The organism is Rhizobium oryziradicis (assembly GCF_001939045.1).
Taxonomy (GTDB): domain Bacteria; phylum Pseudomonadota; class Alphaproteobacteria; order Rhizobiales; family Rhizobiaceae; genus Allorhizobium; species Allorhizobium oryziradicis.
Window position 1 is genome coordinate 285,424 of record NZ_MKIM01000031.1, and the last position, 115,343, is coordinate 400,766.

Consider the following 115,343-nt stretch of genomic DNA (forward strand, 5'->3'; position numbering starts at 1 on the left):
ATGCCTCCGATGATCGCATTGGTGTGCAGCTCGGGGGTGCGTTGAAAAATGTGCTGGCGATTGCCTGCGGCATTGTTGAAGGCCGTGGCCTTGGCGAATCGGCCCGCGCTGCCTTGATTTCCCGTGGGCTGGCCGAAATGTCGCGTCTGGTCAGTGCCATGGGCGGCAAGGCCGATACGGTGCGCGGCCTCTCTGGCCTTGGCGATCTGGTGTTGACCGCCACCAGCCACCAATCGCGCAATCTGCGCTATGGTATTGCGCTGGCCCATGGTGAGGCGGCAAGCGGCTATCTGGTGGAAGGCGCCTTTGCCGCCGCTGTTTCGGCCCGTCTGGCCGAAGGACACGAACTGTCCATGCCGATTACCGAGGCCGTGGCCTCGATTATTGAAGGTTCGCTTGATATTGACCGTGCCGTGGATGCACTTATGACCCGCCCGATCACCACTGAATAATCTCTGCCGAATAATCCCTGAAGGAGACTTGCCATGCTGTTTGCTGTGATTTGCACTGATAAACCCAACCATCTTGATCTTCGCATGGAAACCCGCCCGCCGCATGTGGAATGGCTCAACGGTCTGAACGCCGCAGGTGTTTTGAAAATCGGCGGCCCGTTTCTCGATGTTGCTGGTAAGCCCTGCGGCTCGATGCTGCTGATCAAGGCCGATGATCTGGATTCGGCAAAAACCATTGCAGCACAAGACCCCTATGCCAAGGCCGGTCTGTTCGAAAGTGTAGAGATCAAGCCCTACAATTGGGTTTTTAATAACCCTGAGGCATAAGGTGCATCATGGCTTTCTGGCTGTTTAAATCCGAACCCTTCAAATTCTCGTGGGAGATGCTCAAGGCCAAAGGGGCCGAGGGCGAGCAATGGGATGGGGTGCGCAATTATCTGGCCCGCAACAATATGCGGGCAATGAAAATTGGCGATAAGGGCTTTTTCTACCATTCCAACGAGGGCTTGGAAGTGGTGGGCATTGCCGAGGTTTGCGCGCTGGCTCACCCCGACACCACAACCGATGATCCGCGCTGGGAATGCGTCGATATTCGTGCCGTGTGCGATGTGCCAAAGCCGGTGACGCTGAAAGATGTAAAAGCGCATCCCGGCTTGCAGCAGATGGCGCTGGTCACCTCCATGCGGCTCTCGGTGCAGCCGGTGACGGAAGAGGAATATCTTGAAGTTTGCCGCATGGGCGGGCTTGATAATCCGCCGCGCTGAGCTTTGCCGTGAAGATCGATCCCGAGCGCTTCATTCTCGACAACACCGAGATCATGGCACCGCCGCATGTGCCCGAGCTTCGCCTGCATCTGGCCAGCGAAGTGCATGATTTGTGGCAAAAGACCGAGGAAGATCTGGCGGAGATCGGTCTGCCGCCGCCGTTCTGGGCCTTTGCCTGGGCCGGTGGTCAAGGACTTGCGCGGCATATTCTCGATTATCCCGATCTGGTCGCGGGCAAACGGGTGGTGGATTTTGCCACCGGCTCCGGCTTAGTGGCAATTGCAGCCGTAAAAGCCGGAGCTTCCCATGTGCTGGCGGTCGATATCGATCCCTTTGTCGAGGCGGCGTTGCGCTTGAACGCGCGTGAAAACGGCGTTGAAATTGGCTTTTCGCGCGAAAACATCGTAGGCCAAGCGCTGGAGGCTGATGTCTTGCTGGCGGGCGATGTGTTTTACGACAAAAGCTTTGCCGATTTCCTTGTGCCGTGGTTTTCTGGTCTGACTGCGGGTGGCATCAGCGTTATCGTTGGCGATCCAGGGCGCAGCTATTGCCCTCAAAGCCGGATGACGTCTTTGGGCGTTTATCAGGTGCCGGTGACGCGCGTGCTGGAAGATAGCGAAGTGAAGAAAACCACCGTCTGGCGGTTTCTATAGCGAATCGTCCGTAGGAAGGCGCAGGACGCACACGTTATTTTGATAGGTGCAGGCCGGTTTTTTCAGTGCAGCCTTCACATCAATGATTTTTGCTTTTGGCGCCAGCTCATTTGTTTTTACCTGTCTTGGTCCGCTGTGCCAGGCTGAAGCGCCAAACACATAGCTTCCTGCTGCCGTCTTGATGGTGATCAGCGAACTGCTCACAGTCTGCTGAATGGGGTAGATGCGGTCGTTCAGGCCTTCTGCCTGGGCTGAGCTTGACAGAATCAGCCCCAAACATCCCGCTATTGCGCAAGCTGGGCGTTTTATGCGGATCAAAGAGCGCAGATATGGCAAAAAAGGAACTCCGACCCAAAACGATAATATGATTAACAAAAGGTTACTTTGTTTTTTCGCAGAATCAAGGGGACGGGGTCACGCGAAGCCGTTTCTTAAGGAATTCCCTTTACTTTGCAGCGCATCAGTGGTTCGTCAGGGTCTGGCTCTGTCAATCGATTAAATTGAAAGACGTGTTCAAAAGCGCCTTGTCCTTGATCAATCGGAGGATTAAAGGTCCAATTTGACGCACTGCACTCCATGAAGGAGCGCCCTATATCCCTTCATTCCAAGGATGGAATGCAATTGAACGCCGTGAGGACGAGATGGCGAACGTGACAAAACAACGGCCTTTGTCGCCGCATCTGCAAATTTACAAGCCGATTCCAACCATGATGATGTCGATTGTGCATCGCATCACGGGTGGCGCGCTGTATTTTGGCACCGCGCTGGTTGCCTGGTGGCTGATTGCCGCTTCAGTCGGTGCCGATTATTATGATTGGGTCTCCTGGTTCATGGGAACCTTCATTGGCAGGATCGTGCTGTTTGGCTTTAGCTGGGCGCTGATTCACCACATGCTGGGCGGCCTTCGCCACTTCATGTGGGATCTTGGTTTTGGCTATGAAAAGCACTTCAACACCAAATTGGCCAAGGCCACGCTGGTGGCTTCTGTTGTCCTGACCATTCTGGTCTGGATCATCGCTTTGATCATTCGCTGAGGGGTTTTATCATGGATATGCGTACGCCACTCGGCAAGGTTCGCGGCCTCGGTTCGGCCAAGGATGGCACTGAACATTTCTGGCGCCAAAGGATCACCGCCGTTGCCAATGTGCCGCTTCTTCTGTTTTTCATCGGCTTCATGCTCACACACGCTGGCGCGCCTTATGCCGATGTCGTGTCTGCGCTCTCCAATCCCGTGGTCGCGGTCATCATGGGTCTGGTTGTGTTGTCGGGTCTCATTCACATGAAGCTCGGCATGCAGGTCATCATCGAGGATTACATTCACCAAGAATTTGTGAAGATCGTACTCCTGATGCTCAATACATTTTTCGTGATCACCACGGGTGCGCTCTGTCTTTTCGCCATCCTCAAGATCGCGTATGTAGGATAATTCATCATGGCATCGACAAACTCTTCAAAAGACACTGGCCCTACCATCAACGGCCGCACCTATACCTATGTTGACCACGCCTATGACGTGGTTGTGGTTGGCGCCGGTGGTGCCGGCCTGCGTGCAACCCTTGGTATGGCAGAGCAGGGTTTCAAAACCGCCTGCATCACCAAGGTGTTCCCAACCCGCTCGCACACCGTTGCGGCCCAGGGCGGCATTGCTGCATCCTTGACCAACATGACGCCAGATTGCTGGCAGTGGCACCTTTACGACACCGTCAAGGGCTCTGACTGGCTCGGCGACGTAGACGCCATGCAATATCTGGCCATGGAAGCGCCCAAGGCGGTTTATGAGCTGGAACATTACGGCGTTCCCTTCTCGCGTAACGAAGAAGGCAAGATCTATCAGCGCCCGTTTGGCGGCCACATGCAGAATTATGGCGAAGGCCCGCCAGTGCAGCGCACTTGTGCCGCTGCCGACCGCACCGGCCACGCCATTTTGCACACGCTCTATGGCCAGTCGCTGAAGCATAACGCTGAATTCTTCATCGAATATTTCGCCCTCGACCTGATCATGGCTGAAGACGGCCGTTGCACCGGCGTTGTGGCCTGGAACCTCGATGACGGCACAATCCATCGCTTCTCTGCCAAAATGGTGGTGCTGGCGACCGGCGGTTATGGCCGCGCTTACTTCTCTGCAACGTCCGCCCACACCTGCACCGGCGACGGCGGCGGCATGATTGCCCGCGCTGGCCTGCCGCTTCAGGATATGGAATTTGTGCAGTTTCACCCAACCGGTATCTACGGCGCTGGCTGTTTGATCACGGAAGGTGCACGCGGCGAAGGCGGCTATCTGGTCAACTCGGAAGGCGAGCGCTTCATGGAGCGTTATGCGCCGTCCGCCAAGGATCTTGCCTCGCGTGACGTCGTGTCGCGCTGCATGACGTTGGAAATCCGCGAAGGCCGTGGCGTTGGCAAGAACAAGGACCATATCTTCCTGCATCTTGACCACCTCGATCCCGCAATTTTGCATGAGCGTCTGCCTGGCATCTCCGAGAGCGCCAAGATTTTCGCAGGCGTTGATGTGACCCGCGAACCGATCCCGGTTCTGCCAACGGTTCACTACAATATGGGCGGTATTCCGACCAATTATTGGGGTGAAGTGCTGAACGCCGATGCCAACAACCCTGAGCGTATCGCGCCCGGCCTGATGGCTGTGGGCGAAGCCGGTTGCGCATCGGTGCACGGTGCGAACCGCCTTGGTTCCAACTCGTTGATCGACTTGGTCGTGTTTGGCCGCGCCGCCGCCATTCGCGCCGCCGAAGTCATTGATCGTGCATCGCCCATTCCGGCGCTCAACATTGATGCCTGCAACAAGATCATGGAACGCTTCGACAATATCCGTCATTCCAGCGGCTCGACGCCAACGGCTGTGCTGCGTGACAAGATGCAGCGCGCCATGCAGGAAGATGCTGCCGTGTTCCGCACCCAGGAAGCTCTGGAAAGCGGCTGCCGCCGCATCTCCGAAATCTGGAAGGAAATGCCGGATATCAAGGTGACCGACCGCTCGCTGGTCTGGAACTCCGACCTGGTCGAAACGCTGGAACTGCACAATCTGATGGCCAATGCCATCACCACGGTTTACGGCGCGGAAGCCCGCAAGGAAAGCCGCGGTTCTCACGCCCGTGAGGATTATGTCGATGGTCCGTTCGGCGGCCGTGATGATGTCAACTGGCGCAAGCACACGCTGGCATGGGTGAACGAGGCGGGTGATGTGAAGTTGGATTATCGTCCGGTTCACACCGAGCTGCTGGCAGATGGGATCGATCCGAAGAAGATCGAGCCCAAGGCCCGCGTATATTGATGTGAGGATATCGACATGGTTGAACTGACTCTCCCTAAGAATTCTCAGGTCAAGCCCGGCAAGACCTGGCCAAAGCCCGCCGGTGCCCAGAATGTGCGCGAATACCGCATCTATCGCTGGAGCCCGGACGATGCTGAAAATCCGCATATCGACACCTATTATGTCGATATGGACGATTGCGGCCCGATGGTGCTCGACGGTCTGCTCTACATCAAGAACAAGATCGATCCGACCCTGACCTTCCGCCGCTCCTGTCGCGAGGGCATTTGTGGCTCCTGTGCCATGAATATCGATGGCACCAACACGCTGGCCTGCACCAAGGGTGTGGATGAGGTCAATGGTACCGTGAAGGTCTATCCGCTGCCGCATATGCCGGTGGTGAAGGATCTGGTGCCTGATCTCAGCCATTTCTATGCGCAGCATCGTTCGATTGAGCCTTGGCTCAAGACGGTGTCTCCGGCTCCTGCCAAGGAATGGAAGCAGAGCCACGAAGACCGCACAAAGCTGGATGGTCTGTACGAGTGCATTTTGTGCGCTTGCTGCTCGACATCCTGCCCAAGCTATTGGTGGAATGGCGACCGTTACCTCGGACCAGCCGTGCTGTTGCAGGCCTATCGCTGGCTGATCGACAGCCGCGATGAAGCCAAGGGCGAGCGTCTGGACAATCTGGAAGATCCCTTCCGTCTGTATCGCTGCCACACCATCATGAATTGCGCCCAAGCCTGTCCGAAGGGGTTGAACCCTGCCAAGGCGATCGGCGAAATCAAGAAAATGATGGTTGAGCGTCGCCTGTAATGATTATCAATGCCGCCGGATCAACCCGGCGGCACATTTTTTTGCTTGGCCGAGCGCGTTGTTTTGCCCGGCAGAGCACGTTTTTTTGATCGTGAAACGGGCAATGATCCGGCGCGGTCAACGATCTGGTCTTCTCATGCCGGGATAGTGCCTTGATTTATGATTGGTATTGACGTTATTTTGCTCATATCTAAAGGCAAATGCTCAATACAGAAAACCACCGGGAGTATGAGGATGAATCTGAAATTTGCGGCGACAGGTCTTGCGGTCGTGCTTGCATTGGCCGGATGTCAGCGCACGTCGAGCGATTATGGTTCTTCTTCCTTGCCGCCCTTGCAGGCGCAGCCGGTTTCTCCGGTGACCTCGGGTCAATTGCCGCCTCCAGGTGCTGCAGGATCGCAATTTCCGGCTCCTCCAGCCAACCAGACCGCCGCGTTGACACCCAATGCGCCTCCGCCAGGCGGTGCCATGGATTTCACCAAGGAGCAATTGGTGGGCAATTGGCGTGTTGCCAACGGCGGCTCCAGCTGTGACATGTTCCTGACCTTGACCAATCTTGGTGGAGGTTCGCGTGGCGGCACCCGCCGTTGCGTTGGTCCTTTGACCACAATGGGCGCATGGGATGTGACCAATAAGCAGTTGTTGCTCAAGGATCGCGACGGTAACGTGATCGGCACGCTCTACAAGACGGCTGAAAACCAGTTCAGCGGTTCGACCAGCAGTGGCCAGCCCGTCAGCCTGAGCCGCTAAGCGGAAGCGTTACTCCATCCGATTTTTCTATTTTGCCTGCCCATTCATGGGGCAGGCATGCGCTTATGCGGAGTTCTCCATGCAGCCGATGCCCGATTACACCCTCAGCGTCAGCGAGGCGCTGAAAGCGCGGACAAAATCGGGAGAGCTTCAGGCCGATCCCGCACAGATGGATGTGGCAGCACGCCTTGATCGCATCCTCAGTGCGCTGAAAGAGCGCAAGCCGGCCAGCAAATCCTCAGCCCTGGGGTGGATTTTTGCCCGGCGCAACAAGGCGAAAGATCCGATCAAGGGGCTATATGTCTATGGCAGTGTCGGGCGTGGCAAAACCATGCTGATGGACCTGTTCTTCTCCATGGCACCGATTGAGAAAAAACGTCGGGCGCATTTTCATGAGTTTATGGCCGATGTGCACAATCGCATTTATCTTCATCGGCAGAAATTGAAAAACGGCGAAACCAAACAGGCTGATCCGGTGCCGCCGGTGGCTGAGCAATTGGCGGCGCAAGCCGAGCTTTTGTGCTTTGATGAATTCACCGTCACCGATATTGCCGATGCGATGATTTTGTCGCGCCTGTTTACCGAGCTGTTCGCGCGCGGCTGTATTCTGGTGGCCACGTCCAATGTCGAGCCGAACAATCTCTATCCGGATGGTTTGAACAGAAGCCTGTTCCTGCCTTTTGTTGGGCTGTTGCAGCAATATGTCGAAGTTAGTTCGCTCGATTCACCCACCGATTACCGGATGGAAAAGATCGATCATCTGCCGGTGTATCTCACCCCGGCGGATAGCGCTGCCGATCGTGAGATGGACCGCGCATGGCGTGCAGTCACAAAAGCCCAGCCAGAAAAGCCTGAAGAGATTCAAATGAAGGGTCGGGTTGTGCCTGTGCCACGCGCTGTTGACCGGGCGGCACGGTTTACCTTTGCACAATTGTGTGAGCAGCCGCTGGGTGCCAGCGATTATCTGGCCATTGCCGATCGGTTTGATACGGTGTTCATTGATCACATTCCCTATCTCGGCCCGCAAAAGCGAAATGAAACCAAACGTTTCATCATCCTGATCGACGCACTCTACGACCATAAAGTGCGCGTGCATGCTTCGGCTGCTGCTGCGCCAGAGGCGCTTTTGACCGAGAAAAAAGGCACAGAAGGCTTCGAGTTTGACCGCACGGCATCGCGTCTGTTTGAGATGCAAAGCAGCGACTATCTTAACGAAGGTAAATCAGACCTTTCTGAAATGTGAAGATTTGGTGACGAAAATTCTTACCTTTACGTAAGAATTTTATAGTCTAACCGATTGAAAAATAACATCACACAAATATCGTTTGCGTTTTTTGCTGTGTCGGGCTATGCGATGATCCGCAATGGCTGGCCCTGACCCTTTGGTGCTCGCCTTGGTTTTGGATCTAAAAGGAAGCATTTCAATGGCGCGCAACAAAATCGCACTTATTGGTTCTGGAATGATCGGCGGTACGCTGGCTCATCTGGCTGGCCTCAAGGAATTGGGCGATATCGTCCTGTTCGATATTGCTGACGGTGTACCGCAGGGCAAAGGTCTGGACATCGCGCAGTCCTCTCCTGTCGAAGGCTTTAATGCCAAGCTGACTGGCGCAAGTGATTATTCCGCGATTGAAGGTGCTGACGTTTGCATCGTCACCGCTGGTGTGCCGCGCAAGCCCGGCATGAGCCGTGATGACCTTTTGGGCATCAATCTCAAGGTTATGGAGCAGGTTGGTGCTGGCATTAAGAAATATGCCCCTAACGCTTTCGTCATCTGCATCACCAACCCGCTTGATGCGATGGTTTGGGCGTTGCAAAAATTCTCCGGCCTGCCAGCCAACAAGGTTGTCGGCATGGCTGGCGTTCTGGATTCCTCGCGTTTTCGCCTGTTCTTGGCTGAGGAATTCAACGTTTCTGTTCAGGACGTAACGGCCTTCGTTCTCGGTGGTCATGGCGATACCATGGTGCCTTTGGCGCGTTACTCTACCGTTGCCGGTATTCCTCTGACCGATCTGGTCAAGATGGGCTGGTGCACGGCTGAGCGTCTGGAGCAGATCATTCAGCGCACCCGCGATGGTGGTGCTGAAATTGTTGGTCTTCTCAAGACCGGCTCTGCTTTCTACGCACCTGCGGCTTCGGCAATCGAAATGGCTGAATCCTACCTCAAGGACAAGAAGCGCGTTCTGCCTTGTGCTGCGCACCTCACCGGTCAGTATGGCGTCAAGGATATGTATGTTGGCGTTCCAACGGTTATCGGCGCAGGCGGCGTTGAGCGCATCATCGAAATTCAGCTCGACAAAGATGAAGAAGCGGCTTTCCAGAAGTCTGTCGGTTCGGTTGCAGGGCTTTGCGAAGCCTGCATCGCAATCGCTCCGGCGCTCAAGTAAAGGCGAGTGTAAAATGGCCCGTGCCATTGGCATTTTAGGGTATGTCCTGCTTGTGTCAGGGTTTATTTTTATTGTGTTTGGTTACGGGTCAGTTTTGTATTTCGAGGGTTTCGCGAAACTTCAAGAGGTTATGAGTCCGTTTAATGTCTGGAACTTTATTTCTGTGTGCGTAACGCTGGCACCAGGATACTTGTTGATCAGATTAAGCGAGAAGCTTCGAAGCTCAGATTGAAGTCATCGGATTAGTGGTTCAAAAGGAAAGCTTTATGAACATTCATGAATATCAGGCCAAAGCTCTGTTGAAGAGCTTTGGTGCACCGGTTGCCGAAGGTGTGGCAATCTTTTCTGCGAATGAGGCCGAAGCTGCTGCAAAGCAGCTTCCTGGCCCACTTTACGTGGTCAAGAGCCAGATCCACGCTGGTGGCCGCGGCAAGGGCAAGTTCAAGGAACTCGGCCCAGATGCCAAGGGTGGCGTGCGTCTTGCTTTCTCGATCGACGAAGTAAAGGCCCATGTTGCTGAAATGCTCGGCAACACGCTGGTGACAAACCAGACCGGCCCGGCTGGCAAGCAGGTCAACCGCCTGTACATCGAAGACGGTGCCGACATCGAGCGCGAACTTTATCTCTCGCTGCTCGTCGACCGCGCTGTGGGTCAGGTTGCTTTCGTGGTTTCCACCGAAGGCGGCATGGACATTGAAACCGTTGCCCATGACACACCTGAAAAGATCGTCAGCGTTGCGATCGACCCAGAAACAGGTGTTACGGCTGCCAATCTGGCTGCCCTGACGGCTGCTCTGAAGCTCGAAGGCGAAGCCAAGGCGGATGCTGAAAAGCTGTTCCCGATCCTCTACAAAGCCTTTGTCGAAAAGGACATGGCTCTGTTGGAAGTGAACCCGCTGATCGTCATGAAGAACGGCCGTATGCGCGTTCTCGATGCCAAGATGTCTTTCGACGGCAACGCTCTGTTCCGTCACGAAGATGTGGTTGCGCTGCGCGACAAGACCGAAGAAGACGCCAAGGAAATCGAAGCCTCCAAGTATGATCTGGCCTACGTTGCTCTCGACGGCAACATCGGCTGCATGGTCAACGGCGCAGGTCTTGCCATGGCAACCATGGACATCATCAAGCTCTACGGCGCTGAGCCTGCAAACTTCCTCGACGTTGGTGGCGGTGCGACCAAGGAAAAGGTAACGGCAGCGTTCAAGATCATCACGGCTGATCCAGCTGTGAAGGGCATTCTGGTCAACATCTTCGGCGGCATCATGAAGTGTGATGTGATTGCAGAAGGCGTGCTGGCCGCTGTCAAGGAAGTCGGTCTTACTGTTCCTCTCGTTGTGCGCCTTGAAGGCACCAATGTGGATCTGGGTAAGAAAATCATCAACGAATCCGGTCTCAACGTCATTTCGGCGGATGATCTGGACGATGCTGCACAGAAGATTGTTGCAGCAGTGAAGGCGGCTTGAGCCTATGGCCAACACATCAAAGACCGTAACACGTCAGGCTTTCGGGCCAAACGAGACGGACATCAATCTCTGCTATTTCGTATCCTGGGATAGCGAGATTCCGGGTGAAGGCGAAGTTGCCGAGCGCTGGGCACATTTTAACGACAAAGATGATGCCGACGCCTATTTCGCTGAAAAATCCAAGGATGCCGACCTGTTCGTCTGGAAGGGTGAGCTTGGTGTTTCCAAGTCACAGGGCCATTTCGACTGGTTCTACACCCAGTGGTCCAAGAGCCTTGATAAGCATCTGACGCAGAAGCCGGCCCAGGGCATGGGCTACCGCTTTTCCAACGACGCCTTTGAGGCATTTGAACCCCTCGAGTTCGAGGAAGAGGAAGCCGAATAATGTCCATTTTGATCAATAAAGACACCAAGGTTCTCGTACAGGGCCTGACCGGCAAGACCGGCACCTTCCACACCGAGCAGGCTCTGGCCTATTACGGCACCAAGATGGTGGGCGGTATTCACCCTGCCAAGGGCGGCACCAACTGGACCGGCTCCAAGGGCGAAAGCCTGCCGATCTTCGCATCCGTTGCCGAAGGCAAGGATGTCACCGGCGCAAACGCATCGGTGATCTACGTTCCGCCAGCAGGCGCGGCCGCTGCTATTTTGGAAGCCATTGAAGCTGAAATTCCGCTGATCGTCTGCATCACCGAAGGCATTCCAGTGGCCGACATGGTCAAGGTCAAGGCTCGTCTGGACAAGTCCAAGTCGCGCCTGATTGGCCCCAACTGCCCAGGCGTTATGACGCCGGAAGAATGCAAGATCGGTATCATGCCGGGCTCGATCTTCCGCAAGGGTTCTGTTGGCGTGTTGTCGCGTTCCGGCACGTTGACATACGAAGCCGTGTTCCAGACATCGAATGAAGGCCTCGGCCAGACATCGGCTGTCGGTATCGGCGGCGACCCGGTCAAGGGCACTGAATTCATTGATATTCTGGAAATGTATCTCGCTGATGAGAACACCAAGTCGATCATCATGATCGGTGAAATCGGTGGTTCTGCTGAAGAAGAGGCTGCACAGTTCATCAAGGACGAAGCCAAGAAGGGTCGCAAGAAGCCAATGGTTGGCTTCATTGCCGGTCGTACGGCTCCTCCCGGTCGCACCATGGGTCACGCAGGCGCTGTGATCTCTGGCGGCAAGGGCGGCGCAGAAGACAAGATCGAAGCGATGGAATCGGCCGGTATTCGCGTATCGCCGTCTCCAGCACGCCTCGGCAAAACGCTGGTTGAAGTTCTCAAGGGCTGAACCACATAAGAGTGTGGGCAGGCGCTGACCATGATGCGCCTGCCCATGCTTCAGTTTCAAGTCCAGTTGAGCGCAAGTTCTGGCTGGCACATATTTGACAAGCCAAATATTCGGCCGAATATTCGGCTATGACCTCAAGTCGGGAGGCGGGCACGGGGCCCGCAGAAAACCATGGCAAGGCAAGAAGCCAACGAGCAGTTTCAGATTACGTCCTTTCTGGATGGATCGAATGCGATCTACATCGAGCAGCTTTATGCGCGTTACGAAGAGGATCCGAATTCGGTATCGTCGGAGTGGCAATCCTTTTTCAAGGCGCTGGGCGATAATCCAAGCGACGTGAAAAAGGCAGCGAAGGGTGCCTCCTGGCAGCGGAGCAATTGGCCGCTGACGCCTCGCACCGATCTGGTATCGGCGCTCGATGGCAATTGGGGTCTGATTGAAAAGGCCATAGAAACCAAGGTCAAGGGCAAGGCCGAGAAGGCAGCTGTCGCTGGTACGCCGGTTTCTGAAACCGAAGTGCTGCAGGCGACCCGTGATAGCGTTCGCGCCATCATGATGATTCGCGCCTATCGCATGCGCGGCCATTTGCATGCCAAGCTCGATCCGCTCGGCATTGCAACGCCTGTTGATGACTATAATGAATTGTCGCCGTCTTCCTATGGCTTCACGGATGCCGATTACGACCGCAAGATCTTTATCGACAACGTGTTGGGGCTGGAATACGCCACCATTCGCGAGATGATCGAGATTCTGGAGCGCACCTATTGCTCGACACTGGGTGTCGAATTCATGCATATCTCCAATCCAGAAGAAAAGTCCTGGATTCAGGAGCGCATCGAAGGCCCTGATAAAGGCGTTGAATTCACGCTTGAGGGCAAGAAGGCGATTTTGCAAAAACTGATCGAAGCTGAAGGCTTTGAGCAGTTTATCGATGTGAAATACAAGGGCACCAAGCGTTTTGGTCTCGACGGCGGTGAATCGCTCATTCCTGCGCTGGAACAGATTATCAAGCGCGGCGGTCAGGAAGGTCTGGAACAGGTTGTTCTGGGCATGCCGCATCGCGGCCGTTTGAATGTGTTGACCAACGTGATGGGCAAGCCGCATCGCGCCGTGTTCCACGAGTTCAAGGGCGGCTCCTTCAAGCCGGATGAAGTCGAAGGCTCTGGCGACGTAAAATACCATCTCGGTGCATCGTCTGACCGCGAATTCGACGGCAACAAGGTTCACTTGTCGCTCACCGCCAATCCGTCGCACCTGGAAATCGTCAACCCGGTGGTCATGGGTAAAGCGCGTGCCAAGCAGGATCAGCTTGCCAAGGTCTGGGACGGCGACGTGATTCCTTTGAAGGAACGCGCCAAGGTTTTGCCATTGCTTTTGCATGGTGATGCGGCTTTTGCCGGTCAGGGCGTTGTTGCTGAAATTTTGGGCCTGTCGGGTCTGCGTGGTCACCGCGTTGCGGGCACCATGCATGTGATTGTCAACAACCAGATCGGTTTTACCACCAATCCGGGCTATTCGCGCTCGTCGCCTTATCCATCGGATGTGGCCAAGATGATCGAAGCGCCGATCTTCCACGTCAATGGTGATGATCCGGAAGCGGTTGTTTATGCGGCTAAGGTTGCTACCGAATACCGCATGAAGTTCCATAAGCCTGTCGTGATCGACATGTTCTGCTATCGTCGCTTTGGCCATAACGAAGGTGATGAGCCATCGTTCACCCAGCCAAAGATGTACAAGGAAATTCGCGCCCATAAGACGGTTGTGCAGCTTTACGGCGAGCGCCTGATCAGCGAAGGCTTGATCACTGAAGGCGAATTGGAAAAGATGAAGGCCGATTGGCGCGCCAATCTGGAGCAGGAATTCGAAGCAGGCCAAGCCTATAAGCCCAACAAGGCTGACTGGCTGGACGGCGTTTGGTCTGGTATGCGCGCGGCTGACAATGCCGACGAGCAGCGCCGTGGCAAAACGGCTGTGCCGATGAAGACCCTCAAGGAAATCGGCCGCAAGCTGTCGTCGATCCCGGAAGGTTTTAACGCGCACCGCACCATTCAGCGCTTCATGGATAACCGCGCTCAGATGATTGAGACCGGTGAAGGCATTGACTGGGCGATGGCGGAAGCGCTGGCGTTCGGCTCGACCGTGCTGGACGGCCACAAGATCCGTCTGTCCGGTCAGGATTGCGAACGCGGCACTTTCTCGCAGCGCCACTCGGTTCTCTACGATCAGGAAACAGAAGACCGCTACATTCCGCTGGCCAATCTGGCTCCAAATCAGGCGCGTTACGAAGTCATCAACTCCATGCTGTCTGAAGAGGCAGTCCTTGGGTTTGAATATGGCTATTCGCTGGCACGTCCAAACGCTCTGACCCTGTGGGAAGCCCAGTTTGGTGACTTCGCCAACGGTGCGCAGGTGGTGTTTGACCAGTTCATCTCCTCGGGTGAGCGCAAGTGGCTGCGTATGTCCGGTCTGGTTTGCCTTCTGCCGCATGGCTATGAAGGTCAGGGGCCAGAGCATTCGTCGGCTCGTCTTGAGCGTTGGCTCCAGATGTGTGCAGAAGACAACATGCAGGTTGCCAACGTCACCACGCCAAGCAACTACTTCCACATTCTGCGCCGTCAGGTTAAGCGCGACTTCCGCAAGCCGCTGATTCTGATGACACCAAAATCCTTGCTGCGCCATAAGCGTGCAACATCGACCTTGGCGGAAATGGCGGGCGAAACCTCGTTCCACCGTCTGCTGTGGGATGATGCCGAGATGATCAAGGACGGCCCGATCAAGCTCCAGAAGGATGCCAAGATCCGCCGCGTGGTGATGTGCACGGGTAAGGTTTACTATGACCTGCTGGAAGAGCGCGAAAAGCGTGGCATTGATGATGTCTACCTGTTGCGTATCGAGCAGCTCTATCCGTTCCCGGCCAAGGCGCTGATCAATGAACTGAGCCGTTTCCGCAATGCGGAGATGGTCTGGTGCCAGGAAGAGCCCAAGAATATGGGTGCATGGTCGTTCATTGATCCTTACCTGGAATGGGTGCTGGCGCATATTGATGCCAAGTACCAGCGGGTACGCTACACCGGCCGTCCGGCGGCAGCATCGCCTGCAACGGGCCTGATGTCCAAGCACCTTGCCCAGCTTGAAGCCTTCCTTGAGGACGCTCTGGGCGGCTGATGCCGCGCTTAGTGCGGTTCACTGAAACAGTGAACCGCACTAACTCTTTGTTTATACGCATTTCCGGACGGAAAACCGCACCACACTTTTCCTGGAAATGCTCTAGGCACCCTTGTTTGAAACGCACACAGATCAACGGAATTGTTTTATCATGGCCACTGAAATCCGCGTCCCCACTCTGGGTGAATCCGTCAGCGAAGCCACCATCGGCACCTGGTTCAAAAAGGTTGGCGATGTCGTCAAGGTTGACGAACCGCTTGTCGAGCTTGAAACCGATAAGGTGACAGTTGAAGTTCCTTCGCCTGTTTCCGGCGTCCTGACCGAAATCGTCGCCCAGAACGGCGACACCGTTGGTCTCGGCGCTCTGCTGGGCAATATCACTGAGGGCGCATCGGCTGGTGCCTCAGCACCTGCTGCCGCTCCGGCTCCAGCGGCTGCTCCAGCAGCCCCCGCTCAGGCCGCACCTGCTGCTTCCTCTTCCATGCCAGCGGCTCCGGCTGCTGCAAAGCTTGCCGCTGACAACAACGTCAACACGGCTGATGTTGATGGCTCCGGCAAGCGTGGTCAGGTGCTCAAGGGCGACGTGATTGCAGCGATTGCCAAGGGTCCGGTTGCAGCAGCACCTGCGGCTCCTGCTGCACCACGTCCAGTGTCCAGCGCTGACGATGCATCCCGCGAAGAGCGCGTCAAGATGACGCGCCTGCGCCAGACCATTGCCAAGCGCCTCAAAGATGCCCAGAACACCGCTGCGATGCTGACCACTTACAACGAAGTGGACATGTCGGCCGTGATGAGCCTTCGCAACAAGTACAAGGACATTTTTGAAAAGAAGCACGGTGTCAAGCTTGGCTTCATGGGCTTCTTCACCAAGGCCGTGACCCACGCCCTGAAGGAACTGCCTGCTGTGAACGCCGAAATCGACGGCACAGACATCATCTACAAGAACTATTGTCACGTTGGCATGGCCGTTGGCACCGACAAGGGTCTGGTCGTTCCGGTGATCCGCGATGCTGATCAGATGTCGATTTCCGGCGTTGAGAAGGAACTGGGTCGTCTTGCCAAGGCAGCCCGCGATGGCTCGCTTTCCATGGCCGACATGCAGGGCGGCACCTTCACCATCACCAATGGTGGCGTGTATGGCTCGCTGATGTCTTCGCCAATCCTCAATGCGCCTCAGTCCGGTATCTTGGGCATGCACAAGATTCAGGATCGTCCGGTTGTGGTTGGCGGTCAGATCGTGATCCGTCCGATGATGTACCTGGCACTGTCCTATGACCACCGGATTGTTGACGGCAAGGAAGCCGTGACCTTCCTCGTGCGCGTCAAGGAAAGCCTGGAAGATCCAGAGCGTCTGGTTCTGGACCTCTAAGCATTGGTTGTTTCCTGTCCTCTTTCTCGACCTCCGGGTCGTGGAAGAGGACATGGTTTAACGTGCGTAGCGGCATTCCCGTGGAATGATGTCGATCAAAAAAGTGGAGTCTGATCATGCAGCCAACTTTTCTTGCCGCCTCGCCCTTTTTGCCTATCCTTGGTTTCAGTGTTGTTTTGCTGATTGCGCATATCCTGCTGCAAGGCATGACCGCGACCAAGGAACTGGGAACGGATTGGAATGCCGGTCCTCGCGATGACAACAAGAAGCCAAAGGGCAATCTTGCCGGTCGTGCCGAGCGCGCATCCGCGAATTTTCGCGAGACCTATCCAGCTTTTATTGCGCTCGCCTTTGGGCTGATCCTTGCGGGTGATCCCCATGGCTTTGGTCTCATTGGTGCCTGGGTGTGGGTGCTGTGCCGGATTGTGTATATCCCGCTTTATCTGGCCGGAATTCCTTATATTCGCTCCATGATCTGGCTGGGTTCGCTGGCAGGTCTGGTTGCAATGCTGTTGGTGTTGCTGTTTTAATCGGTGGCGATTGTGCTGAGTGAGAAATGTTGATGCACCCCTATTTATTTGAACTTGCATCGCTGATGGCAATTTTTGCATTTGCAATCGTCTCTCCGGGTGCGGATCTGGCCATGGTTATGCGCCAATCGCTGATCCACGGTCGCCGAGAGGCGATCATCACCAGCTTTGGCATTGGCGCATCGCTGATGTTTCATGTGACATATACCATTCTTGGTCTGGGGCTGATCATTTCCCAATCGATCACCCTGTTTAATATCGTCAAATGGTGCGGCGTTGCCTACCTTCTCTACATTGGCGTTAAATCGCTCCGCGCTGGAAAATCTGATTTGACTGCGCAGCCTGCTGTGGTTGAAGCCGACAAAAAGCGTCAGTCTGCTGCCAAGTCCTTCCTTCTGGGGTTTGCGGCCAATGTCTTGAATCCGAAGGCGGTGTTTTTCTTCCTGTCGATCTTCTCCACAATGGTCAGCGTTCAAACGCCAAGCACGGTCAAGTTTGGCTATGGTCTTGTGATGGCAACATGCCTGATCATGTGGTTTGTCGGTGTGAGCATTTTCATGACAACACCAAAAATGCGGGCAACCTTCTCGCGTGCCAGTCAATGGATTGATCGCGTCAGCGGCGCGGTCTTCATCGTGCTCGGCCTGAAGCTTGCGACCGAGAAGGCTGGTTAATTCGGGGCGCTTTGCGTCCATCATGGGACGGATTGACCGTCTCGATTGTGCTTTGCCTTTGCCCAAGAGATGGGCGGCATTACGTTTGATATAAAGGAATGAGAAAATGGCGTATGATCTTGTGGTGATCGGTAGCGGCCCTGGCGGTTATGTCTGTGCGATCAAGGCAGCCCAGCTCGGCATGAAGGTGGCTGTGGTTGAAAAGCGTGCAACTTACGGCGGCACCTGCCTCAACGTCGGCTGCATCCCCTCCAAGGCTTTGTTGCATGCCTCTGAAATGTTCCATCACGCCGCCCACGGCATGGCCGATCTGGGCGTCGAGGTTGGTGCACCAACGCTGAACCTGCCCAAGATGATGGCCCATAAGGATGCCACCGTGAAGGCCAATGTCGAAGGCGTGTCCTTCCTGTTCAAGAAGAACAAGATTGATGGCGTGATTGGCACCGGCAAGATCGTGGCGGTTGGTAAGGTCTCGGTCACCAATGACAAGGGCGAAGAGCAGGTTCTGGAAACCAAGAACATCGTGATTGCAACCGGCTCGGATGTGGCTGGCATTCCCGGTGTGGCGGTCGATATTGACGAGAAGATCATTGTGTCGTCCACCGGCGGCATTGCGTTGGACAAGGTGCCGGGCAAGATGATCGTGGTTGGCGGCGGCGTGATCGGCCTTGAGCTTGGCTCGGTTTGGGCGCGTCTGGGTGCCAAGGTCACAGTCGTTGAATATCTCGACACGATTTTGGGCGGTATGGACGGCGAAGTGTCCAAGCAGTTCCAGCGCATGCTGGTCAAGCAGGGCATGGAGTTCAACCTCGGTGCCAAAGTCACCGCCGTTGAAAAGTCCGGCGCAGGTGCCAAGGTGACGTTCGAGCCTGCCAAGGGCGGCGAAGCCACAACTCTGGAAGCCGATGTTGTGCTGGTGGCCACGGGCCGCAAGCCTTACACCACGGGCCTTGGCCTTGAAACTGTTGGCGTTGCCCTCGACAACCGTGGCCGCGTCGAAATCGACAACCACTTCCAGACCAATGTGGCTAGTATTTACGCCATCGGCGACGTGGTCAAGGGCCCAATGCTGGCCCATAAGGCTGAAGATGAAGGCGTGGCTCTGGCCGAAATTCTCTCCGGTCAGCATGGTCATGTGAATTACGATGTCATTCCGGGCGTGGTCTACACCCAGCCGGAAGTGGCCTCTGTTGGCAAGACCGAGGAAGAACTGAAGGCCGCAGGCATCGCCTATAAGGCTGGCAAGTTCCCGTTCACCGCCAATGGTCGTGCGCGTGCGATGAATGCCACGGATGGCTTCGTCAAGGTTTTGGCCGATAAGGACACCGACCGCGTTCTCGGCGTTCACATCATTGGTCTTGGCGCGGGCGAAATGATCCATGAAGCCGCTGTTTTGATGGAATTTGGTGGCTCGTCTGAAGATCTGGGTCGCACCTGCCATGCGCATCCGACCATGTCGGAAGCCGTGAAGGAAGCTGCATTGGCAACCTTTGCCAAGCCAATCCATATGTAATCCTCTTCTGAAAAGAAGAGAAAAATCGACCAGTATTATATTTTCGTCATATTGAAAGCCGTGGCTTGTTATCCAAGCCACGGCTTTTATCATAGGGCCGTATGTTCCTTTAACCTTTTGATAAAAGGCAAGAATTATGGTCGAAAACACAGTCACCGGCTATTCCGTGCTGCAAAGGGCCTTGCATTGGCTAATGGCAGCGTTGATTTTCTTCAATCTGATCTTTTCTGACGGGATGGAGCACTGGAACCGGCTGATGCGCCGGGGTGAGGCAATCACGCCCGATGATATTAGCTCCGCCAATATCCACGCTTATGTCGGCATTGCTATTTTGCTGCTCTGTCTGATCAGACTGGCGGTGCGGCTAATGCAGGGCGCACCCGATGCACCGCCGCAAGAGCCGCCTCTTTTAAAACTGGCCGCAAAACTCGCCCATTGGACGCTCTACGCGCTGTTTGTGCTGATGCCCGTCACGGGCATGGCCAAATATTACTTTGGCAATGACACCCTTGGCGAGTTGCACGGCGGGCCTTTGAAAATACTGCTGTGGGCGCTGATCGTCTTGCACGTCCTGGGCGCGTTGGTGCATCAGTTTTATTGGAAAACCAATGTGCTGGCCCGTATGACGCGCGGTGTGTAACGTTAATCCCACCTTACGTTCAACGAGGGCTGTCGCCGCGATTTATGGCATTGCGGTTACGGTAAAGCCTTGCTGGCGCAACAGCGCGACAACGCCGCCTTCTCCCGGCAGATGCAGCGCGCCGACCGCCATAAAGACATTGCCTTGGTTCAGTGTGGGGGCTGCGCGCTCCGCCATGATCTTGTTGCGGTCCAGAACGATCCGCTGTTCAAACGCGGCATAGTCCGCATCTTTGGCGGATGCGGGGTCTGGAGAGATGGCTTGCAGCAAAGGCATGATGGCACCAATATCGCCTTTCAGGTAAAGGTCGATCATGGTTTCGTTGACGTCATTCATCGTGTCGCCGAGCTGCAATGTGTCGATCAACGACTTCAGGTGAAAGGCCATGGGCAGGTCATTCAGGGCTTCAAGCTGCTCTGCATAGGTTTCCAGCCCTACCACCCGCTTTCCGGCATTGGCAGCGTCTTGCGCAATGCGTTTATCAAGAAACGATGTGCCTTCGGCCTTGCGTGCCAGCTCGCAGGCCGGAAGGGCAACAAAGCTGGCAATGATCCATGGTTTCATACGGTTGACGGCGGAGAGGGCTAGCCCTCTTTTTTTTAACCCGGCTTCCAATTCCTTCACCTGCTCAGGCGTCAGATGACTGGTGATGGTTGAGCCATCGGTGAACATCGAAAGCTCAGGCTTTGCCATCAGTGCAATTGCCGCCTTTTTATCGTCCAGCACCTCGTCCGATTCGACAATGATTGTGTCGGCCCCCTTTGCGGCATCCTGTGCGCCCTTTGGCATGGTCAGCACGCGCGGATCGGTCACATGCATGGTGCCGAGCAGATACGAAGGCTTGAGGCCGGGCTTTTCAATCTTCCAGAAAATCGCCTGACCATTGGGCGTTTCAGCTGCCTCGGCCGCCACACGCCCATAGGCCTTTGGGTCGCGCTGTTGCAGCTCCGGCAGCAGGTTTTTGCCCACACAGGCGCGATCCGGCGGTGTTTGGGCTTGGGCCGGGGTGAAAAGCAGTGCCATCACCAAGGCGAGGATCACGCCCAAGGCACCGCGAATGGGTGCGGTCCATTGACCTTTGCGTGGCACTTTGCATGCGCGGTTGGTGGGCTTCATCATGATGCTTTCCAGAGTGTCGAAGAAGCGGGTTTATGCCCTTGGGTGGGCGCGATCATAGACATCCATCAGGCGGACCGAATCAATGCCGGTATAAACCTGCGTGGTGGAAAGGCTGGCATGGCCGAGCAATTCCTGAATGGTGCGCAAATCGCCGCCGCCGCTGAGAAGGTGGGTGGCAAATGAATGGCGGAGCGCGTGCGGCGTGGCGGTTTCCGGCAAGCCGAGGGCGGAGCGCAAGCGTTGCATCTCCCGCTGAATGATGCCCTGCTGCAATTTGCCACCGCGCGCACCGCGAAACAACGGCTCGCTGGGGTCAAGATGGTAGGGGCAAAGCTTTCGATAGGCCTCCACCGCTTCTCGCACCGCAGGCAACAGCGGCACCAACCGCGTTTTATTGCCTTTACCCGTGATGCGCAGCGTGGTGGTGTCACTGTCAAAATCGACTGGCAGCAAATTCAATGCTTCGGAAATACGAAGACCGCAGCCGTAGAGCAGCGAAAGCACGGCGGCATCGCGGGCGGCAATCCACGGCTCTTCATTCATCTGCGTATCAGCGTCCACCACTTGCAACGCCTGTTTGGCGCTCAGGGGCTTGGGCAGCGATTTTGGTTGTTTGGGCGAGCGAATGGCACCCGCACCTGCGGCATTGACAAGGCCTTTTCGCTCCAGAAAGCGCAGCAGCGAGCGAATGCCCGCTAGGTGGCGACCAAGCGACCGTGCACCGGAACCTTCCTTGCGGCGCGAGGCCAGAAAAGCGCGCAAATCCGAAGGCTTCAATGCCTCAATATCCTTGATAGAGGGCGGTCCACCGAAATAGCCAGTCAGAAAGGTCAAAAACTGGCGCGTGTCGCGTTCATAGGCGGTCAGGGTGTTTTCTGAAAACCGCTTTTCCTGGGTGAGGTTGGCAAGCCAGCTTTGTCGCTCACTCATCAGGTCGGGCGCGGCAATCAACAATAGCTCGTTCACGGAAGCAGCCCTTTGCTCTGTCAGTCATCGCTTCAAATTGCCCGATAGCTGTTAGGGAATGCTTAACAAATGGTGCTCGTTCTTCATTGCACCACTCTGATTGTGGGAAATTGACATCACCCACACGCTTAAAAACCTCATCTTTGAGGTGCTTTATTGATTTCATCAACCAAGAAATGCGCGAGAGAATTTTCCCGAGTATATTTCAGGTTTATGAAAACGCACCTATAAATAACAATCATCAATAAGCACATTAGACTATAGTTATTTTCCATGAAATTTCAGGGTATATTTCTGTATTTTTAACATTCTAAATAAACAATTCATGATGAAACGGCGTTATTCCCGTGATGGGTCCGTTCTTTTCTCAATGGAAGAGGTTGTCATGCAGTTTAAATCCATCCAGCTCAAAATCGCAGTTCTTTCAGGCGTTTGTGTCCTTGCAGCCACTGCCGGTCTGGTGGGATACGGAATCATGGCGGCCGACACGACCCGCACGTATGTTGGCGGGGAGGTCAACCAGTTGACCGAGGCCAAGACCCGCGAAGCTTTGTCGACATTGGCCTCGACGCAAGCCGAGGTTATTCGCGCCTCACTCAATCAGGCTTTTGATACGGCACGCAATCTTGCGCGTAACTTTGAAGTGGTTGTTGGCGACAAGAACAACAGCACCGTGGCAGAGCAGCGGCGCGGCCAGCTCAATGCCATGCTTCTCAATCAGCTCAAGGATAATCCGCCCTTCAATGGCACCTATAGCGCTTGGGAGCCGAATGCTCTGGATGGCAAAGATGTAGACTTCAAGGAACGTCGTGACCTTGGCTCGGACGCAACAGGGCGCTTTCTTCCTTATTGGACCCGTGATGCGGCCGGGAAAATCGCTATACAGCCTTTGGTCGAATATGACAGCAAAGAGCTACATCCAAATGGCGTCATGAAAGGCGGTTGGTACATCGGTCCCAAGGAAGGGCGGGGAGAGAGCATTCTCGACCCTTTGCCCTATATCGTTCAGGGTAAAAACGTTTTCCTGGCGACAATGTCTGTGCCGATCATGATTGATGGCAAGTTTCAGGGCGTGGCTGGTGCAGATTTTGATCTCTCCTTTGTGCAGACCCTGGCAGATCAGGTTCGCCGCTCGATTTATGATGGCAAGGCAGCGGTTAAAATCATCAGCTTTAAAGGCTTGGTGGTCGCAGACAGCGCTCGTCCGGAAACGATTGGCGAAGCCTTTGATAAAAGCGCAGCCGAATCGTCATCGATTTTGCCTCTGATCCAGGCGGGAAAGGCAGATGTCTTATCGGATAAAAACAGCTTTCAGGCGCTGGCACCGATTGTGATCGGGCGCACAAAAACACCGTGGTCGGTGATTGTCTCGGTCCCACGGGATGTGGCGATGGCGCAGGTGAAAGCTTTGGATGCGGCCATGGTTGCCCGTGGCCAACGCGATATTATGCTCCAGGTGGCTGTTGCGCTGCTGGTTGCATTCGGGGGCATTGCGGCCATGTGGTTTGTTGCGCGCAGCATTGCCGGGCCCATTCGCGCCATGACCACAAGCATGGGCGTGCTTGCGAGCGGCAAGACAGACCTGACAATTCCCGGGGAAGGCCGGGTAGATGAAATCGGTGCCATGGCCGGAGCGGTTGTTGTGTTTCGTGATAATGCCGTGGCAAATCTGCGACTGCAACAAGAGGCTGAGGCCAGCCGCCTGACAACCGAAGGCGAGCGCCGCCGCAATGCCGAAGTGGAAAAGACCCGTGCAGAGGCCATGGCACAGGCAACCTCAGGCCTTGCCGATGGTTTGCGCCAACTGTCGCGCGGCGATCTGACCTTTCAGCTGGTTGAACCTTTTGCGGCTGAATTTGAGAGCCTGCGTGCCGACTTTAATGGTGCCATTGTGCAATTGCGCGATGCGATGATGTCTGTCACCGAGGCATCGCAGTCTATCGATGGCGGCTCTTTGGAAATCAGCCGCAGTTCTGATGAGCTGTCAAAGCGCACCGAACAGCAGGCAGCCTCCCTTGAGCAAACGGCAGCGGCGCTGGATCAGATTACCGCCAATGTCTCCAATTCGTCCAAACGCGCCCAGGAAGCGAGAACCGTGGCCATTGAGGCCAATAAAAGTGCAAGCGCGTCCGGTCGCGTGGTGGCGGATGCGGTTGATGCCATGCAACGGATTGAGCAATCCTCGAACCAGATTGCCAATATTATCGGGGTGATTGATGAAATCGCCTTCCAGACAAATCTTCTGGCTTTGAATGCGGGTGTGGAAGCCGCTCGTGCTGGCGATGCCGGCAAGGGCTTTGCTGTGGTGGCACAAGAAGTGCGCGAACTGGCGCAGCGTTCGGCCCAGGCTGCGCGCGAAATCAAGGAGTTAATCCGCAATTCGAGTGGCGAGGTCGAAACGGGTGTAACTCTGGTGCGCAATACGGGTGATGCCTTGAAGACAATTGAGACCTATATTGTCGCGATCAACCAGCATATGGATGCCATTGCCACATCGGCGCGCGAGCAATCGGTGGGCCTGTCGGAAGTCAATACGGCGGTGAACCAGATGGATCAGGTCACTCAGAAAAATGCAGCCATGGTGGAAGAAACCAATGCCGCCAGTGCCGCTTTGGCAGGTGAAGCAACAACGCTGCTTGATCTCGTGCGTCGTTTCAATCTTGTGTCGTCCCCTTATGGGGGCGATGCGGCCGATAAGTCCGGCTATCGAAAGGTGGCTTGATCCGCCAAAGGACTGCACCGTGCCGCGCCTGCATCGCTTTTTTCTCGCCTTGATTTCTTTGCAAGGAAGCATGCTGCCACAGCACGGTGCCATCCTCCCGTTCGGGGGATGGAGCCATACTTTCCTGTTTCATTTTTTGGTCTTTGCGGGCATTGTCCGCCGCAATGAGCTTTGAACCGTCTGACCTGTTTGGACCGCTTGCAAAAGCGGAGCCCGCCACCCGCACAGTACCTGTGCTGGTGCCCATGCCCGCGCCCGGGCCCTATAGCTATGGCGTGCCGGCTGGCATGGCTGTGGTGCCCGGCTCTATCGTGCAGGTGCCGCTGGGGCCGCGCAAAGTGATTGGCGTGGTTTGGGATGGTGAGGAGGCTGGCAAGGTTGAAGCTGCTAAATTGCGGCCCATTGAAAAGCTGTTTGATTGCCCGCCGCTGGATGAAGCCATGCGACGCTTTATCGATTGGGTGGCGGCCTATACCTTATCGCCGCCGGGGCTGGTGGCCCGCATGGCGATGCGTACGCCAGCCGCCTTTGATCCGGAACCGATGATTGAAGGTCTGCGCTTTACGGGTCATGAGCCGGATAAATTAACGCCTGCCCGCCGCAAAGTGCTGGAGCTTTCCAGTGATGGCCTGTCATGGACCAAAAGCGGGCTTGCCCATGCGGCTGGCGTTTCCACCTCGGTGATTGATGGCTTGGCAAAGCAAGGCTTGTTTGAGACGGTGTTCTTGCCGCCGCCGCCTCTGGTGGCCAAGCCGGACCCGGATTATGCACCGCACCGGCTGGCGGGACCGCAGGAAGATGCGGCCGAGGTCATTGTGGACGATGTCAAAGCCGGTGGCTTTTCTGTCTCCCTGATTGATGGCGTGACGGGTTCGGGCAAAACCGAAGTCTATTTCGAAGCCATTGCCGAAACCCTCAAACAGGGCCGTCAGGTGCTCATCCTGCTGCCGGAAATTGCTCTGACCACCGCTTTTCTGGAGCGGTTTCACGACCGGTTCGGGGCAAAGCCCGGCGAATGGCACTCGGATCTTGCCACCAGAACCCGCGAAAAAGTCTGGCGGCAGACTGCCACCGGCGATATTCGCGTCGTGGCCGGGGCGCGGTCTGCACTGTTTTTGCCCTTTGAAGATCTGGGCCTGATTATTGTCGATGAAGAGCACGACCCGGCCTTCAAACAGGAAGACCGGGTGTTTTACAATGCCCGGGATATGGCCGTGGTGCGGGCCCATATTGCCAAAATTCCAGTGGTGCTGGTGTCGGCCACGCCGTCGGTGGAAAGTCAGGTCAACAGCTATTCGGGTCGCTACAAGCGCATCCATCTGCCCACCCGCTTTGCCGATGCGGCCATGCCCGATCTGCACCTGATTGATATGCGCAGGCATCCGCCGGAAAAGGGCGGCTTTCTCTCGCCATTGATGCTGCGCGCCATGGCAAAGACCTTGGAAAAGAAAGAGCAATCTCTGCTGTTTCTCAATCGGCGTGGTTATGCGCCGCTGACCCTTTGCAGGGTTTGTGGCCATCGGTTTCAATGTCCGCAGTGTTCCAGTTGGCTGGTGGAACACCGCTTTCGCGGCCAGATCCAATGCCATCAATGTGGCTATGCCGAGCCGACGCCGCAGGCGTGCCCGGAATGCGGCACGCTGGACCATCTGGTGGCGTGCGGGCCGGGCGTGGAGCGCATTGCCGAAGAGGTGGAAAAGCACTTTCCCGAGGCCCGCACATTGGTGCTCTCCTCCGATATGGGTGGCGTGAAGCGGCTGCGGCTGGAGCTGGAAGCCATTGCCAAGGGCGAGGCCGATATCATCATCGGCACGCAATTGGTGGCCAAGGGCCATAATTTTCCGCTGATGACCCTTGTGGGCATTGTCGATGCCGATATTGGCCTCGCCAATGGTGACCCGCGTGCTGCCGAGCGCACCTTTCAATTGCTGAGCCAGGTGACTGGCCGGGCGGGTCGCACCGGCTTGAAAAGCCACGGCCTGTTGCAGACCTATCAGCCGCAACATCCGGTGATGATGGCGATTGTGTCTGGCGATGCCGGTGCCTTTTACGAGCGCGAAATTACCGAACGGGAGAGAGCGGTTCTGCCACCGTACGGACGGCTGGTGTCGATGATTGTGTCAGCAGACAACCGCATTGATGCCGAAACCCATGCCCGGCAATTGCGCATGGCGGCTCCGGCTGTCACGGGCATTGCGATTTTAGGCCCAGCCGAAGCGCCCTTGGCATTGATCCGCGGTCGTCACCGTTTTCGCCTGCTGATTCATGGTCGAAAGACCAGCGATATGCAGGCTTTTGTGCGGACCATGCTGGAGCGTGGGCCAAAGCCCGTGCGGTCGATTCAGGTTCAGGTGGATGTTGATCCGCAGAGTTTTCTGTAAAACCATTCAGCGCGGCGGCAATCCGCCAAAGTAAAGCATGGTTTTCGATGACATTTTATCCAGCACAGCTTGTTGCTCCGGTGCCGGAAATCGGTGCTGATAGGGTATCAACCAGCCGACCGTGCCGCCTGCAAGGGTGATGTGTTCCTGAGCGATGCCAGCCGCCTTCACAAACGGACTTGGGTCGCTGATGCCACTCAGCGAAAATCGTGCAAGGCGCTTCAGAGCGCCACCATTGTCCTGATAAAGATCAATGCCATTGGCGTCGGCCAGCTCGGCGGTGATCACCAGAGGGGCAACCGCAAAAAGATGATAGTGCAGGGCCTTGGCCCGTCGGCCCATTTCCAGCGGCAGGCTGCCATCCGTGGTAACTTGACGAAGGCCAATGCATGCACTGTCCACACCCCAATCAAACAGATCGCGGCGATTGGCCGCAATGCCTGCGGCAGACACGGCAAGGCCCGCCCAATAGCGATGATTGTTGCGCGCATCCTCGGCCTTGGGACGTTGATCATAATAGCGTCGGTTCTGCATTGCCATTGTGGCGAGCCAGTGAGTGATCAAGCTACGGTTTGCCGGTTCAATCTGCGAATCATTTCTGATTTTCAGCCATGCGATGGAAAAGGCACCTAGCACCCAGCCCTGAACGTAACTGGCCTGATTGCCCTGCATGGTGCCGGTCAAGCTGTTGGCTTTGGCCAAAGTGGCAAGGTCTGCGGCAGCGCAAGCCGCATCGCCAGGATCTCCCTTTTGCTGATAGCGATCTGCCAGCCGGGTAATGATCTTGGCTGTCTCATAGACTGAATTTGTCGCGCTTTTATAGAGCCTTAAACGCTCCTGATCGATGATCGAATGGTTTTTATCGGTATAATAGCCTGACACCGTGAAGGCTTTCGAAAGGGCAGGCAAGGCGGCACATGGGCGGTTGGAAGACATGGTCTGCGCTATGGGTCCATCCCACGGACTTGCCAGCGGTTTGGTCTCATTAGCAGCGCTTGCCTGGCTCGACACGAGCAGGCTGATGCCCCATAAAGCGGAGAATACGGACTTCATGGCTCTCTCCCTTTCGCCCAAGATCTGCGGTGTCGCTTGTTTTATCCGCCACGACTTCATGCCATAACACGGCGAATCATTTCCGGTGATCCGAGGTCGATATGCAGTTCTATTTTCCCACCGAGCTTGGCGAGCAATTGGCTTTTACAGGGGCCAGTCTGGCTGCCCTTCTGGGTTTTGTCATCATGTTTGCGCCGGGGCTGACCATGCGCTTTTTCGGCCTTGTCCAGCGCGAGGATCGCTTTGAAGGAATGGGCCTGCTGCGCTTTCTAGGCGGCATGATGCTGGGCCTTGGGCTTAGCGCCATTCTACTGGCACAGGTCTGGGTCTATATTGCGATTGGGGCAACATTTGGCATCGGCTTTTTTGGCTTGGCCCTGTCCATGCTTCAAGATCATGGTGCAACTTTTCGCAATATACTCTTCATGGTTGTTGTTCTTGCCCTTATCGCCCTGCCTCTTGCGTATGTCTTTGGTCTGTTTTGATGCAATTTATGCCAGTGTCTGCGGGCGCATGCTGATATTTTCGCATTTCAGATCACAAAAACGTCAAAAGCGGGTTGCCCTTGGCGCGTATTCCGTTAATACCCGTGTTGCGAGTCTAGGGATCCTATGCTAGACGAACCGCGAATTTTGGATAACGCAGGTGTTCTGATCTGTGTTTCCGGGGGAAAACTTAAACGATTTCAACCTGGTCTTGCTCGCAATTGTGCGTTTGACCGGGTGGGATCCTAATCAGGGAAATTTGTGCCCGTGGCAGACACATCCCAGCGGATTTCTGGAGTTGCCGAGCGCTACGCCTCGTCTCTTTTTGACCTGGCGCTTGAGGCTGGTTCGGTTGATGCAGTCGCTGCTGATCTCGACCGGTTCAAGGCGATGATCGCAGTGAGTGATGATCTGAAGCGTCTCGTTTCGAGCCCGATCTTCACGTCAGATGAGCAGGCGTCGGCTGTTGAAGCCCTCTGCGCTCAGGCTAAAATCGGCACGCTGGCGGCTAATTTTCTCAAGGTTGTTGCTTCAAATCGCCGGCTGTTTGCCGTGCCGGGCATGATCGCCGCTTTTGGCGAAATTGCTGCACGCCACCGTGGCGAATTGACTGCCGAGGTTATCACTGCTCATGCGCTGTCCTCAGCGCAGGAAACCGAACTGAAGGAGGCGCTGAAGGGCGTCACCGGAAAGACTGTCACGCTCAATGTGACTGTTGATTCTTCTCTCTTGGGTGGTTTGATCGTGAAGGTCGGCTCCCGCCAGATTGATACGTCCCTTCGCACCAAACTTTCCACCCTTAAGCTTGCACTGAAAGAGGTTGGCTGATGGACATCCGCGCCGCGGAAATTTCCGCAATTCTGAAAAATCAAATCAAAAACTTTGGTCAAGACGCTGAAGTTTCCGAAGTCGGTCAGGTGCTTTCCGTCGGTGACGGTATTGCTCGCGTTTACGGTCTGGACAATGTTCAGGCTGGTGAAATGGTCGAGTTTCCCGGTGGTATCCGGGGCATGGCGCTGAACCTCGAATCCGACAATGTCGGTGTGGTTATCTTCGGCTCCGACCGCGACATCAAAGAAGGCGACACCGTCAAGCGGACCGGCGCTATCGTTGAAGTTCCTGTTGGTCCTGAATTGCTGGGTCGCGTTGTTGACGCGCTTGGTAATCCAATCGACGGCAAGGGCCCGATCAATGCAGCGCAGCGTTCGCGCGTTGACGTTAAGGCTCCTGGCATTATTCCACGCAAGGGCGTTCACGAGCCTATGTCGACCGGCCTCAAGGCCATTGACGCACTGATCCCTGTTGGCCGTGGCCAGCGCGAATTGGTGATTGGTGACCGTCAGACCGGTAAAACCGCCATCATTCTCGACACCTTCCTCAATCAGAAGCCTGCTCATGATGCTGGCGCTGATAACGACAAGCTGTTCTGCGTTTACGTGGCTATCGGCCAGAAGCGCTCGACTGTTGCTCAGTTCGTGAAGGTTCTGGAAGAGCGCGGCGCTCTGAAATACTCCATCATCATCGCAGCTACCGCTTCCGATCCAGCTCCTATGCAGTATCTGGCTCCGTTCGCTGGCTGCACGATGGGCGAATACTTCCGCGACAAGGGCCAGCATGCTCTGATCGCGTATGACGACTTGTCCAAGCAGGCTGTTGCTTACCGTCAGATGTCGCTGTTGCTGCGTCGTCCTCCGGGCCGCGAAGCTTATCCTGGTGACGTTTTCTATCTGCATTCGCGTCTTCTCGAGCGCGCTGCCAAGCTCTCTGATGAGCGTGGTGCCGGTTCTTTGACCGCTCTGCCTGTTATCGAAACCCAGGGCAATGACGTTTCGGCCTTCATTCCAACCAACGTGATCTCGATCACCGACGGTCAGATATTCCTCGAAACCGACCTGTTCTATCAGGGCATTCGTCCTGCTGTGAACGTTGGTCTGTCGGTATCGCGCGTTGGTTCTGCCGCTCAGATCAAGGCCATGAAGCAGGTTGCTGGTTCGATCAAGGGTGAGCTTGCCCAGTATCGCGAAATGGCCGCCTTTGCTCAGTTCGGTTCCGACCTTGATGCCGCCACCCAGCGCTTGCTGAACCGTGGTGCACGCTTGACGGAACTTCTGAAGCAGCCACAGTTCTCGCCTTTGAAGACCGAAGAGCAGGTTGCTGTGATCTTCGCAGGTGTGAATGGTTATCTCGACAAGCTGGCTGTCAGCGATGTGGGTAAATTCGAGCAGGGTCTGTTGTCCAATCTGCGGGCAGAAGGCACCATTCTCGAAGCGATCCGCAATGAAAAGGCGATCAGCGACGACATCAAGGGCAAGTTGAAAGCTGCACTGGATAGCTTCGTCAAGTCTTTTGCCTAATCGGACTCGAGCCAAGGACGGATTAACGGATGCCTTCACTTAAGGATCTGAAAAACCGGATCGCCTCCGTTAAGGCGACGCAGAAAATCACCAAAGCGATGAAAATGGTCGCCGCGGCGAAGCTGCGTCGTGCCCAGGAGGCGGCAGAGGCCGCACGGCCTTATTCGGAGCGGATGGGGGTTGTTCTCGCCAATATCGCGCAAGCGGTTGGCAGCGATGGCGACGCACCGAAGCTGATGACGGGCACTGGCAAGGACGACGTGCATCTGCTCGTCGTCTGCACGGCTGAGCGCGGTCTTTGCGGTGGTTTCAATTCGCAGATCGCTCGTTTTGCCCGTGACCACGCACGCAGCCTGCTTGCCAAGGGCAAGACGGTTAAAATTTACTGCGTTGGCAAAAAGGGTTTCGACAGCCTGCGTCGTGAATTCGGATCGCTGATTGTCGAGCGGACAGAACTGCGTGATGTCAAGCGCGTTGGCTTTGAAAATGCTGACGTGATTGGTCGCAAGGTTATCGCGATGTTCGACAAGGGTGAGTTCGACGTGTGCACGTTGTTCTACTCTGAATTCAAATCGGTCATCAGCCAGATTCCAACGGCTCAGCAGCTTATTCCAGCTTCGGCTGGCGATACATCTGCCAGCGCTGAAGGGTCTTCGGTGTATGAATACGAGCCTGATGCCGGTGCGATCCTGACGGATCTCATTCCGCGCAACATTTCGGTCCAGATTTTCCGCGCTCTCCTTGAGAATGTTGCGGGCGAAATGGGTGCCAAGATGAGCGCCATGGATAATGCGACGCGCAACGCCGGTGACATGATCAACAAATTGACGCTGAGCTATAACCGCCAGCGTCAGGCGAAGATCACCACCGAACTCATCGAAATCATTGCGGGCGCAGAAGCGCTCTGAGCTTGAAGAAAAAGAGGGTATGAATATGGCTAGGGCAGCGACCCAGACATCTCCCGCAGCTGGCAAGGTGACGCAGGTCATCGGCGCTGTCGTCGACGTGAAGTTCGATGGCGTTTTGCCTCCGATCTTGAATGCGCTGGAAACAGACAACGGCGGCAACCGCCTGGTGCTTGAAGTTGCTCAGCATCTCGGCGAGAACGTTGTGCGCACCATTGCTATGGACTCGACCGAAGGTCTGGTTCGTGGTCAGTCGGTTTCCGATACAGGCGCTCCAATTTCCGTACCAGTCGGCGATGAAACGCTCGGCCGTATCTTGAACGTGATCGGTGAGCCCGTTGACGAGCTTGGCCCGGTTGGCACAGACGCCCGTCGCGCCATCCACCAGCCAGCTCCGGAATATGTTGAGCAGTCAACAGAATCCGAAATTCTGGTTACCGGCATCAAGGTTGTTGACCTTCTGGCTCCTTACGCCAAGGGCGGTAAGATCGGCCTGTTCGGCGGTGCCGGCGTTGGCAAGACCGTTCTGATCATGGAATTGATCAACAACGTTGCTAAGGCTCACGGTGGTTATTCGGTGTTTGCGGGCGTGGGTGAACGTACCCGCGAAGGTAACGACCTTTACCACGAAATGATCGAATCCAAGGTAAACGTTGACCCGCATGAAAACGGTGGTTCTGCTGCCGGCTCCAAGTGCGCGCTCGTTTACGGCCAGATGAACGAGCCTCCAGGTGCGCGTGCTCGCGTTGCCTTGACCGGTCTGACCATCGCTGAAGACTTCCGCGATAAGGGTCAGGACGTTCTGTTCTTCGTGGACAACATCTTCCGCTTCACGCAGGCTGGTTCTGAAGTGTCGGCTCTTCTGGGTCGTATTCCTTCGGCCGTTGGTTATCAGCCAACGCTGGCAACCGACATGGGTGCTCTTCAGGAACGCATCACCACCACGAACAAGGGTTCTATTACCTCTGTTCAGGCGATTTACGTTCCCGCCGACGACTTGACCGACCCGGCTCCTGCAACATCGTTTGCCCACTTGGATGCAACGACGGTTCTGTCGCGTTCGATCGCTGAAAAGGGTATTTACCCGGCTGTTGACCCGCTCGATTCCACATCGCGTATGCTTGACCCCATGATTGTGGGTGAAGAGCATTACGACGTGGCTCGTAAGGTGCAGTCGACCTTGCAGCGCTACAAGTCGCTTCAGGACATCATCGCCATCCTCGGGATGGACGAACTGTCGGAAGAAGACAAGGTGACTGTTGCACGCGCTCGTAAGATCGAACGCTTCTTGTCGCAGCCTTTCCACGTTGCTGAAATCTTCACCGGTTCGCCGGGCAAGCTGGTTTCGCTGGAAGACACGATAAAGGGCTTCAAGGGCTTGGTAAACGGCGAGTACGACCACTTGCCAGAAGCTGCCTTCTACATGGTTGGTTCGATGGACGAAGCCATCGAAAAGGCCAAGAAACTGGCTGCCGCCTGATCCATGGATCAAAGGGAACACGGCGCTCGTCGTGTTCCCGTTCTCCGTTCTAGACTGTGTCAGGTTCAGTTGGCCTGAGAAACGCTAGATTGTTTTGTTTGAGTTTGTCTTTTCGGGAAAACCGGCGTCCACTTTTCCCTGACAAGCTCTGAAAAAAAGTGAAGTGTCATGGCCGACAATTTCAATTTTGAACTCGTTTCGCCCGAGCGCTTGCTGATCTCGGAATTGGTGAGCGAGGTTGTCATTCCGGCGACCGAAGGCGAAATGACCGTTATGGCGCGTCATGCACCGACCATGACGACAATTAAGCCGGGTGTTGTCAGCGTTAAGCGCGCCTCGGGCGACGTGGTAAAGTATGTGGTGTTCGGCGGCTTTGCCGATGTGACGCCTGAAGGCTGCACCCTGTTGGCTGAAAGCGCTGTGCAACTGTCTGAGTTGAACCGCGAAACCCTTGCCAAGCGCATCGAAGCCGCCAAAGCAGAACTTGACGACGCAGAGCATCACGAGCACAGAACAAAGCTGGAGCAGTTTTTGTCTGAGTTGACCCACCTTGGTGGCACGTTGATTCCTGCTTGATCCTTGTTTGAATGGATTGATTGAAAGCGGCCCTTCAAGGCCGCTTTTTTTGTGTTTCACAGCCATTCTGTCACGCCTCGATCGTCCTTAAAGCCACATGGTTTTGAGGCAAAAATTACGTGGCAGATACAAACCATCGCGATGCTTCAAGGGAAACCGGGAGCCGATATTGGCATTCAGCCTAGGGCTTGCGCATGTCCAACAGTCATGCGCGAATTCGCCACCAAAATTGGCGCGAATGGGTGGATTGACAGCATTGCATTGTGTGGTCAATCTCCAGACATAATCTGGTTGTTAAAGCAGGGGATGCCCCATCTGGCTGTTTTGGTCGGGGGTCATATTTATTTTGGTTTGAGCAGCGATAATGCGCAGAGGTGGGGTGACACACCTTGGAATGAAGCCGCGCGCGCGCCATAAGACGCCGGGCTTTTTGCCCATTGTGCATTGGTGTGGCCGGGGGCAATGGCTTGGCCGGTGTGTTCATGGCATCTGCGGCTCCAGCGCGCTTTATAGGTGCGTTTTCGGTTTGGAGCCGTTCCGATTGAGGGAATGATGCTGGAATGGTGGGATTTGGGGGAACTGTTTTGAAAATCGGTATCGTCGGAGTGGGAATGGTCGGCAGTTCCGCAGCCTATGCTATGGCGCTGCAGGGAATTGCCCAGGAACTCGTTCTTGTCGATTACAACAAGGAACTGGCCGCTGCGCAGGCGGAGGATATTTCCCACGCGGTGCCATTTGTGTCGACCACTGTGGTGCGCGCTGGGGATTATGCGGACCTGGCCGGGGCCGGGGTGGTGATTATTGCCGCAGGTGTTAGCCAAAAGCCCGGAGAAAGCAGGCTGGATTTGCTTTCGCGCAATGCAGAGGTGTTTCGGATCGTGGTATCCCGGATCCTCGATGTGGCACCCGATGTCATTTTATTGATCGCGTCAAACCCGGTGGATATCATGACAGACATCGCGACACGGATCTCCGGCCTGCCGCCATCACGGGTGATTGGATCAGGCACTATTTTGGATACGGCGCGTTTTCGAAGCCTTCTTGCGCGCCATTTGGCAATTTCGCCGCAATCGGTGCACGGCTATGTGTTGGGTGAACATGGGGATAGTGAGGTCTTGGCATGGTCCTGTGCCTGCGTTGGTTCGGTTCCACTGATGTCGTTTGCCAAGCAGATTGGCAAGCCCTTGACGGATGCCGTGCGGGCGGAGATTGACGATGGCGTGCGCCGGGCGGCGGCGCGCATCATCGGCGGCAAGGGATCGACCTATTATGGCATTGGTGCCGGACTGGCGCGGATTGCCAAGGCGATTGCCCGCGACCAGCGCGATATTCTCTCTGTCTCCAGCGTCACAGAGGATATTGCCGGGGTCAGTAAGGTTGCGGCCTCGGTGCCTCGGGTTATCGGAGCGGGAGGCATCATGATGGATTTGATCCCGGAGTTGAATGTCGAGGAAAGTGCCTCACTCCATCACAGTGCAGCCATGCTTAAAGCGCTCGCGGCTTCGGTGCCGCTTTGAGGATTGTCTATGCCAATCCTCATTTCAAGGATATCTTCTCTCAATGGCGATCGTTGCTAAATTGAACAGTTGGAACAGATGATTTCTTCTTTGATCGACCCTGAAAACGCGCCACTGCCCTTGGCAGATTTCATGCAGCAGGCAACCGATGCGGTTGCTTTGCTCAAAGCCCTTTCGCATGAAAACAGGTTGCTGATTTTATGCATCCTGTGCAAGGGCGAAAAAACCGTTGGTGAGCTTGAGGAGATGCTGCATCTCCAGCAAGCAATTGTGTCGCAGCAACTGGCCCGGTTAAGGGCGGATGGTCTGGTGTCGAGCCGGCGCGAGGGCCGTCAGATCTATTATTCTATCGCCAATCCCTTGGTGCAAGATGTCGTTGCTCTGCTCTATCGCATGTATTGTGCGCCCAAAGTTGCGCAAATAACGCCTTGATGGTCCGTGCGTGCAGCGAAAGGCAGAGGCGGTTGCCGCGTAAGTGCTATAAGCAAGGCTTATTGAACGGGACCGGTGAGGACCATGATCGACAAGCTGGAATTTTTTATAGCCCTGGCCCAGGCCGAGCATTTTGGCCGGGCCGCTGAAGAATGCGGAATTTCTCAACCCACCTTGTCCGCGGCCATTCGCCAGCTTGAAGATCAATTGGGTGTCATGCTGGTGCAGCGCGCCTCACGCTATCAAGGCCTGACACCCGAAGGGCAGCGGGTGCTGGAATGGGCGCGGCGCATTGTGGGCGATACCCGCACGATGCGCGATGAAATGCGGGCGGCGCGCAAAGGTCTGGCCGGACACATCAGAATCGCGGTTATTCCCACCGCGCTTGCCATGGTGCAGAAGATTACGGAGCCTTTTCAGGCCCGCCATCCCGCTGTGACCTTTCAGATTTTATCGCGCAATTCGTTGCAGGTGCTGAGCCTGTTGGAAAATCTCGAGATTGATGCGGGCATTACCTATCTGGATAACGAACCGCTGGGCCGCGTTACGTCCGTGCCGCTCTATGAAGAGCGCTACCATTTGATTGCCGCAACGGGTACGCCGTTGGCAGATCGGGAGTCTGTCACGTGGCGCGAGGTATCGAATTTGCGGCTCTGTCTTTTAACCCCGGATATGCAGAACCGCCGCATTATCAATCAACATTTGTCTGAAGCCGGGGTTGTCTCAAAGCCAACGTTGGAATCCAATTCCATGATTGTGCTTTTTTCCCACATTCGCACGGGTCAATGGGCATCCATCATGCCGCGCAATGTGGCTCAATCCTTTGGTTTTCCTGAAGAAATTCGAATGGTGCCGATTACGGAGCCGCATACGCAGCATCTGGTTGGCCTGGTTGCTACCCACCGGGAACCCTATACACCGCTGGTGTCGGCCCTTTTGCACCTGGCCAGCAATCTCGCAAACGCGAATGCCTTTTGATAGTTTTTTTCTATCGCGTAACGAGAGAGCCTTATTGACCCGATGATAGGGCACCGTGCATGCTAAGAATCTATCTCAATACTATGCTTTTTCCGCTTTGAAGCGTCATGTTGATCGGGATGAGGTGATTGTTTTCTCTCTCCTATCTCAGACGATAGAAGAGTGTGATCGGGAGGATCCGATATGAATATTCACGTGGTTGCCGAACAGGAGGCAGCTCGAATTTCGCATATCATTGCGGAGCATCAGGGCGATGAAGGCCCGCTTTTGCCGATTCTTCATGATATTCAAGCCGAGTTTGGTTATGTGCCGGAAAGCGCCAAGCAGATTATTGCCAAGGCGCTGAACCTCTCGCGTGCCGAGGTGCATGGGGTTGTGACCTTCTATCATGATTTTCGCGATCATCCCTCCGGTCGGCATGTGCTGAAACTCTGTCGGGCCGAGGCTTGCCAATCCATGGGATGCGAGCCTCTTGCCGATAAAATCAAAGCCAAACTGGGGATTGATTGGCATGAGACCACAGCCGATGGCGCGGTGACGCTTGAGCCGGTTTTCTGTCTTGGTCTGTGTGCGTCTGCGCCCGCCGCCATGCTGGATGATGCGCTTTATGGACGCCTGAATGAAGACTGTCTGAACGACATTGTTGCGGAGGTTGGCCGATGAGTGTGACGGTTTTCGTTCCTCGTGATGCGGCAGCCCTTGCTGTGGGTGCCGATAAGGTGGCAGCCAGCATTGAGCATGAGGCCAACGCGCGCAATCTTGATGTCACCATTGTGCGCAATGGCACGCGCGGCCTGTTGTGGCTGGAAGTGCTGGTTGAAGTGCGCACCGAGCATGGCAGGGTTGCCTATGGGCCGGTGAAGCCTTCCGATGTGGCTGGCCTGTTTGATGCCGGTTTTCTGAGCGGGGCAGATCATCCGCTCTGTCATGGACTGACCAAAGAAATCCCTTATCTCAAAAACCAGACCCGGCTGACCTTTGCCCGCTGTGGTATCACAGATCCGCTGTCATTAGACGATTACAAACATTATCAAGGTTTGACCGGGCTTACCAAAGCCATTGCCATGTCCTCTGCTGATATTGTCAAGCAGGTGACCGATAGCGGCTTGCGCGGGCGCGGCGGTGCAGGTTTTCCAACCGGCGTGAAATGGAAAACGGTGGCGGATGCCAAAGCCGATCAGAAATACATTGTCTGCAACGCCGATGAGGGCGATAGCGGCACTTTTGCTGACCGCATGATCATGGAAGGTGACCCCTTTGTGCTGATTGAGGGCATGGCCATTGCGGCCATCGCAGTCGGTGCCAGCAAGGGCTATATCTATACTCGCTCGGAATATCCGCATGCCATTGCTGTGATGCAGGACGCCATCAAGATTGCGCGGCGTGAAGGCATTTTGGGTGCTTCAGTGATGGGTTCGGCTTACGCATTTGATATGGAAGTGCGTGCAGGGGCTGGCGCTTATGTGTGCGGTGAAGAAACCTCGCTGCTCAACAGCCTTGAAGGCAAACGCGGCGTGGTGCGCGCCAAACCGCCGCTTCCGGCGCTGGAAGGCCTGTTTGGCAAGCCCACCGTGGTCAACAATGTAATGTCGCTGGCATCGGTTCCGGTGATCATGGATCGGGGTGCGCAGTTCTATCGTGATTTCGGCGTTGGCCGCTCGCATGGCACCATTCCAATTCAGCTGGCGGGCAATCTCAAGCACGGTGGGCTGTATGAGACGGCTTTCGGCCTGACCTTGGGTGCGTTGATCCATGACATCGGCGGCGGCACCATTTCCGGCCGTCCGGTCAAGGCCGTTCAGGTGGGCGGACCATTGGGAGCCTATTTCCCGCCATCGCTGTTTGACACGGTGTTTGATTATGAGGCCTTCACGGCCGCTGGCGGCTTGATTGGCCATGCCGGTGTGGTGGTGTTTGACGATAGCGTCGATATGCTGAAACAGGCCCGGTTTGCCATGGAGTTCTGCGCTGTGGAAAGCTGTGGCAAATGCACCCCCTGTCGCATCGGTTCCACCCGTGGGGTGGAAACGGTGGATCGCATTGCGCAAGGTGTTGAGCCAGAGAAAAACAAGGCTCTGCTGGAAGACCTGTGCAACACCATGAAATTTGGTTCGCTGTGCGCGCTGGGCGGCTTCACGCCCTATCCGGTGATGAGTGCCATGACGCATTTCCCGGATGATTTTGCGCCCACCACCCCCCTTGTTGAAGCTGCGGAGTAAGGCTCATGTCGCTGATCCACGAAATTGACTATGGTACACCCGCTTCCACATCCACGGATATGGTCACGCTGACCATTGATGGCCGTGAAGTTACGGTGCCTGCTGGCACATCCATCATGCGGGCTTCCATGGAGGCGGGCATTCAGGTGCCAAAGCTGTGCGCCACCGATATGGTTGATGCCTTTGGCTCCTGCCGGCTCTGTCTGGTGGAGGTCGAGGGTCGCAATGGCACTCCGGCCTCCTGCACCACGCCCTGCGCGCCCGGCCTTGTGGTGCATACCCAGACGGAACGCCTCAAGCAGATCCGCAAAGGCGTGATGGAGCTTTATATCTCCGACCATCCGCTCGACTGTCTGACCTGTGCTGCCAATGGTGATTGTGAATTGCAGGACATGGCAGGGGCTGTCGGCCTGCGTGATGTGCGCTATGGCTATGAAGGCGACAATCATGTCAAGGCGCGGGTAAGCGATGGCCTGAACGCCCGTTATATGCCGAAGGACGAGAGCAATCCTTACTTCACCTATGATCCGTCGAAATGCATTGTCTGTTCGCGCTGCGTGCGGGCATGCGAGGAAGTGCAGGGCACGTTCGCGCTGACCATTGAAGGCCGTGGCTTTGATAGCCGCGTCTCGCCCGGTGCGCATGAGGCCTTTCTGGAATCGGAATGCGTTTCCTGCGGTGCTTGCGTGCAGGCCTGTCCGACCGCGACATTGACCGAAAAATCGGTGATTGCCATTGGCCAACCGGAGCATTCGGCTGTCACCACCTGCGCCTATTGCGGCGTCGGCTGCTCGTTTAAGGCCGAAATGCGCGGTGAAGAGCTGGTGCGCATGGTGCCGTGGAAAGACGGCAAGGCCAATCGTGGTCATTCCTGCGTTAAGGGTCGGTTCGCCTATGGTTACGCAAGCCACAAGGATCGTATTCTCAACCCGATGATCCGCGAAAACATCAGCGATCCATGGCGGGAAGTGAGCTGGGACGAAGCGTTTGCCTATGTGGCTTCCGAGTTCAAGCGGCTGCAATATCAATATGGCCGCGATTCCATTGGCGGCATTACCTCATCCCGCTGCACCAATGAAGAGACATTCCTGGTGCAAAAGCTGATCCGTGCCGGCTTTGGCAATAACAATGTTGATACCTGCGCGCGTGTTTGCCACTCACCAACCGGCTATGGTCTGGGCCAGGCCTTTGGTACGTCGGCGGGCACACAGGACTTTGACAGTGTTGAGCATTCTGATGTGGTGCTGGTGATTGGGGCCAACCCCACCGACGGCCATCCCGTGTTTGGCTCGCGGCTGAAGAAGCGGCTGCGCAAAGGGGCCAAGCTGATCGTGATTGATCCGCGCCGGATTGATCTGGTCAAGACGCCGCATGTGGAAGCCTCTTTCCACCTGCCGCTCAAGCCCGGCGCCAATGTGGCGGTGCTGACAGCCATTGCCCATGTGATTGTCACCGAAGGCTTGGCCAATGAGGCGTTTATTCGTGAGCGTTGCGACTGGTCCGAGTTTGAGGATTGGGCATCGTTTGTGGCCGATCCGCAGCATAGCCCGGAAGACACCGAAAAATTCACCGGCGTTCCGGCAGCCGATTTGCGCGGCGCGGCCCGGCTTTATGCCACCGGCGGCAATGGCGCGATCTATTATGGTCTGGGCGTGACCGAACACAGCCAAGGCTCAACCACCGTGATGGCGATTGCCAATCTGGCCATGGTCACCGGCAATATTGGCCGTCCCGGCGTGGGCGTGAACCCGCTGCGCGGCCAAAACAATGTGCAAGGCTCGTGTGACATGGGCTCCTTCCCGCACGAATTACCAGGCTATCGCCACATCTCCGACGATGCCACCCGCGATATGTTTGAAAAACTCTGGGGTGTCACCCTCAACAATGAGCCGGGTCTTCGCATTCCTAATATGCTGGATGCGGCGGTGGAAGGCACATTCAAGGGCCTTTACATTCAGGGTGAGGATATTCTTCAGTCTGATCCTGACACCAAGCATGTGTCGGCGGGCCTTGCTGCGATGGAATGCGTGGTGGTCCACGATCTCTTCCTCAATGAAACCGCCAATTACGCTCATGTGTTCTTGCCGGGTTCCACATTTCTGGAAAAGGATGGCACATTTACCAATGCCGAGCGCCGCATCAACCGCGTGCGCAAGGTGATGACACCAAAGAATGGTTATGCGGACTGGGAAGTGACCCAGAAAATGGCGCAGGCCATGGGCTTGGCGTGGAATTACACCCACCCCTCGCAGATCATGGATGAAATTGCCGCCACCACACCAAGTTTTTCCGGGGTGTCTTATGACTACCTTGAACAAAATGGTTCGGTGCAGTGGCCTTGCAATGAGGCGCATCCGAACGGCTCGCCGATCATGCACACCGATGGTTTCGTGCGTGGCAAGGGTAAGTTTATCCGTACCGAATATGTGGCAACCGATGAGCGCACCGGCCCACGTTTCCCGCTGCTTTTGACCACGGGGCGCATCCTCAGCCAGTATAATGTGGGTGCACAGACGCGCCGCACGGAAAACACTGTCTGGCACGCCGAAGACTTGCTGGAAATGCATCCCCATGATGCCGAGCAGCGCGGAATCAAACAGGGCGACTGGATCAAGCTGGCCAGCCGCTCGGGCGATACCACGCTGCGGGTGTTGATTACGGATCGGGTTGCTCCGGGCGTGGTCTATACCACCTTCCACCACCCGGATACGCAGGCCAATGTGATCACCACGGACTTTTCCGACTGGGCCACCAATTGCCCGGAATATAAGGTGACGGCGGTGCAGGTTTCGCCATCCAATGGTCCAACCGAATGGCAGAAGGACTATGAAGAGTTGTCGCTCAAGTCCCGCCGCATTGCGGGCAAGATGGAAGCGGCAGAGTGATGGCACGGCAAAGAGACGGGAGGTGCCAATGACCACTATTGATGCCGCCCGTACCGTGTCCGTGCTGCAATATCGCCAGAGTGTTGCGGTTGAGGCCAGCCGGATTGTGCCCGAGGAAGTGCCAATCGCCTTTTCCTATCGGGGTTCAACCCATGCCGTGATGATGGCAACACCTGCGGATCTTGAAGATTTTGCCATTGGTTTCTCACTGGCTGAGGGCATTATCTCAACGCTCAGTGATGTTGTTTCTGTGGAGCCGATCGAGGCCGGTGACGGTATTGATGTGCAGGTGATGCTCAAAGACGCCAATGTTGAGGCGCTAACCGCGCGAAGGCGCCAGATGGCCGGGCCGGTTGGCTGTGGCCTGTGCGGCATTGAATCGATTGAGCAGGCAACGCGCAATGTGCCAAGCATTGGTGCGTCTTCGCTTTCCTTGACGCCGCATGATATTCACGCCGCCATCAAGGCCCTGGGTGCTGCTCAGGACTTGAACAACAAAACCCACGCCGTGCATGGCGCGGGATTTTATATTCCCGGCCAAGGTCTTTTGGCCATTCGCGAGGATGTGGGCCGCCACAATGCTTTGGACAAGCTGGTGGGCGCAGTGCTGCAGGCGGGGCGGCGTGGCGAGGAGGGGGCGGTGGTTGTCACCAGCCGCCTGTCCGTCGAGATGGTGCAGAAGACAGCGGCCTTGGGATGCCCGGTGTTGATTGCCATTTCTGCGCCGACGGCGCTTGCGATCCGCGCAGCGGTTAGCGCTGGCATGACCCTGATTGGCATTGCCCGGCATCAGGATTTTGAAATTTTTACCCGGGCCGACCGATTGAATACAGGGACATCAAGCTATGTCGCATGACCATATCACAGAGAAACTTGTCCGCATGGCCAATCAGATTGCCACGTTTTTCAAGTCTCAGCCGGAAAGTGAGCGCCTTGCGGGCATTGCCACCCATATCAACAAATTCTGGGAGCCGCGCATGCGGGCTCAATTTTTCGAGCTGGTAGACGCGGGTGGCGATGGCCTTGACCCATTGGTGATCTCTGCTGCGACATTGATTCATCGACCTGTTGATAATTCCAGCAGATCATTTGGTCTTTCGGGAGAAAAGACGGCGTGATCCACAATCATGGTGGATGAAAAGGGCAGGGTCTTAAAATTGTATTGCGTGCAGCATACTGTTGGGGGCAAGGCCTGCCGTGAGATTTTTTGTAAGCTTTACAATATGATGCATCGCAATTTTAGAAATATGGAATGATTTCGGGACGACATCAGGAGGAAATGCGCATGGCAGTGACAAGTGCGCCGGGGACCGGGGCGACAACACCTGCAGGTATTCTGGACCGGGAAAGAATTATTGCCCAGCCGGGTTTTAACCGGTGGCTTGTGCCACCGGCAGCGCTGGCCATCCACCTGTGCATCGGCATGGCTTATGGCTTCAGCGTTTTCTGGCTGCCACTCAGCAAGGCGCTGGGAACATCTGTTCCGGCGAGCTGCACCAGCATGTCCTTGCTGGATGCGCTGACCACCACCACCTGCAATTGGCGTGTTGCTGATCTGGGCTGGATCTATACCCTGTTTTTTGTGCTGTTGGGCTGTTCTGCCGCTCTCTGGGGTGGCTGGCTGGAGCGTGTGGGGCCGCGTCGTGCCGGGTTCGTTTCGGCCTGCTGCTGGTGTGGTGGCATTGTGGTCGCCGCCATCGGGGTGATGACCCATCAATTGTGGCTGATGTGGATTGGTGCAGGCGTGATTGGCGGCATCGGTCTGGGCCTTGGCTATATTTCTCCGGTGTCCACGCTGATCAAATGGTTTCCAGACCGTCGCGGCATGGCAACGGGCATGGCCATCATGGGCTTTGGCGGCGGTGCCATGATTGGCGCGCCATTGGCCAATATTTTGATGAGCTATTTCCGCGTCGATGGCACCATTGGCGTATGGCAGACCTTTCTGGTGATGGCCGGCATCTATTTCGTGTTCATGATGGGCGGCGCTTTCAGCTATCGCATTCCACCAGCTGGCTGGCGTCCGGAAGGCTGGGTTCCTCCTGTTGCTAAAAGCAGCATGATCACCACACGCCATGTGCACCTGCGTGATGCGCACAAGACCCCGCAATTCTGGTTGATCTGGGCTGTGCTTTGCCTCAACGTTTCTGCCGGTATCGGCGTGCTGGGTGTTGCTTCGCCCATGCTTCAGGAAATTTTTGCCGGCTCACTGATTGGTCAGCCGGGCTTGAGCTTCTCGCAATTGGATCCAACACAAAAGGCGCAGATTGCAGCCATTGCCGCCGGATTTACCGGGCTTTTGTCGCTGTTTAATATTGGCGGGCGCTTCTTCTGGGCTTCGATGTCCGATCGTCTGGGCCGCAAAAACACCTATTACTGCTTCTTCCTGCTGGGCATTGTGCTGTATGCGCTGACCCCGACACTGGCACTTATGGGCTCAAAGGCTCTGTTCGTGCTGGCACTGGGTGTCATTCTGTCAATGTATGGTGGTGGTTTTGCCACGGTGCCTGCTTACCTTGCTGATATTTTCGGCACGCAATTTGTGGGCGCAATCCATGGACGCCTGCTCACGGCCTGGGCCACAGCGGGTATTTTGGGACCAACTGTGGTCAATTATATTCGCGAAGCACAGATTTCGGCCGGTGTTGCACCCGGTCCTGCGCTCTACAGCGGCACGATGTATATCTTGTCTGGCATGCTGGTGCTTGGCCTGCTTGCCAACTTCCTTGTTAAGCCGCTTTCGGACAAATGGTTCATGTCCGATGCCGAGGTGGCCGCACTTCAGGCCAAATCCGCTGCGGCCAACAGCGCCGAGACCGGTTCTTTCGGGATCGACAAGGGTGGCTTTGATGCCAAGGCCCTGCTGGCTTGGGCCGTGGTGGGCATTCCGCTTCTGTGGGGTGTCTGGGTGACGCTGAAAAGCACGCTTGTGCTGTTTGGCTAACCATTGCACAGGATGGATAAAAGGGGTGGCTTGGCTGCCCCTTTTTTTGTTGTCACGGACAATGTGATGACATTGCGCCTTGAAACACCCGAATGGGGCGTCACATGATGGGAAAGCATTTCGCTACCCAGCTTTGATTTCAGGGAGTTTCACACCATGCGTTACAATCAATTGGGAAATACGGGCCTGTTTGTCTCTGAGCTTTGCCTTGGAACCATGACCTTTGGCGAGGCCGGAAGCAGTATGTGGGGTGCTATCGCCGATGTTGATCAGGCGGCAGCCGACACCATTGTCGAACGCTCCCTGGAGGCTGGCATCAATTTCATTGACACGGCCAATGTTTATTCTGGCGGCGTATCGGAGCAGATTCTGGGGCAGGCGCTGCAAAATCTCAACGTTGCTCGCAAGGATGTGGTGATTGCCACCAAGTTTTACGGCGCGATGGGCGATAGGCCCAATGATCGCGGTGCCTCACGCGGGCATATCCTCGATCAGGTGGAAGCAAGCCTTGAGCGGATGCAGCTCGATTATATCGATCTCTACCAGATCCACGCCACCGATACCGTGACGCCGATTGAGGAGACCTTGAGGGCGCTGGATGATCTCGTGTCGCGTGATCTGGTGCGCTACATCGGCCTGTCAAACTGGGCGGCGTGGCGCATTGCCAAGGCGCTTGGTATCTCAGAGCGCAAGGGCTATGCCCGGTTTGAAACAGTACAGGCCTATTATTCGATTGCCGGGCGCGATCTGGAGCGGGAAATTGTTCCGCTTTTGAAAGAGGAGAAAATGGGCTTGATGGTCTGGTCGCCTCTGGCGGGTGGTTTGCTGTCTGGCAAATATGGCCCCGGTGCGCCCGGAAATGGTGAAGGCCGCCGCGCCAGTTTTGATTTTCCGCCCGTCAACAAAGATCGGGCTTGGGACTGCGTGGCCCTGATGCGTGAGATCGCCCAAAACCATGGCGCAAGCGTGGCCGAGGTGGCGCTGGCCTATATTCTGGCCAAGCCCTTTGTCACCAGTGTGATTGTCGGGGCCAAGCGGCTGGAGCAGCTGGACGAAAACCTCAAAGCCGTCGATCTGCGATTGTCGGAGCAAGACTTGGCCCGGCTTGACGAGGTCAGTGCCTTGCCTGCGGAATATCCCGGCTGGATGCTGGAGCGTCAAGGCGCTGGGCGCGTTCCCAAGCCATTCAAGCCGTAAAAGACGCAGTAACAGCTTTAGAGTCTATCAGGTTCAGATTGAACCAGACAGACTCTAGATTCCTTTGTTTGAGTTTGTCTGATCAGAAAAACCGGATTCCACTTTTCCCTGACAAACTCTAATCTGGCGGATAATTTTCGCCTTAAACCCACTCCGATTGAAGCAATTGTGCAATAGACATAGAAAAAGTCGCCGGATTGGTCATCCGGCGACTTCAACGGGAGGCATGTTTTCTGCGGCGATTACGCGGCCAGTTCTTCCAGATCGCTGCCCTTGAACATCTTGGCAAGGTTCAAGAAGCAGATCATGCCGTGTTCGTTGGCGATAATGCCTTCAGAGAAGGATTTGTCGAACGAGGCAGAAACTTCAGGCACTGGCTGAACCTGAATGGCTGGAATGGTCAGAATGTCGGAAACGCGGTCAACCAACATGCCGATGACCATATTGTGCACTTCGGCTACAACAATGGCAGAGCGCTCATTGGCGACGGTGCTGCGCATGCCGAGCTTATAGGCCAGATCAATGATTGGAATAACCGAACCACGCAGGTTCATCACACCAATCACATCCGCAGGTGCGTGTGGGATGGGTGTTGATGGTGCCCAGCCGCGAATTTCGCGAATGGTGGTGGTTTTCACGCAGAATTCCTGATCGTGCAGGCGAAACGCAATGATTTCAAGGTTTTCACCGCCGAAATTGGTGGGGTTTATAGGTGTGGCCATGTCTGTGTCCCGCCTGTCCGTGCCCGAATTGAGGATCTGCAACCTCTGCTCTCGGGCGGTTTTCGCCATTTGTCTGCTTTTGCGCGTCTTGCGTTTTCGAGACGCACACACCACGCAATTGATCTATCTCGCTTGGAAAAGCTCCTTGCTCCATAGCTGTTGGACCTGACTATAGCGGAAGAATGTTTCTCAAATCTAAATTGCTTGCACTATTTAATCGGGATTTTTGCCAATTGTGCTCTGCACATGTGTGGGTGCCGCATGGATGTTTTCCCAAGAAAATCATCCCTGTTCAATATTCCTTCTCATAGAAAATCCCGCCGCCGCTGGAGCCGCCTGATCCGGCCGAGCCCTTCAGCTTGAAGCCACGGCCAACATCGAGATTGATAATGGCCTTGCTGCCCTCGGTGCTCTGTTGGAATTCCAGATAGGTCTTGTCGTTGAGATATTTGCCCGCACCCACCTGCGCATTGCCCTTGGCATCGGTGCTGATGTCGAGGTCATCAACGCCCACGGCACCGCGCAGGCTGTTAAACAGCGACGTTGAGCGCCCGCCCGCCAATTGGCTGACCGCATCCGCCAATTGGGCAATTTGCAGCGGTGAAAGTTTGGAGAGGGACTGCCCAAAGATCAGCTGTGCCAAAATCTCATCCTGCGGCAGGGATGGGCTGGAGGAAAAATCGATATCAGGGTCCGTTGCCACGCCGGAAATGGTGGAGTTCAGCGTGGTGCTGCCTGACGTGGTGGTGGCCACGAAATTGATCACCGGCACAAGCCCGCCGCCAAAGGTGATTTGTCCAGAGCTGAAATCAAGGCGCTTGGTGAGAATGAGGATGCGGCCGCGCCGCAAGGTAAACCCGCCCGATACAATCGGGTTGGCCGCCGTTCCCCTGATGGTCACATCACCGTTCAGCTCGGCGTCAATGCCACGTCCGCGCACAAAGATCTGCGAAGGTGCGGAGATGATCAGATCCAGCGCAATGGTGGAATCCTTGTTTGAGGACGGATCATCCGTTTGCAAAATCGCCAACTGGCGTTTCACGTCGGCAGGCGCATGACGGTGCTTGATGTTGAGCTGCGCGATCGAACTGGGCAATTTCGAGGGGATGATGATGGACGTCTTATCCAGCGTCAAACGGCCAGACAGAGTTGGGCTGGCCAGCAACGGCCCTTTCAACCCCAGTGTTCCATTCACCGTTGATGTCACCAGCGATCCATCGACATAGACGGCGCGATCAAGCTTGACGCTGAGATCTGTCGGCAAGTCGGCTGATTTCAGATCAACTGTCCCCGTGACCGTGAGCGTGCCGCCCGCAGAGATCTTGCCCGACAGGGTGTTGATCCGGGCCTGATCGCCTGTCAGGGCAATGTCGACGGTTACGCCTTCGAGAGCAATGTTGCGCTTGATGTCAATCAGCCGCACACCTTTTGATGTGATGTTGCCGGTGATCGATGGGGCGGCGATGGTGCCGCCAACGCGAATGTCGGCAAGCACGGTTCCTTCTGTCACCAAGCCTTGCTTGGTCGCCAAACCTTGCACGGCTGAAAGTGGCAGACTGCCGTTGAATTGCATGTCCAGCGGTCTGGAACCGTTGAGATCAAGCGTGCCGCCGCCTTTGACATTCAGCCCGCCGCCGGTGACGGTGCTTTGCACCGACACACGGTTGGCGGCGTAAGTGCCAGCTGCCGACACGGTTACAGGTGGCAGGCCAGCGGCCTTTAATGCGGCAACGGTGCCATCGTTCCAGCGTAAGTCATAGGTGACTTTCGGATCAGACCCTTTGCCCGATGCATTGATGGTGCCGGAAATTGTGCCGCTTGCATCAAGATTTGCTTTGAAACCGTTGGCGAGGGAGGCTGGCAAGGCCTTTATCTCACCCGCCAGATCGAGCGTGTCGCCCGCCCGGCCTTTCAGTGTCAGCATACCGCTGCCCGCTTTGATCGCCAGCGTGTCAATGGTGACGTCGCCATTTTGCACGGTGATGGCTGCGGGTTTGGCAAGGGTAACGGCAATGCCGCGTGGCGCGGCTGCAAAGCTTTGCAAGGCGATGGCAAGGCGACCGCCATCTTGCGTGATTGTGGTTTTGCCACTGAGCGGCGCGTTATCGTAGCGCCCGCTGAGATCCACGTCTGTGCGGTTGCCATTTCGGCTCAGTTGCAGAGCGGGGCTTTCCAAAAGCGCGCTGCCCGCGTCAATGCGAGCGGCTTTGATGGAGCCTTCCAGCGCCAAGGATTGCAGATCAGAACTGCTGAGCGCGACAACGGGGGCATTGACCGTAACGCTTCCTGTGCGAAGCGTGCTGCCTTTGGCCGCGATGTTTGCACTGATCTTGCCGCTACTCTCTGCCAGTGTGATTGTGCCGTTCAAATCACCAGATGCCGTTTGGCCGCCAAGGGCTGCCAGAAGGCCGAGATCGGGAAAGGTGAAGTCCAGTTTGCCCGTGGGCAAAAAGGCTTTTGAAAACGTCATAGCGCCTTGCAAATGGTTGGCACCGACGGTCAAGACCATGTCCGGCATCGCGGTTGTGCCATCCTTGGAGGTCAGCTTCAGGCTGGCATCGACCGGCTTTCCATCCAGCTTGCCCTTCGCCGACAAGGTGGCCGCAGGCGCATCTTTTGCCAATGTTGCATTGGCTTGCATCGAAAAGTCAGAAAGGTTACGGCCAGCCAGCTTGGCGGAGGCAATTGTTATGTTGGCATCCGCTTTCAAATCGTCCAACGGGCCTTTGGCATTGAGGTCAAATTCCGCTTTGCCCGAGGTGTTGGCCTGCACAGCCGCCAGATCTTTGAGCGTGCCGGAGATTTGTATTGCCAGAACCTGAGCGGCAAGGCTGATGCTGCCCTTGGCAGTCAACAGGTTGGAATTGATAGAAAAACTTGGAACAGTGATGCCATTGGATGGAGAATAGCTGGCTTCGCCCGTCAGCTTGACCATGTCTTTCAGCTTGCTGGCAAATTGTGCGGGCAGGGCGCTTGGGGCCGCAAACAGGGTAAAGCGGGCGTCCGCTTGTTGCTGCGCCAGCGCATAGCTGGCATCCATGGTGCCGCCAATGCCGGGGCTCTCGACGGTTACCGGAGCGGCCGAAATCTGCTGTTGGGTGATGGCAATCGGGGCTTTGATGGTCAGGGGTGCCTGTATCGCGCGGGCCAGATTTTCATCGCTCAACTGCGCCTGTCCGATACGCAACACGCTGTCCAGGGTGCCGGTGCCGGTGGTGAGGTTGAAGGCATCGGATGTTGCGTCCAGCGCAACATTGCCAAACGTGCCTTGCGGGACGGACAGGCTTTTCACCTCGGCCTTGGCTGTCACCTTGGCGGCTTCCGCAGCCCCGGTCAGGCTGAGTGCCATGGTGGTAATCTGTGCGCTCAGGCGGCCTTGCGCCAGCGGCCAGTTGAAGGGGATCGTTCCATTCTTGGCGGTGAGGGTGGCCGTTAGCGTGTTGTTGCCTTTGACAGCGTAGGTGCCATGGGTATTGAGGAAGAGACTGTTGGTGTCGATCTTGCCGCGCTCCACCGTGATCGCGCCATCCTGCGCCCTGTGGGCGGCAATGTCGATTTGGGTTTTGCCGGCAAAAAGCCCGCGGAAATTGGGTGGCAACAGGCTGTCAAACGCGCCAGAACCAATAACGGTCACTCTTTGTCCGGCCGCATCCGCGCGGTGGGTTGCGTCCACCTCCAGCCGGGGCGTGCCATCCAGGGCAGCCTGAAGTGTTCCCTTCCAATCATTGAGTGGGCCGCCGCCAATCAGGGTGATATCCAGGGCCGGGCTGTCTTCGAGCTGGAGAAGTTTCACCAGCACACCGCCCTTTGGTTCGCGCAGCAAGGCATTGATGTCCAGCCGGTTTTCGTTGGGCGCATAGGCCAGCCTGGCCCGCAGCGCTGCATCCGGCTGATCCGCGCGGTTGAGGTTGATGTTACCGTCGATTGTGTCTTGGTTGGCATCGACATTGCCGCTCAAGGCTAACACCTGCTCATGGCCGAGCAATGCGCTACCCAGGCGGATTTCGGGCAGCGACACCTGATCAATTTTTATACCCAGCGGCAGCGAAAAACCACTTTGCGTGGATGTGCTGGCCGGTGCCTCTTCGGTTGTTGGCAGCGGCTCGCGGGTGACGGAAACAGATGCTGCCTCAATGTTGGATGCAGCAAAACGCTTGGATAGCAGCGCGAGAGGCGACCAGTCGATAGACAGGTCTTTCACCTGTGCGTAGGTGCCGTTGGCATCTGACACAGTGATGCGGCCAGCCCGCAAATGGCCGTCCAGCAAGCCACTGACATTGTCGATTGCCACGATTCTGTTGGGCTTGGAAACAAGCGAGGCGACGAGATCACTCACAAAGCGCGTGCCAAATTGCGTGGTACCAACAAGTGTCAGGGCAATGGCAAGCAGGCCTGCAATGATGCAAAGGCCATAGATGCAATATCGGCCGAGGCTTGAGAGGAAGATCTTGAGCTGGCTCATATCTGCACGTCGCTTTCTCTTGTCCGGAGGATTATTGTTTCCGCACAAGCTTTAGAAACTTTGCCCAATGCCGACGTAGATGCCGTATTTGTCGCCTTTGGGGTAGGGATTAAGCGGCAAAGCCACATCCAGCCGAATAGGGCCGAAGGGTGTGGCATAACGAAGACCAAGGCCCGCACCCGCCTTGATATTGGAAAAATCGGGCACCTGGCTATCTGATACGGTGCCGACATCCAGAAAGGGCACAAGGCCGATGCTGTCGGTGATGTGCACGCGGGCTTCAACAGATGCCGTGACGTAAGATAGTCCGCCGGTTGCCTTGTCGTCGCTGTTTCTGGGCGAAATACCCTGATAGGCGTAGCCGCGCACCGAGCCTCCACCGCCGGAGAAAAAGCGCCGGTTGGCTGGAATATCCACCAGATCGCCGTTGCTGAACAAGGTGCCTGCCGCCAGCTTGCCAGCCAGAACCACGTGATCTTCCATGCCGAGACCATAATAGCCCGAGATTGAGCCTTCGGCGTTGGAAAAAATGGTTCCGTTTCTGAATTCGTAGCTGGGCGCTGCCGTGAGCGTGGCGTGATAGCCTTCTGTCGGGTTCAATTTGTCATCGCGGGTGTCGCGGGCATAATCGAGCGGAACGGAAAAGGTCAGGTAATTGTTGCGGCCAAAGGCATCGTTGACCCTTGCATATTGCAAGGATGTGCCGACAGACACGGTATCAACATCGGTCAGCTCGTAGGAATAGCCCAGCCTGCCGGTGATGGTGTCGGCCTTATAGGAATCCGTGTTCAGGGTCGCCGCTTTGATGCTGGCATCCAGCGTGCCGGACGGCAGCAAAAAGCCGGGCTTGGAAAAGCTGACGCCCGCCGCATAATCCAGTTTGGATGCGCCTGAGCTCTTGCCAAAGCCGCTGACAGAGCCATCTACCCGCAGCGATTCAGCGCGACCAAACAGGTTGCGATGGCCCCAATAGCCCTGTAGCCCGGCACCATCGATGGTGGAATAGGTGGCACCTGCGCCGAAATAGCGGAACTTGCTTTCCGACACTCTGATGTTAAGCGGAATTGCACCATTGGCATCGAGCTTATCGGCCTGATGAACCGTGATGGATGAAAAAACACCGAGTTTGCGCAGCCGATCCGAGGCTTTGCGCAGGTCTTCCGGCTTATAGGGCTGGCCTGCGTTGAGGCGTGAATATTTTTGAATAAATCCGGCATCCACCGCCTTGTTGCCGGACACCGTGACCGGGCCGAGCGGCGCAACGGGGCCGGACTTGATGGCAATCGTGACATCAACCGTGTTGTTGGCATGATCTGCCACCACATCACGTTTGGCAATCTGGGCCAGTGGCTGGCTGTTGGCCTTGATATCATCCAGCATCTTGTTGGCGGCCTTGATGATCGCCAAAGAACCGGCAGGCTTTCCGACCACCAGATCGTAAGTCGCCGGGTTCATATTTTGCGCATCATCGGTCAGCCGCACGTTGCGAAGCGTAAACAGCGGCCCGGGCTCCACGGTGACATCAACGGCAACCGGAGTGCTGCGGGAAAACGTGGGATTGGGCGGCAAACTGTCCAGCGGGGTGCCGTTTATGGTGATGGTGATCACGCCACCATAATAGGAATGTTCGTAAAGGGTTGCCAGCAGACGCTCCCGATCTTCGTTGGCCTTTATGACCACGCCCAGATCGCCCGAAACCGGTTTTGATTTGTCCTGAAGCAGCATGGAGCTGCTCTCCAGTGCATTCTTCAAATCTTTAGATGCCTGCGGTGTGTTAAAGGTGATGTTGTAATTGACAGGGTCAATAACATCTGTGGAGGCTTTGTTTTCGCCCCACAGGGTGACGCCAAAAATGGTGAAGGCGTGGGCCTGCAAGGGATGCAGGCATGCTGTCGCCCCTATGGCACATACCAACAGACGCGCTGATCTCCGAAACCCAATACGCAAATCCGGCAATATCGACTCACCTGCTGTAGACAGTGTCTCAATTCCTCACATTGTGCTGCCAACCCCACAGCCCGGCAAATACGCGCCGATCGAAACTGTAGGAGCATCCTCCTCCACACTATAGATAGGAACTTTACAGATGTGTAACGTTTTGACGCAAATTGCGCCTCAAATTTCAAACCCGACGCCATGCGCCGGGTTTGAAACATGCTTTTGATTAATAGTTGCTTGGGCAAGCATCTACATAGCGGCGACCGTAACGGTCACGGTAGTAGCACTGGCCTGGCTGTTCGCTGACCTTGCCAATAACCGCACCAGCCACGCCACCAATGGCCGCACCAACAGCTGCACCGCGCACGTTGCCGGTTGCCAGGCCACCGATGATGGCACCGGATGCCGCACCAATGCCTGCACCCTTTTCAGTTTGCGAGCAACCCGCAACTGAAAGCCCCGCAAGTAACAGTATAATTGCTTTCTTCATGATCATCTCCACATTTGATCGGTCCGGTTGCCCGGAAATGCTCGCCCCTGCATGACAGCATTTTGCCACACTGTAACCTAGATCGGGTTGGATTTAAGGTAAAGTGATGGTGTCATTATAAATTTTTCAGAGTGTCACCATAATGCACTCATGAACGATGCCGTCATGCTCCATACGCAGGTCCTGCCTTTAGATCGAGCGCAAGATACGGAAATCCATTTGTTGCGCTTTCAAAGACAAGATATGGCGGCTTTGCGCGAAGTCCACGGAGACAGACAGTATTTTTTTATGGGTTTTGATTTTTTTCGGTGGTTTAAGCCCGATACAATACAGGCAGAGACACGCCCCATTCAAAATAGAGCACTGATGCTCTGCTTTTCCTCTCAACAGATCCATCGTAAATCCATGCTGGCGCGCACCGGCTCTTGGTTGCGCGCGAGGGGATTTTGCCGTTTTGGGTAGCAGCATTTTAAGATGATTGTGTCAGACTGTTTGGAATTTGACGTAGATCAAGTCAGAAGGCGTGTTGATCCAGTAATCGTTTGACCGTGGGAGTCTTCATCCTGTTGGTTTTGAATGATGGGAATGCTATCTTTGGGTGTTTTATTTTTTAATACACTTAAAGATTGATCTTTGGCGCGATTTGTCGCAGTTTAGAATCACTTTACAAAAGGGGTTGACCGCTGCCCCGAAGGCTCTCAAAAGAGAGATGGATAGATTGGAGCGAGCGCAATGGATTTCGAAGCGTTTTTCAAGAGCGAACTGAGCGCAGTACACGAAGAGGGTCGATACCGCGTTTTCGCCGATCTTGAGCGCCAGCGTGGCAGTTTTCCAAAAGCGACGCGCTACACGGAGAACGGCTCGCACGAGGTGACTGTGTGGTGTTCCAACGATTATCTGGGCATGGGCCAGAATGAGCGCGTTGTTGATGCCATGAAAACCGCCATCGACCACTGTGGCGCGGGTGCTGGCGGCACCCGGAATATTTCTGGCACCAATCACTACCACGTTCTGCTGGAAAATGAGCTTGCCGACTTGCATGGCAAGGAATCGGCGCTCATCTTCACCTCTGGTTATATTTCGAATTGGGCAACCCTTGGCACGCTCGGTCAAAAAATCCCTGGCCTGATTATTTTTTCTGACGCCTTGAACCATGCCTCGATGATCGAGGGGATTCGCTATGCGAAATGCGAGCGCGTCATCTGGAAGCACAATGATCTGAAAGATCTTGAGGCAAAACTGAAGGCCGCCGATCCCAAGGCTCCAAAGCTGATTGCCTTTGAATCCGTCTACTCGATGGATGGAGACATTGCGCCGATCAAGGAGATCTGTGATCTGGCCGATGCCTATGGTGCCATGACCTATCTGGATGAAGTTCATGCCGTTGGCATGTATGGTCCACGCGGCGGCGGTGTGGCCGAGCGCGAAGGCATTATGGACCGCTTGACCATCATCGAAGGCACGCTTGGCAAGGCCTTTGGCGTCATGGGTGGCTATATTGCCGCGTCCAATGCGCTTTGCGATTTTATTCGCTCGTTTGCTTCGGGCTTCATCTTCACCACTGCTCTGCCGCCATCTTTGGCTGCGGGGGCGGTTGCGTCCATCCAGCATTTGAAATCCAGCCAGATCGAGCGCTTTGCCCATCAGGAGCGGGTGCGCCGTCTGCGGTCCATGCTGGATGCCCGTGGTATTCCGCATTTGCCAAACCCAAGCCATATTGTGCCGGTGATTGTGGGTGATGCGGCCAAGTGCAAGTGGATTTCGGATATCCTGCTGGATAATTTCAATATCTATGTGCAGCCTATCAACTATCCCACGGTGCCGAAGAAAACCGAACGCTTGCGCATCACGCCAACGCCTCTGCATTCGGATGAAGACCTCAATCATCTGGTGGGTGCCCTTCACCAATTGTGGTCGCGCTGTGCGCTGGCACGGGCCGTGGCGTAAACACCATTTTGTTAGCCAGCAACAGATCTACGCAATGTGTACATTTTTGCGTGTAGCTGTCGGATGGCACTTGCCATTTTTGTGCTTCTCTTCCTAAAATCCTGGTTTTAGGAGGAGATTTTTCATGGCTATTGGTGAAAATATCACGCGATTTCTGGATGATGCGGTCGCCCGCGAGGAAATTGTCGGCACTGTTGTGCTTGTACACAAAAACGGGCAGCCTATGGTGCAGCATGCCGCTGGTCTGGCAGATCGTGAGGCGAAAAAACCTGTTACGCTGGACAGCATTTTTCGCTATGCGTCCTGCACCAAGCCGTTTGTGGCAACCACCTGCCTTGCCATGGTCGAGAGCGGCGTACTCGCCCTGGATGATCTCGCAAGGACTTACATTCCGTGGTTTCATCCCAAAACCCCGGATGGCCAGGAAGCCGCGATCACCATTCGCCATTTGCTGACTCATACCTCTGGTCTGTCTTATAACCCAGAGCTTGAGCGCTTACCGCCGGATCTGGCCGTCAATCTTGGCCTTGGCAATACAGATCTCAGTCTCGAGGAAAATTTCAGTCGCCTCAATGCTATTCCGCTGGCCTTTGTGCCGGGGACGCAATGGCTCTATTCCTGCGGCACGGATGTGTTGGGCGCGGTGATTGCTGCGGCCCATGGGGATAGTCTGCAAAGCGCCATTGATCACTATGTCAATTCAAAGTTGGGCATTGTTGATGCCAGATTCAGCGTCACCGACGAGAGCCGCCTTGCCGTGCCCTATGCCGATGACACACCACGGCCACGGCGGATGACAGACCCTTGTCCGGTCGGCAGCGAGGCGTTCGGCCAGACAATCTTTTCGCCTTCGCGAATCCACAATCAAAAGGCCTATCAATCGGGCGGCGCAGGCATGGCTGGCACCGCAGGTGACATGCTGAAACTGCTTGACGCTCTGGCCGCGGGCGGCGGGCCAATTCTGTCAAAAGCAACGGTTGAAGCCGGATTCTCCAACCAGATTGGTGATCTTGAGATGTCGGAGGCGCATAAGGGCATGCGGTTTGGCTTCTTTGGTGCGATTGTCGCCAAACCGGATGCGGCAAATACGGTTTTGCCGGTGGGCGCGTTGCAATGGGGCGGGGTCTATGGCCATAGCTGGTTCATCGATCCAAGCCATGGTCTTACGGGGGTGAGTTTCACCAATACCGCGATGAATGCCTGTATTGGTGAATATCCGGAACAGTTGCGCCGCGTTATTTATCAAGAGCTTGGTTGAGTGGGTATTCCCCACTCTTTCTGTCTCAGGTAAGCGGTCAAGCTGCCCGTGTTTTGGCTTTGATCAACCTGTGGGCAAGGTTTCTCGCCTCGGCATCTGCGGCAAAGACATCAGCAATGGAGGTTGCTGGTGTTAGCCCGGAGAGCGTGTCCATCACCTCTTCAACAATGTCTGCCATGGTGAGAAAGCGGATTTTTTCATCGACAAAGGCTTCAAAGGCCGCTTCATCAGCCGCGTTAAGCACGGCACCTTGCAGACCGCCACGCTCCAATGCCGTGCGCGCCAGCCGGATGGCTGGAAAACGGCTCTCGTCGGGTGCCTCGAAATCGAGCCGCGCCAGCTTGGTAAAATCAAGGCGATCCACATTCAAGGGGCTGCGCTTGGGATAGGTCAAGGCATAGCCGATGGCGGTGCGCATATCCGGCACGCCAAGCTGCGCAATCACAGAGCCGTCGGTGTATCCCACCATGGAATGAATGATGGATTGCGGATGGACAATCACTTCAATCTGCTCGGGGCGGACATCGAAAAGATACTTTGCCTCAATCATCTCCAGCGCCTTGTTGAACATCGAAGCGCTGCCAATGGAAACCTTGAGACCCATCGACCAATTGGGATGGGCGCGCGCCGTCTGCACGCTGACATCGGCCATTTGGGCGCGGCTGAAGGTGCGAAACGGCCCGCCCGAGGCGGTCAGCACAATGCGCTCCAGCGTGTCACGGTGGCTTTCATCCAGACATTGGAAAATGGCAGAGTGTTCGCTATCGACCGGAATCAGCTTGCCGCCGCCTTGCTTGACCGTATCGAGAAAAAGATCACCTGCGGAAACAAGACATTCCTTGTTGGCGAGAGCAATATCTGCGCCCCGGGCCGCAGCCGTCAATGTGGGCTGCAGTCCAGCCGTGCCTGCAATTGCAGCCATCACCCAATCTGCTTCCAGGCTTGCGGCTTCCTGAAGGCCGCTGGTGCCAGCCGCGACGTCAATGCCATGGCTGGAAAGGGCATCTTTCAGGGCAATATATTGGCTTTCATCGGCCGTGACCGCCAGCTTGGCGCGCGCCGCAATAGCTTGGCTTGCCAAAAGCTCGATGTTGCCATTGCCGGTCAGGGCCATGATCTCAAAATTCGCCGATCCACCCAGTTGCGCAACCACATCCAGAGTGTTTGTGCCAATGGAGCCGGTGGAGCCCAAAATTGTGATTCGGCGTGGTGAGGTGGTGACGGTGCTCATCAATCTATCCGGCGCGTGACTGCTTCGTGTCTGATGCGCCAAGGTTTTCACGGCTCTCCTGCATCGGAGTTTTGACAAAACGCACAATGCTGTATGCCGCTCTGCATCAGACTTTTTGGTCTGTAGCGTCTACAGTGGAATTCGGCATGCAGCAAGCAACTTACACCAAGGCTTTGCCGTCTGTGCCGCGATCTTTTACCGTCTTGTCGAGATCGCTTACGGGGGGGTGGTAAAACTATGCAGCGAAAACAGCGATTTACACTGACCTGCGTCGTATAGTCATAGCTTTAATGGAGCGAGCAGGGAAAGCCATTTGCCTGCAACCCAGCCACCGCATCTCGGTGAGGGTCATGGTCGCGCAAGATCGCGCAGTGAAGCCAATATTTAAAATATTGGTCTGGACAGATTTACGGGTTTGCGCCATTCGCTCACCGAAACCGTCAAAATCGTAAATGCTGCCAGCACCGCTGCGACAACTCCAAGAACAATCATTGCTCCACCTTTCGACATTCATGCCGTCTATACGTACTATAGCACAACTTAATCTTGCGCCAAGCTGGACTGACCCGCAGGCGAGCGGCAAATATGACGTGATTGCAATGGTGGATAGATTGCTCCTGACAGCAAATCGCGATAATAAATGATAATAAACGGTAAAAATTATTAACCTTCAATCAACAAATTAACCATAAGATTGACAGGATACGTCGGAAATGGGCGCTTGACGTCCCCATGGGCATGATGCCACTCCCGCGTGCCGGTTTCGATCCGGTATCTCCAAAGCAGAGTTTCTTTGAGCAAAGCACGGCTTACGCTGTGCGTGCGAGAGAATGTGAGCGCAGCAACATGGTCTGCCCCTTATCAACGGGGTGATCTGAAGGGGATTGGCAATTGGTTCAGCAGGGTGAGGCAGAACGGTCGGGGGGATCGCAGGCGGGAAGCTTGCGTGACAGGCTGAACTTTGCCGGTCTCGATGCTGAAACGCGCGATTTGCTGCGCCGCTATCGTCCTGGGCTTGAAGCCGATGTCGAGGCTGGAATCAGAGATCTCTTTCATCGCTTTCAAACGGCCCCCGATGCTGCCAGACAGTTTTCTTCCGAGCGGCAAATCGATCGATTGCATGACCTTTACATCTCCCACTGGGAGGTGATGACCGATGCGCGTTTTGATCCGCTGTATGCCGAACGGGTGAAGGTGCTGGCCGATACCCAGAGCCGCATGGGGTTGGATCCCCGCTGGCAGATTGCCGGTCATGGCGTGGTTCTTGAGCATCTTGTGGTATCGGTGTTTCAGGATCTGGCCAGCCGTGGCCTTCTTCCATCGTCGCGCAAGCGCACAGCAGAGCTGCAGGATCTTGTTCGCGCGCTGATACGCCTTGTGATGGTCGACGTTGAAATTTCCGTTTCCCTGCGCTTCAATGAGCTGCGCCTCAAGCATCATCGCGAGTTGAGCGAACTGCGCCGAAGCGAGCGCGCAAGCGTTCAAGACCTCTTTCAAGAGACATTTAGCGCCTTGTCGGAAGGCGATCTGAGTTGTCGGCTCAAAACCGATGTGCCCGAAGAATATCGCGAGCTTGCCACGACATTCAACAGCGCGCTCGACAGTATCTGCTTGGCAATTTCGGCGATGAATGTGTACCGGGAGCAGGCGAGTGCTGCAAGCGAGAGCCTTTCGCGTCAGGGCGAAGAGCTGCGCGCGCGTGCTGAAGAGGCAGCTGCCAATCTCGATCATGCCAATGCCAATCTTCGCGCCGTAACAGACAATGTGCGCCGCAGTGCTGCCCAGTCAAAAGCCACAGAAGAGGCCGTTGGGCGCACGGTTATGGCGGCCGAGCAGAGCGGCGAGGTTGTGGGCAAGGCCATCACGGCCATGGCCGATATTGAGGCCTCTGCCGAACAGATCGGCCATATTATTGGCTCCATTGATGAAATAGCCTTCCAGACCAATCTTCTGGCGCTCAATGCCGGCATTGAGGCAGCACGGGCTGGAGATTCGGGTCGTGGTTTTGCCGTGGTGGCGCAAGAGGTTCGCGCCCTTGCGCAGCGTTCGGCTGAATCTGCGCGCGAAATCAAGGCGCTTGTGGCGACCACAAAAAGCCAGGTCGATGCCGGGGTGCAAATGGTCAACAAGACGCAAGGCGCGATTTCCAGCATCGTGGGTCAGGTGGTGGAAATCAATCAGTCTGTTGCCACGTTGGCCGGCGATACCGCTGAACAGGCAAGGTCATTGGATGTTATGGCCGGTGTGCTGGATGCCTGCGGCGCGGCGTCACGCATGAGTGCAGAAATGTCACATCAGTCTGCTTTAAACAGCAGTGATCTTCACACGGTTATTCTCGAATTGGGGCAAACTGTACGCCAATTTACAATCGAGCGCCTTGGCAAGCAGCGCTCGGAGCCTGCTGTTACGCCGCAGGGCCGCGCACTCCAAACGGATATCGACGATGGGCAAATGTCGGTTTTTGCGGACGTTTCAACAAAAAATGACTTTCTGGTGCCAATTAGGTCTGCCGGAGCATCGATGTGAGAAGTTTGTTTACTAAGTCCTTATACAACGGATACGGGTCCAGGGCGAAAGCAGTTTTCCGTGCCGGAGAAGATAAGTTTTTAACCCCTGTGTCCTTATAGGAATGCAGACAGAAACAGTAGGGAAACAGCCTATGGCGAGCAAGACAGGCGCATCGAAGCAATTGAAGCTGGCATCGGTTCTAGACTTGAATGAAGCATCTCAGCTGAAGGACAAGCTTCTGTCCTTGCGAGGCTCTTCCGTTGAGATTGATGCGTCCGGCGTGGAGCGCATGGGCACGTTGTGCGTACAGGTACTCTTCTCAGGTGTAAAAACCTGGGAGGCTGACAAGCAGTCCTTTTCTATCACGAAGGCATCTGATGCCTTCACCAAAACCCTGCAACTCTTAGGTTTGAACGGCGACCAGCTGGTCGCGACGGAGATCCGGCAATGAAGAAAAAAGTCCTAACTGTGGATGATTCCAGAACCATCCGCAACATGCTTCTCGTGACCCTCAACAATGCGGGTTTTGAGACCATTCAGGCAGAAGACGGCATCGAGGGCCTTGAGGTTCTTGAGGAATGTAATCCTGATGTCATCGTGACCGACATCAATATGCCGCGTCTTGACGGTTTCGGTTTTATCGAGGGTGTGCGCCGGAATGAAAAATACCGCGCAGTGCCGATCCTTGTTCTGACCACCGAAAGTGATGCGGAAAAGAAGAATCGTGCTCGTCAGGCCGGTGCGACCGGGTGGATTGTCAAGCCATTCGATCCGACCAAGCTGATTGATGCGATTGAACGTGTAACCGCTTAAACAGGGTTTCCCGCGATGGATATGAACGAAATCAAAGAGATCTTTTTCCAGGAATGCGAGGAGCAACTCGCGGAATTGGAATCGGGCCTTCTGAAAATGAATGATGGGGACCGGGACCCCGAAACGGTGAATGCCGTTTTCCGAGCCGTTCACTCCATCAAAGGGGGCGCTGGTGCGTTCGGTCTCGATGATCTCGTTGCCTTCGCGCATGTGTTTGAAACCACTCTTGATGGCGTTCGGTCCAATAAGCTGGAACCTCATCAGGAACTGATGAAAGTCATGCTTCGCTCAGCCGATGTGCTGGCGGATTTGACCAATGCGGCCAGAGATGGCGGCAGTGTTGACGAGGCCCGCTCCAGCGGTCTGGTCAAGGAACTTGAAGCGCTTGCCAATGGGGAGACGCTGGCTCCTTCGGCTGCTCCAGCCCCTGCTCCCAAGGCGGCTGCAAAGCCGGCAGCCGCGCCTGCCCCTGCGCCAAGCGATGACAGCGGCTTCCAGCCAATCCCCTTCACGTTTGAAGGGTTTGGCGAAGAAGCGCCAGTGGATATTTCGACGTCGTTTGAAGTGACCTTCAAGCCCCGTGCCGATCTCTACTCCAAGGGCAATGACGCAACTCTGCTTCTGCGTGATCTGTCTCGCGTCGGTGACGTGAGCCTGCATTGCAATATTGACACCATCCCGACGCTGGACATGCTGGACCCGGAATCCGCTTATTTTTCCTGGCGGGTGGTGGTCAAGACCGACAAGGGCGAAGAGAGTGTCCGCACGGTTTTTGAATTTGCCGAGTGGGATTGCGAACTCGACGTAAAACTTCTGGAAGAGTCGCCTGAAGGTGAAGCGGACGACGATCGGCCCATGGTGCCGGTTCCGTTTGACCTTTCCGTGCTGGATGAAGGTGATGCTTCTGACGACAGCGACGCGCAGAGCCTGGCCGAACAAGCCGTTGAAGCTGCAGAGACGGCAACCAATGTTGCCAACGCTGTTGCCGCAGCTGCAAAGCCGAAAAAGGAATCACCTGCGGCTGCCGCAGCGGCTGCCGCTGCTGCCGCAGCACAGAATCAGGCCGCCGCATCTGCGGCTGGTCAGACCATCCGCGTTGATCTCGACCGTGTTGACCGCCTGATCAATCTGGTGGGAGAATTGGTTATCAATCAGGCCATGCTCTCGCAGAGCGTGATCGAGAATGACACCAATGGCACATCCTCGATCAACATGGGGTTGGAAGAACTTCAGCAACTGACTCGCGAGATTCAGGACTCGGTTATGGCCATCCGCGCTCAGCCGGTGAAGCCTGTCTTCCAGCGCATGTCGCGTATCGTTCGCGAAGTGGCCGATATGGTGGGCAAGTCGATCCGTCTGGTCACGGAAGGTGAAAACACCGAAGTGGACAAGACGGTTATCGACAAGCTTGCCGAGCCGCTGACCCACATGATCCGTAATGCCGTGGACCACGGGATTGAAACCCCTGAAAAACGCACAGCCGCTGGTAAAAATCCAGAAGGCACTGTCAAGCTCACTGCAAAGCATCGCTCAGGCCGTATTGTCATCGAGTTGGTGGATGACGGTGCCGGTATCAATCGCGAGCGCGTGCGCCAGAAAGCGATTGACAACGATATTATTGCTGCCGATTCCAATTTGTCGGATGAAGAAGTCGATAACCTGATCTTCATGCCCGGCTTTTCAACGGCAGACAAGATTTCGGACATTTCGGGCCGTGGCGTGGGTATGGACGTGGTCAAGCGTTCTATTCAGGCGCTTGGTGGTCGTATTTCTATCAGCTCTCGCCCGGGCCATGGCTCAACCTTCACCATGAGCTTGCCGCTCACACTTGCCGTTCTTGATGGTATGGTGGTGACAGTTGCGGGCCAGACTTTGGTTGTTCCGTTGACGGCAATTGTTGAGACCTTGCAGCCGGAAGCTGCAAATATTCATTCATTTGGCGCAAATCAGCGGTTGATTTCGATCCGTAACAGCTTCTGCCCATTGGTCGATGTGGGTCGTATTCTGAATTTCCGCTCCAGTCAGGCCAATCCGGTCGATGGTGTTGCACTTTTGGTGGAATCTGAAGGCGGCGGCCAGCGCGCACTGATGGTTGATGCCATTCAAGGCCAGCGTCAGGTCGTTATCAAGTCTCTGGAAGCGAACTATACGCATGTGCCGGGCATCGCTGCGGCAACCATTCTGGGTGATGGTCGTGTGGCTCTTATTCTGGATGTGGATGCTGTTGTGTCAGCGTCTCGTGGCCAATCCCTCAGGCAAGAAATGTCTCTGGCAGTTGCGGGATAATATCATGATGTCTGTGCGCAAGAATTCTGGTGCCAAGGCAAGAAAGCGTAACGCTCTTTGCAGAAGCGACAGGGATTCCTGTGCCAATACTCTGTCGGTAAGCGGGAACGCGGGTGCAAGCCCCGCGCAGACCTGCATCCAAGCAGATGGTGACATCATGGGCGTGATGAATTTGTGTCGTGTGGGTCTTGCGATTGTTTGCCAAGTCTCAAGGCTTTGGGTGCTGCTGTTACCCAAGGCTTCATCCTTTCCTCAGCGTCAATATGGTCGAGATGGTCTGGCTATCGATAAATGGATGTTCTGTTTCATCGTATGGGCAGACGTTCTTCCACAATCTGAAAGCGAAGCGGCATGATATCCACATTTTCTGCGAATAGCCGTCAGTCGGATGATGAGGTCATGGCCAGTGGTGAATATCCGCTGACACGTCGCGACTTGAACGAAATTGCGGCAATGATCTATGCCGACGCCGGCATTGCATTGAACGATTCGAAAGCCTCGCTGGTGTATTCGCGGCTCTCGAAGCATATTCGCAATTTGGGTCTGCGTGGCTTTCGCGAATATTGCGCCCTTGTGGCGTCGCCGGAAGGGGCACCTGAGCGGCGGGAAATGTTGTCGCATTTGACCACCAATTTCACGCGGTTTTTCCGTGAAAATCATCATTTCGATCACCTGCGAACCGAGGTTCTGCCGGGCTTGATTGCCCGCGCCAAGGCGGGTGGACGCGTTCGGATCTGGTCTGCCGCGTGTTCGGATGGTCAGGAGCCTTACTCAATCGCCCTGACGGTTTTGTCGATGATGCAGAACGTGATGGATTATGATTTCCGCATTCTGGCAACAGATATCGATCCCAAGATCCTGGCGCTGGCGCGGGCCGGTGCTTATGACGAAACCGCACTGGAAACAGTCAATCCGGCCATGCGCAAGCAGTGGTTCAAGGAAGTTGACATTGGCGGTCGTCGCAAGTTTCAGATTGACGATCGGGTTAAGCGCCTGATCACATTCAATGAGTTGAATTTGATGGCGCAATGGCCGTTCAAAGGTCCTTTTGATGTGATTTTCTGCCGTAACGTGGTGATTTATTTTGACGAGCCAACACAAGTGAAGATCTGGTCGCGTTTTGCCGGGCTTTTGCCCGAGGGAGGCCATCTTTACATCGGCCACTCTGAACGGGTTTCGGGCGATCCGAAGAACCTTTTCGACAACACCGGCATTACGACCTACAAATATATTGGCAAGTCTGGAGGGCGCAAAACATGATGGCACGTGCCCGCGTTCTGGTGGTCGATGACAGCGCAACAATGCGCGGATTGATCACTGCCGTTCTCAATTCGGATCCAGATGTCAGCGTTATCGGTCAGGCTGGCGACGCCATGGAAGCTCGAGCTGCTATCAAGCAGTTGAATCCAGACGTTGTGACGCTGGATATCGAGATGCCAAATATGAATGGCCTCGAATTTCTGGAAAAGATCATGCGGTTGCGGCCAATGCCGGTGATCATGGTGTCCACCATGACCCATCGCGGTGCTGAAGCCACCCTGGCTGCTTTGGAAATTGGCGCGTTTGATTGTGTTGGCAAGCCCATGCCGGGCGATGCACGGCCCTTTGGCGATCTGGCGGAAAAAGTAAAGGCGGCTGCGCGTTCGCAACGGCGCGTTGCCGGTCCTGCGGCCATTGCGGCAAAGCCCGCTACAGATTTTCGGGTCGGGCGCAAGATTGTTGCGATCGGTTCATCAACGGGTGGTGTGGAAGCCCTGATTTCTGTGCTCCAGAAGTTCCCACAGAATTGCCCTCCGACGGTGATCACGCAACATATGCCGCCGACGTTTACCAAGAGTTTCGCAGAACGGCTCAATCGTCTCTGCGCTCCTATCGTTCAGGAAGCAACGGATGGTGCCCGGCTGGAAATTGGCAGAATTTATCTTGCTCCCGGTGGGGATCGGCATCTGCAGGTGGTAACCCCCTCCGCCCCCAGCTGCCGATTGATCGAATCAGGTCCGGTTAACGGACATCGGCCTTCGGTTGATGTTTTGTTTGACTCGGTTGCTGAACTGGCTGGACGCAATGCCGTCGGTGTCATACTCACGGGTATGGGACGTGACGGGGCGTCGGGACTGCTCAAAATGCGAAGTGCGGGTGCACGAACAATTGGGCAAAACGAGAAGACCTGTGTGGTCTATGGCATGCCTCGCGTCGCCCATGAATTGGGAGCTGTCGAGCATCAATTGCCGCTTGGCTCAATCGGCGAAGAAATTCTAAAACTTACGGCCGCACGGAAAGAAGGTTCGGAATAATGTCAATAGCAGAGAAAATTAAAGTCCTGATTGTGGACGACCAGGTGACCAGCCGCTTGCTCTTGAGTGATGCGCTGACGCAGCTTGGTTTCAAACAGATTACTGCCGCCGGCGACGGCGAACAGGGCATGAAGATTATGGCGCAGCAGCCTCATCATCTCGTGATTTCTGACTTCAACATGCCGAAGATGGATGGTCTTGGGCTGCTTCAGGCGGTGAGAAGCAATCCCACCACCAAGAAGGCGGCGTTTATCATTCTGACGGCTCAGGGCGACAGAGCGCTGGTGCAGAAAGCCGCGCAACTGGGGGCCAATAACGTTCTGGCGAAGCCGTTTACCATCGAAAAGATGAAGGCGGCCATTGAAGCTGTTTTCGGAGCATTAAAATGACGAACGAAGCTGCGGCGCGCAGGGTTCATATTATTCAAGGAGAATACAAGGTTATCAGTGACCCGGATGTGGTCCTGTCAACCATCCTGGGGTCCTGTGTCGCTGCATGCTTGCGTGATCCAGTCGCTGGCGTCGGAGGTATGAACCACTTCCTTCTGCCGGGGTCTGCAAACCCCGGCATGGGCGGTGGAGATGCAACACGCTACGGTGTTCATTTGATGGAGTTGTTGATCAACGGTCTCCTGAAAAAGGGTGCGAAGCGTGAGCGGATCGAAGCGAAAGTCTTTGGTGGAGCCAAGACGATTGCGACATTCTCAAATGTTGGCGAACAGAACGCCGCGTTTGCGATGCAGTTTTTGAGAGATGAAGGCATCAAAGTTGTCGGTTCTTCAACCGGCGGCGAACATGGCAGAAAGCTGGAGTTTTGGCCTGTGAGCGGCCGTGCTCGTCAGTATCCTCTCACGGGTGCAGAAACGCAAAAGACGGTTGCTCAGGAACAGCGTCCAGCGCCAGTTCAGAAGCCGGTCGAAAGCTCGATCGAGTTCTTTTAAGAGCATCGCCTTGCGTCTGGTTGCGCGTGGTCTGGTGTGGGAGTGAGCTGTCGCCGAAAAATGAGTTCAGGCGCGCTCAAAGGAAGAGAAGGCGAAGGCAGGAAGGATCAATTGGATCCCGTGTCGTTGCCCGGAGAAGCACCAGGATTGGGCCTCATGATTTGAGCGGGGCCGCGTTTTGGTGGGGCAGATGTGTCGAAAGGGGATTGATCCCGTTGTCGACGAAAAGTGTACGCGGATCTGTTTTTTGTCAAAAAAATAGTCCGGAAATCGATGCCATTCGAAAGTATTTGACGCAGGAGGCCACGAGCATGCAAGAATCACTGCCAGAAATTCTGATGCGTGTCGTGACGGAATTGCACGACGTTGCTTATCTGATTGAGCGAATTGAGCCTCAGCTTCTTGATATCGCGGGCCCCAAAGCAATGGAAAATCCAGATACTCTTAAAGTCCTGCAAGGCATTGATCTCGCTGTGCAGAAATCGAGAGGGCTCGCCGAATTTATTGATACGATAACCGCTGATGTTTCCAATGAATGGACGGTGGATATGACCACAGCCTTGAGCCTGGTGAAATTGAGCGAAATGAAACGTGCTCTCGGAGATGGCTTGCGCCATGGACATTCCCAGCCGCTTACCAAGGTTGCTGGAGACTTTGATTTCTTCTAATCCCGGCCACTGAAAATCAGTATCCTCATCGTCTCTGGCGCTTGTCGCCGCGGCACCGTCATTGGAAAAAACGGATCTGTCCATGCGGTCCGTTTTTTTCGTTATCGGGCTCAAAAGTGGGAACCTGCTTTCGGGTGAAACTGATGCAGCAGATTTAATGTGATACAGCGTGCTTTGTGCGCCATATATGGCGGATAGTGTTGTTGCCGCGTCAGTGAGCAGCCTTCAGATGAGTGCCGGGATCTATTTTCAGTTTCGGCTTAAGCGAAACGTTCGCGCAAGTTTCGAATTCTAATGTCTCGAATAAGGCAAATGCCGTAACCTCATTCATTGACGGTGCGAGACAGAATGAATCTGTTAAATCAATTACTACAAGTCTTCAAAAACCTATCATCCCTAGGTCCGACGAAACTATGGACGCTTGGTGGTGTCGGTGTCGTCTCTGTGGCTTTGATCATAGGTGCCGCTTTTTTCGTCAACAAACCGGCGTATGAAACGCTGTATGTTGGCTTGGAAAAGAACGATATCAACCAGATCAGCATGGCTTTGGCCGAGTCCGGCATCAATTTTGCCACCGGAACCGACGGCAAAAGCATTCAGGTTGAAGCAGGTATGACGGGCAAAGCCCGGCTGATGTTGGCCGAGCGTGGCTTGCCCAGCAGCACCAATGCTGGCTACGAACTGTTCGATAATGTTGGCTCTCTGGGGCTGACGTCATTCATGCAGGAAGTGACCCGTGTTCGGGCCCTGGAGGGCGAAATCGGACGAACGATCCAGCAGATCAGCGGTGTCGCTGCCGCGCGTGTCCATATCGTTATGCCAGATGTTGGCGATTTCAGACGCGGCACACAGAAGCCGACCGCTTCCGTTATGATCCGCGCCAGCACATCAACAGGCCGTAAAGTTGCTGCATCTATCCGCCATCTGGTGGCTTCGGCTGTTCCCGGCCTTGAAGTTGATGATGTTACGATTCTGGATTCGACTGGCCAGTTGCTGGCATCGGGCGATGAATCGGGCGGTGCTGCCAACCGCAATCTGGGCGTTGCCCAATCTGTTCAGCAGGAAATCGAGTCGAACATCGATAAAGCGCTTGCGCCATTCCTGGGCATGGACAATTTCCGCTCCAGCGTCACAGCGCAGTTGAATACGGACCAACAGCAAATCCAGCAGACGGTCTACGATCCTGATTCGAAGGTTGAGCGCTCGGTTCGCACCACCAAAGAAGCGCAGAAATCCCAGCAGAAGCAATCTGATACTGCGGCAACCGTTGAGCAGAACATCCCGCAAGCTGCACCGCAGGCCGGTGGTGGTGGACCTGAATCGTCTGATCAGCAGGACAAAAAAGAAGAGCAAACCAACTACGAAATCAATTCGACCACCACCGCGACGGTGAGAACAGGCTATAAGCTTGAGAAATTGTCGGTGGCGGTTGTGGTGAACAGGCAGCGTATCGCCGCTATGGTTGGCGAACCCGCCGATCAAGCCAAGGTCGATGCCTATCTGGCCGAAATGCAGAAAATTGTCGCATCGGCAGCGGGCCTCGACACCAAGCGTGGCGATGTTGTAACCGTGACACCGATGGACTTCCTGGAAAACCAGCTTCTGGATGAAGCACCGACAGGTCCAGGCGTGATGGAAATCCTGAGCCGCAACCTTGCCGGTATCATCAACTCGCTTGCCTTCCTGGCTGTTGCTTTCCTGGTTGTCTGGATGGGCATTCGTCCAATGGTTCGCTCCATGGGCGGCGGCAGTGGTCTGGCCCTCGAGGGTGGTACTGAAGCTGCGGCAGGCCTTGAGCTTCCCGACTTCTCGCCGGGCCTTGATCTGGATGCCGGTGGTGGTGGCCTGATGGATGGGTTCGGTTCTGACTTTGGCTTTGACAGCGCCGATGATGTTCTTGCCCTTGATAATGATCCGAACGGTGGCTTCAATCGCAGGGTTAGAGAAGGGCCCGAACGGAGACTGGCCCGCATGGTCGAGATTTCTGAAGAGCGTGCTGCCAAGATCCTTCGGAAATGGTCCGTGGAACACGCGGCCTAACCTGCCCCACATTTCCTACGTCGATTTTGCTGCGCGGACACTCGTTCGCGCAGCTTCCTTTTGGATGATGCTCAGAAGCCACACCTTCCGCGTTTCCCCTAGTGGTGTTTAACGAAGTTTTACCTAGAATAGGTTCAAGTGATTCGCGCATTTCGCGGGTCGCAGCATTTCCCCTGAATCCTTCGGTTTGAGGGGGTTATGAAACAAATTTCAAGTGTTACAGCATGTCTTTTGCAATTTTCGAGGTGCAGGGTGTTGTAATGAGCGTCACTGCGGAAATGGCGGCTTCCGTGGTAAAGCATAACGAGAGGTGCCGTATCATCCCTTGAAAGGGGAGCATTATGAATGTGGAACTCCTGGCACCGGTTGGTGATCAAGGGATCCGGAACCTGGTGGTGGCGGACAGGACCAACGGTCAAAGGTTGCGAGATCAAATGATCAAGCAGCTTTCAGCTGCGGCGTCCTTGGGAAATCTCCCTGTTGCCATGCGGATTCTGGCAGATTATGCCGGTGCTTCTCATTATTTGCTTGCGCGTTATGATCTCATCCAGGAGCAGGGCCTGGACTTTGTCGTGACGGCCGATTGGCCATTTGATCTTGCACGCAGTCTTGCCAGTGAATTGGCTGGTTCGTGTTCCCGTGCAACGGAACTTGAAAAATGCATGGGCCTTCTCCAGGCTAAATTTGTCCTTTTGCCAACAAATATCGATGTGCCCGCTGGTGCCAGTCGTCAATATTGTTCCGTGATGTTCAATGTTGGCCGCACCCGTCTTGCCTTGGTTTTGCTCTTGCCCGACGGCTTTGTGATTTCGCCGGATCGATTGCGCGATGTCGGTCTATTGGCCGCTTATTGTGTGAGCCTGTCTGCAGGGCGCTCTCAAAAAGCAGATCGGGATTTTGAGCTGACCGAGCGCGAACTTGAATGCCTGTTCTGGATTGCTGAAGGCAAGACCAGCGATGAAATCGCGACGATTTTGGGCATATCGCGCAATACGATTAACAATTATATCACTAGCGTCATGCGGAAGACGGCAACGAAAACCCGATCAGAAGCAATCGCTTACGCTGTTCGAAACAACTTGGTCTAAGAGGCGGTTTATGGCGTTCAATGGAGATATGTCGAGCGGCAGAAGTGGCATGGGAGCCGAGCTGAAAAGCAGGATCATGTCCAGCCGAGGTGATATTTTTCCCAAGCTGATTGCCATGCAAAAGCTTATCCAGGCACGCAGCTTTGCCGTCTTTCGTGTCACCGGCTCTGGATTGCCGCGCAAACGGGTGCTGTCTTGTGAATGTGAAAGCTGGGCTGCGGGCGGCACGGGTGGCAGTTACAGTGATGCCTTTGTGGCCTGCTACGGCGAATTTTTACTCAGCCATATCGATGATTTGCTTTTGCCATTGATGTGGAACGCCAAGAACGACGCGATAAGCTGCACCAGCAGTGATTTTGGTGCCTTTGTGTCACGGCTTCCAACAGCCAGTCTCCCTTTCGCCGGCTTGGCTTTTCCGGTTCGGCTGGGGGCCGTGGGCAACGGTTTTGTTGTGTTTGGGATGAGCAGTTCTGACGATTTGAGCAGCGAGGTGATTATTGATCTGCACAATCGCAGCTGCAAATTGATGATGGACATCCTCTCGATGAGCGAACGCAAGATGACGCAATCGGAAGCACTGAGCGATCGAGAGATTGCCTGTCTGCAATTGGCAGGCGATGGGCGAATTAGCGAAGAAATTGCCGATAATCTCGGCCTCTCTGTTCATACCGTCAATGCATATCTTGGATCTGCAACCATCAAGCTGGATTCGGTGAACCGAATTCAGGCAATCGCCAAGGCTATTCGTCTGGGCTATATCAACTAAAGCCTGTCGCGGCGAATAGGATTCACTGCGACAGGCTTTAGATCTTATTTTGTCGCATGTACGTTATCGTTTTATTGAGTACAATAAAACGCGACATGCTTTAATACACTGACGCATTCACGTTGTTTATACAGAGATCCAAACCCGACTGAAGTCTCTATTTGATTTCGGAGGCTTCCTGGCGCGCTTCCAGNTACAATAAAACGCGACATGCTTTAATACACTGACGCATTCACGTTGTTTATACAGAGATCCAAACCCGACTGAAGTCTCTATTTGATTTCGGAGGCTTCCTGGCGCGCTTCCAGCAGCCATTCACGCCAGATTGCTACAAGAATAGCCATCAGAACCGGGCCAACAAACAGGCCAAGAAGCCCCATTGTTTTGACGCCGCCGACCAGGCCAAAGAACGTTGGCAGGAAAGGAAGCTTGATCGGGCCACCGACGAGGCGTGGCCTGAGGGTTTTATCAACGATGAAAAGCTCCACGCAACCCCAAACCATAAGACTGATACCGGCAACCACGGATCCGCGTGCGGCGAGATAGACAGACACCAGTGTAAAGGACAGCGGCGCGCCGCCCGGAATGAGGGCCATAAAGCCTGTTATGATGCCAAGCGTGACCGGTGAGGGGACACCTGCGATCCAATAGGCGATGCCCAGCACAATGCCTTCACCAATGGCAATAACGGTCATGCCTGTGACAGTTGAGCTGATGGTGAGTGGCACCAGGCGCGAAACGCGCTCCCAACGACCGGGCAGAATACGTTCACCAACGATATCCACTTGTCCCACGATCCGCTCGCCATCGCGATAGATAAAGAACAGCGAGATCAGCATGAAAAGCAGGGTCAGAACGCCATGGAAGGCCGATGCACCAATGACCAGAATGCCCCGATAGATGGTGCCGATATTGGCCCCGCTGATCAGTTGCACCAATTCGCCAAGCGCACCCGGATGGCCGACATATTGATCCCAGTGGGCAGAAAGCCATGCACCTGCAAAGGGGACTTGTCCAATCCACAGCGGCACGGGTGCGCCAAGTTCGTTGGCTTTCAGCGCCCAGGCTCCCCAGGTCTTGATTTCGGCCACGGCATAGATGCCTGCGAGTGACAGAGGAACAACGATGAATGAAACAACCAGAATAATAGCGATCGTGGCAGCAATGGTTCTGTTATTGCCGACAGCGCCCAGCAGGCGTCGATACAAAGGCCAACTGGCAAAGCCAATCACCATTGCGGCGAGCAGCGGGACCAGAAAACCATAGAAGAAATAGGCGCTGGCCAGCAAAACGGCCACCAGCAGCCAGCGTGCTGCAGAGGTTGGAGCAACCAGCGCATGACGGTCCGACGCCGTTCTGCGCACCATGGGAGAAGAGGCAGGTTTTGCGACAGCCTCGGTCTTTGCACTTCTCACAGTCACCTGCACACTCCGAATTCTCAATGCTGGCGATAAAGCCTATTGCCACGGCTCTGTAGCATTGCGCAGGCAACCGGAACCTGCGCCATGCTATAGGTTTTGTTTGCGCATCGGATACTTCCGAATGTGCGTTTTCACACCCCGGCCGATACACGAGTTTAGGGGGTGATCTCCCCCCTTTCAACGACTGTAGTTGCTAATTCCAAAAAGCGAGTGAAAATATGTCGACAAAAACCATAATTGCCAAAAATATTTGGCTCGCTTGATAGCCGTTCATCTGTCCAGATTTTGAATTATAGCTTCTTTGTGTCGGCATGATGAGAAAACACCCTGTGTCGCACCTGTTTTTGCGATATACTGCGGGTCGATCATATTGCCAATTCTGGCCTGCTTTCGCGGGTCATGCCGATGTTTTGGAAGAAAATGGTGATCCCGACGCGATTCGAACGCGTGACCCTCAGATTAGGAATCTGATGCTCTATCCTGCTGAGCTACGGAACCACTGATCCGTTACATACAAAACCCTTGGGCGTTCGCCAAGGGTTTTGTTGGTGTCGTGATCAATCGGCGAGGCGTTGCTCAGCCAGCTTCACCCAATAGGAAATGCCATAGGCAATGGCCTCGTCGTTAAAATCGTAGGCCGGGTTGTGCAGACCGGCCGTATTGCCGTTGCCAATCATGATATAGGCACCGGGGCGGGCTTTGAGCATGAAGGCGAAGTCCTCGCCTGCCATGGATGGGTCCACATCGGTGTCGACATTGTTTTCGCCAACAATAGCCATGGCTGCACGCGCTGCATTGTCGGTTTCTTGCGGATGATTGCTGGTGACCGGGCAGGGGCGCTCATAAACCACCTCGGCCTTTGCGCCATGGGCTGACGCAATTCCTGCGACGATTTCGCGGATGCGGCGCTCGGCCAAATCCTGGGTCTCATCGTCATGGGTGCGCACGGTGCCGGTCAACTCTGCCGTCTCGGGAATAATGTTATGGGTGGTGCCAGCCTGAAAGCGGGTGACGGAGACCACAACGGAGCGCACCGGATTGGCGGATCGCGCTGTGATCAGTTGCAAATTGCTGACAATCTGTGCCCCGATGGCAATCGGATCAATGGCGCGATGGGGTTCTGCGGCATGGCCGCCGCGACCGGTGATCGTGATGAAGAACTTGTCGGGGGCCGCCATGATGCCGCCCTTGCGAATGGCAAATGTGCCCACCGGCATGCCAGGCATGTTGTGCATGCCATAAACTTCCGTGATGTTGAAGCGATCCATCAAACCATCTTCAACCATCGCCAGGGCACCGGCACCGCCTTCTTCAGCGGGCTGGAAGATCAGGGCAACGGTGCCATTGAAATTGCGGGTCTCAGCGAGATATTTTGACGCACCCAGCAACATGGCTGTGTGGCCATCATGGCCACAGGCGTGCATGCGGCCATCGGTTTTTGAAGCCCATTCCTTGCCGGTGATTTCTTGCAGTGGAAGTGCGTCCATGTCGGCGCGAAGCCCGATCACGTTGTTGCCGTTGCCGCGGCCTTTGATCAAACCGACAACGCCGGTGCGCCCGAGGCCTGTGACAATCTCGTCCACGCCGAATTCCTTCAGCTTCTCTGCCACGAAGGCGGCCGTCTCGTGGACCTCATAGAGAATTTCCGGATTTTCATGCAGATGATGACGCCATTCGGTGACATCGGCTTGCAGTTCGGCGGCGCGGTTCAAGATAGGCATTGAAGTTCCTGATCACATGCGTTTGAACCGGGTGCTTCCCGGCTCTTTTATCACTCGGTTGCGATTGACGTGGCTTGTATGCTTTGCCATTGCTGCAACATATAGGACATAAAGTCGCTCGTTACGAGATGAATTCGATGCGGCCCGTTACAGATTTACGTTAAGGAGATGTCATTGTCCGGCCAGCCTAGCGCCTTCAGGCGCGTCTTGATCACGCTCACCACGCTTGTTGCCCTGCTGCCTGTGGCAGCATTTGCCAATCCTGTTCTGGTGGTCGATGTAGGATCCATGACGGTGCTGGAGCATCGTGATAGTTTCAAAAAGTGGTATCCGGCATCGCTGACCAAGCTGATGACGGCCTATACCACCTTTCGAGCCTTGAAGGCCGGTGAAGTGAAGCTGGACAGCGTTGTGACGCTCAGCGCGCTTGCGGCATCGCAATCACCCAGCAAGATGTATTTCAAGCCCGGCTCCAAGATGACGCTCGACAGTGCCTTGCGCATGATGCTGGTCAAGTCAGCCAATGATATTGCCATGGCCGTTGCTGAAAATGTCGGCGGCAGCCAGGAGGCTTTCGTCAACCGTATGAATGCCGAGGCCGCCCGCCTGGGTTTGACATCAACCCATTTCGTCAATCCAAACGGTTTGCCAGCACCGGGGCAATATTCCAGCGCACGGGATCTTGCCATTCTTGCCGTGACCATTCGCCGCGAGTTTCCGGAATATTCCAATTATTTCAAGATTGAGGCGATCAACACCGGCAAGAAGATTTACCCCAACGTCAATATGCTCATTGGCCGGTTTGATGGCGCAGATGGTATGAAGACAGGCTATATCTGCGCCTCGGGATTTAATCAGATCACCTCGGCCACCCGCAATGGCCGCACGCTGCTCTCTGTTGTTCTCGGTGCGGACAGCCTGGCCGAGCGCGCCGATATGTCGGCCGATTTGCTGCAAAAATATTTCAACATGCCGCGCGCCACTGGAGAGCCGCTTTCGGCGCTTCGGCCGGATAGTGTTGAAGGTCTTGATGTGGTGAATGATGTCTCCGTGCAGATGTGCTCAACAGAGGCGCGCAAACGTCGCTCGGAAACCCGTGATGAGGCCGGGCGAATGAAGCTGCAATCGCCTTATATTCATGAGATGGCCGCTCCGCCGGTTGCCGTATTCGCGGGCCTCATTCCCGGTACAGAACCACCGGAGCCAGCGCCTGGCGTGATCAGCGGCAATATTCCCATCCCGACACCACGGCCACAGCTTTAGAGTTTGTCAGGGAAGCGTGGAACTTGGTTTTCTCTGAAAGACTCTCGTCTTGATTTATCGCGACGTTATAGTATTACGTCGCGTCATGTGAAATCCTGCAGGGCAGATGTGTTCCCGCGTCTGGCGTATCCGAAAATTGGTTCTCCCGTTTCGGTCGATGCTCTGGAGCTTGAGAAGGTTTGCGAAATGGCTGTTGTTGCGGATCGTATTCCCGTTTCGATTTTGACGGGCTTTCTGGGCGCTGGTAAGTCCACCTTGTTGAACCGTTTGTTGAAAGATCCGGCGATGCGCGATGCTGCCGTGATCATCAACGAGTTTGGCGAGGTCAGTATCGACCACCTGCTGGTGGAATCCTCGAGTGATTCGATTGTTCAGCTTTCAGATGGTTGCTTGTGTTGCACGGTGCGCGGCGAATTGATCGATACGCTGGCCGAGCTGATGGATGCTCTTCAGACGGGCCGGGTTAAATCCCTGTCGCGGGTGGTGATTGAAACCACCGGCCTTGCCGATCCTGCGCCGGTCTTGCAATCTGTGCTGGGCCACCCTGTGTTATCGCAGTCTTTCCAGCTCGAAGGCGTGGTCACAGTCGTGGATGCTGTCAACGGGCTGACTACGCTGGATACCTATCCCGAGGCCGTTCGGCAGGTGGCGGTGGCGGATCGGCTCATTTTGAGCAAGGCTACCCTTGCCGACAGCGCCACCTTGAACAAGATCAGGAAGCGGCTCTCGACGCTTAATCCCCGTGCCATCATTACCAACGGCGACAGCGATGAGGCTGGCAGCGTGGCGATGTTGGAAAACGGGCTTTATGACCCCGCTAGCAAGACACCGGATGTCGCCCGTTGGCTGCACGATGAAGAACATGCGGACGCGCACCACCACGATCATGATCATGATCATGAAGGCCATGACCACGATGAACATGACGATGACGATGACGATCACGGGCACGCGCACCACCATCATCACCACCATGATGTGAACCGCCATGGCGATACCATTCGCTCGTTCTCGATCCTCCATGATGACCTGATTGATCCGCGCGCCTTTGATATGTTTATCGATTTGATGCGCTCGGCCCATGGTGAGAAAATGCTGCGCATGAAGGCCATTGTCGGCCTGAAGGATCAGCCGGAGCGGCCCGTGGTGATTCATGGGGTGCAGACGATTTTTCATCCGCCTCATCGCTTGCAGGCCTGGCCTGATCCCTCAGATCGTCGCAGCCGTTTGGTGATGATCACCGATGGGTTGGACGAGAGCTATGTGCGCGATTTGTTTGACGCTTTCACCGGCAAGGTGGCGGTGGACCGTCCTGACCGACAGGCGCTGGAGGACAATCCGCTGGCGGTGCCCGGAATGAAGTTCTGATCTGCTCTATGCTTTGATGATCTCAAAGCGATGGCCGTTTGGCGTTTTCTCGCTTGAGACCAGCGTGTGGCCATCTTCCTGGCATAGATGCGCAATGTCGATGACGGCCAAGGGATCGGTGGTTTCCACCACCAGCATGGCTCCGCTTTGCATGGATGCAAGGCGCTTGCGGGTCTTGAGCACTGGTAAGGGGCATTTCAGCCCCTTGAGGTCATAAGGCTGTTCTGAGGCAGCACTCACTTTGATGCCCAGAATTTCCAGAACGGCTTGGCTGCTGGCTCTGCTGGCGCATCCATCGTCACCATGCTTGGTTGAGGCAGAGGCGGCAGAATGGGGTTGGCCGTGGGCATAGGACCGATTGCGGGCAAGGGTACGGTCGCTGTGGAGGATGGGTCTATCGCATTGGCGCTTTGAATCGTCGGGCCGTTTTCTTGCGGCAGTCTTCCTGTTTTCGTAGACGTATCCAGAGACGCAAAAAGGGCTGGCGACTTCGCCTTGTTGGGATCAATAACCGGGTTGGCAGGGTCGCTCACTTGCGAAAGTTCCAGCAACTTACCCGCTTTCAAGGCCGATCCCGTTGGCGCAAACGCCAGATCATGGCCAACTTTCAGCTTGGCAACCAGCGCCTTGCGCTCGGCCTCAGTGGGGTCATACCAGACCTTGTCGGCATATTTTTTCAAAGCCTTGCTGTAATCACGATCATAAGCGGCATTATAGGAGGCGACGGCCGCAACCAGTTGCGGCGGCGTGCTCATAGCCGGGCAAGCGCCCCCGGGGTTGAGGCCTTTTCCGCCATCAACCTGCTTGTTAAACACGTATTTCTTGTCGCATACGCCAACCTGTGGCGGCTGTTTGGTAATCTCAAACTGATCATACCCGGCCTTCAGCATTTGCCAGAAGCCATAATGCGGGCTGAAACGGTGGCGCGCCATATTGTCTGCGGTCATGCGGAAGGGAAAGGCTTGCAATTGCACGGTTTGCTGGCCGCCGCGGAAGGCATCGCGGGCGAAGGCGTAGATTTCCAGAATCTGGGCATCCGTCATCGAATAGCAACCAGATGACGAGCAGGCTCCATGAATCATCAGATTGCTGCCGGTGCGGTTGTTGACCGCATCATAGCGATTGGGAAAGCCGGTGTTGATGGCGAGGTAATATTTTGACGAAGGATTCAGATTGGCAGGGGTGAGGTTATAAAACCCTTCCGGCGCTTGCCGATCGCCTTCTTTTTCTTTGGGCCCAAGCCTGCCAGACCAGGCGCAAATCTCATAGCTGGCGATTTTTTCATAGCGGCCATCCGTCTTGGCCTTCCAGATTTCCAAAACACCTTCTTCTTTGAAAATGCGAATGGCAATCGGCGAGTTGCGCTCCATGCCCTTGGCTTTCATCTCCGCCAGAATGGACGAGGGCAGCGGCTGCTCGACCTTGTTGGAAATATTGCTCGGCAGCTTTTTATCGCCCACGCTGTCAAGCGTGTCGTTGCAGCCTGCCAGAAGGGCAGTTGTGGCAATCAGCAAGGTGGCGGTGTGCAGACGCATCATTGAGCTCAATCAGGTCTCATTACGAAATTAGGCAAGCTACAGTCCTGACTCATGCAAGAGCCGCATTCTGCCCATAAATAGTGCTGGAACATAGTTTCCAAATGGTAAACATTTTCAAAACTGATACTCAAGCGCTGCAACTTACGCCATCGCGTGCAAATTTTGAACAGCCCCGGTCTGCAATTTTTCAAAACGGGGCCGCTCATTGAGCATAATTTACAGGTTGCGTCCGATGTCGAGGAATTTTTGGCGGCGCGCATTGCGAAGTTGCTCGCCGCTCTGGCCAGACATATCAGCAAGAGCCGCCGCAATTGTTTCGCCGGTGCGATCAATCACGGTTTCCGGGTTGCGATGGGCACCGCCCACTGGTTCAGGGATAATGTCATCAATGATGCCAAAGCCCTTCAGATCGGTGGCGGTGATCTTCATATTGGTGGCCGCTTCCTTGGCGCGGGTGGAATCGCGCCACAGAATGGAGGCTGCACCTTCGGGTGAGATCACCGAATAAATGGCATGCTCAAGCATATAGACCCGATTGCCCGTCGCAATGGCAATGGCACCACCAGAGCCGCCTTCACCGATCACCACGGAAACCATCGGTGTCTTGAGGTTGAGGCACATCTCGGTTGAGCGGGCAATGGCTTCGGCCTGACCGCGTTCCTCGGCACCAACGCCCGGATAGGCACCCGCTGTGTCCACCAGCGAGATCACCGGCAGGCCAAAGCGATCCGCCAGTTCCATGATGCGAATGGCTTTGCGGTAGCCTTCAGGGCGGGGGCTGCCAAAATTATGCTTCAGGCGAGACTTGGTGTCATTGCCTTTTTCCTGGCCGATAATGGCAACAGGCTGTCCGCGAAAGCGGCCAAGACCGGCCTGAATGGCCGCATCCTCGGAGAATTTGCGATCACCAGCCAAGGGCGTGAAGTCGGTGAACAGACGGGCTGCATAATCGACAAAATGGGGGCGCTGGGGATGGCGGGCCACCTGAGTCTTCTGCCAAGGGTTCAGCTTGGAATAAATATCTTCCATAGCCTCACGGACACGGATTTCCAAACGGCTGATTTCCTCAGACGTGTCGATGCTTTCATCTTCACCCTTCAGCTTTTTCAGCTCGTGAATTTTGCCTTCGAGGTCCGAAATGGGTTTTTCGAAGTCGAGATAATTGATCATGATATCCGTTCCGATCCGTTACTCTGCCTGTCATTCAGATGCGCTGCACCACATGCTTGGTGCCAAAGGGATTGAATACAATAATTTTTTCGCAAAAACTGTGTCATGCATCCGGTCTGTTTTGGACAATCCGCTCAACACGTTGTCTCTATAATCTTCTGGCACGATTGCTCGTTCCATGGCCTCAAGGATTAAACCATCCTCTTTGCCGGGGTTCTAATCGGGGTTTTTGCCCCGTTTTGCAAGGGGGTGATGCGTTTGTACCAGCATCTGCAGCCTTTCTTCGAGAACATGGGTATAAATTTGTGTCGTCGAAATGTCGCTATGCCCCAGTAATTCCTGCACAACGCGCAGATCAGCGCCGTTTTCCAGCAGGTGACTTGCAAAGGCGTGCCTGAGCACATGTGGGGAGACAGCATCCGCATTCAAGCCGGCGCGAATGGCAAGGTCTTTCAATTCGCGGGCAAAAACCTGCCGCGGCAAATAGCCCTCTTTGCTGATGGAGGGAAAAAGAAAGCCGCTTTCCTTTCCCGTCTTCTCCTGATGATGGCCTCTTGCCTCGCCGTAGCGCTTCAACGCCTCAATGGCCGAGCGCGACAGCGGCACCAGCCGCTCTTTATTGCCTTTGCCGCGCACCACCAAAAAGCGCTCTTGCTTGCCCAGCACATTGGCGGGCAGCGATACCAGCTCGCTCACCCGCATGCCGGTGGCATAAAGCAGTTCCAGCAGGGCCAGCATGCGCAAGCGGTTCAAGCGGTCTGGCCCTTCAAGCTCCGCTTCCTCTGCGGCCAGCAGCAAGAGTTTATCCACCTGCGCGATCGAGAGGATTTTCGGCAGAGACTGCCCTTTTTTCGGCGCATCCAGGATCGATGTCGGGTCATCGCTGCGCAGCCCCTCGGCGTAGAGGAATTTATAAAACTGCCGCATGGTGGAGAGCCTGCGCGCCTGGGATGATGCCTCAAACCCGCGCTTGGCAAGGTCAGCCAGATAGGCCGAAAGATCGGCGCTGGCAGCCTCCATGACGCTCACCTGACGCTCTTTGAGAAAGCCGTGAAGATCATTCAGATCATGCTCATAGGAAATCAGCGTGTTGCCCGCAGCCCCGCGCTCGGCACTCATCATTTCCAGAAAGGCTTCAATGCGGGCGAGACTGAGATCGGTCATGGGGTATCTGTATCCTGAAGCCGGTGATGTTCTTTTGTTTGCGTTTGTCTTATCGGGAAAACCGGATTCCACTTTTCCCTGACAAACTCTACAGCATGTCGCGTTCAACTGGTCTCAGTTGAACGATAACGTACATGCTCAAAAATAAAGATAAAGCGCGCCGCGCTTTAGGGCGTTTTGGGTGCTGTCTGGCTTGGAAAAACCGTTGTGCTGATCTCACGCGGGCGTGGCTCTACAAAAATTACCAGCGCCCACATGAAAGCATAGGCCATTGCCGCCACTGTGGCGATGATGAACAAAAAGCGAAACAATGTTGGCATGGAGCGATCCTTCTGCCTGTTTTCTATGGTTTCTAACATGCGACGAAAGAGCATGTCTGTAAAACCCTGCTTTCTTGAGCGCATTTGACGCGATGGCTTGACGTCGCGGCAGCATTTGTCAATACGGTGGTAAAACGGTTACGAAAAGGCTGATGACCCACTCGATCTCACTTGTTGCTTCTCCGCTTGCTGAGCGGACCCGTGCAGTGCTCAAGCGCCGCAACCTGATTTTCGTCGGTTTGATGGGGGCAGGCAAGTCGGCGATTGGCAGGCTCGTGGCCAATCAGTTGGGCTTGCCTTTTGTCGATACCGATAACGAGATCGAGCGTGTGTCGCGCATGACGATCAGCGAGTTGTTTGCCACCTACGGCGAGGCCGAGTTCAGGGCTTTGGAAACGCGGGTGATACGGCGTCTGTTGCGTTCTGGTCCCAAGGTGGTCTCCACCGGCGGCGGCGCATTCATCAATGATAAAACCCGTCGGCAAATCGAGCGCGGCGGCATTTCTGTCTGGTTGAAGGCGGATCTGGATGTCTTGTGGGAGAGGGTCAACAAGCGTGATCATCGTCCTTTGCTGAAAACCGAAAACCCCAAGCTGACGCTCGAAAATTTGATGAATGAGCGCTATCCGATCTATCAGCGCGCCAATGTCACGGTGATATCGCGCGATGAGCGCAAAGACATTATTGCCGCAGAGGTCATGGAAGCGGTGATTGCGCACTTAAGCCAAGGCAGGAAAAATCATGAGTGAACATTCATCCTCCAACACGTCATCGGCTGAACGTCTTGTGCATGTGCCCTTGGGTGAGCGCGCCTATGATATTCTCATCGGCGATGGCCTTTTGGCCCGCGCTGGCGGCGAGATCTCGTCGCGCATCAAGGGCCGCAAGGCCGCCATTATCACCGATGAGCATGTGGGGCCGCTGTATCTCGAAGCCTTGATGGATAGCCTCGAGGTAGACGGTATTGAGGCGGTGTCGTTGACGCTGCCTGCTGGCGAAAAAACCAAAAGTTTCGACCATCTCACCAAAGTCTGCGACGTGCTTCTGGAAGCCCGCATTGAGCGCAATGATACCGTGATTGCCTTGGGCGGCGGGGTGATTGGTGATCTGACCGGCTTTGCCGCAGGCATCGTGCGCCGTGGCGTGCGCTTTGTGCAGATTCCGACCTCGCTTTTGTCGCAGGTTGATTCGTCGGTGGGCGGAAAAACCGGCATCAATGCCCGCCAAGGCAAAAATCTGGTGGGCATTTTCAACCAGCCTGATTTGGTGCTGGCCGATACCAGCGTGCTCAACAGCTTGAGTGAACGCGAATTTCGCGCAGGCTATGCCGAAGTGGCCAAATATGGCTTGATCGACAAGCCGGAATTTTTCGACTGGCTGGAGCGCAACTGGCGCGAGGTGTTTGCCGGTGGGGCTGCCCGCACGGAGGCCATTGCCCTGTCGTGTCAGGCCAAAGCCGATGTGGTGGTGGCCGATGAGCGTGAACATGGCCGCCGCGCGCTTCTCAATCTTGGACACACCTTTGGCCATGCGCTGGAAGCGGCCACAGGGTATGACAGCAGCCGTCTGGTGCATGGCGAAGGTGTTGCGATTGGCATGGTGCTGGCCCATGAATTTTCAGCACGGCTCAATCTGGCCAGCCCCGATGATGCATCGCGCGTGGAAAAGCACCTGAAAGAGGTGGGCCTTCCCACTCGTATGAGCGAAATTCCCGGCGAGCTGCCGCCCGCTGATGTGCTTATGCAGGCGATTGCGCAGGACAAGAAGGTGAAAAGCGGTCAGCTGACGTTCATTCTCACCCATGGCATTGGCCAGTCCTTTGTGGCCGATGATGTGCCCTCATCGGAAGTGCTGAGTTTCCTCAATGAGAAGCTCGCACAATAAATTTACCAGCGGGTCGCCTCTCCGGGGGCGGCGGGCTCAATGGCCAAGGCGTGCAGGCCTGCATCCAGCTCAGGCTTGAGCAATTCGTTGACGGCGCGGTGACGGGCAAGGCGGCTCATGCCGGAAAAGCTTGCAGAAACGATGCGAACTCGCATATGTGTCTCTCCGGTGCCGGTGATGTCCGGCTGGTGGCCTGCGTGCAGGCTGCTTTCGTCCATCACAATAAGCCGTTCCGGTTGAAAAGCCTGTGTGAGTTTTTGCTCGATGCTGAGGCGTATCGACATGGTATGGCGTCCTGTGCTGGTGTCCTTTTAAGTGGCTTTTCAAAAATCCTCTAAAAGGGCAAGAACATTCTGATTTGTCAATTCTTGTTGTGAGATGGGTATCGGCCCATAATTCCCGGATGAAACTCGACTCAAAATATTTCGACAAGATCCGCACGCGCCGTAAAAAAGGCCCGGAGCCGGAAGCAGCGGCCACCACCTGCCAATGGGATGGCTGTGAGCGCCCCGGTGTGCATCGCGCGCCCGTGGGCCGCAATGCCGAGGGCAAGTTCTTTCTGTTCTGCTTTGAGCATGTGCAGGAATACAACAAGGGCTATAATTATTTCTCTGGCCTGTCGGACACCGAGATCGCCCGATACCAGAAAGAGGCTCTGACGGGCCATCGTCCAACCTGGTCGGTGGGTGTCAATACGTCTGCGTCCAAGGCCTCGCCCATTCACTCGACAGCGCGTTCTGGCTCTGCCGCATCGCAAGCGCGCCTGAAAGACCCGTTTGGCTTTGTCAATCAGGGGCGCGGCAATGGGTCGCGGGCAACGCCACAGGCGCGCAAATTGAAGACGTTGGAGGCAAAAGCCTTTGATGCCTTGGGTTTAACCGGCGCTGCAACCGCACAAGACATCAAAACCCGCTATAAAGAGCTTGTCAAAAAACATCATCCAGATGCAAATGGCGGAGATAGAGGGTCTGAAGAGCGTTTTCGTGCTGTTATTCAAGCCTACCAATTGTTAAAGCAGGCAGGTTTCTGTTAATCGAAGAAAACACCTGATTGCATGAGAGATGCGCCGGTTGATGCCGCCGGGCGTGGAGAGACGATGAGCAAAATTGATCTTGATATAACCAACCTGCCCGACACCACCGTTTCCGTTCGGGAGGTCTTTGGTATCGACAGCGACATTATGGTGCCTGCCTATTCCAAGAGCGATCCATATGTGCCCGATCTGGACCCCGACTATCTGTTTGACCGCGAAACCACGCTGGCCATTCTGGCCGGTTTTGCCCACAATCGCCGCGTTATGGTCTCCGGCTTTCACGGTACGGGTAAGTCGACCCATATCGAACAGGTCGCTGCCCGGTTGAACTGGCCTTGCGTGCGCGTCAATCTCGATAGCCATGTCAGCCGTATCGATCTGGTCGGCAAGGACGCCATCGTTTTGAAAGACGGCAAGCAGATCACCGAATTCAAGGATGGCATTCTGCCTTGGGCCTATCAGCACAATGTGGCGCTGGTATTCGACGAATATGATGCCGGTCGCCCGGACGTGATGTTTGTTATCCAGCGCGTGCTGGAATCCTCTGGCCGTCTGACCCTGCTTGATCAGAGCCGCGTGATCCGTCCTCATCCTGCTTTCCGCCTGTTTGCGACCGCCAACACCGTTGGTCTGGGCGATACCACCGGCCTTTACCATGGCACGCAGCAGATCAATCAGGCGCAGATGGACCGTTGGTCGATTGTGACAACCCTGAACTATCTGCCGCATGACAAGGAAGTCGATATTGTTCTGGCCAAGGTCAAGGGCTTTGCCAAGACGGAAGGCGGCCGCGACAATGTCAACAAGATGGTGCGTCTGGCCGATATGACCCGTTCGGCCTTCATCAATGGTGACCTTTCCACCGTGATGAGCCCACGTACCGTGATCACCTGGGCAGAAAATGCCGAGATTTTTGGCGATGTTGGCTTTGCCTTCCGCGTCACCTTCCTCAACAAATGCGATGAGCTGGAACGCACGCTGGTGGCTGAGCAATATCAGCGCTCGTTTGGCGTTGAGCTGAAAGAAAGCGCTGCAAACATCGTACTCGGTGCCTGAGGAAGGCGAATATCATGGCAGGTCCCGGCGACAATTCCAAAGCAAAATCCGGCGTGGGTCCCGATATGGAACCCTTGCGCCGGGCCATTACCGGCTGCGTGCGCTCCATTGCGGGCAGCGCCAATGTCGAGGTGGCCTTTGCCAATGAACGGCCGGGGCTGGCCGGTGAGCGCGTGCGCTTACCAGAACTCTCCAAGCGTCCCACCGCGCATGAACTGGCGGTAACGCGGGGCCTGGGCGATTCCATGGCGCTTCGCCTTGCCTGCCACGATCAGAAAATTCACGCGACACTGGCCCCGGAAGGGCAGGATGCGCGCGCGGTGTTTGATGCGGTGGAGCAGGCGCGGGTGGAATCCATTGGTGCCTTGCGCATGCAGGGTGTGGCCAACAATCTGCACTCGATGAACACCGAAAAATACGCCAAAGCCAATTTTTCCGGCATTATCAATCGCGAAGACGCGCCTTTGTCTGAAGCGGTGGCCATGATGGTGCGCGAAGCCGTGACCGGTCAAAAGCCGCCTGAAAGCGCTGGCAAGGTGCTGGATCTGTGGCGCTCTTTCATTGAGGAAAAAGCGGGCGGCGATTTTGCCAATCTGGCCAATGTCGTCGAAGACCAGCAGGCTTTTGCCCGCGTGGTGCGCCATATGCTGTCGGCCATGGAAATGGCCGAGGATGTGGGTGATGATGCGGAAGAATCCTCCAATGAGGAGGAGAATTCCGAAGAAGATCAACAGCGCAGCGGCGAGGAAGAACAGGAAAATTCCGAGCAGGAAGCTGGCTCTGAGAGTGCGCCTGCCGATGAGAGCGAATCTGCTGAAGAGCAGATGGAAGACGGCGAGATGGACGGCGCGGAAATTTCCGACGACGACATGTCGGAAGAGGGCGACGAGGATTCGGAAACGCCTGGCGAAATGCGCCGTCCGGCCAGCCCATTTGATGATTTCAATGAGAAGGTTGATTACAAGGTCTTCACCGAGGCCTTTGATGAGGAAATCACCGCCGAAGAATTGTGCGACGAGGCTGAGTTGGATCGCCTGCGCGCCTTCCTTGATAAGCAGTTGGCGCATTTGCAAGGGGCCGTGGGCCGTCTTGCCAACCGCTTGCAGCGCCGCCTGATGGCACAGCAGAACCGCTCGTGGGATTTTGATCTGGAGGAGGGCTATCTTGATCCGGCCCGTCTGACCCGTCTGATTATTGACCCCATGCAGCCGCTGTCGTTCAAGCGCGAGAAGGACACGCAGTTCCGCGACACCGTGGTATCGCTGGTGATCGACAATTCCGGCTCGATGCGTGGACGGCCTATTACGGTTGCGGCCACCTGCGCCGATATTCTCGCCCGCACGCTGGAGCGTTGCGGTGTGAAGGTCGAGATTCTGGGCTTTACCACCAAGGCATGGAAGGGTGGTCAGAGCCGCGAGCAATGGCTGGCCAGCGGCAAGCCGCCGACACCGGGCCGCCTCAATGATTTGCGCCATATCGTTTACAAATCCGCCGATGCGCCTTGGCGCCGCTCGCGCCGCAATCTCGGTTTGATGATGCGCGAAGGGCTGCTCAAGGAAAACATCGACGGCGAAGCGTTGATGTGGGCGCATAATCGTCTGATGGGACGGCGTGAGCAGCGCAAGATCATGATGATGATTTCCGACGGTGCGCCGGTGGATGATTCAACGCTGTCGGTCAATCCGGGCAATTATCTGGAGCGGCATTTGCGCGCCGTGATCGAGCAGATCGAAACCCGCTCTCCGGTCGAATTGCTGGCCATTGGTATCGGCCATGATGTCACCCGCTATTATCGCCGCGCTGTGACCATTGTGGATGCCGACGAGCTGGCGGGGGCGATGACCGAGCAGTTGGCAAGCCTGTTTGAGGATAAGCCCGCCAAGGCGTCACGTGGCTCTCTGCGCCGCGCTGGTTGAGTTCTTGAGCAAGCGCCTGTGGTTCTCAGCATCGTTGCTGTGTGCTGTACTGTTGTGCAGCACACCCGCCATCAGCGAGTCCAGTGCGGTGAGCACACGGCAGATCAGCCAATTCAAGCCGGGATCTGATCAAACCACATTTGGCAAGCTGGAATTTATCGGTGGGCTGGTGATGTCTTCTTCCAACCCTTTGTTCGGGGCATGGTCATCGGTGCGTTTCTTGCCCGATGGTCGGCACTTCATTGGCGTGCTGGATACCGGAGACTGGATTTCGGGCGCGATCGAGCGCGATCATCAGGGAAGGCTGTCGGGCCTGGACTCGGTGTCGCTCAGCCCCATGGTGGACGCCAAGGGTCGCAATGACAGCGCCAAGGTCAAGATGGATTCGGAAAGCCTGGCGATTCGCGATGGCAAAATCTATGTCGGCTTTGAGCAACGTCACCGGATCGACCAATATCCGCTCACAGATTTTGAACGCGCCAAGCCAGAGCGCAGCCTACCCCTGCCGTTTCCCACCCGTGTGTTGCGCGGCAATAAAAGCCTCGAAACCGTGATTGCCTCACCGGTGAACGGGCCACTTGGTGGCGGTCTTGTCACTATCAGCGAGGAAAGTCTGGATGAAAATGGCAATCTCTATGCAGGGATTGTCGATGGTCCCCTGCGCGGCGCTTTCAAAGTGGTGCGCCGGGATGATTTTGATGTCACCGATGGGGCGTTTTTACCCGATGGCGATCTTATCTTGCTGGAGCGGCGCTTTACCCTGCTGGGCGGTGTGGCCATGCGCCTTGTGCGCATCAAGGGCGATAGCGTGAAGCCCGGAGCGCTGGTGGATGGCATCACCCTGCTTGAGGCCAATTACAGCGCCCAGATCGACAATATGGAAGGTTTGGACGTGGTTGATCTCGGCAATGGTGATGTGCGGCTGATTTTGGTGTCCGACGACAACCATTCCTTCCTGCAACGCAATCTGATGCTGGAATTTCGCCTGATGCCGTGAAGCCTGGCAGCAGGCATTTTTTAAGTGCGTGCTGCCGGGTAAGGTTTGATCACTGTCATCATCGCCCCATAGGGCAGCAGCATGACCATGCCAACCAGCATCTTGACCGTGAAATCACCGATGGCCCAGGAGATCCAGCGCGGAATATCGGGCGAAAATGCGCCCAGCATGGGGGCCCAGCTGACGGCAAAATCATCATTCGGGCCGATGAAGCCGAAAAAGGGTGCGAAAGACAGTGAGAAGAAAATCACGGTGTCCAGCACAGACCCAAACAGCGAGCCTGCCAGCGGTGCCTTCCACCAGCTTTTTTGACGCAACCGGTTGAAGACCGTGATGTCCAGCAGTTGACCAACCAGATAGGCCGAGCCAGAGGCAATAGCGATGCGGGGCTGCGAGGTCACCAGCGAGATTGTGACCCCCACCAGAAAACCGACAAACACCACCTTGCGCGCCGTGGATGGGCCGAATTGGCGATTGGTAAGGTCGGTGACCAGAAACGCGACCGGATAGGTGAAGGCCCCATAGGTCAGGAGATCGCCAAGCTGGATGCCCGCCAATTGCCCGCTCAAGGGAAATTGCACGAGAATATTGGAGGCGACCACGACAGTGGTCATGAGAAGACTGTAGATGAAGATGTGTCGCGTCAGACGCATTTTTTTACCCTGGGTGATGCCACCAGCTTGAGGATTGGAAGGCCTCTTCAAATAGCCTGAGGTCGCGCAGGTCAAGTGTTTTCTTGCAAGAGCGTTTTATAGCTGTAAAGCGCGGCGCATTTCATGGGGTTCAGGAGGGCCGCGCTTTATGTTTTCAGTCTTTAGTCGGATTTCATTCTTGGTTAGGCAACCCAGCGCAGTGCTGCATTGTTTTCAAACATGGGCAGGCGGGAGAGCACTGCATCCAGACCGAAATAGTGACCTGCCCGGCGGTTGATCAGCAATGCAAGCACCATGGCATAAATCATGTGCTCATCAATCAGCAGGTTATTGATGCTCTGGACATAAGGAAAATCCAGATGGGCCGTCCAATAGGTCAGCATGATGAAGATTGCGAAGGGGGCACTAACGCGCACCAGAAGGCCCGAGATCAGAGACAGGCCAATCAGCATGTGCCCATATTCCACTAAAAAGGCAATGACAGGCATCAAGGCTGATTGGGAGAGGGGGCCGTAAATGAAGTGGAAGGTTTTGGTGGAAGAGAGGAAGCCCGCAACATAGCCGGTGCTGCCGTAATGGTGAATAGACGCCCAGAGGAAGACCCAACCGATGCAAATACGCAAAGTGGCCAGAAGAATACGCTCTGCTTGGTTGGTTTGATCAATATGTGCCATGCTTTTTGCCTCACAATATAATTATTGCATAATTTAAAGCGCTGCAGCGTCCTGTGTGCGGTTGATAAAACGCAATGGGCTGCAGGTTTATGGCGCAAGCTTAGGCCTGACGGCCTGTCGCAGATATGATCTGTGTCAATTGATGGCGCACGCCCAAAAGGGCGTCAGAGTGCGTGAGCGCGCAAGAACTGCGCATGGAAAACAACACCGGAATAGAAAAAGACCCCTATGTTGCCATAGGAGCCTTTCAACAATAGTAGACCAGTTTTGTGAGGCTTATGCAGCTTCAGCGGTCTTCTTGACGATCTGGCGACGCAGCAAACGTGCGCGCATGCTCAGATCGGTTTCGCTTGCCTTCAAAAGGAAAGCGTCGAGGCCACCGCGATGCTCTACGGAACGCAGAGCAGCTGCAGAAACGCGAAGACGGTAACGCTGGCCGAGGGCATCGGAAATCAGCGTAACGTCGCACAGGTTCGGCAGGAACTTGCGACGTGTCTTGTTGTTTGCATGGCTTACATTGTTACCCGACTGGACGCCCTTGCCGGTCAATTCGCAACTGCGGGACATGATGCACCTATTCTTATTGGCAATTGGATCTACGATCCGAGCATGAAAACTCGGGCGCAATCCAACGCGGTCTGATTGGAAAGTTGCGGTTCTATAGTCAGCTGAGGCGCCCGCGTCAAGACAAACCTTGGCAAAACCGCGGATTTCTCGACTCTGCCGTATAATTGCCTGAACCGAAATCGGTCTGCGGGTTCGATGATGCCGCGATTTTAAAGCCTTTCTGCGCTATATAGGACGAAGATTGCTGTCGTGCTATCGTCTTGCCACAGTGCGGGTCATACATGCAGATGGTGTCTCCTTTTGAAATGGTGGTTTGATGACTGCACGCATGTTTTTTGCCTCTCTTGCGGGTCTGTTTGCCAGTGTCATCTCGGCGCATGCGATGGAGAGTTATCACACAGATTATCGGGTGACGTTGATTGGCCTGCCGGTGGCGCGGGCCACATTTACCACCCGCATCACCGATCCCGCCTATTCGATCACCGGCGATATTTCCTCGGCGGGCATTGTCAATATTTTCACCAGCCTGAAGGCCAGAAGTACGGTGACCGGCACCATGATGCGCGGTGATCGGATGGTGGCGAAATCCTACCAGCTGGTCTACACCCGTGGCGACAGAACCCGCACCTATGATGTGCGCTACGCATCCGGCAACGTCGTGGAGACCTCGATTACGCCGCAGCCAAACCGCGACAGCAACCGCTGGATTCCGGTGAAAACCATTGATTTCAAATCGGTTCTTGATCCGATTGGTGCTTTCATCGTTCCTGATGATGGCAAAATCTGCTCCAGAACGCTGCCTGTTTATGATGGTGAAAGCCGCATGGATCTGGTGTTGTCGCCCAAAGGCAAGGCAAAGTTTGATGCGGGCAATGTCTCTGGTGACGCCATTGTTTGCTCGGTGCGCTATGTGCCGAAATCGGGCTTCAACAAGGACCAGTCCGATATCGATTATTTGCGCAATGCAAAAGGCATGGAAATCTGGTTTGCCAAAACCCGCACAGGCTCTTTATATGCTCCGGTCTATGCGCGCGTGCCAACCAGATTGGGCGCGCTGTCCATCACGGCCACGGCATTTGGGAAATAGCGGTTTTCCGGTGGCCTTTGATACCTTGGGGGCCTTATGAAACTGCGTGCCACGTTGATCGGTTTTTCGGCCATTCTCATGTGGTCATTTCTGGCCTTGTTGACGGCGGCCTCGGGCTCCATGCCGCCCTTTCAGCTCTCGGCCATTTGTTTTGCCATTGGCAGCCTGCCGGGCGTGATCACGTTTTTGGTCAAGCCAGCACGGCTTAAACTCCTCAGGCAGTCACCCAAAGTCTGGATTGTCGGCATTGCTGGCCTGTTCGGCTATCATTTTTTGTATTTCACCGCCCTGCGTAACGCGCCTGCGGTGGAGGCAGGCCTGATAGCCTATCTATGGCCGCTGCTGATCGTGTTTGGCTCGGCGCTTCTGCCGGGAGAGCGCCTGCGCTGGTATCATGTTGTTGGCGCTTTGGCCGGGCTGTGTGGCACGGTGCTGATCATTGGCAAGAATGGCCTGTCCTTTGATCCAGCCTATAGTTTGGGTTATAGTGCGGCTGGCCTGTGCGCATTGACGTGGTCCACCTATTCGCTGGCAACGCGCCGTTTTGAAGCGGTGTCCACCGATGTGGTGACAGGCTTTTGCCTGGTCACCGCCATTCTGTCGCTGTTTTGCCACCTGGGGCTTGAGCAAACGGTCTGGCCAGAGATGGCAAGCCAGTGGCTGGCGGTGGTGGGGCTTGGCTTGCTGCCGGTTGGACTGGCGTTTTATGCCTGGGATTTTGGCGTCAAAAATGGTGATATTCAAATTCTCGGTGCTGCCAGTTATGCTGCACCGTTGCTCTCGACGCTTATTCTCATTGCCTTTGGATTTGCCGAGCCAAGCCTTCGCATTCTTGCGGCCTGTGTGTTGATTACCGGCGGTGCAGTGCTGGCGGCAAGCGGCATGCTGCGCCGACCAGCTAAAGCTTGATTTTAAGGTTTTTGCCCCGGTGACCAGCCAAGTGCTGCCATTTCAAATTGCTCGAAGGTGAAGCCGGGCGCAACCGTGCAGCCCACAAGCGTGAAAGCCCCCAGGCTTATGGCTGATTGCCAGCTATTGGCCGGAATAACCGCTTGAGGGCGCTGGCCATTGGCCAGATCCACGCCCAAAACCGTGGTTTCGACGGTTTCACCATTGTCTGAGCAGCTCAGCGCCAGTGGTGCGCCCGCGTAATAATGCCAGATCTCGGACGCATCCTTGACCCGGTGCCAGTGGGAGCGTTGGTCGGCCTCCAGCAGATAGTAAATCGCCGTGGAGTTGCCGCGCGCACCACCAAGCGTGTCACGGAAAGTTTCCGTATACCAGCCGCCTTCCGGGTGGGGACGCATATTGAGGGCTTTGATGATGGATTCTGCATCCTGCATCAGAAATTGTCCTTGCGCTTGCGAATCTCCGCAAACACCTCTTCATTGCTTTTGCTTTCCATCAAAAGATTGCGACGAATGGCCGGGTCCGACACGCGCAGGAATGGATTGGTCTCTTTTTCCAGGTACATGGTGGTGGGAATGGTGAAACCGCCATTGGCGCGCAAAGATTCAATTTCCTTGGCGCGCTGCACCAGCCGAGGGTTGTCCGGATCGATTGTCAGGGCAAAGCGGGCGTTGGACAGGGTATATTCATGGCCAAAATAGATCGCGGTTTCATCGGGCAGCACTGAGAGCTTTTGCAAGGAATGCCACATGTCGGCAGCGGTGCGCTCAAACAGCCGTCCGCAGCCCAGCGCGAACAGCGTGTCGGCGGCAAACAAAATCTTATCGTCCGGGAAGCTGTAACAGATGTGGCCAGCGGTATGGCCGGGGGTTTCAATCACCTTGACGCGGTGCTGGCCAAACAGAAATTCGTCGCCATCGCTCACAGCGCGGTCCAGACCCGGAATGGCCACGGCCTCATTGATCGGTCCAATGATCTCGCAGCCATATTCCTTCTTCAGCGCCAGATTGGCCTCGACATGATCGGTGTGGTGATGGGTGGTGAAGATATGGGTGATGGTCCAGCCGCGTTTTTCGGCCATCGCCACAATCGGCGCATATTCGGGAGCGTCTATTGTGGCAGTCAGGCCGCTTTCAGGGCAGTGAATCAGCACACCAAAATTATCCGTGCGGCAGAGGAATGTTTCAATTTCCAGGCTTTTCATGGCTGACCTCTTTATCATGACTGCGATCTTATTCCTGAATCTAGTACCATAGGCCTTGATGTCCAACAGCGGGATGTTAACAATCGTGCCATGCATGTGGATATTGTTGACCTTCGCCAGTTCTATCATTCTCAACTTGGCCATGTCGCCGAGCAGTCGATCACGATGGCGCTATCATCCCTTTGGCAGCGCCTGCCAGAAGAGCGTTTGGTGGGGCTTGGCTATTCCGTTCCCTATCTGGATCGCTTTCGCGCCGACACCGAGCGCACCTTTGCCTTTATGCCAGCCGGGCAGGGCGCGGTGAACTGGCCGCCCGGCGAACCTTCGGCCACCGCTTTGGTGTTTGATGAGGAATTGCCACTGCCAGACAGCTCTGTGGATCGTGTGCTGATGGTGCATTCGCTGGAATTTGCCGAAAACCCCCGTGAGACCTTGACCGAGATCTGGCGGGTTCTGGCTCCGGGAGGTCGGCTGGTGATTGTTGTGCCCAACCGGCGCGGTGTGTGGGCGCGGATGGATCACACGCCGTTTGGTGCGGGCCGTCCTTACTCGCGCGGGCAATTGACGGCGCTGTTTCGCGAGGCCAATTTCACGCCCGGTGCCAGCGCAGAGGCGCTGTTTTTTCCACCCTCGCGGCTGAAAACGATTTTGCGCATGCGCGGCATGTTCGAGCGGTTTGGCAGGGTCTTGTCGCCTGCTTTTGCAGGCGTGATTGTGGTCGAGGCTCAAAAGCGGCTCTATCAAGGTCTGCCGGTGGCGGCCAAGGCATCCAGACGGGTGTTTGCGCCGGTTCTCTCTCCCCATGGTGTGCCAACAACGCGGGTGAAGCTCAACCCTCCCTCGACAAAATAGGTCTTCCGCGCTATGGCCGTGGGATTGTTTTTGTGCTGGCTCAGGCTGGCAATTTCGTGATCAGGAAACAGTTTGATGAGCAGTGACATGAACCAGCCCGTTCCACGTCCCGGAATTCTTGATATTGCCGCCTATGTACCGGGCAAGGAACATGCGCCGGGCGTTGCCAAGGTCTTCAAGCTGTCCTCCAACGAGACGCCGCTTGGTCCAAGCCCCAAGGCAATTGAAGCGTTCAAGGCAGCTGCCGGTAATCTGGAGATCTATCCCGATGGTCAGGCGCTGAAGCTGCGCGAGGCCATTGCCAGCGCCCATGGCCTGAACCCTGCCAATATCATCTGCGGCAATGGCTCCGATGAGCTGCTCGGTCTCTTGTGCCATGTTTACTTAAGTGCTGGCGATGAAGCCATTATCACCGAGCACGGCTTTCTGGTGTATAAAATCCAGATCATGGGGGCCGGTGCAACGCCTGTGACCGTGAAGGAAAAGGATTGCCAGGTGGATGTGGATGCCATTCTGGCCGCCGTGACCGACAAGACCAAAATGGTGTTCATTGCCAATCCCGGCAATCCAACCGGCACCTATGTGCCGGGTGCGGACATTCGTCGTCTGGTGGCGGGTCTGCCCAAGCATGTGATGCTGGTGCTGGACGCCGCCTATGCCGAATATGTGCGCCGCAATGATTTTGAAGCCGGTATCGAGATTGTCTCCGAGAACCGCAATGTGGTGATGACCCGCACCTTCTCAAAGATTCACGGTCTTGCTGCGCTCCGCGTGGGCTGGATGTATGGACCGGCTGCCGTGCTGGATGCGCTGAACCGCATTCGCGGCCCGTTCAATATGAATGCACCGGCCATTGCCGCAGGTGAAGCGGCTATTCTGGATCGTGCCTTTGCCGACAAGGCCGTGCAGTTCAATCTTGAGTGGCTGGAAAAGCTGACGGTGGCTTTTGAAGGGCTAGGCCTGAAGGTGACACCATCGGTGACCAACTTCCTGCTCATTCATTTTCCCGATCAGGATGGCAAGCGCGCGTCTGAGGCGGATGAATTCCTCACCAGCCGTGGCTTCATTCTGCGGGCCGTGAAGGGCTATGGCTTTGCCAATGCGTTGCGCATGTCTGTTGGCACGCCAGAGGCCAATGAGGGCGTGATTGCCGCTCTGACAGAGTTTATGGGCAAAGCGTGATGAGTGCTGCACAATTTGATCGTATCGCGCTGATTGGTATCGGCCTGATTGGCTCGTCTATCGCCCGTGGCGTGCGTGAAAAGGGGCTGGCGAAGGACATCGTCATTTCGACCCGTTCGCTTGAGACGCTGAAGCGGGCAGAAGAGTTGCAACTCGGCGATCACTATACGCCGTCGGCCGCCGAAGCTGTCAAAGATGCCGATCTGGTGATTGTCTCGGTGCCGGTTGGCGCATCGGAAAGCGTTGCCAAGCAGATTGCCGCCCATCTGAAGCCGGGTGCGATTGTCACCGATGTTGGCTCCACCAAGGCGTCGGTGATTGCGCAAATGGCTCCGCATCTGCCGAGCCATGTGCATTTTATTCCGGGCCACCCTCTGGCGGGTACGGAAAAATCCGGCCCGGATGCTGGCTTTGCCGATCTGTTTAAAGGCCGCTGGTGCATTTTCACGCCTCTGCCCGATACGGACCCGAAAGCCTTGGCCCGCCTTGTGGCCTTTTGGGAGGCGCTTGGCTCGAAAACCGACCAGATGGAGCCTGAGCATCACGACAAGGTGCTGGCGATTGTGTCGCATCTTCCGCACATCATTGCTTACAATATCGTCGGCACTGCGGATGATCTGGCAGCGGTGACCGAATCGGAAGTGATCAAGTATTCAGCGTCGGGTTTTCGTGACTTCACCCGCCTTGCGGCGTCAGATCCCACCATGTGGCGGGATATTTGCCTGCACAACAAGGATGCGATTTTGGAAATGCTGGCGCGCTTTTCCGAAGATCTTGCATCCCTGCAACGCTCTATCCGTTGGGGCGAGGGCGATAAGCTGTTTGAACTGTTCAGCCGTACCCGCACCGTGCGCCGCTCGATTATCGATGCGGGGCAGGATGTGGACGTGCCGGATTTTGGCCGTCACAGTCTGGACAAAAAAGCCTGAAAATATCTGGATCTATTCAGATCGGCGGAATATTGCCGAGCGGAATAAAGCCTAAAACAACAGTGCCATGGGTAATCTGAAGAGTGACTTGCCCATGGTTTTGGCCGAAGAATGCCATTTTCAGGCCTTTGGCTGCAAGCTTGGCAATGTCTGTGGTTTCGGGATAGGCGGAGATCACCATGTCCCGCCACCCTTCAACCTTGTTGATTTGCAATTTCAGCGAGCCTGAGAGATAGCCATCCTGATCGATGGTCAAAGGGCCGCTGGCGGTAATGGTGCGGCCTTCGCCGACATCAACCTGTAGCCCGCGCAGTTCCCCATTCAAGCCTCTTAAATCAATGGGTTTCGGGTTCTCAATGTTCAGAGCATCCGCCTGACCGATCAATCTCAAATCAAGATCGGCAGTCATGGGGGGGACTTTTGACGTGCCATCATTTTGCTGAAAATTCACGTCGGTGAAACGCGCGGTGGTGAGAAGATCATCGCTATCGCGTTGGATGTTCAACTGACCCTCAGATGCATTGATGCTCAGCGTGGTCCCCGTGAGCGCATTGGTAATGTTGGTGCGAAGGGCCTTTATCGACGTTACCTGATTCTCAAGACCAATGATGCCCACCGACATGCTTGTTTCAAGCCTGTCCCATTGCACGGATGTGGCGATGCCGGTCGAGGTCTGCAGAATGGCAGGGCCATTCAGCTGCCAATTGACCGTGCCGGGTCTGAATATTTTTGCAGCCGAGCGGAAAGCTCCGACCGAGCCGGTGATGCCGTTTTTATGATCATTGACGGTGATTTTCGAGCATTTGAGGCTGATCCGCAAAGGAAAACCACCCACATGCATATTGGCACAGGTGAGCACCGACGCCAGCGGACTTGAGCCATCAAAGGCCCGCTCCAACTTTGTGGTGGCATAATTGGCTGCCGCAAACCAACCTGCGGTGTAGACGGCCAGAAGGATGACCACTGAAAGAACCCCAGGAAAAACTATGGATCTTTTTCGTCGTGTCACCGTGCTGCTTGACGTCGCCATTCGCTTCTCCAATTGTGTCGCCGGTTCGGGAGCAATTAGGTTTGACGTGCGATATGGACGATTTTTGGGTGTTTGGCTATGGTTCTTTGATGTGGAACCCCGGTTTCCCCTTTGAGAAACAAATAAATGCCCGCGTACACGGCTTTCGGCGTGCGCTGTGCGTGCGCTCATGGGTGCATCGCGGCACGCAGCAACAGCCGGGACTGGTAATGGGGCTGGATTTTGGTGGCTCATGTCAGGGTGTTGCGTTCAAGGTGGCACCAGAGCATTGGCCGCAAACACTGAACTATCTGCGTGAGCGGGAACTGGTGACGCGGGTGTATCTGGAAAAAAGCTTAAGATTGCATCTGGCGGATGGGCAAAAGGTGGTGGGGCTCGGCTATGTGATCGATCGCAGTCACGAGCAATATGCCGGTGCCTTGACCGTGGAGGAGGCCGTGGAGGTGGTGCGCACCGCGGTCGGTCAATCGGGCCCCAATGCAGCCTATGTTGAAAGCACCGTTGCGCATTTGCGCAGCATGGGCATCCGTGATCAATGGCTGGAGAGGGTTGTTGCTGGCCTTTAGAGTTTGTCAGGGAAACGTGGGAACCGGTTTTCGCCACGACGTCAGCGCCAAGCAGAGGCAGACGAAGATGTTTTACAGAGAGTTTTCGTGCATCACAGAGGGCGCATGGCGCTGTAGTGCCTCAATCCGTGCGACGGCTTCCGGGGGGAGTGGCAGCCCAGGATTGGTGTCTGCCGCATCCAGCAGCAGTTTATCGCTGGCGGCTTCGAGATCGAAAATCAGCGTCTCGAAAAACACACTTGGCTTCAAACCGGGTTCTATGGCGGGCAGAATCCGGATTTTATAATGGCCCGGATAGCGCATCAGGCTGCGGCGTGGCCAAAATAGGCCAGCATGGACCGCCACGGGCACGACAGGCACCTTCAGATCACGATAGAGCCGGGCTATGCCGAATTTATACACAGGCTCTGCGCCCGGTGGGCGGCGCGTGCCTTCGGGAAAGATGATCAGCTGGCGACCGTTTTTCATCTCTTCGGAGGCGCGCTTCATCACCAGCATCATTTCTTTGCCCTTGCCGCCGCGATTGACCGGAATCATCTTGAGTTTGGCGGCATACCAGCCAAACACCGGAATCATCATCAATTCCCGCTTGAGAATGAAAACAGGATCATCCAGCCAGGGCAGAAGCGCATAGGTATCCCAAAAGGATTGATGCTTGGGTGCCAGAATATATCCAGACTTTGGAATATTCTCGAGACCTTCAATCTCAAATGTGGTGCCGACAACGACTTTCATCAGCCAATGGCATGATAATGCCCATGTTTTGGGAATGCGATACGCCGTGCGCCGCGGCAAAAAGAAGTAAATGGGCAGACAAACAACCATCCAGAGGATCAGGTTGGCGTAGAAGATCACGTTGAAGAGATGGGAACGCAAAGCAAGCATGGATCGATTCCGAAATGTGTCGTGCCTTGACTATATGAATTCAACCGTTAGCGGAAGATCTATATAAAAGCTGGGTGATCATGTTAGAGCATCGGCCGGAAAGTGGGAGCCGGGTTTCGGATAAATCCGATGTGTAAACAAAAACTTAGAGCGTCATGTCGAGTTTGGTTTTCGATCCGATGCTCTAGCTGGCGGGCTCGTTGGCGGTGCGCAATCCGCGCCAGGTGCCCCAGCCTATGGTGTCACGGGCAGAGGCGAGCAGAATCTTCACATATTCGGACAACAGCGTGCGCAAGGCGTTGGGATCGGCATACCATGCTTTGGTGCGCAGATCAGAGATGACAACCGGATAAGGAATGAACCGGGTGTTCGGTGCCGTGCGGCGCAATTCCATCAAGCTGCGCTGCATGTGATAATTGCTGGTGACAACCAGCACGGAGGAATAGCCCTTGTCGTGAACCCATTGGGCGGTTTCATTGGCGTTGCCAATGGTATCCAGAGCCTGATAGCCCATATCGACGCAGCAGGCGAAGAGATCGTAAGAGCTTTGCGTCATGGTGCGGATTTGTTTTGGTGTGGTGGTGGGGTGCACGCCTGAAATGAGCAGGCGTTGTCCAGAGCCCTTGCGCAACAGATCAACCGCCTGATCAATGCGTTGGTAGCCGCCGGTCAGCACCACAATCGCATCGGCTTTGGCATGTTCAGGCGGCCGCATGAGGGTGACGGTATCGGCAAAGTACAAAAAGCCGCCAATCAGGCAGGCGATGATCAGAATCGTGGCATAGCCCCCAAAGCGTAACACACGACGCAGCCAGCCGCTCCGGTGAAAGAGCCGGCTCAATTGCTCGCTCTTGCGAGGGCGTTGATCCGTTGAAGGATCATTGGGTGGCGTCGTCATTGCTCGTCCATATTGCAATCATTCCATGGCAAAGCCAATCTGTCATGCCATCTCTATCGGATAATGGGCGCAACAGGAATCCGTTTCCGACATTATCCCGCATCGACATCCGGCAAAAACATGGTGCGTGGCCGTGCGCAAGGGGGATTCTGCGCCGCTCACGCTTTGCATGATCATGCGTCGGGATTGTGTCAGATTTGATGAGGGCTGTGCTTAATCGGGAGGCAGGCCGCTGCTGCGGCTGGGGTCCGAGCGGATCTGATCAATGTCGTAGATTGCGCTGATTACGGTCAGCCGCGCCGTTAATGTTGTCAGCAGTGCAATGACAATCATCGTGGCAAATATGCCCATATAGCCGGAAAGGCCAATTTCGAAACGGCCAAACAGGGCCGTTGCCTGATCGGTTTGCGGGGTCGCCAGCGTGTTATCTTGCAAAAAACTGGCAAAGGCAAAAAAGGCCGCGGCCATAAAGCCACCGGCCCCAGCCCCTTTGAGGCTGATTTTCAAAAAGTGCTTTTGAAACTCTCGCGCCACAAACTGGCTTTCGGCACCGACAAAATGCAGCACCTCGATAATGTGGCGATTGCCGGATAAAGCGCCACGGGTGGCAAAAATCACTGTCAGAATCATGGCGGTAAATACCAGGATCAAGACGCCAAAGCCGATCAGCACGGTTGTGCGGGCCATGGAGACCAGCTTGTCCACCCAATTGCGGTGGTCATCCAGCGTGGCTTGCGGAATTTGCGTTGATAAAAGATCGCGCATGGCGGCAAAATCGGGTGGGTGGCTTTCATCAATGGTAATGATGACCAACCTTGGAACCGGCAGATCCTTGATGTCCAGTCCGGTGCCGAGCCATGGCTCCAGCAAGCGGGCCGTTGCGGCTTCATCAACAATCTGGCCGCTCTTGGTGCCGACAAAACTGAGAGCCAGATCTTTGGCGCGGGTGAGCGCCTGATCCATATTCACATTGTCGTCTGGCTTGATCTGAATTGTCACCTCGCGCGAGATCTGGCTTTGCCAGCTGGCGGCGGTGGCCCGGATCATGGAGACGGCTCCAAGGGTCAGGCAGGCCAGAAAAGCCATGATGGCAATCACCACCATCAACGCATTGCCCTGAATATTGGAGGGCGGCAAAATCGGCGCGGTTGGCCGCACCTGCATGGAGACACGTCTGGCCTGCTGTTTGGCGGGCTGGCTTTGGCTCTTGACGTTCGAAGGCGGCGTGGGGGTGCGATCATTCATAGATATCGAGCCGCCCTTCGCTGAGAATCATCCGGCGCGCATCCACTTGTTCCATCAAAGCCAGATCATGGGTGGCAATCACCACGGCGGTGCCGAGTCGGTTCAGCTCCAGAAACAGGCTGAGCAGGCGGCGGGCCATGGGCGGGTCCACATTGCCGGTTGGCTCATCGGCCAGCAGAATCTCAGGCCGATCAATCAAGGCGCGGGCAATGGCGGCGCGCTGTTTTTCGCCGCCTGATAGAATGGCGGGCAAAACATTGATCCGCTCGCCAAGGCCCACCCACTTCAACAGTTCCAGCACATCCTGCTTATAGCTGGCCTCTTCCTTGCCGCGCACCCGCAGAGGCAGGGCGACATTTTCATAGGTGGTCAGATGGTCCAGCAGCTGAAAATCCTGAAACACAATGCCAACGCGCCGCCGCAGCAGGGGCAATTCCTGACGCGGGATCTGGGTAATGTCGCGGCCAAAGCTTCTGATCAGCCCGCGCGTGGGCTTGAGTGACATAAACAGCAGGCGCAAAAGCGTGGTCTTGCCAGCACCAGAGGGGCCGGTGAGAAATTGAAAGGAGCGCTTCGGGATGTCAAAGGTCAGGTCGCGGAGGATCTCAGGCCCCATCCCGTAACGCAGGCCAACATTTTCGAAGTGAATCAATTGAGAAACCCGGTCTTGAGCCAGTGGATGAAAGCCTACTTCTTAACGTCTGCGGTTACCATTTGGTAAAGAGCGCTATCTTGCAACGAGAATTTGGTAATTTTGCAAATCATTAACCATTCGAATTTACGACTTGTAGAGATTGGTTTCAATGCCTCATTCCATCTGCTTGCGTCATCGCAATTGCCCATGGAAATGCGGCCTTGCGAGGGATTGATGAACGCATTCCGTTTCCGGCAAAAGCAGGTCGAGCCAGATGTTGACGTCCTGTTGCCCGAGCATCGGCCCCGCCCGGTGCCGCGCAACGGTTTTCCGCTGGCAGACGATGTCGCGGATGCGGATTTTATCACCGTGCAAGACCCGGTTGGCGCGATGCGAAGCCGCCTGCAGGCCGAGTTGAATGCAGCGCCTCTGCGGCAGTCGCACCCTCTGGTTCTGCTCTTGAGGCAGCGTCTGTCGCCTGTTTTGATCAAGGCAGAGTTGTTTCTGAACAGGCTATCGGAGCGCTCCTTCACCACGCTGGTGTCAGTCATGGTGCTGGTGGTGTTTGTTCTGGCGGGTGGTTTTACGCTGCTGGGCAGCCGTGGTCCATCGCCGTTTACCGGACCGGCCCTTGATTTCACCCATGTTACGCTGACACCCCAGGATGCCGATGGCATGCATGTGCTGACCGTGAATGCGATTATTGAAAACCGGGCCAATACAAAACAGGCTTTGCTGCCGGTGCGGGCCGATCTTTACAAAGATGGGCGTTTGATTGCCTCCACCTTGATTGCACCACCTGCCAGCGAGATTGATGTGGGCCACAGCCGCGGCATTTCGGCAAAATTGCGCCATCCCGGTGGAAAAACGCCGCAGTTGAAACTTTCTTTTGCGACAAACGATGTCTCGCATCCGTGACTATGGTATCGCGGTTTCGAGATTGTCAGGCGCGATGCGCCAAATTCTGGAGAGATTATGCCCATCGTTCGCGGAAAAGTGATTGAGCCTTATTTCACCGCCGAGCAGATCGCGACGCGTAATATTGAAATTGCCAAAGCCATTTCGGAAGGTCCATCCGATAATCTTCTGGTGATTTCCATTCTGAAAGGCTCGTTCATTTTCGCAGCCGATCTTATCCGTGCCATGCATCACGTCGGTCTGGCCCCGGAGATGGAATTCATCACCTTGTCCAGTTACGGCAAAGGTACGGTATCGCAGGGTGTAACCGTTATCAAAGATATTGATAGTGACGTGACTGGCCGCAATGTCTTGTTGATTGATGATATTCTGGAATCAGGTCGCACACTGCAATTTGCCCGCGATCTTATGTATGAGCGCGGTGCCGCCAACGTCAGCATTGCAGTGCTTTTGGATAAAAAGGTCAAGCGCAGTGAAGAGCTTGAGGCCGATTATGTTGGCTTTGAATGTCCCGATTATTTCGTGGTCGGTTATGGCATGGATGCGGCTTACGCCTTTCGGGAACTGCCTTTTGTCGGTGTTGTTACCGGCGATGCGGACTGATTGTTGCCGCACACTTACCTCAAATTTTAGGTGACTTGTTAACCATACGCAACGTGACCTTTGCGATGTTTACCTATCGCAAAGGAAAAGCTGGTCATTTGCGTGTGTCGGCATGATCTCTTCCATTGAGCCCGAGGAAGAAAATCATGTGGCGGTGGAACATGCAACGGCATCATGAGTTCGTTTTATCAAACGGGCGATGCTGTAAGGGCTGATGCTTTAAATGGGATTGCGAACATGGCCAAGATTTTAATTACCGAAGACGAGGATGGTTTGCGTTCTTTTGTCGCCCGTGCATTGCGGATGGATGGGCATGAAACCCATGAAGCGGCAGATGGTGCTGAAGGGTTGGAAAAGCTGAGCATGGCCAGCTTTGATTTATTGTTGTCCGATATCCGCATGCCGGTGATGGACGGCATTGAGCTGGCGCATCGTGCCCATGGGGATTTTCCCGGCTTGAAGATTTTGCTGATGACCGGCTATGCCGACCAGCGTGAGCGCGCCGATGACCTGATGGAAAAGGTGATTGATGTGGTGCCAAAGCCCTTTGCTTTGCCCGATATTCGAAAAGCAGTGGCGCAGGCGCTGAACAGGGCGGCGTAACGCCGCCACGTCATATTTAAGACAATTGGGCGATAGCCTATTGCATATCCAGCAGCCGCTCCAGGTAGCGGCGCTCAATATCCGGGCTGGTATTGTCACCCAGTTTTTCACGAATGGCATCGAGAATTTCGCGCGCCCGCTGCACATCAATTTCGTCGGGAATGCGTACGCTGTCATCCGTGTCCGGCCCTGTTGTGGGCCGTGAGCGGCCAAGCGGATCGCGGCCATTTTGCCCGCCCTGTGCCATGCCGGGGTTCTGGCCCTGACCCTGGCCCTGCTGGTTTCGCATGGCCTGCATCATCTGGTTCATCATATCGCGTGCGCCTTGGCGAAGCGCTTCCAAAGCGCGGCCTTGGCCCTCGACGGCGCGATCGCCCTGACCCTTGCCAAGCTGTTCGCCAGCACCATTCATTTCCCGGCCAGCCTGTCCAAATTCCTTGCCCGGCTTCACGCCCATTTTGCCAAGGGCTTCTTGCAATTGTTTCAATTGCTTGCCCAGATCATCCTGTCGTTTACGCAAGCCTTTCAGCGCGTCTCGCAACTGCTGTTCGGTCATCTGATCGGTTGGCGATGGATTTTGACCGGGGGCGGGCTTGGGCCGTTCCTGGGTTAGCTCATCCTCGCTTTTCGGTTGGCCGTCCTGGGGTTGGTCCATGTCAGGATCGGTCGGGTCGCCCAAAGCCATACGATCTTGCAGCGCCTGATCCAGCTTGAAGGTTTCATCCATCAGTTTTTGCTGGTCCTGCATGATTTCGCCCAGCTTGTCGATCTGCTTGCGGGCCTCGCTTTTTTCCTGCGGCTCTTGCTGGTTCGGGCGTTGCATGCGTCCGGTCTGAAGATTGTTCATCAGCCGTTGCAACTCCGACAGCATTTGGCGCGCCGCATCCTTATTGCCGGAGCGGGCCAGATTTTCGATCTGGTTCATCATGTTTTCCAGATCGCGCTGGGTCAGGGTTTTGGCAGCATTTTGCTGCGGTTGGCCATTTTGCGGCTGCTGGCGCTGCGCCAAGGCTTTCATGTAGTCCTGCATCGCCTGCCGTAACTCGTCGGTGAGCTTCTTGATCTCAGAATCAGGCGCGTTGCGCTCCAGCGCATCCGATAGTTTTTGCTGGGCCTCTGAGAGTTTGCGCTCCGCCAGCGATACATCACCGTCATCAATGCCAAGTGCTATTTCCCAGAGATAGGCAGCTGTATCCTTCATCTTGTCGGCATCATTGGCAAGAGCCATGCGCGCCCGCGCCGATTTGATCAGCAGGTAATGGGAGAGATTGGGAATGGTCTCGTCAGCCCGCAGCGTCAGAGCATCATTGAGGGCAATGGCGCGGGGCATTTGGCGGGCATCCAGCGCAAACACCTGCCGCTCTTCGGCAACGGCGGCGGCCAGAGGCTCGTTGAACGGCCGACTTGGCAAAACCATCTCATAGGGCCCGCTTTTGCCTTCCTGTCCTGCACCATCCTTGACGATCAAGGTGATGCGCACCTTTTTGCCAGCCAGCGGATGCTCGGTCAGGTTATGGCTGGCAATGCCCTTCGCTTCCTTGGCGTTGCGGCGCGGAAGCTCCAGCTTGTAATCCGGCAGGGGATAGAGCGGCTGGGCGGCAGGATCATTGTCCAGCGGCACAATATCGGCACGCGCTTCCTGCACGCCATAATCGTCTTTGGCAAGAAAGCCGATTTCCAGCGCACCGTTGACCGCACGCTTTGGCACGCCTTCAAACGCAATGGTTGGCGGCTTGTCGGCAATCACGGTCAAGGGCCACTGCTTTTGACCCACGTCCAGCGTGCCACTTTGCGCAAGGGTCAGCGTCATGGTGCGCGCATTAGCATCTGGTGTGGTGGTGGCTGCGCTTTCCTTGGGCGCTTCCGCATCTTGCAGGGCAATGGCTTGCTCACCGGTGCTGGGCTTGAAACTTGCCTTGGCATCATGGGCCCCGCCGGTGAAACGCACGGTCACCACCGATTTGGCGGGCACCGAAATGTTTTGCGGTGCTTCACCATTGCGGCTGGTGAGAAACACGGGCGGCTGGCCGGTGTAGCCGGGCGGCGTGATCCAGGCGTCCACGCGTACACCCGGTTGATTGTCTTGTGCAGCAACCAAGCGGAAGGCATCGCTCATGCGCCCGGCGTTATTGGAGCTGGAGTAGGCAAAGGCCACCACGAGCAGCAAAACCGGAACAGCGCGCAAGGCATGGCGATCAAACCGTGCGATGTCGGGCCTTGGCAAGCCGGGATCGAGGCTTGCGATTTTTGCAGCCATCCGTCTTTGGTGTTCCTGCCAAAGCGCACGGGCAAAGGGGGTATCAAACGCCGGTTCATCTTCCTGCACCCGCACCGGCTGGTGCGGCAGGTGGTTGCGCTCTTCCAGCAGGCGGTCTGCCTCTGGCACTTTCGGCCAACGCAGACGAAAGAGCGGTAAAAGTGCGGCGAGAAAGCCAAATGTCAGCACAAACACCAGCGGCCAGCGCAAAAGTGACGGCATGTCGCGAAACAGGCCAAGCCAGCTCAATGACAGAAAAATGGCAGCTATGGACGCAGGGATCAGCAAAAGCGGGGCAAGACGCTCGCAAAACAGCACAAGCCGGGCGAGGCCACGGTTGATCGCAACGCGCTTGGCGAGCTTTGGATCGCCTTGATACGCGCTTCTAGCCTTATGCCCGTCCGATGCCGCCATACATGGATCTCCGTTTGTCTTTTCGCGAAAAGCGGGATCACGGTCCCTGACATATTTTATGCAGGATAGCATTGTTTGTGGCGAAGACGAGGGGAGCGCCCCTCATCCGGTCTGTTTTTAGTGCAATCGCTGTGATTGTGAACGGTTTTCAGTCGAGCCAAGCTGGCACACTGTCCAGCCCGATCAGCTCTTCATAGCTTGTGCGCTTGCGAATCACGTGGAATTCATCGCCCTTGACCAGCACTTCCGGCACCAGCCGTCTGGTGTTGTAGGTGCCTGCCTGCACGGCCCCATAGGCACCGGCTGAGCCAACCGCGATCAAATCGCCGGGCTTGGGCATGGCCATTTCCCGATCGAGCGCCAAGTAATCGCCGGTTTCGCAAACGGGGCCTACCACATCGGCGCGAATGCGCGGCGCATTGGCAGCCGAAATGGTCACGGGGCGGATTTCGTGATGGGCCTCATAGAGCGTTGGCCGGATCAGGTCATTCATGGCGGCATCAACGATGACAAAGGTCTTGTCGCCGCCATCCTTCACATAAATCACTTCGGTCACCAGAATACCGGCATTGCCAACAATCAGGCGGCCCGGCTCGGTAATGATTTTGCAATCCAGCTCTGCCAATTGTTCCTTGACGATCTTGGCGTAAGCCGCTGGTTCTGGTGGCGGGTTGTTGTCATCCTTATAGGGAATGCCAAGACCACCGCCGACATCAACGTGGTCAATGCTGTGGCCATCCGCGCGCAAGGCGTTGACCAGTTCCCGCAACAGCTTGAAGGCGTCGGCAAAGGGTTGCAGCTCGGTGATCTGGCTGCCGATATGCATATCAATGCCGGTGACCTGAATGCCCTCAAGCGAGGCTGCGCGGGCATACACGGCGCGGGCGCGCTCATAGGAAATGCCGAACTTGTTTTCTTTCTTGCCGGTGGAAATCTTGGCATGGGTGCCTGCATCCACATCCGGGTTGATGCGGAAAGATACATGCGCCTTCTTGCCGGCCTTGATCGCCCGCTGATTGAGCACTTCCAGCTCCGGCTCGGATTCGACGTTGAAGCAGTAAATGCCCACTTCCAGTGCCAGATCCATCTCGGATGGGGTCTTGCCAACGCCGGAGAACATGATGCGGTTGGCGGGAATGCCTGCTGCCAAGGCGCGGCGTAATTCGCCCTCTGATACCACGTCGACGCCAGCGCCGAGGCTTCCAAGCGTTTTCAGCACCGCCTGATTGGAATTGGCCTTCATGGCGTAGCACACCATGGCATCCACGCCTTCAAAGGCCTCGGAAAACACCCGGTAGTGGCGCTCCAGTGTGGCGGTGGAATAGCAATAAAAAGGCGTGCCGACCGCATTGGCAATTTCGGTCACGGCAACGTCTTCGGCATAGAGCACGCCGTCACGATATTGAAAATGGTTCACGAGCTTGGCCTAATTTAGAGCAACGGATCGAGGAGAAACTTCTTTTCAGGTGTTGCGGCAGCAGGCGCACCCATTTTGTTTTGATCAACAACCGCAACGCTCGGCTTGTCGAGATCGCCTTTGCGCCCGCAACCGGCGAGCATGGTGCTGGTCGCGCCCAGAAGAAGGGCTGAAATTATCAATTTTTGATATGAAACGACCATGGTGTCCTGTTCCAATGAGGTGATGCGCAAAGCTTTTGTTGTGAGATTCAATATCGAAAAACCGGGGCCTTGTGCACCCCGATTTTTGTGATCTGATTATTTCAAGCCCTGATCAATTCGGATCAATGGGGAATCAGTTGCGCGAGCGCCACCATTTGATCTGCTTGCGCACTTCATCCGGTGCCGTGCCACCAAAACTTTTTCGGCTGGCAACCGAGGCTTCGACAGTCAAGACATTGTAGATGTCGGCGGTAATCGACGCATGGATCGACTGCAAATCTTCCAGAGAAAGATCGGCCAGATCGCATGATTTTTCCTCGGCCATGGCAACGGCGCGGCCGGTGACATGGTGGGCATCGCGGAAGGGCAGGCCTGCTTCGCGCACCAGCCAGTCGGCCAGATCGGTGGCGGTGGAGTAGCCAGAACCGGCTGCGGCCTTCATCTTGTCAGCGCGCACTTCCAGATCGCCAATCATGCCGGTCATGGCCGCAAGCGACAGTTCCAGACTTTCGGCGGCGTCAAACACCTGTTCCTTGTCTTCCTGCATATCCTTGGAATAGGCGAGCGGCAGGCCCTTCATGATGGTCAAAAGCGCAATCAACGAGCCATTGATACGGCCGGTCTTGGCGCGCACCAACTCGGCAGCATCCGGATTTTTCTTCTGCGGCATAATGGAGGAGCCGGTTGAGAAGGCATCGGAGAGCCGGATAAAGCTGAATTGCGACGTCGACCAGATGACGATTTCTTCGGCCAGACGCGACAGATGGGTGGCGCAAATGGCGGCAATGGAGAGAAACTCCAGCGCGAAATCGCGGTCTGATACGGTATCAATCGAGTTGCGGGTTGGCTCGCGAAAGCCAAGCGCTTTGGCGGTCATGTGGCGGTCAATATTATAGCCGGTGCCAGCAAGTGCTGCAGAGCCAATTGGGCTTTCATCCATATGCTCAATGGCGTGGCGCACACGCTGGCGGTCGCGGCCAAACATTTCGACATAGGCCATGCAATGATGACCAAAGGTGACGGGCTGCGCGGTCTGCAAATGGGTAAAGCCCGGCATCACGGTGTCGGCATGTTCTTCGGCGCGCTTCAAAAACACGGTGATCAGATTGGTGAGAAGTGTCTCAGTCTTTTGCAGCTCTTCCTTGACCCAGAGGCGGAAATCCAGTGCCACCTGATCGTTACGGGAACGAGCCGTGTGCAGGCGGCCAGCAGCGGGGCCAATCAAGGTGGCCAGTCGCGCTTCGATATTCATATGAATATCTTCCAGCTTGCGGGAGAACTCAAATTGGCCAGCTTCGATCTCTGACAAAATCGTGTTCAAGCCTTCAATAATTTTATCTTTGTCTTCGGCTGAAATAATGCCTTGATGGGCCAGCATGGTGGCGTGGGCAATGGAGCCGCGAATATCTTGTGCGTAGAGTTTCTTGTCGAAACCGATCGATGCGTTTATCTCCTCCATGATGGCGGCTGGGCCAGAGGCAAAGCGGCCGCCCCACATCTGGTTGGAGGATTTCGTGTCCTTGGTTTCCTCAGCCATGCTCAATAGATCCTGGAGACGTCGATGACGAAAAAAAGACCATTGGGACTTCCTTCCGTCAAGCTGGTTGCAATTGCGGCGGTTGCCGGACTTTTTGCCGGCGCGGTTGCGGTATACGTGAAGGAAGCGGGGTATGGCAATGGCACAGAGCTGGCGGCCGCCAAGGGATGTGAGGCAACACCGGCCAGCCTCAAGGCGCTGGAGCCGTTTATCAAAGGTCAGGTGGCCGCCATTGTTGCCGCCAATCCGCCGCGCGTTCTCCAGACCCTGACATTCAAGGATGCCAGTGGGGCCGATAAAACCCTGAAAGATTTCAAGGGGAAAGCATTGCTGGTTAATCTGTGGGCGACCTGGTGCGTGCCCTGCCGTGAGGAAATGCCGGCTTTGAACGGTTTGCAGGCCGCCAAGGGCAGCGATCAGTTTGATGTCGTGGCGGTGAATATCGACAGTGGCACGGATGAAAAGCCCAAAGCGTTTTTGAACGAAAATGGCATTGATCATCTCGGGTTTTATCGTGACAGTTCCATGGGCGTTTTTAATGCGCTCAAAAAGGAAGGTCTGGCCTTTGGCCTGCCCGCCACATTGGTGATCGATAAAAACGGCTGCCTGCTTGGCTCGATGAATGGACCGGCGGCTTGGGATAGCAATGATGCCAAGGCTCTGGTGGATAAACTGGTTTCTCTTTGAGGGGATAATATATGTTGAAAATCTGGGGTCGTGCCAACTCGACCAATGTTAAAAAAGTGCTGTGGATGGTTGAGGAGTTGGACCTTGTGCATCAGCGGATTGATGCCGGTGGCGCTTTCGGCGTTGTCAATGATCCAGCCTATCGCGCCATGAATCCCAACGGGCTTGTGCCGGTGTTGGAAGATGGCGATGTCGTGTTGTGGGAATCCAACACCATCGTGCGCTATCTTGCATCGCGCTATGGTGATGAAGGCGCGGATCAGGTGGGCGCTGTTGCGCAGGCGCAGGCCGAAAAATGGATGGACTGGGCAACCTCATCCCTTGCTTTGCCATTTCGGGATCTGTTCTGGGGCATGGTGCGCACGCCGGAAGATCAGCGCGACATGGCCAAGATCAACGCCGCAAAGGAGGCGGTGGGCAAGCTGCTTGCCATTCCCGATGCAGCGCTTGCCACACAGCCTTACCTGTCTGGCGATAGCCTTGGCGTTGGCGATATTCCGCTTGGCTGTTTTGCCTATGCGTGGTTTGAAATGCCGATTGAGCGGCCAAACCTGCCAAATCTTGAGGCGTGGTATGCCCGCCTCAAGGGCCGTGATGCCTATCAGCATGCTGTGATGACGCCTCTGACCTGAGCCGTCATCTTTATGAAAATTACCGCGTCGGAACAGGAATTTCGCTGCGGTAATCATAAAAGCCACGACCGGATTTGCGGCCCAGCCAGCCGGCTTCGACATATTTTACCAAAAGCGGGCAGGGGCGATATTTGCTATCGGCCAGCCCATCATGCAACACCTGCATGATCGAGAGGCAGGTGTCGAGACCAATGAAATCGGCCAGTTGCAGCGGCCCCATCGGATGATTGGCCCCCAGTTTCATGGCAGTATCAATGGCCTCCACCGAGCCCACGCCTTCATACAGCGTATAAATGGCTTCATTGATCATCGGCAGCAGGATTCGGTTGACGATGAAGGCTGGAAAATCCTCGGCAACGGTGATGGTTTTATCCAGCGAGCGCACAAAATCCTTGGCGGTCTCAAAGGTTTTTTCACCGGTGGCAATGCCGCGCACCAGTTCCACCAGTTTCATCACCGGCACAGGATTCATGAAATGAATGCCCATGAACTGGTCTGGCCGGTCCGTGGAAGCGGCAAGGCGGGTGATGGAGAGCGATGATGTGTTGGTGGCCAGCAGCGCTTCCGGCTTTAGAACTGGGCAAATCTGGCCAAAAATCTTGCGCTTGACGTTCTCGTCCTCGGTTGCGGCCTCGATCACCAGATCCATGGCGGCCAGATCCTGCACGTCGGTGGATCCGGTGATGCAGGAGAGGGCGGTTTTGCGCTCATCATCCGACATTTTGCCATTGGTGACCTGCCGGGCCATGTTGCCGTTGATGGTGGCAAGGCCGGCTTCGATCCGATCCTTCGACAGGTCGTAAAGCGTCACTTTATATCCGGCGAGAGAGCAGACATGAGCAATGCCGCAGCCCATCTGTCCGGCACCCACAATTCCAACATTCTTGATCATCACGCTCATTCCATGTTGCGGCGCCGTTGTGCACGCCTGTTACGCTGCTGCTGATCGAGCAGAAGATGCACGCTTTGATCTGCGTGGTCATAAGCCTCTCCCGCCGTGGCCTTTGAACAAGTGATAATGCGATGCGGTTTAATTTTCCAGTCTTTCGTTCTTGTCGATCGCGGTTCTGCTGCCACGCGTGGCCCCAACCTTAGTCATATTTTAATGCGCTCGGGCTACAACTGGTGCGAATGAGGGAATATCAGAACGGTCTTGCTCGCGACAAGCATTGGCGTTCTGATGGGGAGACGACATGCGTATTGCACGAAAATTACCGTTGTTTGTTTGTGTTATCACACTTTTGTCCATTGGTGCGGCCAGCTGGGCGGCATTGATTCAAAGCTCCTCGCTGGTGCGCCAGGAAGTGATGCAGAAACTGGAAGCGACGGCAGACGGGCGGCGCAATGAAGCGCAGTTGTATTTCGAAAACCTCATTACCAATATGCGCGCCTTTTCCAGTGCACCGAGCACGGGTGAGGCGCTTTATAAGTTCAAGCGCGACTGGCGTTACCTGGGCACGTCCCCGAAGCAAACATTGGTCGAGCGCTATATCACCAACAATCCCAATCCACCCGGCCAGCGTCTGGAGATGGAAACGGCGCGTATCGATACCTATGACAGCAACCACGCCCTTTATCATCCCCTGTTGAAAAAGGGCGTGCTGCAATATGGCTATGCCGATGTGTTTCTGATCGATCCCAAGGGCAATATTGTCTATTCGGCGCAAAAGAATAACGAATATGGTGCCAATGTTGCGGATCCGGAGCTGAAAGATGGCCCGCTGGCCAAGGCATTCACCTCTGTCGAAGCCAGCGACGATCCGAAGTTTTATGCACTGTCAGATTTTGTGCGATATGGGCCTTCGGGCAAAAGCACTGCCTTTTTGTCGTCGCCCTTGTTCATGGGCGAGTTGAAGATGGGCGTGCTGGTTGTCGCCATTCCAGCCAATCGCCTGGACGCTATTTTTAATAACCGCACGGGCTTGGGCCAATCCGGCGAAACGATCCTGATCAATGACCAGCACATTATGGTCAATCATTCGGCCCTGTCCAATGACAAGGACGCGCTGAGCCATAAGGTCGAGTCTCCGCTGGTTGACGATGCCCTGAAGGGCAATAAGGCCACAGGCAAAATTGCCGACTATCGGGACATGGACAGTTACGCTGCGGCCGTGACCCTGCCGTTTGCCGGGCACACCTGGGCCGTTGTGGCGCTGATGGGTGAAAATGAAGCGCTGGCCAGTATCGCACAATTGCGCAATACGGTGATGTTGATCGCAGCCGGACTTCTGATCCTGGCAATGACCGGTGCCGTTCTGTTTTCGCGCAGTCTGACGTCCCCCATCAATCGATTGGTGGACAGCATGAAGCGCCTTGCCGATGGTGATACAACCATTACTCTGTCGGGCGAAAAACGGGCCGATGAGATTGGCGATATGGTGCGCTCTGTGGCTGTGTTTCGCGATGCCGCCATTGAAAAAACAAGGATTGAGGCGGCAGCCCTTGCTGATCGCACTATGTCGGAAGCGGAGAGACAGGCACGCGAGCAGGCCAGCCGCGAGGAAACTGCAAGGCTTCAACAGGCCGTCGAGGTTTTGGGCGCTGGCTTGCAGCGTCTGGCCGCTGGCGATTTGACCACCACAATAGACACCCCATTTATGGCAGGTCTCGACCGGCTCAGAACCGACTTTAATGAATCGATCTTTAGGCTTGCCAATACGATCCGCGAGCTTTCCAGCAATACGGATTCCATCAATGGCACGGCCACCGGCATGGTGTCGGCAACCCACGATTTGTCGCGTCGCTCCGAGCAGCAGGCTGCCGCCATCGAGCAGACCTCGGCCGTCATCAGCCAGATCATGGAGGCCATTCGCACCTCGACGGATCGGGCCGGAAATGCTCGCCGGATGGCAGCGGATGCGAAAACATCAACCGAGCGCTCTGGCGATATCGTTGGCTCGGCCATTAATGCCATGGGCAAGATTGAAGAGGCATCGCTTGCCATTTCGCAAATCATCAATGTGATCGACGAAATTGCGTTCCAGACCAACCTTCTGGCGCTGAATGCCGGTGTTGAGGCGGCGCGCGCTGGCGAAGCGGGCAAGGGCTTTGCGGTGGTGGCGCAGGAAGTGCGCGAACTGGCGCAGCGCTCTGCCGGTGCCGCCAAGGAAATCAAGGAGCTGATCAGCAAATCGGGCGATGCAGTGAAGAGCGGCGTCGGCTTGGTGCGCAACACGGGTGAGGTGCTGGGTGAAATCGCCGATCAGGTTGCCCATATCAACGACGAGATTTCGGTGATTGCCGAGGCGGTCGGCGAGCAATCCGAGAGCGTGCGGGAAATTTCCACGGCCATCCGCAGCATGGAAGAGGTCACGCAGCAGAACTCGCAAATGGCAGAGCGCACCAATTCCGACATGGCCAAGCTGACAGAAGATGCGTCTGCCTTGTCCAATCTCGTCGCCCAGTTCCGTCTTGTAGACGGGCAAACCACGCCACAGGCTTCTTCCTCCAGCTTCACCCCATCACCACGCCAGACACCGCCAGCAGCTGTGCGGCCTGCACCCATGCGCGCACCCGTCAGGGCCGCTGACGTGACAAAGAACCGCCCGGCAGCATCGCCTGCGCGTGCGCTGATGGGCAAGCTGGCCGCTGGCTTTTCGAACAGCAGCAATTCAAAGCCTGCACCCACATCGTCCAAGACGGCCACATCGTCCAAGGCGGATTGGGAGGAATTCTGAGCCAGCATAGGTTCATAATCAAAAAAGGCCGCGCCAGAGATCTGGCGCGGCCTTTTGCATTTATTCCGGTTGAAAGCTCAGAGCGCCTTTTCAAGCTCCGGCAGCGCGTCAAACAGATCAGCCACCAGACCGTAATCGGCCACCTGGAAAATCGGGGCTTCCTCATCCTTGTTGATGGCAACGATGACTTTCGAGTCCTTCATGCCTGCCAGATGCTGGATGGCACCGGAAATGCCGCAAGCGATATAGAGCTGGGGTGCGACCACCTTGCCGGTTTGGCCAACCTGCCAATCGTTGGGGGCATAGCCTGCGTCAACCGCTGCGCGCGAGGCACCAACGGCTGCACCAAGCTTGTCGGCAACAGGCAGAATGACCTCTTTGAACTTCTCCGATGAGCCAAGGGCGCGACCACCGGAGATGATGATCTTGGCCGATGTCAGCTCTGGACGTTCCGATGCGGAAAGCGCATCCGACACGAAGCTGGACAGACCGGGATTGGCAACGGCTGCAACAGCCTCAACCGCCGCAGAGCCACCTTCCCCCGCTGCCGCAAAGGATGCGGTGCGCACGGTGATGACCTTTTTGGCATCGGTTGATTGCACGGTCTGGATCGCGTTGCCAGCATAGATCGGCCGCTTGAAGGTGTCCGGTGAGACAACATCGGTAATTTCCGAGATCTGCATTACATCCAGAAGGGCAGCGACGCGCGGCAGCACGTTTTTGCCAACCGAGGTCGCCGGTGCAATGATCACATCATAGCTTGGTGCCAGCGATACAATCAAAGCGGCGAGAGGCTCGGCCAGATTGTTGGCCAGATCGGCGCTGTCAGCCAAC

Annotated in this window: 107 protein-coding genes and 1 tRNA gene (2 of these 108 only partly in view); 74 read left to right on the forward strand and 34 right to left on the reverse strand. The window is 55.5% G+C overall.

Annotated features, from left to right (window positions below; genetic code table 11):
* The 4 genes in view from BJF95_RS21260 to BJF95_RS21275 are tightly spaced (at most 33 nt apart) and all read left to right on the forward strand, a layout consistent with a single transcriptional unit that may run on beyond the window.
* Positions 1–452, forward strand: partial view of an NAD(P)H-dependent glycerol-3-phosphate dehydrogenase gene (locus BJF95_RS21260; RefSeq protein ID WP_075641476.1) — the end only. It extends 541 nt beyond the left edge of the window; 452 of the gene's 993 nt are visible here — the last part of the coding sequence; the start codon falls outside the window, past its left edge; it ends in the stop codon at positions 450–452.
* Positions 453–485: 33 nt separating this feature from the next.
* Positions 486–779 (forward strand): YciI-like protein, encoded by a 294-nt coding sequence (locus BJF95_RS21265; RefSeq protein WP_075641477.1) that lies wholly within the window; start codon positions 486–488, stop codon positions 777–779.
* Between the two features lie 8 nt (positions 780–787).
* Positions 788–1,216, forward strand: coding sequence for an EVE domain-containing protein (locus BJF95_RS21270; RefSeq protein WP_075641478.1), 429 nt, complete (start codon positions 788–790; stop codon positions 1,214–1,216).
* Between the two features lie 8 nt (positions 1,217–1,224).
* Positions 1,225–1,869: a class I SAM-dependent methyltransferase gene (locus tag BJF95_RS21275; protein ID WP_075641479.1), complete on the forward strand. Its 645-nt coding sequence runs from the start codon at positions 1,225–1,227 to the stop codon at positions 1,867–1,869.
* Here BJF95_RS21275 and BJF95_RS21280 read toward each other — a convergent pair.
* A complete protein-coding gene (locus BJF95_RS21280; RefSeq protein WP_139317588.1) occupies positions 1,864–2,205 on the reverse strand; it encodes a hypothetical protein in 342 nt (113 codons plus the stop codon). The two genes, BJF95_RS21275 and BJF95_RS21280, sit on opposite strands and share 6 nt — an antisense overlap.
* A 305-nt stretch (positions 2,206–2,510) precedes the next feature.
* Here BJF95_RS21280 and sdhC point away from each other — a divergent pair, with 305 nt between their 5' ends.
* From sdhC to BJF95_RS21365, 16 genes are all read left to right on the forward strand, one after another.
* On the forward strand, positions 2,511–2,903 hold the full coding sequence (gene sdhC, locus BJF95_RS21285; RefSeq protein WP_075641481.1) for a succinate dehydrogenase, cytochrome b556 subunit: 393 nt from the start codon (positions 2,511–2,513) through the stop codon (positions 2,901–2,903).
* Positions 2,904–2,914: 11 nt separating this feature from the next.
* The gene (sdhD, locus tag BJF95_RS21290; RefSeq protein ID WP_075641482.1) at positions 2,915–3,295 is read left to right on the forward strand and encodes a succinate dehydrogenase, hydrophobic membrane anchor protein; all 381 of its coding nucleotides are present in this window, start codon (positions 2,915–2,917) and stop codon (positions 3,293–3,295) included.
* 6 nt (positions 3,296–3,301) lie between these two features.
* The gene (gene sdhA, locus BJF95_RS21295) at positions 3,302–5,158 is read left to right on the forward strand and encodes a succinate dehydrogenase flavoprotein subunit (protein WP_075641483.1); all 1,857 of its coding nucleotides are present in this window, start codon (positions 3,302–3,304) and stop codon (positions 5,156–5,158) included.
* Between the two features lie 15 nt (positions 5,159–5,173).
* Entirely contained in the window at positions 5,174–5,953 is a 780-nt protein-coding gene (locus BJF95_RS21300; RefSeq protein ID WP_075641484.1) for a succinate dehydrogenase iron-sulfur subunit, read from the forward strand.
* Between the two features lie 234 nt (positions 5,954–6,187).
* Positions 6,188–6,703 (forward strand): protease inhibitor Inh/omp19 family protein, encoded by a 516-nt coding sequence (locus BJF95_RS21305; RefSeq protein ID WP_075641485.1) that lies wholly within the window; start codon positions 6,188–6,190, stop codon positions 6,701–6,703.
* A 79-nt stretch (positions 6,704–6,782) separates the two neighbouring features.
* Entirely contained in the window at positions 6,783–7,946 is a 1,164-nt protein-coding gene (gene zapE, locus BJF95_RS21310; protein WP_075641486.1) for a cell division protein ZapE, read from the forward strand.
* Between the two features lie 181 nt (positions 7,947–8,127).
* On the forward strand, positions 8,128–9,090 hold the full coding sequence (mdh, locus tag BJF95_RS21315; RefSeq protein WP_075641633.1) for a malate dehydrogenase: 963 nt from the start codon (positions 8,128–8,130) through the stop codon (positions 9,088–9,090).
* Between the two features lie 266 nt (positions 9,091–9,356).
* The gene (sucC, locus tag BJF95_RS21325) at positions 9,357–10,553 is read left to right on the forward strand and encodes an ADP-forming succinate--CoA ligase subunit beta (protein WP_075641488.1); all 1,197 of its coding nucleotides are present in this window, start codon (positions 9,357–9,359) and stop codon (positions 10,551–10,553) included.
* Positions 10,554–10,557: 4 nt separating this feature from the next.
* Entirely contained in the window at positions 10,558–10,938 is a 381-nt protein-coding gene (locus BJF95_RS21330) for a hypothetical protein (RefSeq protein ID WP_075641489.1), read from the forward strand.
* Positions 10,938–11,840 (forward strand): succinate--CoA ligase subunit alpha, encoded by a 903-nt coding sequence (gene sucD / locus BJF95_RS21335; RefSeq protein ID WP_075641490.1) that lies wholly within the window; start codon positions 10,938–10,940, stop codon positions 11,838–11,840. Before BJF95_RS21330 ends, sucD begins: the two co-directional genes overlap by 1 nt.
* Before the next feature lie 171 nt (positions 11,841–12,011).
* Positions 12,012–15,005, forward strand: a complete 2,994-nt coding sequence (locus tag BJF95_RS21340; RefSeq protein ID WP_075641491.1) for a 2-oxoglutarate dehydrogenase E1 component — start codon at positions 12,012–12,014, stop codon at positions 15,003–15,005.
* A 151-nt stretch (positions 15,006–15,156) separates the two neighbouring features.
* Positions 15,157–16,374, forward strand: a complete 1,218-nt coding sequence (odhB, locus tag BJF95_RS21345; RefSeq protein WP_075641492.1) for a 2-oxoglutarate dehydrogenase complex dihydrolipoyllysine-residue succinyltransferase — start codon at positions 15,157–15,159, stop codon at positions 16,372–16,374.
* 116 nt (positions 16,375–16,490) lie between these two features.
* On the forward strand, positions 16,491–16,904 hold the full coding sequence (locus tag BJF95_RS21350) for an MAPEG family protein (RefSeq protein WP_075641493.1): 414 nt from the start codon (positions 16,491–16,493) through the stop codon (positions 16,902–16,904).
* A 32-nt stretch (positions 16,905–16,936) separates the two neighbouring features.
* The gene (locus tag BJF95_RS21355) at positions 16,937–17,578 is read left to right on the forward strand and encodes a LysE family translocator (protein WP_075641634.1); all 642 of its coding nucleotides are present in this window, start codon (positions 16,937–16,939) and stop codon (positions 17,576–17,578) included.
* A 106-nt stretch (positions 17,579–17,684) separates the two neighbouring features.
* Positions 17,685–19,091 carry a dihydrolipoyl dehydrogenase gene (lpdA, locus tag BJF95_RS21360; RefSeq protein ID WP_075641494.1) on the forward strand — a complete coding sequence of 469 codons (1,407 nt, stop codon included), beginning with the start codon at positions 17,685–17,687 and terminating at the stop codon, positions 19,089–19,091.
* A gap of 136 nt (positions 19,092–19,227) precedes the next feature.
* A complete protein-coding gene (locus BJF95_RS21365; protein ID WP_075641495.1) occupies positions 19,228–19,731 on the forward strand; it encodes a cytochrome b in 504 nt (167 codons plus the stop codon).
* A gap of 42 nt (positions 19,732–19,773) precedes the next feature.
* Here BJF95_RS21365 and BJF95_RS21370 read toward each other — a convergent pair whose 3' ends face one another.
* Together BJF95_RS21370 and BJF95_RS21375 are read right to left on the reverse strand one after the other, a co-directional pair.
* Positions 19,774–20,754 (reverse strand): TraB/GumN family protein, encoded by a 981-nt coding sequence (locus tag BJF95_RS21370; RefSeq protein WP_245297398.1) that lies wholly within the window; start codon positions 20,752–20,754, stop codon positions 19,774–19,776.
* A gap of 126 nt (positions 20,755–20,880) precedes the next feature.
* A complete protein-coding gene (locus BJF95_RS21375; RefSeq protein ID WP_075641496.1) occupies positions 20,881–21,816 on the reverse strand; it encodes a tyrosine recombinase XerC in 936 nt (311 codons plus the stop codon).
* A gap of 385 nt (positions 21,817–22,201) precedes the next feature.
* Between BJF95_RS21375 and BJF95_RS21380 the strand changes: the two genes are divergently transcribed.
* Together BJF95_RS21380 and BJF95_RS21385 are read left to right on the forward strand one after the other, a co-directional pair.
* Positions 22,202–24,538, forward strand: a complete 2,337-nt coding sequence (locus BJF95_RS21380) for a methyl-accepting chemotaxis protein (protein ID WP_075641497.1) — start codon at positions 22,202–22,204, stop codon at positions 24,536–24,538.
* Positions 24,539–24,702: 164 nt separating this feature from the next.
* Positions 24,703–26,919, forward strand: coding sequence for a primosomal protein N' (locus BJF95_RS21385; RefSeq protein ID WP_075641498.1), 2,217 nt, complete (start codon positions 24,703–24,705; stop codon positions 26,917–26,919).
* A gap of 6 nt (positions 26,920–26,925) precedes the next feature.
* On the opposite strand, the gene BJF95_RS21390 is transcribed toward BJF95_RS21385, so the two are convergent.
* Positions 26,926–27,972, reverse strand: a complete 1,047-nt coding sequence (locus BJF95_RS21390; RefSeq protein ID WP_075641499.1) for an alginate lyase family protein — start codon at positions 27,970–27,972, stop codon at positions 26,926–26,928.
* Positions 27,973–28,073: 101 nt separating this feature from the next.
* On the opposite strand from BJF95_RS21390, the gene BJF95_RS21395 reads away from it, so the two are divergent.
* The 16 genes from BJF95_RS21395 (at position 28,074) to BJF95_RS21475 (ending at position 45,944) form a co-directional block, all read left to right on the forward strand.
* Complete coding sequence (locus BJF95_RS21395; protein ID WP_075641500.1) at positions 28,074–28,457, forward strand: AGROH133_08824 family phage infection protein; 384 nt, start codon at positions 28,074–28,076, stop codon at positions 28,455–28,457.
* A 261-nt stretch (positions 28,458–28,718) separates the two neighbouring features.
* Positions 28,719–29,285: a F0F1 ATP synthase subunit delta gene (locus BJF95_RS21400; protein ID WP_075641501.1), complete on the forward strand. Its 567-nt coding sequence runs from the start codon at positions 28,719–28,721 to the stop codon at positions 29,283–29,285.
* Entirely contained in the window at positions 29,285–30,811 is a 1,527-nt protein-coding gene (atpA, locus tag BJF95_RS21405) for a F0F1 ATP synthase subunit alpha (protein ID WP_075641502.1), read from the forward strand. Before BJF95_RS21400 ends, atpA begins: the two co-directional genes overlap by 1 nt.
* Positions 30,812–30,840: 29 nt before the next feature.
* On the forward strand, positions 30,841–31,719 hold the full coding sequence (locus BJF95_RS21410) for a F0F1 ATP synthase subunit gamma (RefSeq protein WP_075641503.1): 879 nt from the start codon (positions 30,841–30,843) through the stop codon (positions 31,717–31,719).
* A 25-nt stretch (positions 31,720–31,744) separates the two neighbouring features.
* Positions 31,745–33,196, forward strand: coding sequence for a F0F1 ATP synthase subunit beta (gene atpD / locus BJF95_RS21415; protein WP_075641636.1), 1,452 nt, complete (start codon positions 31,745–31,747; stop codon positions 33,194–33,196).
* Positions 33,197–33,364: 168 nt separating this feature from the next.
* Positions 33,365–33,772, forward strand: coding sequence for a F0F1 ATP synthase subunit epsilon (locus tag BJF95_RS21420; protein ID WP_075641504.1), 408 nt, complete (start codon positions 33,365–33,367; stop codon positions 33,770–33,772).
* Positions 33,773–34,332: 560 nt separating this feature from the next.
* Complete coding sequence (locus BJF95_RS21430) at positions 34,333–35,289, forward strand: L-lactate dehydrogenase (RefSeq protein ID WP_342587953.1); 957 nt, start codon at positions 34,333–34,335, stop codon at positions 35,287–35,289.
* A 78-nt stretch (positions 35,290–35,367) separates the two neighbouring features.
* Positions 35,368–35,721, forward strand: coding sequence for an ArsR/SmtB family transcription factor (locus BJF95_RS21435; RefSeq protein ID WP_075641506.1), 354 nt, complete (start codon positions 35,368–35,370; stop codon positions 35,719–35,721).
* A gap of 84 nt (positions 35,722–35,805) precedes the next feature.
* On the forward strand, positions 35,806–36,699 hold the full coding sequence (locus BJF95_RS21440) for a LysR family transcriptional regulator (RefSeq protein ID WP_075641507.1): 894 nt from the start codon (positions 35,806–35,808) through the stop codon (positions 36,697–36,699).
* A gap of 183 nt (positions 36,700–36,882) precedes the next feature.
* The gene (locus BJF95_RS21445) at positions 36,883–37,362 is read left to right on the forward strand and encodes a formate dehydrogenase subunit gamma (RefSeq protein WP_075641508.1); all 480 of its coding nucleotides are present in this window, start codon (positions 36,883–36,885) and stop codon (positions 37,360–37,362) included.
* Entirely contained in the window at positions 37,359–38,918 is a 1,560-nt protein-coding gene (locus BJF95_RS21450) for a formate dehydrogenase beta subunit (protein ID WP_075641509.1), read from the forward strand. Before BJF95_RS21445 ends, BJF95_RS21450 begins: the two co-directional genes overlap by 4 nt.
* 5 nt (positions 38,919–38,923) lie before the next feature.
* On the forward strand, positions 38,924–41,803 hold the full coding sequence (fdhF, locus tag BJF95_RS21455) for a formate dehydrogenase subunit alpha (protein WP_075641510.1): 2,880 nt from the start codon (positions 38,924–38,926) through the stop codon (positions 41,801–41,803).
* A gap of 28 nt (positions 41,804–41,831) precedes the next feature.
* Positions 41,832–42,659 carry a formate dehydrogenase accessory sulfurtransferase FdhD gene (gene fdhD / locus BJF95_RS21460; RefSeq protein WP_075641511.1) on the forward strand — a complete coding sequence of 276 codons (828 nt, stop codon included), beginning with the start codon at positions 41,832–41,834 and terminating at the stop codon, positions 42,657–42,659.
* On the forward strand, positions 42,649–42,921 hold the full coding sequence (locus tag BJF95_RS21465) for a formate dehydrogenase subunit delta (RefSeq protein WP_075641512.1): 273 nt from the start codon (positions 42,649–42,651) through the stop codon (positions 42,919–42,921). Before fdhD ends, BJF95_RS21465 begins: the two co-directional genes overlap by 11 nt.
* 167 nt (positions 42,922–43,088) lie before the next feature.
* Positions 43,089–44,747 carry an OFA family MFS transporter gene (locus tag BJF95_RS21470; RefSeq protein WP_083638945.1) on the forward strand — a complete coding sequence of 553 codons (1,659 nt, stop codon included), beginning with the start codon at positions 43,089–43,091 and terminating at the stop codon, positions 44,745–44,747.
* Between the two features lie 156 nt (positions 44,748–44,903).
* A complete protein-coding gene (locus BJF95_RS21475; protein ID WP_075641514.1) occupies positions 44,904–45,944 on the forward strand; it encodes an aldo/keto reductase in 1,041 nt (346 codons plus the stop codon).
* 242 nt (positions 45,945–46,186) lie between these two features.
* Here the strand turns inward: BJF95_RS21475 and BJF95_RS21480 are convergent, their stop codons facing one another.
* From BJF95_RS21480 to BJF95_RS21495, 4 genes are all read right to left on the reverse strand, one after another.
* Positions 46,187–46,666, reverse strand: a complete 480-nt coding sequence (locus BJF95_RS21480) for a chemotaxis protein CheW (protein WP_075641638.1) — start codon at positions 46,664–46,666, stop codon at positions 46,187–46,189.
* Between the two features lie 292 nt (positions 46,667–46,958).
* Entirely contained in the window at positions 46,959–51,128 is a 4,170-nt protein-coding gene (locus BJF95_RS21485; RefSeq protein ID WP_075641515.1) for a translocation/assembly module TamB domain-containing protein, read from the reverse strand.
* 51 nt (positions 51,129–51,179) lie between these two features.
* Positions 51,180–53,084, reverse strand: coding sequence for an autotransporter assembly complex protein TamA (locus BJF95_RS21490; RefSeq protein WP_425348716.1), 1,905 nt, complete (start codon positions 53,082–53,084; stop codon positions 51,180–51,182).
* A gap of 208 nt (positions 53,085–53,292) precedes the next feature.
* A complete protein-coding gene (locus tag BJF95_RS21495) occupies positions 53,293–53,556 on the reverse strand; it encodes a YMGG-like glycine zipper-containing protein (RefSeq protein WP_075641640.1) in 264 nt (87 codons plus the stop codon).
* Between the two features lie 150 nt (positions 53,557–53,706).
* Between BJF95_RS21495 and BJF95_RS21500 the strand changes: the two genes are divergently transcribed.
* From BJF95_RS21500 to BJF95_RS21510, 3 genes are all read left to right on the forward strand, one after another.
* Complete coding sequence (locus tag BJF95_RS21500) at positions 53,707–54,018, forward strand: hypothetical protein (protein WP_075641516.1); 312 nt, start codon at positions 53,707–53,709, stop codon at positions 54,016–54,018.
* A 270-nt stretch (positions 54,019–54,288) separates the two neighbouring features.
* Positions 54,289–55,503 carry a 5-aminolevulinate synthase gene (gene hemA / locus BJF95_RS21505; RefSeq protein ID WP_075641517.1) on the forward strand — a complete coding sequence of 405 codons (1,215 nt, stop codon included), beginning with the start codon at positions 54,289–54,291 and terminating at the stop codon, positions 55,501–55,503.
* 124 nt (positions 55,504–55,627) lie between these two features.
* Positions 55,628–56,761 carry a serine hydrolase domain-containing protein gene (locus BJF95_RS21510; protein ID WP_075641518.1) on the forward strand — a complete coding sequence of 378 codons (1,134 nt, stop codon included), beginning with the start codon at positions 55,628–55,630 and terminating at the stop codon, positions 56,759–56,761.
* Between the two features lie 37 nt (positions 56,762–56,798).
* Here the strand turns inward: BJF95_RS21510 and dxr are convergent, their stop codons facing one another.
* On the reverse strand, positions 56,799–57,992 hold the full coding sequence (gene dxr / locus BJF95_RS21515; protein ID WP_075641519.1) for a 1-deoxy-D-xylulose-5-phosphate reductoisomerase: 1,194 nt from the start codon (positions 57,990–57,992) through the stop codon (positions 56,799–56,801).
* A gap of 942 nt (positions 57,993–58,934) precedes the next feature.
* On the opposite strand from dxr, the gene BJF95_RS21520 reads away from it, so the two are divergent.
* The 13 genes from BJF95_RS21520 to visR all read left to right on the forward strand — a co-directional run bounded on the left by BJF95_RS21520 (position 58,935) and on the right by visR (position 71,395).
* The gene (locus tag BJF95_RS21520; RefSeq protein WP_245297393.1) at positions 58,935–60,518 is read left to right on the forward strand and encodes a globin-coupled sensor protein; all 1,584 of its coding nucleotides are present in this window, start codon (positions 58,935–58,937) and stop codon (positions 60,516–60,518) included.
* Positions 60,519–60,651: 133 nt separating this feature from the next.
* Positions 60,652–60,951, forward strand: a complete 300-nt coding sequence (locus BJF95_RS21525) for an STAS domain-containing protein (RefSeq protein WP_075641641.1) — start codon at positions 60,652–60,654, stop codon at positions 60,949–60,951.
* Entirely contained in the window at positions 60,948–61,313 is a 366-nt protein-coding gene (gene cheY1, locus BJF95_RS21530; RefSeq protein WP_075641521.1) for a chemotaxis response regulator CheY1, read from the forward strand. The genes BJF95_RS21525 and cheY1 overlap by 4 nt, the downstream gene beginning before the upstream one ends.
* Before the next feature lie 15 nt (positions 61,314–61,328).
* The gene (locus tag BJF95_RS21535; protein WP_075641522.1) at positions 61,329–63,599 is read left to right on the forward strand and encodes a chemotaxis protein CheA; all 2,271 of its coding nucleotides are present in this window, start codon (positions 61,329–61,331) and stop codon (positions 63,597–63,599) included.
* A gap of 4 nt (positions 63,600–63,603) precedes the next feature.
* On the forward strand, positions 63,604–63,954 hold the full coding sequence (locus BJF95_RS21540; RefSeq protein ID WP_075641523.1) for a hypothetical protein: 351 nt from the start codon (positions 63,604–63,606) through the stop codon (positions 63,952–63,954).
* The gene (cheR, locus tag BJF95_RS21545; protein ID WP_075641524.1) at positions 63,951–64,859 is read left to right on the forward strand and encodes a protein-glutamate O-methyltransferase CheR; all 909 of its coding nucleotides are present in this window, start codon (positions 63,951–63,953) and stop codon (positions 64,857–64,859) included. The genes BJF95_RS21540 and cheR overlap by 4 nt, the downstream gene beginning before the upstream one ends.
* A complete protein-coding gene (cheB, locus tag BJF95_RS21550; protein WP_075641525.1) occupies positions 64,856–65,893 on the forward strand; it encodes a protein-glutamate O-methylesterase CheB in 1,038 nt (345 codons plus the stop codon). Before cheR ends, cheB begins: the two co-directional genes overlap by 4 nt.
* Positions 65,893–66,282: a response regulator gene (locus BJF95_RS21555; RefSeq protein ID WP_075641526.1), complete on the forward strand. Its 390-nt coding sequence runs from the start codon at positions 65,893–65,895 to the stop codon at positions 66,280–66,282. Before cheB ends, BJF95_RS21555 begins: the two co-directional genes overlap by 1 nt.
* Entirely contained in the window at positions 66,279–66,833 is a 555-nt protein-coding gene (cheD, locus tag BJF95_RS21560) for a chemoreceptor glutamine deamidase CheD (RefSeq protein WP_075641527.1), read from the forward strand. The genes BJF95_RS21555 and cheD overlap by 4 nt, the downstream gene beginning before the upstream one ends.
* 278 nt (positions 66,834–67,111) lie before the next feature.
* On the forward strand, positions 67,112–67,501 hold the full coding sequence (gene cheT, locus BJF95_RS21565; RefSeq protein ID WP_425348722.1) for a chemotaxis protein CheT: 390 nt from the start codon (positions 67,112–67,114) through the stop codon (positions 67,499–67,501).
* A gap of 348 nt (positions 67,502–67,849) precedes the next feature.
* Entirely contained in the window at positions 67,850–69,541 is a 1,692-nt protein-coding gene (fliF, locus tag BJF95_RS21570; RefSeq protein WP_075641529.1) for a flagellar basal-body MS-ring/collar protein FliF, read from the forward strand.
* Positions 69,542–69,882: 341 nt separating this feature from the next.
* Positions 69,883–70,629 carry a transcriptional regulator VisN gene (visN, locus tag BJF95_RS21575; RefSeq protein ID WP_075641530.1) on the forward strand — a complete coding sequence of 249 codons (747 nt, stop codon included), beginning with the start codon at positions 69,883–69,885 and terminating at the stop codon, positions 70,627–70,629.
* Between the two features lie 28 nt (positions 70,630–70,657).
* Positions 70,658–71,395 (forward strand): transcriptional regulator VisR, encoded by a 738-nt coding sequence (gene visR, locus BJF95_RS21580; protein WP_075641642.1) that lies wholly within the window; start codon positions 70,658–70,660, stop codon positions 71,393–71,395.
* Positions 71,396–71,667: 272 nt separating this feature from the next.
* On the opposite strand, the gene BJF95_RS21585 is transcribed toward visR, so the two are convergent.
* The 3 genes from BJF95_RS21585 to BJF95_RS21595 form a co-directional block, all read right to left on the reverse strand.
* Positions 71,668–72,762 carry an AI-2E family transporter gene (locus BJF95_RS21585; RefSeq protein WP_075641531.1) on the reverse strand — a complete coding sequence of 365 codons (1,095 nt, stop codon included), beginning with the start codon at positions 72,760–72,762 and terminating at the stop codon, positions 71,668–71,670.
* A gap of 475 nt (positions 72,763–73,237) precedes the next feature.
* A tRNA-Arg gene (locus BJF95_RS21590) sits at positions 73,238–73,314 on the reverse strand.
* 59 nt (positions 73,315–73,373) lie between these two features.
* Positions 73,374–74,537 carry a M20 aminoacylase family protein gene (locus BJF95_RS21595; protein WP_075641532.1) on the reverse strand — a complete coding sequence of 388 codons (1,164 nt, stop codon included), beginning with the start codon at positions 74,535–74,537 and terminating at the stop codon, positions 73,374–73,376.
* Positions 74,538–74,705: 168 nt separating this feature from the next.
* Between BJF95_RS21595 and BJF95_RS21600 the strand changes: the two genes are divergently transcribed.
* A complete protein-coding gene (locus BJF95_RS21600; protein ID WP_075641533.1) occupies positions 74,706–75,800 on the forward strand; it encodes a D-alanyl-D-alanine carboxypeptidase family protein in 1,095 nt (364 codons plus the stop codon).
* A gap of 186 nt (positions 75,801–75,986) precedes the next feature.
* Positions 75,987–77,168: a CobW family GTP-binding protein gene (locus BJF95_RS21605; protein WP_075641534.1), complete on the forward strand. Its 1,182-nt coding sequence runs from the start codon at positions 75,987–75,989 to the stop codon at positions 77,166–77,168.
* A gap of 6 nt (positions 77,169–77,174) precedes the next feature.
* Here BJF95_RS21605 and BJF95_RS21610 read toward each other — a convergent pair whose 3' ends face one another.
* From BJF95_RS21610 to BJF95_RS24155, 5 genes are all read right to left on the reverse strand, one after another.
* Positions 77,175–77,408: a sulfurtransferase TusA family protein gene (locus BJF95_RS21610; protein WP_075641535.1), complete on the reverse strand. Its 234-nt coding sequence runs from the start codon at positions 77,406–77,408 to the stop codon at positions 77,175–77,177.
* Positions 77,405–78,703 carry a L,D-transpeptidase family protein gene (locus BJF95_RS21615; protein ID WP_075641643.1) on the reverse strand — a complete coding sequence of 433 codons (1,299 nt, stop codon included), beginning with the start codon at positions 78,701–78,703 and terminating at the stop codon, positions 77,405–77,407. Before BJF95_RS21615 ends, BJF95_RS21610 begins: the two co-directional genes overlap by 4 nt.
* Before the next feature lie 219 nt (positions 78,704–78,922).
* Entirely contained in the window at positions 78,923–79,876 is a 954-nt protein-coding gene (locus BJF95_RS21620; RefSeq protein WP_075641536.1) for an acetyl-CoA carboxylase carboxyltransferase subunit alpha, read from the reverse strand.
* A gap of 216 nt (positions 79,877–80,092) precedes the next feature.
* Positions 80,093–81,040 carry a site-specific tyrosine recombinase XerD gene (gene xerD, locus BJF95_RS21625; RefSeq protein WP_075641537.1) on the reverse strand — a complete coding sequence of 316 codons (948 nt, stop codon included), beginning with the start codon at positions 81,038–81,040 and terminating at the stop codon, positions 80,093–80,095.
* A 167-nt stretch (positions 81,041–81,207) separates the two neighbouring features.
* Positions 81,208–81,360, reverse strand: coding sequence for a hypothetical protein (locus BJF95_RS24155; RefSeq protein WP_175577306.1), 153 nt, complete (start codon positions 81,358–81,360; stop codon positions 81,208–81,210).
* A 152-nt stretch (positions 81,361–81,512) separates the two neighbouring features.
* On the opposite strand from BJF95_RS24155, the gene BJF95_RS21635 reads away from it, so the two are divergent.
* A complete protein-coding gene (locus BJF95_RS21635; protein ID WP_075641539.1) occupies positions 81,513–82,109 on the forward strand; it encodes a shikimate kinase in 597 nt (198 codons plus the stop codon).
* On the forward strand, positions 82,102–83,244 hold the full coding sequence (gene aroB / locus BJF95_RS21640) for a 3-dehydroquinate synthase (RefSeq protein WP_075641540.1): 1,143 nt from the start codon (positions 82,102–82,104) through the stop codon (positions 83,242–83,244). Before BJF95_RS21635 ends, aroB begins: the two co-directional genes overlap by 8 nt.
* Positions 83,245–83,246: 2 nt before the next feature.
* Here the strand turns inward: aroB and BJF95_RS21645 are convergent, their stop codons facing one another.
* Positions 83,247–83,528 (reverse strand): BolA family protein, encoded by a 282-nt coding sequence (locus tag BJF95_RS21645; protein ID WP_075641541.1) that lies wholly within the window; start codon positions 83,526–83,528, stop codon positions 83,247–83,249.
* 119 nt (positions 83,529–83,647) lie between these two features.
* Here BJF95_RS21645 and BJF95_RS21650 point away from each other — a divergent pair, with 119 nt between their 5' ends.
* From BJF95_RS21650 to BJF95_RS21665, 4 genes are all read left to right on the forward strand, one after another.
* Positions 83,648–84,277 (forward strand): J domain-containing protein, encoded by a 630-nt coding sequence (locus BJF95_RS21650; protein WP_075641542.1) that lies wholly within the window; start codon positions 83,648–83,650, stop codon positions 84,275–84,277.
* A 63-nt stretch (positions 84,278–84,340) separates the two neighbouring features.
* Positions 84,341–85,333 carry a cobaltochelatase subunit CobS gene (cobS, locus tag BJF95_RS21655; protein WP_075641644.1) on the forward strand — a complete coding sequence of 331 codons (993 nt, stop codon included), beginning with the start codon at positions 84,341–84,343 and terminating at the stop codon, positions 85,331–85,333.
* A gap of 14 nt (positions 85,334–85,347) precedes the next feature.
* Positions 85,348–87,249 carry a cobaltochelatase subunit CobT gene (gene cobT / locus BJF95_RS21660; RefSeq protein ID WP_075641543.1) on the forward strand — a complete coding sequence of 634 codons (1,902 nt, stop codon included), beginning with the start codon at positions 85,348–85,350 and terminating at the stop codon, positions 87,247–87,249.
* Positions 87,250–87,253: 4 nt separating this feature from the next.
* A complete protein-coding gene (locus tag BJF95_RS21665; protein WP_075641645.1) occupies positions 87,254–88,246 on the forward strand; it encodes an esterase-like activity of phytase family protein in 993 nt (330 codons plus the stop codon).
* Between the two features lie 20 nt (positions 88,247–88,266).
* Here the strand turns inward: BJF95_RS21665 and BJF95_RS21670 are convergent, their stop codons facing one another.
* The 3 genes from BJF95_RS21670 to rpmB form a co-directional block, all read right to left on the reverse strand.
* Entirely contained in the window at positions 88,267–88,899 is a 633-nt protein-coding gene (locus tag BJF95_RS21670) for a queuosine precursor transporter (protein WP_075641646.1), read from the reverse strand.
* 182 nt (positions 88,900–89,081) lie between these two features.
* Positions 89,082–89,573 carry a DoxX family protein gene (locus BJF95_RS21675; RefSeq protein ID WP_075641544.1) on the reverse strand — a complete coding sequence of 164 codons (492 nt, stop codon included), beginning with the start codon at positions 89,571–89,573 and terminating at the stop codon, positions 89,082–89,084.
* Between the two features lie 276 nt (positions 89,574–89,849).
* Positions 89,850–90,140 carry a 50S ribosomal protein L28 gene (gene rpmB / locus BJF95_RS21680; protein ID WP_075641545.1) on the reverse strand — a complete coding sequence of 97 codons (291 nt, stop codon included), beginning with the start codon at positions 90,138–90,140 and terminating at the stop codon, positions 89,850–89,852.
* 316 nt (positions 90,141–90,456) lie between these two features.
* Here rpmB and BJF95_RS21685 point away from each other — a divergent pair, with 316 nt between their 5' ends.
* Both BJF95_RS21685 and yddG read left to right on the forward strand, forming a co-directional pair.
* The gene (locus BJF95_RS21685) at positions 90,457–91,227 is read left to right on the forward strand and encodes a DUF3108 domain-containing protein (RefSeq protein ID WP_075641546.1); all 771 of its coding nucleotides are present in this window, start codon (positions 90,457–90,459) and stop codon (positions 91,225–91,227) included.
* 36 nt (positions 91,228–91,263) lie between these two features.
* Positions 91,264–92,136 (forward strand): aromatic amino acid exporter YddG, encoded by an 873-nt coding sequence (yddG, locus tag BJF95_RS21690; RefSeq protein WP_075641547.1) that lies wholly within the window; start codon positions 91,264–91,266, stop codon positions 92,134–92,136.
* A 2-nt stretch (positions 92,137–92,138) separates the two neighbouring features.
* Here the strand turns inward: yddG and BJF95_RS21695 are convergent, their stop codons facing one another.
* Positions 92,139–92,570: a cupin domain-containing protein gene (locus tag BJF95_RS21695; protein WP_075641548.1), complete on the reverse strand. Its 432-nt coding sequence runs from the start codon at positions 92,568–92,570 to the stop codon at positions 92,139–92,141.
* Entirely contained in the window at positions 92,570–93,340 is a 771-nt protein-coding gene (gloB, locus tag BJF95_RS21700; protein WP_075641647.1) for a hydroxyacylglutathione hydrolase, read from the reverse strand. Before gloB ends, BJF95_RS21695 begins: the two co-directional genes overlap by 1 nt.
* Before the next feature lie 90 nt (positions 93,341–93,430).
* On the opposite strand from gloB, the gene BJF95_RS21705 reads away from it, so the two are divergent.
* The 3 genes from BJF95_RS21705 to BJF95_RS21715 all read left to right on the forward strand — a co-directional run bounded on the left by BJF95_RS21705 (position 93,431) and on the right by BJF95_RS21715 (position 96,303).
* Positions 93,431–94,192: a class I SAM-dependent methyltransferase gene (locus tag BJF95_RS21705; protein WP_075641549.1), complete on the forward strand. Its 762-nt coding sequence runs from the start codon at positions 93,431–93,433 to the stop codon at positions 94,190–94,192.
* Between the two features lie 75 nt (positions 94,193–94,267).
* The gene (hisC, locus tag BJF95_RS21710; RefSeq protein ID WP_075641550.1) at positions 94,268–95,374 is read left to right on the forward strand and encodes a histidinol-phosphate transaminase; all 1,107 of its coding nucleotides are present in this window, start codon (positions 94,268–94,270) and stop codon (positions 95,372–95,374) included.
* A complete protein-coding gene (locus tag BJF95_RS21715) occupies positions 95,374–96,303 on the forward strand; it encodes a prephenate/arogenate dehydrogenase family protein (protein ID WP_075641551.1) in 930 nt (309 codons plus the stop codon). The genes hisC and BJF95_RS21715 overlap by 1 nt, the downstream gene beginning before the upstream one ends.
* 16 nt (positions 96,304–96,319) lie before the next feature.
* Here BJF95_RS21715 and BJF95_RS21720 read toward each other — a convergent pair whose 3' ends face one another.
* A complete protein-coding gene (locus BJF95_RS21720) occupies positions 96,320–97,267 on the reverse strand; it encodes a DUF2125 domain-containing protein (RefSeq protein ID WP_075641552.1) in 948 nt (315 codons plus the stop codon).
* Positions 97,268–97,374: 107 nt separating this feature from the next.
* Here BJF95_RS21720 and BJF95_RS21725 point away from each other — a divergent pair, with 107 nt between their 5' ends.
* A complete protein-coding gene (locus tag BJF95_RS21725; protein WP_175577307.1) occupies positions 97,375–97,899 on the forward strand; it encodes a gamma-glutamylcyclotransferase in 525 nt (174 codons plus the stop codon).
* 72 nt (positions 97,900–97,971) lie between these two features.
* On the opposite strand, the gene BJF95_RS21730 is transcribed toward BJF95_RS21725, so the two are convergent.
* From BJF95_RS21730 to ftsE, 4 genes are all read right to left on the reverse strand, one after another.
* Positions 97,972–98,784, reverse strand: a complete 813-nt coding sequence (locus BJF95_RS21730; RefSeq protein WP_075641554.1) for a lysophospholipid acyltransferase family protein — start codon at positions 98,782–98,784, stop codon at positions 97,972–97,974.
* Between the two features lie 184 nt (positions 98,785–98,968).
* Complete coding sequence (locus tag BJF95_RS21735) at positions 98,969–99,682, reverse strand: YdcF family protein (protein ID WP_075641555.1); 714 nt, start codon at positions 99,680–99,682, stop codon at positions 98,969–98,971.
* 213 nt (positions 99,683–99,895) lie between these two features.
* Positions 99,896–100,846 carry a cell division protein FtsX gene (locus BJF95_RS21740; protein WP_139317599.1) on the reverse strand — a complete coding sequence of 317 codons (951 nt, stop codon included), beginning with the start codon at positions 100,844–100,846 and terminating at the stop codon, positions 99,896–99,898.
* A 73-nt stretch (positions 100,847–100,919) separates the two neighbouring features.
* A complete protein-coding gene (gene ftsE / locus BJF95_RS21745) occupies positions 100,920–101,579 on the reverse strand; it encodes a cell division ATP-binding protein FtsE (RefSeq protein WP_075641557.1) in 660 nt (219 codons plus the stop codon).
* A 216-nt stretch (positions 101,580–101,795) separates the two neighbouring features.
* On the opposite strand from ftsE, the gene BJF95_RS21750 reads away from it, so the two are divergent.
* The 3 genes from BJF95_RS21750 (at position 101,796) to BJF95_RS21760 (ending at position 103,685) form a co-directional block, all read left to right on the forward strand.
* Complete coding sequence (locus BJF95_RS21750; RefSeq protein ID WP_075641558.1) at positions 101,796–102,479, forward strand: hypothetical protein; 684 nt, start codon at positions 101,796–101,798, stop codon at positions 102,477–102,479.
* Between the two features lie 57 nt (positions 102,480–102,536).
* Complete coding sequence (gene hpt / locus BJF95_RS21755; RefSeq protein ID WP_075641559.1) at positions 102,537–103,082, forward strand: hypoxanthine phosphoribosyltransferase; 546 nt, start codon at positions 102,537–102,539, stop codon at positions 103,080–103,082.
* Positions 103,083–103,319: 237 nt separating this feature from the next.
* Positions 103,320–103,685, forward strand: coding sequence for a response regulator (locus BJF95_RS21760; RefSeq protein WP_075641648.1), 366 nt, complete (start codon positions 103,320–103,322; stop codon positions 103,683–103,685).
* Between the two features lie 37 nt (positions 103,686–103,722).
* Here the strand turns inward: BJF95_RS21760 and BJF95_RS21765 are convergent, their stop codons facing one another.
* The 4 genes from BJF95_RS21765 to argH form a co-directional block, all read right to left on the reverse strand.
* The gene (locus BJF95_RS21765; RefSeq protein WP_075641560.1) at positions 103,723–106,356 is read right to left on the reverse strand and encodes a TIGR02302 family protein; all 2,634 of its coding nucleotides are present in this window, start codon (positions 106,354–106,356) and stop codon (positions 103,723–103,725) included.
* A 148-nt stretch (positions 106,357–106,504) separates the two neighbouring features.
* Positions 106,505–107,773, reverse strand: coding sequence for a diaminopimelate decarboxylase (lysA, locus tag BJF95_RS21770; RefSeq protein ID WP_075641561.1), 1,269 nt, complete (start codon positions 107,771–107,773; stop codon positions 106,505–106,507).
* 14 nt (positions 107,774–107,787) lie between these two features.
* Positions 107,788–107,991 (reverse strand): LPS translocon maturation chaperone LptM, encoded by a 204-nt coding sequence (lptM, locus tag BJF95_RS21775; protein ID WP_245297394.1) that lies wholly within the window; start codon positions 107,989–107,991, stop codon positions 107,788–107,790.
* 118 nt (positions 107,992–108,109) lie between these two features.
* Positions 108,110–109,513: an argininosuccinate lyase gene (gene argH, locus BJF95_RS21780; protein ID WP_075641562.1), complete on the reverse strand. Its 1,404-nt coding sequence runs from the start codon at positions 109,511–109,513 to the stop codon at positions 108,110–108,112.
* A gap of 24 nt (positions 109,514–109,537) precedes the next feature.
* On the opposite strand from argH, the gene tlpA reads away from it, so the two are divergent.
* A complete protein-coding gene (tlpA, locus tag BJF95_RS21785) occupies positions 109,538–110,200 on the forward strand; it encodes a thiol:disulfide interchange protein TlpA (RefSeq protein WP_075641563.1) in 663 nt (220 codons plus the stop codon).
* An 11-nt stretch (positions 110,201–110,211) separates the two neighbouring features.
* A complete protein-coding gene (locus BJF95_RS21790) occupies positions 110,212–110,832 on the forward strand; it encodes a glutathione S-transferase (protein WP_075641564.1) in 621 nt (206 codons plus the stop codon).
* Between the two features lie 19 nt (positions 110,833–110,851).
* On the opposite strand, the gene BJF95_RS21795 is transcribed toward BJF95_RS21790, so the two are convergent.
* Positions 110,852–111,733 (reverse strand): 3-hydroxybutyryl-CoA dehydrogenase, encoded by an 882-nt coding sequence (locus BJF95_RS21795; RefSeq protein ID WP_075641565.1) that lies wholly within the window; start codon positions 111,731–111,733, stop codon positions 110,852–110,854.
* 292 nt (positions 111,734–112,025) lie between these two features.
* On the opposite strand from BJF95_RS21795, the gene BJF95_RS21800 reads away from it, so the two are divergent.
* Entirely contained in the window at positions 112,026–114,509 is a 2,484-nt protein-coding gene (locus BJF95_RS21800) for a methyl-accepting chemotaxis protein (RefSeq protein WP_075641566.1), read from the forward strand.
* A 77-nt stretch (positions 114,510–114,586) separates the two neighbouring features.
* Here the strand turns inward: BJF95_RS21800 and BJF95_RS21805 are convergent, their stop codons facing one another.
* A protein-coding gene (locus tag BJF95_RS21805) for an electron transfer flavoprotein subunit alpha/FixB family protein (protein ID WP_075641567.1) crosses the window boundary here: on the reverse strand, positions 114,587–115,343 show its 3' portion. 173 nt of this gene lie beyond the right edge of the window; 757 of the gene's 930 nt are visible here — the last part of the coding sequence; its start codon lies beyond the right edge, outside the window; it ends in the stop codon at positions 114,587–114,589.

Excerpts from the sequence above, each read along its gene's own strand:
- BJF95_RS21270 (WP_075641478.1), top strand. The coding sequence starts at position 788 with ATGGCTTTCTGGCTGTTTAAATCCGAACCCTTCAAATTCTCGTGGGAG.
- aroB (WP_075641540.1), top strand. The coding sequence starts at position 82,102 with ATGAGTGAACATTCATCCTCCAACACGTCATCGGCTGAACGTCTTGTG.
- BJF95_RS21595 (WP_075641532.1), bottom strand. The coding sequence starts at position 74,537 with ATGCCTATCTTGAACCGCGCCGCCGAACTGCAAGCCGATGTCACCGAA.
- BJF95_RS21465 (WP_075641512.1), top strand. The coding sequence starts at position 42,649 with ATGTCGCATGACCATATCACAGAGAAACTTGTCCGCATGGCCAATCAG.
- BJF95_RS21540 (WP_075641523.1), top strand. The coding sequence starts at position 63,604 with ATGATGTCTGTGCGCAAGAATTCTGGTGCCAAGGCAAGAAAGCGTAAC.
- sdhA (WP_075641483.1), top strand. The coding sequence starts at position 3,302 with ATGGCATCGACAAACTCTTCAAAAGACACTGGCCCTACCATCAACGGC.
- visN (WP_075641530.1), top strand. The coding sequence starts at position 69,883 with ATGAATGTGGAACTCCTGGCACCGGTTGGTGATCAAGGGATCCGGAAC.
- gloB (WP_075641647.1), bottom strand. The coding sequence starts at position 93,340 with ATGAAAAGCCTGGAAATTGAAACATTCCTCTGCCGCACGGATAATTTT.
- BJF95_RS21355 (WP_075641634.1), top strand. The coding sequence starts at position 16,937 with ATGCACCCCTATTTATTTGAACTTGCATCGCTGATGGCAATTTTTGCA.
- BJF95_RS21790 (WP_075641564.1), top strand. The coding sequence starts at position 110,212 with ATGTTGAAAATCTGGGGTCGTGCCAACTCGACCAATGTTAAAAAAGTG.
- BJF95_RS21715 (WP_075641551.1), top strand. The coding sequence starts at position 95,374 with ATGAGTGCTGCACAATTTGATCGTATCGCGCTGATTGGTATCGGCCTG.
- BJF95_RS21585 (WP_075641531.1), bottom strand. The coding sequence starts at position 72,762 with ATGGTGCGCAGAACGGCGTCGGACCGTCATGCGCTGGTTGCTCCAACC.
- BJF95_RS21525 (WP_075641641.1), top strand. The coding sequence starts at position 60,652 with ATGGCGAGCAAGACAGGCGCATCGAAGCAATTGAAGCTGGCATCGGTT.
- cheD (WP_075641527.1), top strand. The coding sequence starts at position 66,279 with ATGACGAACGAAGCTGCGGCGCGCAGGGTTCATATTATTCAAGGAGAA.
- BJF95_RS21740 (WP_139317599.1), bottom strand. The coding sequence starts at position 100,846 with ATGCAGGTGCGGCCAACCGCGCCGATTTTGCCGCCCTCCAATATTCAG.
- BJF95_RS21730 (WP_075641554.1), bottom strand. The coding sequence starts at position 98,784 with ATGCTTGCTTTGCGTTCCCATCTCTTCAACGTGATCTTCTACGCCAAC.
- BJF95_RS21600 (WP_075641533.1), top strand. The coding sequence starts at position 74,706 with ATGTCATTGTCCGGCCAGCCTAGCGCCTTCAGGCGCGTCTTGATCACG.
- cobT (WP_075641543.1), top strand. The coding sequence starts at position 85,348 with ATGGCAGGTCCCGGCGACAATTCCAAAGCAAAATCCGGCGTGGGTCCC.
- BJF95_RS21795 (WP_075641565.1), bottom strand. The coding sequence starts at position 111,733 with ATGAGCGTGATGATCAAGAATGTTGGAATTGTGGGTGCCGGACAGATG.
- sucD (WP_075641490.1), top strand. The coding sequence starts at position 10,938 with ATGTCCATTTTGATCAATAAAGACACCAAGGTTCTCGTACAGGGCCTG.
- BJF95_RS21800 (WP_075641566.1), top strand. The coding sequence starts at position 112,026 with ATGCGTATTGCACGAAAATTACCGTTGTTTGTTTGTGTTATCACACTT.
- BJF95_RS21370 (WP_245297398.1), bottom strand. The coding sequence starts at position 20,754 with ATGGCACTGCTTTTCACCCCGGCCCAAGCCCAAACACCGCCGGATCGC.
- BJF95_RS21685 (WP_075641546.1), top strand. The coding sequence starts at position 90,457 with ATGACTGCACGCATGTTTTTTGCCTCTCTTGCGGGTCTGTTTGCCAGT.
- atpA (WP_075641502.1), top strand. The coding sequence starts at position 29,285 with ATGGACATCCGCGCCGCGGAAATTTCCGCAATTCTGAAAAATCAAATC.
- BJF95_RS21435 (WP_075641506.1), top strand. The coding sequence starts at position 35,368 with ATGATTTCTTCTTTGATCGACCCTGAAAACGCGCCACTGCCCTTGGCA.
- tlpA (WP_075641563.1), top strand. The coding sequence starts at position 109,538 with ATGACGAAAAAAAGACCATTGGGACTTCCTTCCGTCAAGCTGGTTGCA.
- argH (WP_075641562.1), bottom strand. The coding sequence starts at position 109,513 with ATGGCTGAGGAAACCAAGGACACGAAATCCTCCAACCAGATGTGGGGC.
- cobS (WP_075641644.1), top strand. The coding sequence starts at position 84,341 with ATGAGCAAAATTGATCTTGATATAACCAACCTGCCCGACACCACCGTT.
- BJF95_RS21670 (WP_075641646.1), bottom strand. The coding sequence starts at position 88,899 with ATGCGTCTGACGCGACACATCTTCATCTACAGTCTTCTCATGACCACT.
- cheB (WP_075641525.1), top strand. The coding sequence starts at position 64,856 with ATGATGGCACGTGCCCGCGTTCTGGTGGTCGATGACAGCGCAACAATG.
- BJF95_RS21705 (WP_075641549.1), top strand. The coding sequence starts at position 93,431 with ATGCATGTGGATATTGTTGACCTTCGCCAGTTCTATCATTCTCAACTT.
- rpmB (WP_075641545.1), bottom strand. The coding sequence starts at position 90,140 with ATGTCCCGCAGTTGCGAATTGACCGGCAAGGGCGTCCAGTCGGGTAAC.
- cheR (WP_075641524.1), top strand. The coding sequence starts at position 63,951 with ATGATATCCACATTTTCTGCGAATAGCCGTCAGTCGGATGATGAGGTC.
- lpdA (WP_075641494.1), top strand. The coding sequence starts at position 17,685 with ATGGCGTATGATCTTGTGGTGATCGGTAGCGGCCCTGGCGGTTATGTC.
- BJF95_RS21605 (WP_075641534.1), top strand. The coding sequence starts at position 75,987 with ATGGCTGTTGTTGCGGATCGTATTCCCGTTTCGATTTTGACGGGCTTT.
- BJF95_RS21440 (WP_075641507.1), top strand. The coding sequence starts at position 35,806 with ATGATCGACAAGCTGGAATTTTTTATAGCCCTGGCCCAGGCCGAGCAT.
- BJF95_RS21675 (WP_075641544.1), bottom strand. The coding sequence starts at position 89,573 with ATGGCACATATTGATCAAACCAACCAAGCAGAGCGTATTCTTCTGGCC.
- sdhC (WP_075641481.1), top strand. The coding sequence starts at position 2,511 with ATGGCGAACGTGACAAAACAACGGCCTTTGTCGCCGCATCTGCAAATT.
- fdhF (WP_075641510.1), top strand. The coding sequence starts at position 38,924 with ATGTCGCTGATCCACGAAATTGACTATGGTACACCCGCTTCCACATCC.
- BJF95_RS21695 (WP_075641548.1), bottom strand. The coding sequence starts at position 92,570 with ATGCAGGATGCAGAATCCATCATCAAAGCCCTCAATATGCGTCCCCAC.
- BJF95_RS21350 (WP_075641493.1), top strand. The coding sequence starts at position 16,491 with ATGCAGCCAACTTTTCTTGCCGCCTCGCCCTTTTTGCCTATCCTTGGT.
- BJF95_RS21765 (WP_075641560.1), bottom strand. The coding sequence starts at position 106,356 with ATGGCGGCATCGGACGGGCATAAGGCTAGAAGCGCGTATCAAGGCGAT.
- xerD (WP_075641537.1), bottom strand. The coding sequence starts at position 81,040 with ATGACCGATCTCAGTCTCGCCCGCATTGAAGCCTTTCTGGAAATGATG.
- BJF95_RS21535 (WP_075641522.1), top strand. The coding sequence starts at position 61,329 with ATGGATATGAACGAAATCAAAGAGATCTTTTTCCAGGAATGCGAGGAG.
- BJF95_RS21265 (WP_075641477.1), top strand. The coding sequence starts at position 486 with ATGCTGTTTGCTGTGATTTGCACTGATAAACCCAACCATCTTGATCTT.
- BJF95_RS21510 (WP_075641518.1), top strand. The coding sequence starts at position 55,628 with ATGGCTATTGGTGAAAATATCACGCGATTTCTGGATGATGCGGTCGCC.
- BJF95_RS21420 (WP_075641504.1), top strand. The coding sequence starts at position 33,365 with ATGGCCGACAATTTCAATTTTGAACTCGTTTCGCCCGAGCGCTTGCTG.
- hemA (WP_075641517.1), top strand. The coding sequence starts at position 54,289 with ATGGATTTCGAAGCGTTTTTCAAGAGCGAACTGAGCGCAGTACACGAA.
- cheY1 (WP_075641521.1), top strand. The coding sequence starts at position 60,948 with ATGAAGAAAAAAGTCCTAACTGTGGATGATTCCAGAACCATCCGCAAC.
- BJF95_RS21760 (WP_075641648.1), top strand. The coding sequence starts at position 103,320 with ATGGCCAAGATTTTAATTACCGAAGACGAGGATGGTTTGCGTTCTTTT.
- BJF95_RS21450 (WP_075641509.1), top strand. The coding sequence starts at position 37,359 with ATGAGTGTGACGGTTTTCGTTCCTCGTGATGCGGCAGCCCTTGCTGTG.
- BJF95_RS21300 (WP_075641484.1), top strand. The coding sequence starts at position 5,174 with ATGGTTGAACTGACTCTCCCTAAGAATTCTCAGGTCAAGCCCGGCAAG.
- BJF95_RS21395 (WP_075641500.1), top strand. The coding sequence starts at position 28,074 with ATGCAGTTCTATTTTCCCACCGAGCTTGGCGAGCAATTGGCTTTTACA.
- BJF95_RS21750 (WP_075641558.1), top strand. The coding sequence starts at position 101,796 with ATGAACGCATTCCGTTTCCGGCAAAAGCAGGTCGAGCCAGATGTTGAC.
- BJF95_RS24155 (WP_175577306.1), bottom strand. The coding sequence starts at position 81,360 with ATGCCAACATTGTTTCGCTTTTTGTTCATCATCGCCACAGTGGCGGCA.
- BJF95_RS21635 (WP_075641539.1), top strand. The coding sequence starts at position 81,513 with ATGACCCACTCGATCTCACTTGTTGCTTCTCCGCTTGCTGAGCGGACC.
- BJF95_RS21380 (WP_075641497.1), top strand. The coding sequence starts at position 22,202 with ATGCAGTTTAAATCCATCCAGCTCAAAATCGCAGTTCTTTCAGGCGTT.
- BJF95_RS21735 (WP_075641555.1), bottom strand. The coding sequence starts at position 99,682 with ATGACGACGCCACCCAATGATCCTTCAACGGATCAACGCCCTCGCAAG.
- BJF95_RS21470 (WP_083638945.1), top strand. The coding sequence starts at position 43,089 with ATGGCAGTGACAAGTGCGCCGGGGACCGGGGCGACAACACCTGCAGGT.
- BJF95_RS21365 (WP_075641495.1), top strand. The coding sequence starts at position 19,228 with ATGGTCGAAAACACAGTCACCGGCTATTCCGTGCTGCAAAGGGCCTTG.
- mdh (WP_075641633.1), top strand. The coding sequence starts at position 8,128 with ATGGCGCGCAACAAAATCGCACTTATTGGTTCTGGAATGATCGGCGGT.
- atpD (WP_075641636.1), top strand. The coding sequence starts at position 31,745 with ATGGCTAGGGCAGCGACCCAGACATCTCCCGCAGCTGGCAAGGTGACG.
- yddG (WP_075641547.1), top strand. The coding sequence starts at position 91,264 with ATGAAACTGCGTGCCACGTTGATCGGTTTTTCGGCCATTCTCATGTGG.
- sucC (WP_075641488.1), top strand. The coding sequence starts at position 9,357 with ATGAACATTCATGAATATCAGGCCAAAGCTCTGTTGAAGAGCTTTGGT.
- BJF95_RS21305 (WP_075641485.1), top strand. The coding sequence starts at position 6,188 with ATGAATCTGAAATTTGCGGCGACAGGTCTTGCGGTCGTGCTTGCATTG.
- BJF95_RS21430 (WP_342587953.1), top strand. The coding sequence starts at position 34,333 with ATGGTGGGATTTGGGGGAACTGTTTTGAAAATCGGTATCGTCGGAGTG.
- hpt (WP_075641559.1), top strand. The coding sequence starts at position 102,537 with ATGCCCATCGTTCGCGGAAAAGTGATTGAGCCTTATTTCACCGCCGAG.
- BJF95_RS21385 (WP_075641498.1), top strand. The coding sequence starts at position 24,703 with ATGAGCTTTGAACCGTCTGACCTGTTTGGACCGCTTGCAAAAGCGGAG.
- zapE (WP_075641486.1), top strand. The coding sequence starts at position 6,783 with ATGCAGCCGATGCCCGATTACACCCTCAGCGTCAGCGAGGCGCTGAAA.
- BJF95_RS21650 (WP_075641542.1), top strand. The coding sequence starts at position 83,648 with ATGAAACTCGACTCAAAATATTTCGACAAGATCCGCACGCGCCGTAAA.
- BJF95_RS21410 (WP_075641503.1), top strand. The coding sequence starts at position 30,841 with ATGCCTTCACTTAAGGATCTGAAAAACCGGATCGCCTCCGTTAAGGCG.
- BJF95_RS21555 (WP_075641526.1), top strand. The coding sequence starts at position 65,893 with ATGTCAATAGCAGAGAAAATTAAAGTCCTGATTGTGGACGACCAGGTG.
- BJF95_RS21340 (WP_075641491.1), top strand. The coding sequence starts at position 12,012 with ATGGCAAGGCAAGAAGCCAACGAGCAGTTTCAGATTACGTCCTTTCTG.
- dxr (WP_075641519.1), bottom strand. The coding sequence starts at position 57,992 with ATGAGCACCGTCACCACCTCACCACGCCGAATCACAATTTTGGGCTCC.
- BJF95_RS21485 (WP_075641515.1), bottom strand. The coding sequence starts at position 51,128 with ATGAGCCAGCTCAAGATCTTCCTCTCAAGCCTCGGCCGATATTGCATC.
- BJF95_RS21495 (WP_075641640.1), bottom strand. The coding sequence starts at position 53,556 with ATGAAGAAAGCAATTATACTGTTACTTGCGGGGCTTTCAGTTGCGGGT.
- odhB (WP_075641492.1), top strand. The coding sequence starts at position 15,157 with ATGGCCACTGAAATCCGCGTCCCCACTCTGGGTGAATCCGTCAGCGAA.
- visR (WP_075641642.1), top strand. The coding sequence starts at position 70,658 with ATGTCGAGCGGCAGAAGTGGCATGGGAGCCGAGCTGAAAAGCAGGATC.
- BJF95_RS21645 (WP_075641541.1), bottom strand. The coding sequence starts at position 83,528 with ATGTCGATACGCCTCAGCATCGAGCAAAAACTCACACAGGCTTTTCAA.
- fliF (WP_075641529.1), top strand. The coding sequence starts at position 67,850 with ATGAATCTGTTAAATCAATTACTACAAGTCTTCAAAAACCTATCATCC.
- BJF95_RS21330 (WP_075641489.1), top strand. The coding sequence starts at position 10,558 with ATGGCCAACACATCAAAGACCGTAACACGTCAGGCTTTCGGGCCAAAC.
- BJF95_RS21445 (WP_075641508.1), top strand. The coding sequence starts at position 36,883 with ATGAATATTCACGTGGTTGCCGAACAGGAGGCAGCTCGAATTTCGCAT.
- hisC (WP_075641550.1), top strand. The coding sequence starts at position 94,268 with ATGAGCAGTGACATGAACCAGCCCGTTCCACGTCCCGGAATTCTTGAT.
- BJF95_RS21615 (WP_075641643.1), bottom strand. The coding sequence starts at position 78,703 with ATGCGTCTGCACACCGCCACCTTGCTGATTGCCACAACTGCCCTTCTG.
- BJF95_RS21390 (WP_075641499.1), bottom strand. The coding sequence starts at position 27,972 with ATGAAGTCCGTATTCTCCGCTTTATGGGGCATCAGCCTGCTCGTGTCG.
- BJF95_RS21475 (WP_075641514.1), top strand. The coding sequence starts at position 44,904 with ATGCGTTACAATCAATTGGGAAATACGGGCCTGTTTGTCTCTGAGCTT.
- BJF95_RS21620 (WP_075641536.1), bottom strand. The coding sequence starts at position 79,876 with ATGATCAATTATCTCGACTTCGAAAAACCCATTTCGGACCTCGAAGGC.
- BJF95_RS21500 (WP_075641516.1), top strand. The coding sequence starts at position 53,707 with ATGAACGATGCCGTCATGCTCCATACGCAGGTCCTGCCTTTAGATCGA.
- sdhD (WP_075641482.1), top strand. The coding sequence starts at position 2,915 with ATGGATATGCGTACGCCACTCGGCAAGGTTCGCGGCCTCGGTTCGGCC.
- BJF95_RS21480 (WP_075641638.1), bottom strand. The coding sequence starts at position 46,666 with ATGGCCACACCTATAAACCCCACCAATTTCGGCGGTGAAAACCTTGAA.
- fdhD (WP_075641511.1), top strand. The coding sequence starts at position 41,832 with ATGACCACTATTGATGCCGCCCGTACCGTGTCCGTGCTGCAATATCGC.